The organism is Arthrobacter castelli DSM 16402, from assembly GCF_000430705.1.
Lineage (GTDB): Bacteria > Actinomycetota > Actinomycetes > Actinomycetales > Micrococcaceae > Arthrobacter_C > Arthrobacter_C castelli.
In genome coordinates this window covers 1-109581 of record NZ_AUMN01000017.1, presented here as the reverse complement: position 1 = coordinate 109581, position 109581 = coordinate 1, and the positions used below count along the sequence as shown (strand labels likewise).

Below are 109581 nucleotides of genomic sequence, written 5' to 3'. Positions count from 1 at the left end.
TGTACGAGAAGTAGTCTTCGATTATGGGGAATACGGATGAAAGTGCTCATGGTGCACCGGCAACAGTGGACGACATAGCTCACCGGAGCCGGAGAGAAACACCTTATGCGTCGGCATTATTCAAAGGCGTCTTCATCGGGTCTCTCTTCGGTGCCGTCCTGATGCCGCTTTCGATGATTGATCCTTCTCCGAGCCCAGCTTGGCAACCGGACTTCGGCACCTACATCGTGGCGGTGATATTCGGATCCTTCATCGGTGGGGTTGTTGCCGGTTTCTCTGCTGCATGTGCTTTGGGGCTCCATGTACTGATCGGGCGAATATCGCCCCTGCTGCGGGCACCGTCGGCAGCCCTTGGGGCTATCGTCGGTGTGTTCCTTCCAGCGTGCCTGCTCTTAGGCCCCCGGACGGCCCTGACCCTGTTGGACGCCTGGCCCTGGTGGGTGAGCGCGTTAGCTGCAAGTGTCCTCGCGGTGAGATTGACCAAACGATTCAGAACGTGACCAAAAAATCACATTGAACAATGCGCCATTTGAGGATCCTTCAGCGGACGTTAGCTGGAGGAACCATCGTCCCTGGCGGTCGAATCATTTGTGTTCATTGAACGCCTTCTTGACTTCCTCATCCGCCGAAGACCCTGCGCTGCCCAAAAAATAGTGAGAGCTGAGCCCGCGATCACTAAGAAAATGTTCAAGCCTGTCCATCCCTCCTCCTCCAAGCGCAGGACCGGAGGAATGACAACGCACACGCCAACAATCAACCCACACCAAATCTGAAAGGGATGCTCAAACCACTGATTGGATGAAGCCGGCATATGCCTCATCCTTCCCTACTCTGTACGAATACATAAGAGGCGTAAACACAGCCCCACAAGCGGATCCTTAACCGGGACACCTTGTCAGTCGGGCAGGGCAGTCGGGCGCAGATGTGGAGGGCGGGCAAAAATTGCGGCTGCCCGCCCTTCCAGCCCAAGAGCACGGACCGAATAATTATGCATTCGAGGAAACCCCGAATTGAGAGTGGTGTCGACGGGAGTAGTTGAACAGCGACCGCGCTGGCAGCGGGCATGTCCGAACTCGAGCCGCTTCGGGCGTGGGCGCGCGGGCAGAGAGCGCGTCTGCTTCCTACTCCGATAGGATTCAGGAATGCGTGACACTATGCGCCGCGATTTGAAGACGGCGATGAAAGCCCGTGACCGGGTCGCTGTAACCGCGATCCGGTCCGCCTTGGCGGCCATCGACAACGCCGAGGCCATCCCCGTCGAGCGGTCCGTGGCGGAGAACGGGACCGCCGAGGTGGCAGCATCGGCGGTCGGCATCGGAGCCGCGGAAGCCGATCGACGTGACCTTGACGCGGAGGATATGCGCGCGATTGTCGAGGCAGAGGTCAATGACCGAACCGCCGTTGCCGGCGAGTACGAGCAGGCCGGCCACAGCGACGCCGGCGACAAGCTCAGGGCCGAGGCGGATGTGCTCCGAGGGTACCTGCCACCCGGCCCATAGCCGGATCCGAGGTCTTGAGCAGTCAAACGTCCGGAGGCCGGCCACTTTCGTCTCAGGACCCCGCGTGGCCGCTATCGGAAGCGGTGATCGGCCGGCGCCAGGCGCGGGCCAAATGAGGGTTTGCGGAACCCGCTGAGCCCCAGCATCCGGACCACGCGTTGGCGGTGTCCGCGCCACGGTTCGAGCAGCTCCAGCATGCCGTCGTCGTCGACCGGTTTGCCCGCCAATGCCCAGCCGACATAGGCCGCCAGATGATAGTCGCCCACCGAGATAGAGTCGGGACAGCCGTGGGTGCGTTGGGTGGTTTCGGCCGCCGTCCACGGGCCGAGGCCGGGAATGGAGCACAGCTTGTCGGCCACCCCGGCCCCGGCGGGCATCCCGCTCAACCGTTCCAGGCCACGTGCGGAGGCGCAGGCACGCAGGATCGCCGCGGACCGTTTCGAATCGACGCCGGCGCGGTGCCATTCCCACGAGGGAATCCGCCTGAACTGTTCGGGAGTGGGGGTGACTCGCATATGCTCCGGGGCAGGTCCGGGCGCCGGGTCTCCGTAGCGACCGGCCAGATAGCGCCAGGCGCGGCGGGCCTCGATGGTGGTGATTTTCTGTTCCAGGATGACCGGCACCAGCGCATCCATCATCCGGCCGGTGCTGGGCAGCCGGAGGCCGGGGTGACGCCGTCGAGGTTCACGGATCAGCCGGGGCAGGCCGGCCAGGAACGCGGGATCATCAAACTCGGTCCAGTCATCGTCAGCGCCGAGCAGGGCCGGGACGGAGTCCAAGGCACGTTGGGCTCCTGGGCCCCAGGCGCTCGCCGTGACGGGCCCACCGGGTGCGTGGCGGGTGCGGGGGCCGGCGTCCGCCTCACGGGGGGCTTGCACCAGCCGCAGCGATGCGGGTCCGGCGGGAGTCGGGAAGGTCAGCCAGGCCACGCGGTGGTTAATGCTCACCGACGGGTCCCAGGTGCCGCGTTGCAGGATGCCGAGAGTGGCCGCCATGTCGTAGGGACCTTCAGGCCGCCATACCGTGCTCGACGCGCCTTCGTCGGTGCGCCCGGCAGTCATGGTCATGATCCCATCGTGCCACGAGCCAGGGTGCTGCTCTTGTCACGTGTGACGTGGAATTCGAACTGCTGCTGGACCGTGCCGTAACTTTAGAGGCATGAAGTACGCCGACTCTGTAGTGCAACTGGTGGGGAATACGCCACTGGTCAAGCTCAATAAAGTGACCGAAGGTATAGCCGCCACCGTCCTGGTGAAGTTGGAGTACATCAACCCCGGCGGATCCATTAAGGACCGGATCTCCGAAAAAATCATCGACGCCGCCGAGGCTGAGGGCAAACTCGGCCCGGGCGGGACGATCGTCGAGCCGACGTCGGGCAATACCGGTGTCGGGCTCGCCATGGTGGCCCAGCAGCGCGGCTACAGGTGCATCTTTGTCTGCCCGGACAAGGTCGGCGAAGACAAGCGGAATGTGCTGGCCGCCTACGGTGCCGAGGTCGTCGTCACCAAGTCCTCCGTCCCGCCGGAGAGCCCCGAATCCTATTACGGGGTGTCGGACCGGCTGGTCCGCGAGATCGACGGCGCCTTCAAGCCGGACCAGTTCTCGAACCAGAACGGACCGCTCAGCCACTATGAGTCCACCGGTCCGGAGATCTGGAGGGACACCGACGGGAAAATCACCCACCTGGTCGCCGGCGTCGGCACCGGCGGGACCATTACCGGCACAGGACGCTACCTCAAGGAAATTTCGGACGGGCGCGACGGCGGCCGCGTCCGGATTGTGGGTGCCGACCCGGAAGGCTCGTTCTACTCCGGTGGAGCCGGCCGCCCCTATTTCGTCGAGGGCGTGGGCGAGGACATGTGGCCGGAGGCATACGACCCCTCCGTGCCCGATGAGGTGATTGCCATCAACGACGCCGAGAGCTTCGCCATGACCCGCCGACTGGCGCGTGAAGAGGGCATGCTCGTGGGTGGCTCCAGCGGCATGGCGGTCGCTGCAGCCCTGCGGACGGCTCGCACATTGTCGGCCGACGACGTCGTCGTCATCATCCTGCCCGACAGCGGCCGGGGCTACCTGGGCAAGATCTTCAACGACCGGTGGATGCGGTCATACGGGTTCGACGACGGCTCTGCCATCGATCCTCAGGTCGACTCTGTGGGCGATGTCCTCAAGTCGGGCCGGAGGGCTGAGCTGGTTTATGCCGGACCGGACCAGACCATTGGCGAAGCCATTGAGCTGATGACCGGCCACGGACTGTCCCGGCTGCCGGTGCTGACCCACGAGATGCCCGCCGTGATCAACGAAGTGGCCGGATCCGTCAACGAACTGGCATTGACCGATGCGCTTTTCACCGGCGAGGTCAAGCCAACGGACACCGTGGGCGAGCACATGATGGCGCCGTTGCCGGTGATCGGCCTCCGGGAGCCCGCCGCCTCGGCCCGTGAACGTTTGCAGCACGACGACGCACTGATGGTTACCGCCGATGGTGCCCCCGTAGGCATAGTCACCCGCGGGGATCTACTGTCGTATATGAACCGCTAGGTCTCCACGCGGGTCTCGATACACTCGCTGGCGCTCGCTACTCGACCACCGTCTCGACAGGCTCGACCACCGATAGGAGCTTTGCTCATGAACCAGCCCAACACCTCTGGATTCAACACCCGCGCGATCCACGCCGGGCAGGAACCGGAAAAGCGCACCGGGGCGGTCGTGCCGCCGGTCTACCAGACCTCCACTTTCGCCCAGGACGGTATCGGCAAGCTCCGCGACGGCTACGAATACGGACGCGGCACCAACCCCACCCGCGACTCGCTGCAGGAACAGCTCGCGGCGCTGGAAGGCGGCAAGCACGGTCTCTCGTTCGCCTCCGGCCTGGCGGCCGAGGACGCATTGATCCGCGGACTGCTGAAACCCGGCGACCACATCGTGCTGGGCAATGATGCCTACGGCGGAACCCACCGCCTGATCGACCAGGTGCTGGCCGCATGGGGCGTGTCCAACGCGACGGCGGACATGGCCGACGACGCCTCCGTGGACGCGGCGATCGCCAAGGGCCGCACCAGGATGATCTGGGTGGAGACCCCGTCCAACCCGATGATGAAGATCACCGACATCGCCAAGCTGGCTGAGAAGGCGAAATCCATCGGCGCCTGGCTGGTGGTGGACAACACCTTCGCCTCCCCGTACCTGCAGACGCCGCTCGCGCTGGGCGCCGACGTCGTCGTCCACTCCACCACCAAGTACATCGGCGGCCACTCCGACGTTGTCGGTGGCGCGTTGGTGATGAACGACGACGAAATCGTGCAGAAGGTGGGCTTCATCCAGTTCGCCGTGGGCGCCGTGTCAGCTCCGATGGATGGGTGGCTGACCACCCGCGGGTTGAAGACGCTGGGCGTGCGGATGGACCGGCACAGCGCCAACGCGCAGGCCATCGCCGAATGGCTGCTGAAGCAGGACGCGGTGGAGAACGTCTATTACCCGGGACTGCCTGGCCATCCCGGCCACGAGCTGGCCAAGCGGCAGATGAAGGCCTTCGGCGGGATGATCTCCGTGACGTTCGTCGGTGGCGAACCGGCCGCCCGCAAGGTCGCTGAGACCACCAAGGTCTTCACGCTGGCCGAAAGCCTCGGCGGGATCGAGTCCCTGATGAACTACCCGGCGGAAATGACGCATGCCTCGGTGAAAGGCACCGAACTGGCCGTCCCGGAGAACCTGGTGCGGCTGTCGGTGGGAATCGAAGATGTTGAGGACCAGATTGCCGATCTGGACCAGGCGCTCTCCGCGCTGTAACCGCGAGGTCCGCGGCCTGGCCGATATCGCAGGCGAGGGCATCCTGCTGCTCGGCGCCGGCCGGGCGATCCTGCTGCAGATCGCCAATCCTTCCGTCGGCCACGGCGTCGCAGCACACAGCGATTTCGCCGCCCGGCCGCTGGACCGGCTGCAGAACACCATGACCTACGTGTACGCGGTGGTGTACGGAAGTCCGGAGCAGCTGGCGGCCGTGCGGAGGCGGGTGAACAAGGCCCACGCTCCGGTGCGGCAAAAGGCCGGCGGCCGGAGCCACGGCTACTCGGCCTTCGACCCGCAACTGCAACTGTGGGTGGTGGCGACGCTGTATGACACCGCGGTGACCGTGTATGAGCGGATCTTCGGCGCGCTCGACGATGCGACCGCCGACCGGATTTACCATGACTATGCGGCGCTCGGCTCGGCGCTGCAGGTTCCGGCGGACCTGTGGCCGGCCGGGCGGGCCGCGTTCGAAGCGTACTGGGGCGATCAGCTGCACAATCTGGAAGCGGACGACGTGACCCGGCGGGTGGCGCACGATCTGCTGCATCCGGACACGGTGCCGCTCTGGCTGCGGGCAGGGATGCCGCTGGCGAGGCTGATCACCGCCGGTCTGCTGCCGGAAAGCGTCCGGGAGTCATTTGGTTTCGCCTGGAACGCCCGGCGGCAACGGCGTTTCGACGCCGTCATGCGCTGCTGCTCGGCGGTGTATCCCCGGCTGCCCCGGCGTATCCGCTGGCGCCTGCTCGACTACTATCTGGGGCAGCTCGACGTCTCCCGGTGACCGCCGGTGAGCCTATGTTCTCGGCGCGACGACCCCCTCGCGGGTGTCGTCGTCGTACTCGAAAACCTGCCTGCCGCCGATGAAGACCTGTGTCGCCCGCTGCATCACGTCAAGCGGATCGCCGGTCCACAGCACCAGGTCGGCGTCCTTGCCCACTTCCAGCGACCCCACGCGGTCGGCCACGCCCATCACCTTGGCCGGATTGATGGTGATTGACTCTAACGCCTGCTGCCTGTCCAGACCCTCTTTCACCGACAGCGTGGCCTGGTGGACCAGGTAATGGATCGGGATGACCGGGTGGTCGGTGATGATGGAAATGTCGACGCCGGCAGCGGCCAGCTTGCCCGGGTTCGCCAGGGACCGCTGGCGCAGTTCCACCTTCGACCGCGCGGTGAATAGCGGGCCGATCAGCACCGGGATGCCCTTTTCGGCGATGACGTCGGCGAGGATATGGGCCTCGGTGCCATGGTCGAGCACCAGATCGTAGCCGAACTCCTCGGCCATCCGCAGGGCCGTGGCGATGTCGTCCGCTCGGTGGGCGTGCTGGCGCCAGGGGATTTCCTTGTTCAGCACCATGGCCAACGCTTCCAGCTTCAGATCGCGGGCGTTAGCGTCGGCCTTGCCGATGTAGTTCTGCGCGTCCACGAAGGCCTGGCGCATCACCATGGCGGTGCCCAACCGGGTGGACGGTGTCTTCTTTTGTTCGCCGTAGACCCGCTTCGGGTTCTCGCCGAGTGCTGCCTTGAGGCCGCTGGGGGAGCGGAGCACCATTTCGTCGATGTACCGGCCGTGGGTGTGCAGGGCAACGCACAGGCCTCCGACCGGATTGCCCGAGCCGGGGTTTACGTTCACTGTGGTGACGCCGCCGGTCAGCGCGTCGTCGAAGCCCATCTCGTGCGGATTGATGCCATCCAGTGCCCGGACCGCGGCCATGATCGGGTCCGTCATCTCATTGGTGTCGTCGCCTTCTTTGCCCTCGGACTCTTCGTGGACGCCGAGGTGGGTGTGCGCGTCGACAAAACCGGGAAGCAGCCACTGGCCGCCGGCGTCGATCACTTCCGCCTGGCGGGGGATCTTCGCCTTAGGGCCCATCGCCGAGATCCTGCCCTTGGCGACCACCACCGTGCCGTCGAATGGCTCGCCTTCGATCGGGACGACGTGGGCATTGGTGATAGCGGTGGTCATGGGAATGTGCCTTTCGCGGATGGGGTTCAGGTTCGAGTCCAACATACCCCGTGTGACCGAGGTCTCCGTGCCGGTATGGTTGGGGCACCATATTTCGCCGCGGGACGGCCGACAGCAGGAGGCTCCATGACCAGACCCATAGCGCTGATCACCGGCGTCGGACGTGCCGCCGGCATCGGTGCCGGCATCGCCCGTAAATTGGCCGCCGAAGGCTGGGACCTCGCGCTGACGTACTGGTCCGGATACGACGAACGCGTGCACTTGGGTGGCGCGCCAGGCTCCGGACCGGCAGGGATCCCCGAAACTGCCGCGCTGGCGTCGGAACTGGAAGCCACCGGCGCCGGTATGTTTTCGGTTCAGGCGGATTTTGAACAGACCGACGCGGTGCCACGGCTGGTCGAGGCGGTTCACGCCGGGATCGGGCGCTTCGACGCGATCGTGCTGTCGCATTGTGAAAGCGTTGACTCCGGCATCCTGGACACCACGTTGGAAAGCTTCGACCGCCATTTCGCGGTCAACGTCAGGGCGAGCTGGCAGCTCATCGCGGAATTTGCCCGGCAGTTGCCGGGCGAGGATGGCCGTATCGTCGCGCTGACCAGCGATCACACGGCCCATAATCTGCCCTACGGCTCCAGCAAGGGCGCGTTGGACCGGATCGTCATCGCGGCGGCGAGGGAACTTGGCCATCTGGGTATCTCGTCCAACGCGGTCAATCCAGGCCCCAACGACACCGGGTGGATGGACGACGAACTCCGCGACCAACTCACGCAGCACCAGCCGACCGGCCGGCTCGGAACCCCGGTCGATACGGCGGCTCTGGTCGGTTTCCTGCTGTCACCGGAGGGAAAGTGGATCTCCGGGCAGTTGATCAAGAGCGACGGTGGTTTCTCGGTTTAGTCCGTGCCGGCCAGGCAGTCGTGGAAACCGCGTTCAGCGGCGCACTCACGCGGCATGGCTCCTTTTGAGGTCAGCCGTAATGGCCTTCGTGATCCGGCCGGCGGAATCAGCGCAGAATGCGAGCTGGCCGGGAACGCTCTCAAACCCGGTGAAATGCAGCCCCGGGTACTGCCGGAGCGCATCGGGCGAAGGGACTCCGCGCCGATCCAGGATGCCTAAATGGCCGACCAGCGGCTCGAGTCCCGGCCGGAATCCGGTGGCGGCAATAATGTTGTCCACTTGAATGTACGAGCCGTCAATGAGGTAAGCGCCGGCCTCGTCCAGCCGCTCAACAGTCGGAACTATGACTATTCGCCTGGACCGAATGCCGCGGAGCGTCGCAGTGTCAATGATCCCGGGGTCCGTGTGCCGTTGCTTCAACAGGCTGAAGGGCCCGTCAGGAGGAACCGGCAGCCCAAACTCCGTCAGGTCTCCGATGCTGATCCGCCGGATCACGCGCATCTGTGCGTCTCCAATACGAGCCGGGAGCCGCAGCAACAGTTTCACCCCGGGCAGGGCTCCGATAATGCGGGGGACAATGTTCGGAGGCGTTCGCACTGCCATCTGAACGCTTCTGGCCCCTGCCGCCTCGAGCTCCCCGGCAATCTCCATCGCCGTCGTTCCGGCACCGATGATCAGGACATCCCGACCGGCAAACGGCGCGGGATTGCGATAGCCGGACGAGTGAATCATTCGGGAGGCAGCCAGATCGGCGCCGGGCCAATCCGGGACGTGGGGGACAGCGAACACACCTGTTGCAACAATCACGTACCTGGCGGACACCGGTCCGGTGGTCGTGTCGATACGCCATTGGTCGTCGTCGCGTTCGATTCTGTGGGCCAGTACGCCGGTCCGTATCGTCAGGTGTTTGGATGCGGCATAGTGCTCGAGATATTCGATGAGCTCGCTCCGGGTGGGGAAGATGCCGGCCGTGTGCGGAAATTTTGACCAAGACAGCGTCGATGTGCGCCGTCCGCCAGTGAGCCGGAGGTTATCAGGACGGGTGCGCCATGCCGAAGCCACGGAATCCGACCGCTCCAGAATCGTCGAACTGAGTCCATGGCGTTGCAACATTGCGGCGCAAGTCATGCCGGAAGCGCCGGCGCCAATAATCACTACGTCGTCGCTCATCGTGACCCCTCCACCGACCGCACCGTCGCATCCGGGCAACGATAACTTCAGCATGCTCCCGGCGATGGAATGTTTCAAGCGTTCTGGACCGCAAATTCCCCGGTCTCCCGACCTTGCCCGTTCCCGTTATGCGCGATATCGATGGGGCACGGGTCGTCGACCGGTGTAAGAATAGGGAAATGCCCGATTCCGCTCCTCGTCTGGTTACGATTTGCCGCGTCCACCAGCTCCAGCCCGTCTCGGGCGCACCCGGCGTCACCGCCATCGACAAGCGGCCCGCAGAAGGTCCGGTCAAGGTGCACAAGTTGGGTCTCTATGGGGACGTACAGGCGGATCGGAAGCACCATGGCGGCGAGGACAAGGCGCTCTACGCATATTCCGCAGAAGAGGCTGCCCACTGGGAAGCGAAGCTTGGCCGGGGAGTGCCGCCAGGGTATTTCGGGGAGAACCTGAGGACCCGGGGCGTCGAAACCACCGGTGCTGTCATTGGCGAACGATGGCGCATCGGGCAAGGCGTCGAAGTGGAGGTGACGATGCCGCGCATACCCTGCGCCAACTTCGCCACCCACACGGGCGAGGCGCGGTGGGTGAAGCGGTTTACCGAAGAGGCGCTGGTGGGTGCCTATCTCAGGGTGGTGGCCACCGGTGCCCTGGAAGCCGGGGACGACATTGAAGTGATCCATCGCCCCGAGCACGGGATCACCGTGGGCCGCTGGTTCGCCGGCTCGGATCCGGCGGATGCGCAGTCGTTGATCGATGCCGATGCGGCGGGCGAGTTCACCATGGCGGCTTCGCTGCGTTCTTACGTGGACAAGGCGCTGCGCCGTGTTGCCGGCCGTGCCGCCGTCCGTGGAGTTGAGTCACGGTAGAGTCGGCGCGCGGTTGATTGTGGCGCGGCGGTGGGCTGGTCGCCGTTCGGGCGGGGAGGAGAACAGCGGTCCGCAGCGGACAAACCGGCCGAATTCGCGATTTCATACTCCTCGGCCGAACATGGCCCGGCGGGACGCGGCCGAACATGGCCCGGCGGGACGCGGCCGAACATGGCCCGGCGGGACGCGGCCGAACATGGCCCGGCGGGACCCAGCCGACATGCCCCGGCGGGACCCACATCGACATGACCGCCCCGTCGTCGGGCAGCCTGTGCCCAACCTCACGCTCCGTTCCGCCCCACCAGCATTTCAGCGCCGCAAGCCCGTAAGGTATAGTGGACACATCCCCCACACCGGTATTCCCTTTTTACTCTGTCCACATTATTCGTCGTGATGACAGATTCGTTGTGTTGGGGCCCGCCAAGACGGGCATTTTCATATGGGAGCGCCGGCTGACAAAACGTCACACGTGCCTGCAGAGAGTGCAGCCCAAAGTGTGACGCGAGGCCCTGCCATGGGATTGAAACAGCGCCGGGTTTCTACGTACTGCGGCAATCCATGCCGCGTATCCGCCTACCCATATGAATGAGGTATATCTTGTCCAGCAATTACAACGACGTCGAGCCCGCAGCAGAGCCGGTCAACAATGAGGCCAACAGTGAAGATCACGAGGTCATGTTCTCCGACCTGGGGATCGACGGTCGTGTCCTCGCAGCCGTAACGGACCTCGGCTACGAGAAGCCTTCCCCCATCCAGGCCGCCACTATCCCGACCCTGCTCGAGGGGCGCGACGTCGTCGGCCTCGCCCAGACCGGTACCGGCAAGACCGCGGCCTTCGCCATCCCCGCGCTGTCGCAGATGGCCGACCTGCCGCCGTCGAAGGCCACGCAGATCCTGGTCCTCGCGCCCACCCGCGAACTGGCACTGCAGGTCTCCGAGGCCTTCTCCTCCTACGCGTCCCATCTGGAAGACTTCAGCGTGCTGCCGGTCTACGGCGGCTCCGCGTACGGGCCCCAGCTGGCCGGACTGCGCCGAGGCGCGCAAGTGGTCGTTGGCACCCCGGGCCGCGTGATCGACCACATCAACAAGGGCTCGCTCGACCTGTCCGAGCTGCAGTACCTGGTCCTCGATGAGGCCGACGAAATGCTGCGCATGGGCTTCGCCGAGGACGTCGAGCAGATCCTGTCCAGCACCCCCGACGAGAAGCAGGTCGCCCTGTTCTCGGCCACGATGCCGTCGCAGATCCGCCGCATCTCCAAGAAGTACCTGAACAACCCGGCTGAAATCACGGTCAAGGCCAAGACGACGACGGCGGCCAACACCCGGCAGCGCTACCTGCAGGTGATGGGCCCGCACAAGCTCGATGCCCTGACCCGCATCCTTGAGGTGGAGGAATACGGCGGCGTGCTGACCTTCGTGCGCACCAAGGTCGCCACCGAGGACCTGGCCGACAAGCTCAAGTCCCGCGGTCACCGTGCAGCGGCGATCAACGGTGACGTTCCCCAGCAGCAGCGCGAAAAAACCATTGAAGCCCTCCGCAACGGCAAGATCGACATTCTGGTCGCCACCGACGTCGCCGCACGTGGCCTCGATGTGGAGCGCATCTCGCTGGTCGTCAACTACGACATTCCCCATGACACCGAGTCCTACGTGCACCGCATCGGCCGCACCGGTCGTGCCGGCCGCGATGGCGACGCAATCCTGTTCATGACGCCGCGGGAGAAGTACCTGCTGCGCGCCATCGAGAAGGCCACGCGCCAGCCGGTCGAGCAGATGCACCTGCCCAGCGCAGACAAGGTCAACGAGCTGCGCCTGGGTAAATTCGCCGAGCGCATCACCGAGACCCTGGCCACCGAGGACATCAGCGTCTTCCGGGACCTGATCTCCAGCTACGAGGACGAGCATGACGTGCCCGCCGCGGAGATTGCCGCCGCGCTTGCGTTCATGACCCAGGGCGACCAGCCGCTGCTGGTGAAGGAACTGCCGAAGGCTCCTGACCACCAGAAGAAGGATCGTTCCAAGGACGGCTTCGGCTCACGCGGCCCGACCCGGACGGTGACCGAAGGCAACGCCACGTACCGCATCGCCGTCGGACGCCGCCAGCGGGTGATGCCCGGCTCCATCGTCGGCGCCATCGCCAATGAAGGCGGGCTGACCGCCGGACAGATCGGCGGGATCGACATCCGGTCCGACCACAGCCTGGTGGAGCTTCCAGCCGACCTGTCCAAGGACCAGTGGCGCTCGCTGTCCAAGACCCGTATCGGCGGCGAGCTGATCAACCTGGAGCTCGACAAGGGACGTCGTCCCAAGAAGGACTTCAAGAAGAACCACGACGGCGACTTCTCCAGGAACCACGGCTCCGGCTTCAAGAAGGACTTCAACAAGCACGACGGCGAGCGTCCGTTCCGGAAGAAGCACGAAGACGGCGGTTCCGGGCAGTTCGCTACGGCCGGCAAAGGGGACCGTAAACCCCGCCACGGAAAGAAGTACTAAACACTTCGAAATCGGGCCGTGATCCGCGTCAATGCGCGGATCGGTCGATTTCGTTTCTCTGGGGATTAGCTGGTAAAGTTTTTCCTCGTTGCCCCGATAGCTCAGCGGTAGAGCGCCATCTTGGTAAGATGGAGGTCCCGGGATCGATTCCCGGTCGGGGCTCTTGATGGGGCCCGCGTCCAGACGGTTTGTGACCGGTCTGCGCGGGCTTTCCATTCATGGCGGTGTAGCTCAGTTGGTTAGAGCGCACGACTCATAATCGTGAGGTCGCGGGATCGAGCCCCGCCACCGCTACCAATACAACTACGAATGGCTGTGGTCCAAAGGACGGCAGCGGCGCGGACGCAGACTCGTCAGATGAGTTCCCAGCACGGCGCGTGCCGTGTCCGGATCAATACTTCCCGGATGCAGGACAGCCCTGAGCGTCAGACCGTCCACCAGCGCCGCCAGCCGGGCCGTTTCGACGTCGACGCTGAGCGATTTATCGAATGCGCCACTGCGCATCGCGGCGGCAAGGACCGACTTGACCAAGCGTGTTGTGCCGGCGCTGATATTGCTTGAGCGTTCGGCCAGGCTGTGGTTCGTCCGGGCGGCTGCTTCGAACTCGACCCAGACGATTGCTTCAGCTTTTCGCTCTTCATCCAGCGGCAACAGTTCGCAGAACAGCTCAACGAGAGCAGCTATACGCTCATCACCGGAGAGGATATCTTCATCGAGCGCCGATTGCAGTTCTTTCGTGCGCTCAAGGACCCGTCCCTGGACGCGTTCGGCCATGGTGTCGAACGCAAATCCGATGAGCTCGTCCCTGGTGCCCAGGAAATGGCGCACGGAGCCGATCGTGAGCGCGGCCTCCGCTGCCACGCTCCGGAGGGACACCTCGTCGAAGCCACCTCTGCGAACAACGTTGAAGAGGGCGTCCGCGATCTCCTCGCGGCGTTCGTCAAAGTCCACTACTTTCGGCATAGTACTTTTATAGCATCACTGTGCTATATTATTTAGCGTGAACATGCTAAATCAAGCCGGACCGTTCCTTGTGGCGGGGGTAATCGTTGTTGTGCTGGTGCGCCGGATGACTGGCGAGCCGGTGGATCTGAAGGATGTCGTCGCCTCGCCTGCCATCCTGCTGTTCCTGGGCGTGCGGGACATGGCGGATGCCAATCTGACGGCCGTCGATCTGGGTTGGATCGTGGGCCTCTCGGTCGTGTCGGTGCTGTTTGGCGCCATTCGATCGACCACAACTGTCTTCGAGCACCGGCAGGGGAGGCTTTTTCAGCTCTACCGGTGGAGGACCTTGGCATGGATGGTCGGTTCGTTGGTTGCCGGGGCCTGCCTGGGGTGGGTTGCGCATCATTTGGGGATGCATGATGGCGCGAGACCGATGACTTTCAGCGTTGGTATCGGGCTTGCAGGCGAAGCGGTTGTGACGCTGCTCCGCGCCTATCGACACGGCGCAGCGATGCCCTGGTCCGAGGGTGCGGGCCGGCAGGGGAGCGACCAGCGTAAGTGACGGCCGCTGTCTGCACTCCAGCACTCAGCTTGCTTAGTATCGTGGGTCTTCCTAGGATGGCACGTGAGGGTTCATCCTCTGACATCCACGCTCTAAAACGGCTCTAAGACCGCCCCAAGACAAGGAGGAAGCATGTCTGGCAAGGATATTTCAGGTAAGAAGGTCGCATTCTTGATGACCGATGGTGTGGAGCAGGTCGAACTGACTGACCCGTGGGACGCCGTGAAGCAGGCAGGCGGAGAACCCGTACTTGTCTCCCCGAAGGACGGCAGCATCAAGGGTTTCCACCACGCCGACCCGGGGGATGAGTTCCACGTCGATGTGAGCGCGTCCGATGCCAAGGCAGACGACTACGATGCCTTGGTGCTTCCGGGTGGTGTCTTCAACGCGGACCAGCTCCGCACGGACAAAGACTCACAGGAATTCACCCGCTCGTTCTTCTCCAGCCAGAAGCCTGTAGCGGTTATCTGCCACGGGCCTTGGATCATGATCGAGGCCGGAGTTGTTGACGGTCGCAAGCTGACCTCATACCACTCAGTGGCGACCGATCTGAAGAACGCAGGCGCAACCTGGGTGGATGAAGAGGTCGTCGTCGACGCCGGCCTGGTGAGCAGCCGCAGCCCGAAGGACCTTCCTGCGTTCTGCTCGAAACTCGTGGAGGAAGTTGCGGAAGGCCGGCACTCCAAACAAACGGTCTAAAAACGGCACACTCCGGCTCGTCTATGCCGGAGGACCACGGAACCGCCGGTAACCTTGAAGTGTTGCCGGCGATTCTTCGTTAAACCGCTACTGCCGTGCAATCGATGTTCCGATGCTCAGAGGAGACCGAGATGAAGGCCGGCCGGTTCCTGGTCCGCGGTGTCACATGGGATGAGTGTGGGGCCGGGCTGGCACTGTCCACCGCCGAGGGCGCTCACCAGCGGCTGTCGCTGCAGCCGGGCGCTGACGTGCGGTTCATAGTGCTGACCCTTCCATCGATCCGGCATTGCCTGGGATACAGCAGGGTTCACGGTCCACAAGAGCGCGAACTCGTCGAGTGTCCGGATCGCGCTCATGCCGAACGTGGCTTCTTCTGCGGACCTTGCTTTGCCCGTGACGACTTCCGCCACCTGCACGACATCCACCGCAGCGGGATCGCCCCTGCCGGGATGCGAGCCTACGTTGACCAGCAGCATTGGCTGTACGTTGCAACTTTCGCCGATGGCACCTGCAAGGTGGGCACAGCCTCTCACCGGAGCAAGTTCAGCCGGCTGGCCGAACAGGGAGCCGTCGCTGCACGCTACGTGGCATGGGCGCAGGACGGGCGGATCGTCCGCCATCTCGAAGACGCTGTCACCGATCATCTCGGCCTCGTGCAGGCTGTCCGGTCGGTGTCGAAATTCGCGGCGCTGGCCAATCCCTTGCCGGCCGATGAAGTGGACAGCATCAATGCCGCCGAAGCAGCCCGGGTGCGGCAGATGCTCGACGGCGGTGGCGGGCCAGGGGAATACAGCATCCCGGGCGCCGGCGAGTCACCGACTGCCGCCCATACGGTGGATGAGCAGTGGCCACGGCCGGCCGGAACCGCGGCCGTATGCGAGAACCGGACCGCCGTCGCATATCCCCACGATCCGGCTGCCGGCGCCCACGGACTGAAACTACAGGCGGTGCACGGAAGTTTCGCCCGGGCCGGCATCGACCATTCGGACGTCGCCTTCCTGGTTGATTTGGGACGACTGAAGGGCAAATGGATTGAATTCGGCCGGCACCAATCCGAGGTCCCGCCGGTTCAGGAGTCTCTCTTCTGAGCGCTTAGCATGGAACCATGCTCAATAATCCCTGGGAGACCGGTTCGCCCAAATACCGCCTGTTTGTCGTCGCCGGACTGATCATTACGGGGCTGGGGATTGTTTGTTCGTTGATTGGGATCAATACCGGCAACGATGTGCTGACGTGGATGGCATTGCCGCTGCTCGGCATTGGGCTGGCCTGCTACGTGGTCAGTATCTTCTTCCGCCGCCCGCCCAGAGGAAAATGAGTCCGGCGCACTTGTATGCTGGGAATGAATCATTTCCGCATCAATGAGGAGTCCGATGGCGATCAATCCTGACCTGGCCGGGCGCAGTTATCCGGCGGCAGAACCATACCTGGTGGGCCGGGAGAAGGTGCGGGAGTTTGCCCGCGCCGTGAAGGCATCCAACGCCGCCCATTACGACCTCGAAGCTGCCGGCGAACTCGGCTACCGGGAGGTGGTGGCCCCGCCGACCTTCGCGATCATCGTGGCCCAGCGTGCGGATGCCCGGCTGATCGCCGATGAGGATGCGGGAATCGATTTCACCCGGGTGGTGCACGCTGACCAGCGCTTCACGCACCATCGGCCCATTGTCGCCGGCGATGAACTCATTGCGGAACTGCATGTGGATTCGGTCCGCGGCATGGGCGCCGGCGCCATGATCACCACGCGGGCGGAAATCTCCACTACCGACGGCGAAGAAGTAGCCACAACCAAGTCATCCATCATCGTGCGGGGGGAGGAATAGTGAGCGTTTCACTCGAAGAGCTCGAGGTCGGCCGGCAAATTGGCGAGGTGACCATCGAGGTGACCCGCGCCGACCTGGTCAAATACGCAGGCGCCTCCGGCGATTTCAATCCCATCCACTGGAACGAACGGTTCGCGGAATCGGTGGAACTGCCGGGCGTGATTGCCCATGGCATGTTCACCATGGGCGCGGCCGTCCAACTGGTGGTGGATTGGGCAGGCGACCCTGCCGCCGTCGTCGACTATCAGACCCGTTTCACCAAGCCGGTTCCGGTTGAAGACACCGATGAAGGTCCGGGCGCCGAGATAGAGGTCACTGGAATCATCGGGGCGGTCGACCACGACAACTCGACGGCACGGGTGGATCTCACTGTCACCTCGGGCGGGCAGAAGGTGCTGGTCAAGGCGCAGGCAGTCGTGCGGCTGTGACGGCCGCGCCCGTCTCGCTGGCGGACTTGACGACGACGGCGGTCGGCGGACCTGCCGCCCGATATATCAAGGCCGGGACCGAAGCCGAAATCATTGACACGGTCCAGGCGGCCGATGAAGCTGGTGAACCGCTACTGATTGTCGGTGGCGGATCCAACCTGCTGGTCTCCGACGACGGTTTCGACGGCACCGTTGTGCATATTGCGTCCGAAGGTTACCGCGTCAGGTCCCAGGACACCATGGCCGGGGCCATGGTCGAGGTCCAGGCCGGGCACAACTGGGACGACTTTGTCCGCACGGCAATACTGCATGCCTGGTCCGGTCTCGAATCCCTCTCCGGCATTCCCGGGCTGACGGGCGCCACTCCGGTGCAGAACGTTGGAGCCTACGGGGCTGAGGTGTCGCAGACTCTGGCCAGCATCCGCACCTGGGACAGGGAGCGTAATGCCGTCCGGACGTTTGCCAATGCCGACCTGCAATTCGCGTACCGTGATTCGATGCTCAAGCGCACCACCGTTGACGGTTCTCCCCGCTACGTGGTCCTCACGGTGCAGTTCCAGTTGGGGCTGAGCCGGATGAGCTTACCCATCCAGTACGCTGAGCTGGCGCGGCGGCTGGAGGTCGAACCAGGGGAGCGGGCCAAGGCGTTGCAGACCCGCAAAGCGGTGCTCGAACTGCGGGCATCGAAGGGCATGGTGTTGGATCCGGACGACCATGACACCTTCAGCACCGGGTCCTTCTTCACCAACCCGGTCGTCGACCAAAGCACGGCCGACCGCCTCCCCGCGGAAGCGCCACGCTTTCCGGCCAAGGACTCAGGCACCAAACTCAGCGCGGCCTGGCTCATTGACCAGGCAGGCTTTCCCAAGGGATACGGGCTCGGCAACGGTCGTGCCTCCTTGTCCACCAAGCACACCTTGGCTGTCACGAACCGTGGCAATGCGAAGGCCCGCGACCTGCTCGAGCTCGCACGCGCCGTCCGCGACGGGACGGAGGCGAAGTTCGGAATCCGGTTGGCTCCCGAGCCGTTGCTGATTGGCTGCAGTCTCGACCGGTGAGTCCAGGGACAGCCCCTGCTTCCCTACGATGGCCGCGGATCCGGGCCGCGGCGGGCATAATCGACCGCCAGCCGGGTCTCAATCATGGCGCAGCCGGCCAAGGCGCTGTCCACCAACCGTTGGCTGCACAACCATTGGGCCAGCCGGGATGTCTGGGCGATTTGGGAACGCCTGTGCCAGTTGTTTGTCATCAGCCACGGATCCCGCAGGAAATCGGGCAGCGAATACAGCAGATCCTCGGCATCCATAATCCTCGAACATGCCCCATCGAGCTGATACGCCTGCTCCAGGCCGAGCAGTTCGACCTTGTCATCATTGAGGAACCGGTGGCCGGCCGCTTCCAGATATTTTCGCAGTTGCGCGTCGACGTGCTGATAGCGGCGTGACGTGGCCAGCTGTCTGCCGTTGCAGCTGGCCTTCAGGAATCCGGCGAGTATCTCGTCCACGTTTGGAATCATCATGGCCTCAGCGTGCCACCCTGCACCGACAAAATGAGAAGCGCCCCGGCAGACGGACCTGTCGGGGCGCTTCGGCCCGTCTGTTTCTGCGGCTGCTTACAAGTTCCCGGTGGCAATGCGCAGCATGCGGCGCAGTGGCTCCGCTGCGCCCCACAGCAGCTGGTCGCCGATGGTGAAGGCGCTGAGGTACTGCGGCCCCATTTCCATCTTCCGCAGTCGGCCGACCGGAACATCCATGGTGCCCGTGACGGCCACGGGAGTCAGCTGTTCCATGGTGGCTTCCTTGGTGTTGGGCACCACCTTGGCCCATTCATTGTCCCGGGCGATGATCTGCTCGATCTCGGACAGCGGGATGTCTTCGGTGAGTTTGAGGGTCAGCGCCTGCGAGTGTGAACGCATGGCTCCGATCCGCACGCAGAGACCGTCGAACGGAATCTTCGTCCCGTCGGTCGCGTTGAGTCCCAGGATCTTGTTGGTCTCGGCTCCGCCTTTCCACTCTTCCTTGGACTGGCCATTGCCCAGATCGGCGTCAATCCACGGGATGACGGACCCGGCCAGCGGAACACCGAATTGCGAGGCGTCCATGTCCGGGTTCCGCTGCTGGGCCGAGACGCCGCGGTCGATGTCCAGGATGGCTGAGGCGGGGTCCTGCAGTTCATGTGAAACCGCACCATGAATGGAGCCGAACTGGGTGAGCAGCTCACGCATGTGCTTGGCGCCGCCACCGGATGCCGCCTGGTAGGTCATGGCGGTGCTCCACTCGACCAAGCCGTTCCGGAATAGGCCACCGAGCCCCATCAGCATGCAGGACACAGTGCAATTGCCGCCGATGAAGTTTTTCACGCCCCGGGACAGCCCCGCGTCGACGACGTCGCGGTTGACCGGATCAAGCATGATGATGGATTCGTCGTCCATGCGCAGCGTGGAGGCTGCGTCGATCCAAATCCCGTCCCAGCCCGCATCGCGCAGCTTGGGGTATACCTCGGAGGTGTAGCCGCCACCCTGGGCGGTGACGATAATTGGCAACTTGGCCAGCGACTCGACGTCGTAGGCGTCCTGAAGTTTGCCGGCACCGGCGGCAAAGTCCGGGGCATTGCCACCGGCGTTGGAGGTGGAGAAGAAGACAGGATTTATGTGCGCGAAGTCGCCCTCATCCTGCATGCGCTGCATCAGGACGGAGCCGACCATACCGCGCCAGCCGATCAGGCCAACGGACGGGGTGGACGAGTCTAAGCCAATAGAAGTCATGGTCCTATTGTCCCGGGACGCGGGGGTCGATGGCTAATTGATATGACGTTGGCCCCGCCGCATGACGCTGATCAATGATTCCGACGGGCAGCAGAAAGGCCGCAGGAGCTCAGCGTCGGAGCAGTTTGCGGATCCCCTTCTTAATCGATTTCAGCAGCCGGCGACGAATAGCCAGGGACCGCTCCCGGTTTTCCCGCTCGCGCTCCGATTCCATGGCCAGTTCGGAAATGTAGGCCTTCGCTCCGCTTTCCGTGGTCGACCGCCCGAAAGGTGCGTTTCCTGCCATCTGATCTTCTCCTCTACCTACGAACGCCCAACATGCTGACTATGGGGTTCGTTCGGCTCCACGCCGTTGGCTCTGTCGTTCAGCGTCGGAGCAGTTTACGGACCCCGCTCTTGGCCGACTTGAGCAGCCTGCGCCGGATGGCTTGGGACCGCTCCCGGCTCTCCCGTTCGCGTTCGGTTTCAGAGGCCAGTTCGGAAATGTAGGCTTTCGCCCCTGCTTCTGTGTTCGCCCGTCCGAATATGGTCGCATTACCAAAATCCACGTGATCTCACCCACTTCCTGTAAACCACTCTACATGCCGTGAAATGTCACCAAAGGGTGTTCAATGGCTCGAACTGTTGCATTGTTGTGTCAGCGGTAATCAACGTGGCCCCTTCAATCAGGGCTTGCGCGGCGATTAGCCGGTCGAACGGATCGCCGTGGTCCCAGTCCAGTTCCGCCGCGGTGAGCGCATGTTCGCTGGTGATGCTGATGGTCCACGGTGCAATGCGCCGGGCATGGCGAAGAGCAAGACTTGGGAGTCGATTAGATAATTGGCGTTTCCCATGCCGACAACTCCTCTCGGGACATTGGTTCGAACGCCTCATCCGCGACGTCGAGGGGCCCCAGGAAACCGAGCGGGCGCTTGGCGGGACGTTCGACCTTCACCAGCTTTGCAACAGGATGGCCGGCGCGGGCAATAACGACCTCATCCCCGCGTTCCACGAGTTGGAGCAGTTCCGAGAAACGTGTCTTGGCGTCCTGCACGTTATGTTGTCCCATGTTGACCAACTCTAGTTGGTCAACCTCTGCAGTGTAAGTTTCCGGCCAATATCCAAGGCCTCTCAAATGTGCTCATAGGAAAGGTTCCATTCCATAAGCCAAGAGCTACCGCCCTGTACGGCACCGTCCTTAGAAGCTCTCGGCTACGGGTCTACGCAGGATCGTCGTGATATCTGTCCGCATACTTGCAATCTCGTTGCCGTATGCTTCGCTGGCGTTTGATTCTCCATCGCGAGCCGAGCCCTGCCACCAAAGTTAGAGTCAGCGTACTTGTTATCAGCGATTGCTCTTCAGCTGCACCGGGCAGAGCATGCACTCCTAATAATCCGATGATAACGATACTGAAAACCAGTGAGAGAGCTGTCAAGGCGCGTCGAATCGGAACCGCGACGCAGATTATCGCGATTGCCAATTCGACACAAACCAAGAGAATCAGCACTTATGCTCCATTACCGACAGAACGGCCCATCACCACCATCCAATATTTATCGGTACATCTATCACTTCCTGATGACAAACGGGGGTGACGGCACTGGGAGGAGCGCTCGAACGCCAGGATGTGGATAACTTCAGCGGTTCCAGACTTCGATGCGGTAGCGGGCGCCCTTGCGCGACTGGTGCCAGCCTTCGGCAGGGTCCGTGGAGCTGAGCGTCCAGGAATCATCGAGGACAGGAGCGCGGGTGTCACCGTCTTCGTCGACGTCGATGATGGTCACCGCAGCCCGGCTCGTGTTGGCGATGGCCGCTTCATAGACCTGGCCGCCTCCGAGTATCCAGATCTCTTCGCTGCCCGGGCTTCCGGCTGCCGCGGCCAGCGCGGCGCCGACGCTGTCGACGGCGGTGGCACCAGCGTCGGTCAGTTGCCGCTGCTGATCAGCCTGCCGGGAGATGACGATGTTGGTCCTGCCGGGTAGTGGCCGGAACTGCGGTGGAAATGATTCCCAGGTCCGGCGTCCCATGATGACCGGATGACCCGCCGTCGTCGCCTTGAAATGGGCCATATCTTCAGGCACGTCCCACGGCATGGTTCCGTCACGGCCGATAATCCCGTCGGGAGTCTGGGCCCAGATCATCCCGACCACTCTGCCGCCGGCGGGAGTCGCTTCAGGACTCATACGGCCACCGGGGCCTTGATAGTGGGGTGGTGCTGGTAATCGACCACTTCGAAGTCCTCGTACTCGTAGTCGAAAATCGAGTCCGGCTTCCGTGCCAGCTGCAGTTGCGGGTAGGGGTATGGGTCGCGGGTAAGCTGCTCCGTGACCGCGTCGACGTGGAAGTCGTAGATGTGGCAGTCGCCGCCGGTCCAGATGAATTCGCCCGGCTCCAGCCCGGTCTGCTGAGCGACCATCATGGTCAGCAGTGCGTAGCTGGCGATATTGAAGGGAACACCGAGGAACATGTCGGCGCTGCGCTGGTAGAGCTGGCAGGAGAGCTTGCCGTCGGCCACGTAGAACTGGAACATCGCATGGCAGGGCGGCAGGGCCATGTTCTCCAGCTCGCCGACATTCCAGGCGGAGACGAGGTGGCGGCGGGAATCCGGATTGGTCTTCAGGTTTTCGACGACGTCGGCAATTTGGTCGATGTGCCGTCCGTCCGGTGTCGGCCAGGACCGCCACTGCACGCCGTAGACCGGGCCGAGATCGCCGTCGTCGCCGGCCCATTCATTCCAGATTTTCACCCCGCGCTCCTGCAGCCACTTCGCATTGGAATCGCCGCGCAGGAACCAGAGCAGTTCCAGGGCCAGCGACTTGAAGTGCACCCGTTTGGTGGTGATGAGCGGGAAGCTGCCGTCCAGATCGAACCGCAGCTGGCGGCCAAACACGCTGCGCGTGCCGGTCCCGGTGCGGTCGGATTTGGGGGTGCCGTTGTTCAGCACGTCGGCCAGGAGGTCTTCGTAAGGGGTTTCGATGCTCACGGTTTCCATCCTATGGGGCGCGCGTCCCGATCACCGCCCGACACCCGAAAATGTGGTGTGGCGGACTGGCTCCGAAGGAGGATGGATAGCCGGGGACCGGTGTTTCGTGGAGGCGCTCTGTCGCTGGCGCCGGGAGGCCCGATTGAAAATCACATCGATCAACCACCCCAGGATCAGAGCTGCGAGGACGGCAGCCAGGGCGGCCAGCAGCGGATTGCCGCTGAGCCAGGAACCGGCGATGGTTCCGATGAGCACGGTGTAGGTCGCCCATGCTATGCAGGCAACGAGGTCCAGGCACACGAACTTGCCGCGCGGCACGCCCGTTGCTCCGGCGGCGAGGTTAACGGCGACCCGGGCGACCGGGATGAAGCGCGCGGCGAGCAGGAAGGAGGCCGGTCGATGGCGCAGACGGCTGCCGGCCCACTCCAGCGCCGCCGTGATCCGCAGCGTGTGCATCCATTGGAATCCGCCGTGCGGTAACCGCTGCCCCAGGCTGTAGGCGAGGTTGTCGCCGATCACCGCCCCAACGGTTGCGGTGAGGATCAACAGCAAAGGATTGCTCGAACCACCGGCCATCGCCAGGGCTGCCACGGCGACGACGACGGTCTCGCCTGGTACGGGCGGCAGGACGCCGTCGACCGCGACGCAGACCAGCGTTGCCAGGTACATCCAGATCGGATCGAGCGAGGTGATGGCGTCCGTGATTGCTTCCATGCCCATCACGCTGCCAATCACATCTTAGACGTCGCGTCCGTCCACAGAGTGGTTTTGGGCCCCTACCGGAGTATGGGGATCCAGGCTCCGGGGAAGCCGCGCACTCACTTGGTAGCCGCCGTCGGGCAGGAAACCATAGTTGATGTTGCCGCCGGCCGCTTGTGCCCGCTCGCGCATACCGATGAGACCGTGCTTTGGCTCGTGTCCGGATGCCGGAGGAGAAGCGGAAATGCCAGCGCTGTTGGTGACTGACATGTAAATATCGGCTTCTTCCAGCATCAGCTGAACCTGAACGCCTGATCCTGGCGCGTGCCGGACCGCATTGGTTACGGCTTCCTGGATGATGCGATAGGTGGACAACGCCGTGGAAGCCGGCACTTCTGTGGTTTCGACGTCTGGCTCGATCGATAGTTCAATGGAGGCCCCGCCGCGCCGGTACGTGTCGATCAGCTCCGGAATCTGCGCCAGGTCCGGGGAGGGAGCGAGCTTCGTTTCCCCGTCGTCGTCGCGGAGTACGGCAAGCAGGCCACGCATTTCCGTCAACGACCGTCGGGCGGAGGCTGTAATGTCGTCGAGTTCATCGGCAACTTCTGTCGTCACCCCGTCGAGCCGGAACCGCGCCGTGGAGGCCTGGATGGATATGACAGACAAGCTGTGGGCGACGACGTCGTGCAGCTCCCGGGCGATCCGGTGCCGCTCATCCATCACGGCCTGCCGTGCCTCAACCTCTGCCGTTCGTTCACGCTGCACCAGCAGTTCCCGGCGGCCGAGCAGCCACTGGCGGATGATGATTCCGATGATCACGGCCAGCGCGAGGATCGAGGCATAGGCGATGAGGTTGGCCACTGCCCCCGACGAGAACTCGCCGTCGGGGGTTGAGGTCAGCAGGAGTTCGCCAAAGGGCGCCACCAGACTGGCCAGAGCCGCCACCAGCGTTGTTGCCCAGCCGTTCCGTGCTGCAATCAGCAGGCACAGCAAGGTCTGGGTGATCAGCACGGTGACTGGCACGGGGTACGGAAGGCCCTCTGCCGTGTCGGTGGACAGTGCAAGGGCCACCAGCACGGCAGCCGACAGTGCGATGGCGGCGTGCGGCCATTTGACCGATGCAGCCAACGCGATGCAGTGCAGGCCGATCAGCAGGAAGGAGAACGGGACGAACAATCCGTAGAGCACGCTCATCACCGGAATCCCGACTGCCAGCAGGGCAATCGATGCGAAACCGGTGATCGACCACATCCATGCCTGGCGGGTGATGATCTCTTGTGGGCCACCGGACTGTCGAGGTGAAGGCGAAGTCGATATCCCGTCCCGGCGGCGGTCATCGTGACCACCGACGTCGTCGCCGCCGTCGCCGGGCTCGAGGTCGGGCAGCCACGAGCCGGTCAGGAACACTCGGGCGATAGAGCCATCGACCATGGTGCACAAGCGAATGACCCATGGCGCTGTTACCAGGCACAAGATGCCAATCACGAAATTGACCGCAGCATCCAACAAGTACGGATCCAAGCCAGCGCCAATACCGGCCAGGCCAAACAACAGGGAGCCTAAACCATCGCCGTCGTCGGGCAGGAACCCGGCCCACAGGAAAAACGTGACACCTCCGGCTCCGGCCGCGAGCCACGTGAGGCTCAGGACGAACGTTGTGATCCGCAGCGGGAACGTCACCAGTGTTCCATGCAGCAGGTCTTTCCAGAGCTGCGGATCAGAAATGGCTCCAACTATCTGCTTCAGTCGGCTCCTGGCCCTGCGATATGCCGGATCGGCCACAGGCAGCCCCTGCCGGGCCAGCAGGGCCCGGTTTTCGCGTGCCAGCGCCCCGGCCAGCAGCAAGGCGAACCCGAGGATCGGGACTCCGATCCAGATCACAGCCGTGGCGATGCCCAGCACTGTCAGCGGTACCAGCATGATGAAGCCAATCAGCGTGATGAAGAACCCTGAAACCACGTAGGCAAGGTCGCGCGGCAGGGACCGCCATGTTGGCCGTCCGGCTGGCTGATAGGTCATCGATCGTCTTTCGCGGTGGATGGTGCGGATAGTGAAAGCCTAGAAGCCGGCGGTCAGCCCGCGCATCCCTCTGCAGGATGCAATCGAATGCCCTACCGCGGAGGGACGCCGGGCCAGTGCTGGACCTGTTGTAGACTCACTGCGTCGTCGAACAGGAGTGTGCCGTGACAGAGGAGCAAATCCGAATACTGATCGTTGATGATCAAGAGATGGTCCGGGCCGGCTTCAGCGCGCTGCTGGACGCGCAGCCGGACCTGAAAGTGGTTGCCAGCGTACCGGACGGACGTGACGCCGTCGGCGCTGTCAAAATGCACCAACCGGACATTGTGCTGATGGACATCCGGATGCCGCAGGTGAACGGGCTCGATGCCACCCGGCAGATCTTCGCGATGCCGGGGAACAGCCCGAGTGTCATCATGCTGACCACGTTCGATTTGGACGACTACGTCTTTGAGGCCTTGCGGGCCGGTGCCAGTGGTTTCCTGCTCAAGGATGCACCGGCGGATGATCTGATCGAGGCCGTGCGGATTGTCTCCCGCGGTGATGCCCTGCTGGCCCCTTCCATCACGAAGACCCTGATTGCCGAATATATCCGCCAACCGGCCAGATCGACGCCGAAATCACCGCAGGTGAGGGAGCTGACCGACCGGGAGCGGGAAGTGGTCCAACTGGTGGCCCGCGGCATGTCCAACGCCGAGATCGCCGTCGATCTGTTCGTCACCGAACAAACCGTGAAGAGCCATGTCAGCCGCACCCTGGGCAAGCTGGGGTTGCGTGACCGCGCGCAGATTGTGGTCTTCGCGTACGAATCCGGGCTCACGAGTACTGGCGCCTGAAGCGGAAACCGCTCGCCGCCAGCGCCAATGCCAAGGCTGTCGCACCTATGGCAGTTGAGCCGAGGCTGTACCCATCGATCAGCACCACCGTGATTCCGCCAATGGCTGCCACGGTGACGATGACGGTGCGAAGGGTCGTCATCGGCTCGGGCCTGGCCGTGACCATCGCCTTCCGGGGTAGTCATTCGTAGCGGCCGAACCAGCCCGCCACGGGCAGCAGCGCTGCCGCTACGGCGGCGATCCAGAATATGCGCGTGAACCACCAGAGGACGCTGTGCGGTTCCGGCCAGGCGAGCCCAGCGGCCAGACCGAGCGCGGAGATGATGACCAGAACGGGTATGTGCCAGAGGTAGATGGTCATGGCCCGTCCGCCGATCGCAGTGACTGCTGTCCTGACGTACCGGTTGCGTGAAACCGCACGCAGCTTCGGCCCGGCGGCCGCGAGCAGGAACGTTTGTGCGGCGCCGACCAGCAGCAGGGTGATATTCGGCGGGTTCAGATTGGCGAGCATGTCGGCCGAATAGGTTCCCGTGACGGTGACGAACAGCAGCGCGGCGATTGACGCGGCGGCACCAAACCGCAGCTGGGCCGCGGTCCGTGACTGGAACCAGCCATCCGCGTACCAGAAGCCGGCCTGTTGCATGGCCAGCCAGACGAAGGCGAGGTTGGCGAAGCCGAGGGCGGGAACTTGGTACGTTGCCGATACCAGGTCGACGGCCGCGGCCGCCGATACCAGAAGCAGCATCGTGCGTGCCGGTGCCGCCTCGTGCGCCCTGACCATGACCGGCACCAGCACCGAGGTGCCAAGGTAGACGCCCAGGAACCACAGGGGCAGGCCCATCAACCGGCCCACCTCGGCCAGCGTTTCGACAGGCGCCCCGGCCAATGTCGCTGCACACTGACCAGCCCCGAGGGCCAGAAAGGCAACCAGTGCGGGGAAAACGAGACGGTGCAACCGGGATCGCACATAATCGCCCGGCTTCGCACCTATTGACCGCGCCCGCTGCCACTGCGTGACCGAGGCGACCCCTCCGGCCAAAAAGAACAGCGGCATCACCTGCACCACCCAGCTGACCGGGACGAACCATGACTGGTCCTGAAGGGCTTTGAAAACGTGGAGCCCGTCGTCTTCGACAGTAACGCCGGCCATCATGGTATGCATCACGACGACGACGCACAGGCAGGCCGCACGGATCAAGTCCACGACCGGGTCCCTCCCGGTTGGATGCTGGTGTGGCCCGGCGGATGCCTGAGCTGCGGGCGCCCGATTTACGGGTCCCTGCGTGGGGATGGTCGCTGGCATGGCTGCTCCTTGACGGGGATTTCCCTGAAGCGTAGGAACCGCACCGGACCGCGTTCGTCCCGCCATGGAATAGACCGGGACCCCTACCTGAGGAGGGCGTGGGGCGGGCCCTTGCGATTCTTCGTCCATTGGTTATATGGTTAGCTACATGAGTAATGAACCAACATGCATGACGATCACGACGGAGCAGCGGTGATTGAAGAGGGCCGGCCGATCTTCCTGCAGATTGCGGAACTGATCGAGAACGACATTATCGATGGAAACCTCCCGGAGGAGTCCCAGGTGCCATCGACTACGGAGTTCGCCGCCTTCTACCGGATCAACCCTGCGACGGCGGCCAAGGGGGTCAACCGTTTGGTCGACGACGGGATCCTGTACAAGCGGCGCGGCGTCGGGATGTTCGTCGCCGCCGGCTCCAGGGCCACCCTGACAAGCCAGCGCAAAGAGGAATTCTTTAAGGAGTACGTCAAGCCAATGACTGTGGAAGCGCAAAAGCTGGACATATCGCCCGAACAACTGACAGCCATGGTCTCCCGCGGCCTGGCGGAGCTGCCGGACAATCCGGCAATGGAAAGGAGCGGATCTGCGTGAGCGACTCGAACAATGCCGTGATTGAGGTCCGGAATCTCACCAAGCGGTACAGGTCAGAAAAAGCGCTGGACGATGTCAGCTTCAGCATTGCGGCCAATAAAATCTACGGCCTGCTGGGGCGCAACGGGGCCGGGAAGACGACGCTGATGTCGATCCTGACGGCGCAGAACTTCAAGACGTCCGGACACGTCAGTGTCTTTGGCCAGTCACCGTACGAGAACGAGAAAGTGCTGCCCCGGATCTGCTTTATCCGCGAATCCCAAAAGTATCCGGACGATTTCACTCCGCAGCACGCGTTCCGGTCGGCGAGCTTGTTCTTCGCGAATTGGGACCAGGCGTTCGCCGACCGGCTGGTGCAGGATTTTCAGCTGCCGGTCAAGCGCCGCATCAAGAAGCTCTCCCGGGGACAGCTTTCAGCGGTGGGAGTCATCATCGGACTGGCATCCAGGGCCGATATCACCTTTTTCGACGAACCCTATCTGGGGCTCGACGCGGTGGCCCGCCAGCTCTTCTACGACCACCTGATCGAAGACTACGCGGAGTTCCCCCGCACCGTGATCCTCTCGTCGCATCTCATCGACGAGGTCGCCAACCTGCTTGAGCACGTGATCGTCATCGATCAGGGCAGGATCCTGATGGACGACGACGCCGAGGACATCCGGGGCACGGCCCACACCGTGGTTGGTCCAGCGGCAAAGGTGGACCAGTTCGTTGCCCGGCGCGAGGTTCTCCATACCGAGCGGATGGGTTCCTTCGCCTCGGTCACCGTCTCCGGTGTGCTGACTGACGCGCAACGGGATGAGGCGATGGCCCTCGGGCTGGAACTGGCCCCGGTCTCGCTGCAGCAGTTGGTGGTGCGCACGACCATGGCAGCCACCGAATCAGACTTTGGCGGCACGGACCGGTCCGCTGAAACATTGGAGGTATCGAAATGAACCGCGCCGTGAACGTTGCACGCATGCAACTGATCAATAAATGGACCTTCCTGGGCGTGCCTGCGATCGTGATCGCCGGTGCCTTCGCCGTCAGCTGGGCCATCTGGGCGCTGATTCCGGATTCAGTTGAGACCCAAATGTATTCCGGTGCCGGCCAGGCCGTCATGTGGTACTTCCTCGTCCTGGGCATTCAGTCGCTCACTCTGACGTTTCCGTTTTCACAGGCGATGAGTGTGAGCCGACGGAATTTCTACTTTGGAACTGTGGGGCTGTTTGCCCTCGTCGCACTGGTGATCTCGGGACTGTATGTTGTGCTCGGTGCCGTCGAACAGGCCACCAACGGGTGGGGCGTGAACGGGATCATGTTCTCGTTCCCGTGGATTTCCGATGGCCCATGGTTTGAGGCGTTCATCGTCTACTTCATGGCCATGGTGTTGTTGTTCATGATCGGATTCTGGGCGGCCACCATCTACAAGCGGTGGACCGTTACCGGAATGGTGATCCTCTGGATCTCCGTTGCGGCGGTCGTGCTGGCGTTGGTCGCGCTGGCCACCTGGACAGAGTCCTGGCCGTCGGTCGGGCTCTGGTTCACCCAACAAACTCCGCTGACCGTCAGTGGATGGGCGGCCCTGACCTGCGTGGTGCTGGCTGGCGGGTCGTACCTGACCCTGCGGAAAGCGACGCCGTAGCACGAGACCAGGCAGGCGGCTTCGCATGCCACTGGGACGCACGACTGGGCGGACGGCGTAAGCCGCCCGCTCAGTCGTCTCAGTCGTCTCAGTCGTCGTAGGGTTTGATCTGCTCGACGGCGACGATGCGCTGGTTGTCCTGGGCGCTCACATGCAGGATCAACACTTCGCCCGGAGTGAGATAGGGGTCCGAGACCGGAAGTTTGGCGGCCTCCACATCGCTCATCCGCTCTGCGAAGACTGTGAGCAGGGTGGGGAGCACCGGCCTGTGAGAGCAGATGATCACTGGCTTGCGCTTGTCGAACACGCCCTCGGCCACCGCCCGCGCCTTTTTCGGCTGGCGCTTGTGCGCCGCCTCGGTCAACGCATCGATTTGCTTGACCTTGGGATCGGCCATCTTGGCATACGGCTTCACCGTCTGTACGCAGCGCACCCAGGGACTAGTGAGCACCCGCTTTGGCCGCCAGGCGCTCAGCAATCGCCCTACGGCTTTGGCCTGGCGGTGGCCGGAGGCGACGAGCGTGCGGTCTCCTTCGGCCAGGGTCCACGTTGAGCGGGGCTTGGCCTTGGCATGGCGCAGCAGGATGATGGGCCATGTGGGCAGGTCGCCGTGGTCGTGCCAATACTCCAGGGCATCAAGCGGGCCGATGTCCGACGGGTTGGACAGCATCCCGCGGGCCTTGTCAGGCGCGACCCATTCGGCGCGGTCCACCTCATCGCCGTCGGGGACGGCATCGGCGCCGTTGACCTGGGCAGCCCAGTACTGGACTTCCTTCAACCCGGAATTCACCCTGTAATGGATGGAAGGCAGCGGCAGGCCGAGCTTAACGGTGAGCCCGACCTCCTCTTCGACCTCCCGCACGGCGGCCTCGGGGAGGGTCTCGCCGTCGTCGAGCTTTCCCTTGGGCCACGACCAGTCCTGATACCGCGGCCGGTGGATAATCAGCACTTCCAGCGAGCCATTGACGGTGCGCCAGCACAGTGCCCCGGCAGCCCGTACTGCGAGATGCTCCGGGGCGGCTTCTCCGGCTGTGGCCGGCATCAAGGGTGGGCCGCCGAACGTTGCCGGGCGCGGGAGGCCAGCAGCCAGGACTGCACATCCCGGAGCGGGTTGCCATCGGCGTCCACATGGTGCCGGTCCCATGAGCCGTCCGCAGCAAGGTGCCAACTGGACGTCTTCTCATCCATATAGAGATTCAACAGGTCCACCATTGATGCAATGTCTTCAGCGGAGTTGAGCTGCACCAGGGCCTCCACCCGGCGGTCCAGATTGCGGTGCATCATGTCCGCCGAGCCGATATAGACCACCTGGTCGCCGCCATTGGCGAAGGCGAAGATACGCGAATGCTCAAGGAACCGGCCCAGGATGGAGCGCACCCGGATGTTCTCGCTCAAGCCGGCAAGTCCGGGGCGGAGGGAACAGATGCCCCGCACCACGATGTCCACGCTCACGCCGGCCTGCGAGGCACGGTACAGGGCATCGATGATGGCCTCGTCGACCATGTTGTTGACCTTGATCTGCACCCTGGCCGGCAGCCCGGCCTTCTTATTCGAGATTTCCTTCTCGATGCGGTCGATCAGCCCGGAGCGGACCGACCGCGGGGCGACCAGCAGCCGCTTGAACGTCGCCCTGGGGGCGTAGCCGGAGAGCTGGTTGAACAGCCGGGACAAATCCTCGCCGACCTCCTGGTTGGTTGTCAGCAGGCCAAGATCTTCGTAGTGGCGTGCCGTGCTGGGGTGGTAGTTGCCGGTGCCTACGTGGCAATAGCGGCGCAGCCCCTCCATTTCCTGGCGGACCACCAGCGACAGCTTGCAATGGGTTTTCAGTCCGACAATGCCGTAGACCACGTGGACGCCGGCCTGTTCCAGCTTCCGGGCCCAGGTGATGTTGGCCTGCTCGTCGAAACGGGCCTTGATCTCCACCAGCGCCAGCACCTGCTTGCCGGCCTCGGCCGCATCGACGAGCGCATCCACAATTGGCGAATCGCCCGATGTCCGGTACAAGGTCTGCTTGATGGCCTGCACCTTCGGATCCCCGGCGGCTTGCTCCAGGAAGGCCTGCACGGATGTGGAAAAGGAGTCGTAGGGGTGGTGCAGCAGAATGTCCCGCCGCCGCATGGCGGCGAACACATTTGCTGCGTTGGAGGTCTCGCTTTCGTTCAGGAACCGGCTGGTGTGCGCCACCCGCCGCGGGTAGCGCAAATCCGTGCGTTCAATCTTGCCGATCACATCCAGCCCGCGCAGGTCCAACGGGGCGGGCGCCTCATATACTTCGTCCTCATCGACGCCGAGCTCGCGGATCAGCAACGACCTGATGCTCGGATTAATGTCGTGGGCGACTTCCAGTCGCACCGGGGGGCCGAACCGGCGCCGCAGCAGCTCCTTTTCCAGCGCCTGCAGCAGATTCTCGGCGTCGTCTTCTTCCACTTCCAGGTCTTCATTGCGGGTGACCCGGAAGGTGTGGTGCTCACGCACCTCCATCCCGGGGAAGAGCTGGTCCAGGTGCTCGGCGATGACGTCTTCGAGAGGGATGAACCGGGCCTTGCGGCCGGCCACACGTCCGGCACGCGGCCCGTCGACTGATATCAGCCGGGGCAGTTGCGCGGGCACCTTGAGCCGTGCGAACAGTTCCTTGCCGCTGATTGGATTCCGGACGACGACGGCAAGGTTCAGGGAGAGCCCGGAGATGTAAGGGAACGGATGGGCAGGATCCACCGCCAGCGGGGTGAGGATCGGGAAGACCTTTTCCATGAACAGGGTCCGCAGTTCGGTCTTGGAAGACTCATCCAGTTCATTCCACGACGTGAGGTAGATCGACTCGTCTTCCAGCGCCGGGCGGATCTGCTCCTCGAAGACCCTCGCGTGCCGCCTGGCCAGCTCATGGGCTTCTTCGCCGATCGATTCCAACTGTTCCACCGGGCTGAGGCCGGCAGGAGAGGGCACGGCGAGACCGGCTGCGATGCGGCGTTTCAGCCCGGCAACCCGGACCATGAAGAACTCGTCAAGATTGGACGCGAAGATGGACAGGAAATTCACCCGCTCCAGCAGGTACAGATCCGGGTCCTCGGCCAGGTCCAGCACCCTGCCGTTGAAGTCCAGCCAGCTCACCTCCCGGTCCAGGAACCGTTCCGGACCGATGTCCCCGGACGGGGCCGGGTTGGGTTCGAAGTCCGGAATTTCGATACGGTCCTGGGTGGCCCGCGGCGGGGCCACCTCTGACGAGCCGAAGCGGGTGGCGGGGATGGCCGCTGTCTCCGGTTCCATGCGTCCTCCTGGAGGGCTCGATACGCGCTGTTCCAACTTTAGGCGTCTTTTTCCTGCGGACCGTACATGACGTCCACGTCCCAACGGGTGAACCCGAGTCCCCGGTAGAGGGCCACCGCGGCTTCATTGTCGGCCTCGACGTACAACATAATCGCGTTCAGTCCCTGTTGGTGCAGGTATTCGATGCCTGCCACGGTCAGTGCCTTCCCCAGGCCCAGTCCTTGCGCCTGCGGGGCGACGCCGACGACGTAGACCTCGCCCAGGGCGGGGTGGCTGCCGCTGCGGGGATGGACCTTGGTCCAGTGGAATCCGAGCAATTCGCCGTCCCGGACTGCCAGCAGGAATCCCTGCGGGTCGAACCAGTCCTCATCCATCCGGGCCTTGAGGTCATTGAGCGTGGTCGCGCCCTGCTCCGGATGGTCGACGAATGCCGCCGCGTTCACCTCGAGCCATGCCTGCTCGTCCTGTCCGGGAACGAACGGACGCAGCTCGACGCCGTCGGGCAGTTCATAGTGCAGCTCCCGGGGCTGCGCATCACGAGTCAGGCGCATCCGCCACAGTTCGCGCACCGGGGTGAACCGGTACCTTTCCGCCAGCTTTGCCGCGGCCTCGTGGCCGCCGTGGGACCAGGCCTGCAAGCCGGCCAAGTCCGTGGTCTGCTGCAGCCGGGCGACCAGTGCGGTGCCGATGCCCTGGTTGCGGTAGTTGGGGTGGACCACCAGTTCCAGTACGCCGTGGGGGCGGGAATCCTCCCGTTGCGCCCGGCGGTCCAGGCTGACCACGGCGATGCCCGCCAGCGAACCGTCGCCCGCCGGTCCGGATTCTTCCTCGGGAATATAGGTGGCAAAGCCGAGCATGGTGGTTTCGTCGCTGTCAGCGGCGCGGAGATTCACCAGGGTCTGCTCGGACAGTGGGGGATTGCCATCGGACTCGTTGGCCGCAGTGGCCAAGGCGGTGATGTCCTGCAGCAGTTCCGGATCCGGGCGGCCCTTAATCGCGTGGACCGGCCACGTGCCGGAGGTGGTCTGACTCATGGTGGTGAACTCCTTCAGTCGGGTGCCGGCCGCCTCAGGCCCTGCTTATCAAGGGTAGCTGTTTGCCGCCCCTGCTGGCTCACTGGTGTACGGGGCGCCGTGGGTCCGTTGGCGCGGCGCCTTCATGCGTCACCGCCTGCGGGTGCTGTACTGCCGCTTCTGGGGCGGGTGAAGTGATAGCCGACATTGCGCACCGTGCCAATCAGGTTCTCGTGATCCGCCCCCAGCTTGGCGCGCAGCCGGCGCACATGCACGTCCACCGTGCGGGTGCCCCCGTAGTAGTCGTAGCCCCACACTTCATGGAGCAGCTGGTCCCGGCTGAAGACGCGACCGGGGTGCTGGGCCAGGTGCTTGAGCAACTCGAATTCCTTGAACGTCAGGTTCAACAGTCTGCCGCCGACCTTGACCGTGTAGCTCGATTCGTCGATCACCACGCCGGCAACCCGGATTTCGGAGTTCTCGGGTTCGTCGTCGTTACCGCGAACCACAATCAGCCGCAGCCGCGCCTCCACCTCCGCGGGCCCCGCGGTGTCGAGCACGACGTCGTCGGCCATCCAGTTGGCAGCGACGGCGGCCATGCCGCCCTCGGTCAGCACCAGCATCAAGGGCGCGCTGACGCCGGTGGTCTTGATCAGCTGGGCCAGGGAACGGGCAGCTGCCAGCTCCTTGCGCGCATCGATCATCACCACATCCGACGGCGCGGACTCCAGCAGGGCGGTGGGCTCGGGCGGCAGTATCTGAATTTTGTGGTCAAGCAGTTCGAGTGCTGGCAGGACATCAACGGATGACCCTTGGCCGTTGGTCAGCAGCAGGATGTGCGACACGATTTCCCTCCACGGTGCGTAGTCGCTGCGGGTAGCGCCAGCTTCATTGCCGTGTGCGGTTTCTTGCCAGTACTATACCTTGGGCGACGGCGGCGTTCGTGTTACTTCGCACCGCTGCCGCCCAATAAGGCAGGATGGCAGGGTGAAGTCAGTCAGTGTTGCCGCTGCTGCGGCGGTGAGCCTATGCGCTATCGCTGCCACCGCGTATCTTTCGCTGCCCGCCGTCGTGGTGGTGCTGATCCTCGCATCGCTGGTGACCGGATTCGGCTGGCCCCACCTGCTTGACGTTCCCGCGAAGAAAACCATGGGCGCCGTCATTGCCGGCGCCGGCATCGCCTCGGTGCTGACCGCAGCCATGCTCGACGGGCCGCGGATGCTGTTGTGGTTCGCCCCGATTGCCGCCGTGGGCACCGGCCTGATCTTCATGGTCCAACTATTGCGCGGCACAGGGCAAAGCCTGCGACTGGAGTCCACCATCGGCGGGGCGGCGGGAATCCTGCTCGCCACCATGGCCGGCGGGTGGGCAGCGGCCGAACGTTTGGCGACCAATGCCTCCGATTCATCCATGATGCTGCTCACAGGGACCAGCCTGTTCTTCGCGCTGGCGGCGGCTCTGCTGCCTTGGCCGGACCGGATTGTTGCTCCGCTCGCCGTGGTTCTGGCGGCCCTGACCGGGACGATGGGCGCACTCCTGTTCACCAATATTGCCCCGCTCGCTGCTGCCATAGTTGGCGCCGTGTGCGGGGCCGTCATCGCCAGTTTCCGCCGACTCGTCGTGGCCGGGCGGGGACCCGGTTCGCTACCCGGTGCGCTCGCGATCGGGACCGCACCTATCGCCGCCGTCGGCACCATCGTCTACTTCCTGGAGAAGCTGCTGCTGGTGTGAACCTGTCCTGGCGGCTTCCGCCACGGGACACCAATCTCACCAGTTGTTTGGGGTAGCCTTGAGCACATGAACTTGCTTGCTTTGGAGATCTTCTACATCACCTTGCTGGTCATCGCCGGCGGTGCCATGGCCTGGTTCGCCGGGCTGGTCGTCTGGCGCATGTACAAGGGACAAAAGTAAAGGGGCGCTTATGCCTATTGAGCTTCCCGCGGATCTGACTCCTGAACTTGTCCCGCTGTACTGGCTGCTGGGCCGGTGGGAAGGCGTCGGCGTCCTTGGATATGGCGACGTTGAACAACAGCAATTCGCCCAGGAAGTGAACTTCACCCACGACGGCATGCCGTACCTGAAGTATGACGCGCAAAGCTGGCTGATCGACGACGACGGCAACAAGGTGCGGCCGCTCAGCTGGGAGTCGGGTGTCTGGCAGCTGGACCGCGAACTGTACGAGGCCGATGGCGGGCCCGGCATGATTCCGTCCGAAATCGTCCCCGCCCTGACCTCGGCCGAAGACGTGGAGAAGTACCGGAACAAGGACGATGGCTTCAACATCATCGCCAATGTGCTCCACCCCGGCGGGATCAGCGAACTCTACGTCGGCCAGGTGAAGGGGCCCCGCATCGATTTGTCCACCGATGCAGTGATGCGGGCACCCGGATCCAAGGACTACCGGGCGGCCACCCGGATGTACGGTCTGGTCGACGGCGATCTGCTGTGGGCCTGGGACATCGCGGCCATGGGACGCGAGCTCGAGTCGCACGCTTCGGCTCGGCTGAAGAAATCCGCTTGAGATCACCGGCGGAATAGTGCGCCGGGGGAAGGGCGTTGAGCAGGCATGACCTATCGCAGCCCACTGTTGGACACCGAAGGCGCCGTGGAAGCGGGAGGGCCGGACGCCGGCGTCGCCGCTCATTACGGCCAGCCGCTCGCCGAACAAAAGCACCTGGCCGCCGGTGACGCCGTCGTCGACCTTTCCCACCGGGGAGTAGTAACCGTTACCGGAGCGGATCGGCTGAGCTGGCTGACCACGCTTTCCTCCCAGGCGCTGACGAGCCTGGCACCCGGGGTCAGCAGTGAAGCGCTGCTGCTGTCCATCCAGGGACGGATTGAATTCAACCCCCGCGTGGTCGACGACGGGACCACCACGTGGCTGATTGTCGAAGCCGACGAGGCACCCGGTCTGGCCGACTGGCTGACCAAGATGCAATTCGCCCTCCGCGTCGAGGTCGCGGATGTCTCGGCCGACTGGGCCGTGATCGGGTCGACCGGTGAATTGAGCGCGCTGGCTGAACACACCGTCTGGCAGGACCCCTGGCCGCAGCCGGGCGAGGGTGGCTACGCCTACACCGCAGCCGATGAAGCGTCCCACCCCGGCTACGAACGGGACTGGTTTGAGTATCTGGTCCCTGCCGGCGAATTGACGACGGCGGTCTCCGACCGCCAGCTGGCCGGGACCTGGGCAGCCGAAGCACTTCGCATCGCGGCGTGGCGTCCCCGGTTTGGCACCGACACCGACGAGAAATCCATCCCGCACGAACTCGACCTTATCCGCACCGCCGTGCACCTGTCCAAGGGCTGCTACAAGGGGCAGGAGACCATCGCCCGCGTGCACAATCTCGGGCACCCGCCACGGCGGCTGGTATTCCTGCAGCTGGATGGCTCACAGCATACGATCCCGGCTCCCGGCAGCTCCGTGATTGCAGGGGAGCGGACTGTCGGCAAGGTGACATCGGTCGCCCAGCACTACGAGATGGGGCCTGTGGCGCTGGCTGTCGTCAAGCGGAACGCCGATCCCGAGGCTGAGCTGATGGTCGACGACGACGGCGAACAGTACCCTGCGGTGCAGGAACTCATCGTCGCGCCCGACGCCGGCCAGGTGGTTGGCCGCCAGAAGGGTTTCATCCGGCCACCGCGGTAGACAAGTGCGGGGCCGCTGCGTGTGGCTGCCGCTGCGTGTGGCTGCCACTGCGCGTGGCTGCCGCTGCGTGTGGCTGCCACCTCGCCTGGATGACCGGGCGATTCGCGTCCGCCCCAAGCAGAAGTGGTGATTACCTAAGGGTTCGCCGTTCGCCTGAACAGCTGCGCCGTTTACCTAAAGAATCGCCGATTGCAACCGGCGATTCTTTAGGAAAGGGCATAGTTGGCCCCACGAGACACGGATGATGCCGTGCCGGCACCGTCATCCGGCCGCTCATCCGGCCGTTAAGCCAGCAGCACCGTCGTCTGGGTCCCGGCCTGTTCAAAACCGAGCTTTGCCGCCGTCGAACGTGAGGCCTGATTGTCCAGCCGGGCGCGCCACTGTGGAATCAGCCCCGAAGCCATGGCTTCTTCCACCGCCACGGCCGTGACGTAGGTGGCCAGCCCTTGGCGGCGCAGGTCGGGAGTCACCAGAGAGCCCAGATGGGCGATGATCCCCTCCCAGACGTTGTATCCGGAGCCGGCGATGGCCTGCCCGGAGTCCGTGACCAGGGCGAACTGTTCGTCGAAGGCGGTCAGCCCGACTTCGTTGACGTCGTCGGGAGGGCATTGGCCCTCCACCTCGGCACAATGGCCAGGATCGCGGGACACGGCGGCCACTTCCGAAGGATCGATCTCCAGCAGCACATCCGAGTAGTACAAGGCCGCCGCACCCAGTCCATGACCGGCATGGTCACGTGTCAGGTCCAACATCGTGGAGTGCCGGGCAAGCGACTCGTCGTCGATGCCGGCCGCCGCATCAAGTGCCCATTGCGGACCAACCAGCACGCCGACGTCGAAGATTTTCACGAAGGTGACGGTGCGGGCGTCGTCATCCACCCTGGTGATCCGCTCCAGCCCGTCCTTGCGGGCGTTGGGGAATGCGTCGTCGGCCAAGCCCAGTAGACGGGCCCACGCAAGCTCGATGATGGCAATGGTCGTCGGCTCGAGGGTCATACGGCCAGCCTATCGTTTGGCGATCGCGTACGGCACGAACCGATCAACCAAAGAGGATGGCCGCCTCATCATAGCGGTGCTGTGGAACGGCCTTGACCTTTCCCAGTGCATGGTCGAAGTCCACATGTTCAATATCGGTGCCGGTCAGCGAGACCATGGTGCCCCAGCGCTCTTCGACGACCGAGTCGATTGCTGCCATACCCAGCCGGGTGGCCAGCACCCGGTCGAATGCCGAGGGCACGCCGCCGCGCTGGATGTGCCCGAGCGTTGTCGCGCGGGTCTCCAGTCCGGTGCGCTGTTCCAGCTCCGGTTCGAGTTGCTCGCCAATACCGCCCAGCCGGGGCCTGCCGAAGGTATCGAGTCCGCGGACCGAATGCGGTGACTCCAGGTGCTCGGGCACGAACCCCTCGGCCACCACCACCAACGGTGCGCGGCCACGTTCGTGGGCTTCGGCGACCCACTCGGAGACCTGTTCAATGCTCACCTGTTGTTCCGGCATCAGGATGGCATGTGCCCCGGAGGCCATGCCGGCGTGCAGGGCGATCCAGCCGACATTGCGGCCCATCACTTCGGCAATCATGCAGCGGTGGTGGGATTCGCCCGTGGTGCGCAGCCGGTCGATGGCTTCGGTCGCGATCTGCACGGCCGTGTCGAATCCGAAGGTGTAGTCGGTGGCGTCGAGGTCGTTATCGACAGTCTTCGGCACGCCCACAATGTTCAACCCGGCATCGGTCAGCCGCTTCGCCGCTGCCAGCGTGCCTTCACCACCGATGGCGATGATGGCGTCAATGCCCAGCCGGTCCATGTTTTCCCCGACGCGTTCCGGGCCGCCGTCGCCCTCGAAAGGGTTGGTCCGCGACGTGCCCAGAATGGTGCCGCCCTGCTTGGAGATCCCTCGTACGCTGTGGCGCGGCAGCTCCATAATGTCGCCTTCGACCACGCCGCGCCATCCATCGCGGAACCCGACGAATTCCTGGCCGTGGACCTTGATGCCCTTCAGCACGGCACCACGGATTACCGCGTTGAGTCCGGGGCAGTCGCCGCCGCTGGTCAGGATTCCGATCTTCTTCATACTCAGGGCTCATCCTTATCTGGTGGAGGACAGGTGCGTGCGAGCGCCACGCTGAGCTCAGTTGTTCACTCTAACCGCACAATGGTGCTGCTTCCAGAAGGATGACCGGCCGGCACCCATCAGCGGGTGTTGTCACCGCGGTTCTCCAGCATGCCTTGCAGCGGGATCCTGCCATTCTGCGCCGGAAGCAGCAACCACGCCAGTATGTAGACCACGAAGGCCGGGCCCGGCAACAGCCCGAAGAGCAGGAAGCCGATGCGCACGTATGCGACGTCGACCCGGAACTTGGCGGCGAGCCCGCCACAGACGCCGCCTACCCACCGTTCCGGTCCGCGTTTGAGATTCATTCCACGAATGACTTTGAAGAATTTGTCCATGCTTGTAGTGTCCCGTCTGCTAAGCGCGCTTGTCATCTTTTTCCCGGTTGCCGGCCGAGATGATCCCGCCGATCACGAGTGCCAGGCCGGCTCCAAGGAGCAACCCGATCACCACCTGCCCCATGTTCAGGCTGATTGATGCGACTTGCCCGAGGATGAGCAGCACCGCGAGGGCGATGATGATCAACCCCCAGACAACGGTCCCGGCCCGTGGACGCTGCCGCTTGCCGGTCGGCTCGTGGGCCGGCAGGTCCCCGGCTTGGGGCGCTGCGGTGGTTCCACCGGGGGCTGCAGGTCCGTGGCGGGGGATGTCCGGGCGGGGAACACCCGGGCTGCTTGCGGCCGAGTCCGGCTTGTGCTCTGCGCCGCTCGGTTCCCCGGGTTCCGTTCCGCGGATCGGTTTCGTCGGGAATGAGCTCCCGATCGGTTCCGTCTGGTGCGTGTCCGGCTCGTCGCCGCGTCCATAGTTAGTGCTCATTGTGACAATCCGTTTCCTGACTCGGCGATTGTGGCTGAACTGAAGAAGCCACGTACTTCGATGATGATTTTTTCGCCCGGAGCGCCGGCGTTGAACGTTTGCTGTGTCGGGTTCCAAATGCCGTCGCCTTCTTCGGCGCCTGCGGATTCGAAATCGACGGAGCCCATGAGCAGATTAGAGCGAACCTCGACGGGGACATCGTCCGGCACGACGACCGTGGTGCTGCCCATCGCGACATTGACTGGAATGACCGCTTCCTCATCCAGCGGCGCCTGATCCTCGAATCCCTCCAACCCGAGCGTCCCGTCGGCCATCAGGGTGGTATATCCCGTCTCCGCGGCCTCGATAGTGGACGGGTGCCAGGTGGCGCTGCTCCATATCACGTAGTTATTAGAGGCCGGGGCCAGCCCGAACACTCCGGCTGCCAACAGCGCGACGACGGCGAGGAACCCCATAGTGCCGGAGCTACGTCCGCGCAGTCCCGAAACCACAACGCTCAGGCCAAGTACGACGGCGGCAGCGGCCGCCACCACCGCGTTGGCGTGGGTGCCGAGATCAATGGCCTCGATATAGTGCAGGGCCAGCAGACCACCGCCGACGAGCAGTGCCAGACCGGTCGAAATCGCCACCATCGCGGCACTCGGGGTGCGTCGGCGATTTTTCGTCCGCGCGGCGTACTGTGCTCCTGGTACGGGAGCCGGGACATATCCGCTGGCGGGTCCGTAGCCGGGAATATCGCCAGGATAGTGGCTCGCTCCGGCCAGACCCAGTGTGTCGTGATGGACATCGGATAGCGGACGCGAGGCCCGGCTTGGAGCGGGTCCCGCATTGCGGGATTCCGATGTGCCAGGTGCTGATGTATCAGTGCCTGCGGGAGCTTTCGGCCATGCGTGTTCTTCGGTGGGACCGGGAGGCTCGTATCCTTCCTGCGGTCCGGTTCCGGGTGTGTAGGCGGCAGTCGTTGCCCCGGCACCTGGCCCGGATCCCGCCGTCGTCCTTTTTTGCTTCCGGTCACGGACGGAATTAACCAGCCACACGCACAGGGCGATCAAACCGCCGACCCAGATCAAGGTCCACAATGCATCGCCGAAGCCCCAGCCGCCGTCCCACCAACTGCCAAACGGGCGGACCAAGCCAACGATGGTAACGGTCATTGCTCCAGTCATCCCGTCTGACCAGTAGCCGCGGGTGGCGCCTTCCAAATGGATGCGGCCGTCGGGCTCGGGCAACAGCGCCCATGCGAGGCCGTAGAGCAGCACACCGATTCCACCGAAGATCACGAACAGGACGAACAGGCCCCGGATAATCACCGGGTCGATGCCGATCCGGGCAGCGATCCCGCTCGCTACGCCGCCGATCCAGCGGTCCTCTCCGCGGCGGATGTTCAAGCCGCGCAGCCAGACAAAGAAACGGTGTGCCTCCGGCGGTTGCTGCTCAGGCGGTGTTCCCGCCGTTCCCGCCGGTTCCCCAAAGCCAGGGGGGCCCGTCTCATCGCTGCTTCCGGTTGCCGATGATGCGTCATCGTCCCCGCCGGCAGGCAGCCCCCGCCGATCTTCTGCATCTGATCCGGGACGGTTCTGGTCGTCCTGCGGGTCGTGGTGTGAGTTCATACTTCGATCTTGCCAATGTCGGTACTGCGAATCTATAAGGGGCAACCCTGAACATCCCCTGACTTGTCCCCGAACAGTGGACCGCAGAGGTCCGGGACGTGTTTGGATTGTCTTGTGGCACGCATCATGACCCGCTCGAGCAACGGCATTATTGCCGGTGTTTGCGCCGGGCTGGCTGAGCACCTGGGAGTGAACCGGGTTGTTGTCCGTGCCGTGATGGCCGCTCTGACGTTGGCCGGGGGAGCGGGGCTGCTGCTCTACGCCTGGCTCTGGGTGATGGTGCCCATTGATGAAGGAGCCGCAGCCACCATCGAGGACCGCGCCGGGGAGCGCCCGGGGCCTGGGCGCACCGCCCGGCATGGGCCGGCGGCCTTCATGAAAAGCCTCCGGTCCGGGGCGCAACGGGATGTGATGTCCCTCGGGGGCAGGGAAGTCGTGATCGGCCTGGCGCTGCTGTTCGCCGCGGCGGTCCTTGTCGCGGAGCAAATCGGTGCAAACATCCGCTGGGAGAGCATGCTGCCGGTGGTGGTCGTGCTGCTCGGCGCAGTGCTGGTGTGGATGCAGCTGGACAGGACACGGAGGGCCGGACTGGTCAATCGCGCCGGCGCGAACCAAGCCGGTGGCATTGTCCGCATCGGGGCCGGGCTGGTGCTGGTGATCGTTGGAGTGCTGGTGATGGTTTCCGGGGCGGGACGCTGGGAGGTGATGTGGTCCTCCGTGCTGGCCTCGCTGGCGGTGCTTGCCGGCGTCGCGCTGGTGCTGGCCCCATGGGGGCTGAAGTTCTGGCGTGATCTGGAAGCAGAGCGCTCCGGGCGGATCCGGGAGAGCGAGCGGGCGGAGATCGCGGCCCACCTGCATGACTCAGTGCTGCAGACCCTGGCGCTGATCCAGAACCGGGCCGGCCACGAGCAGGACGTCACCCGCCTCGCGAGGGCCCAGGAGCGGGAGCTGCGTCAGTGGCTCTACCAGGACGCCGGCCGTGATCCCGGCAATGTTGTCGCCCGGATTAAGGCTGTGGCAGCCGAGGTGGAAGATGATTACGGGAGCGCTGTCGACGTCGTCGCCGTCGGCGATGCTCCGATGTCGACGCGCCAGGATGCCTTGGTGCAGGCGGCGCGGGAGGCAATAGTGAACGCGGCACGGCATGCCGGGCCAGTCTCCGTCTATGTCGAGGCTGGCGCGGACAAGGTGGAGGTGTTCGTCCGGGACCGCGGCGACGGGTTCGTGGTTGACGACATCCCCGCAGACAGGCTGGGCGTGCGTGAATCCATCGTGGGCCGGATGCAACGCAACGGGGGATCAGCGACCATTAACAGCACGGCGGACGGCACCGAAGTGTGCCTGTCGCTGCAGACTGAACCGGAGGAGAGACAGTGAACAGCCAAAGACCGGTGAGCATCGTCGTCGTCGATGACCATGCCATCTTCCGCTCCGGATTGCGGGCCGACTTGGACGAGGACATCACCGTGCTGGCCGAGGCGGCCACCGTGGAGCAGGCAGTGGCGGCCATCGTTGGGCACCGTCCCGACGTGGTGCTGCTCGACGTGCATCTTCCCGGCGGCCGCGGCGGTGGCGGTGCCGAGGTGATCGCGGCCAGCGGGGGGTTGGAGTCCACCCGTTTCCTGGCGTTGAGCGTTTCCGACGCCGCCGAAGACGTAGTCAGCGTCATTCGGGCCGGCGCGCGCGGCTACGTCACCAAGACCATTTCAGGGGCAGAGATATCCGACGCCGTGGGGCGCGTGGCCGACGGCGACGCCGTTTTTTCGCCGCGGCTGGCGGGATTCGTGCTCGACGCCTTTGGCACCGCCGCGGTGGCCAATGTCGATGACGAACTCGACCGGCTCTCGTCCCGCGAGTTGGAGGTAATGCGCCTGATCGCCCGCGGATACAGCTACAAGGAAGTCGCCAAGGAGCTGTTCATCTCCGTCAAGACCGTTGAGTCGCACGTTTCGGCGGTGCTGCGCAAGCTGCAGCTGTCCTCGCGCCACGAGCTGACCCGTTGGGCGGCCGACCGCCGCCTGTTGTAGCCGTTGCAGTTCTGTGGATGGACAGCCCGGATTCGCCCGGGCAGACCGACGGTTCCAGCTCCCACTGGTCGGTATAGTCCCCTTGGAATTGCGGGCGGTAGGGTATTGCCGGTTCCGCGAACAGTCCATCGAGCCGGCGCAGGAGTTGCTGCTGGTGATCTCCATAGGATTCCGCGTCTGTGAAGTCGGCGCTGGGCACAGCGAAGGGCTCCAGGGCGCTCATCCCGGTGTAGGCGAAGGTGCCGTGCAGCAGCCCGAACAGCAGCTCTGTGAGTTCCCCGCTCTTGCCCCGGGGGCCGATCGAGGCCGGGCGGTCACCCAGGGTTGTCACGACCAGGGCGCGTTTACCCGCAAAGGGCCCGTTCTCGAACCGCAGCCTCCGGCCATCATGAGGGTCCTTGCCGAATGCGAATCCGCTGAGGAACACTCTGTCGAACCAGCCTTTGAGGATGGCCGGCATTCCGTACCACCACAGCGGAAATTGGACGACGACGGCGTCCGCGGCCAGGATCTTCTGCTGTTCGCGTTCGACGTCGGCCGGCAGCTTGGCTTCAATGTAGGCCCGGCGTGTGTCGTCGGTGACGCGGAAATGGTCTCCGGGCGGAACAATCCCGTCGCCGGACAGCACCGGATCCCAGCCCATGCCGTACAGGTCGGACTCGATGATCTCGTGCCCCGCCTGGAGCAGGTGCCGTATCCCATCCGCCCGGAGGGAACCGTTCAAGGACTCCGCCTCCGGGTGGGCGCTGACCCAGAGGATGGTGTGTTTCGTCGTCATACCAACTACGGTAGGAACTAATACAGGGTTGCAACAGTACGGTCTTTAATCGCCAGTACGTACAAAAATGTCACTAAGGAGGGGGATGAGAAAACCGGTCGAGACAGCAAGCCAGGTGTGTCCCGTCGAGGTGGCGGTCGCAGTCCTGGGCGGAACCTGGAAACTCACCATCGTCAAGCATCTGCTGGATGGCACACTGCGATTCGGCGAGCTGGGCAGGCTCTTGCCGCTGGCCGGCGCACGCACACTCACCCGGCAGTTGCGCGAGTTGGAGGAAGACGGCGTCGTTGAGCGGACGGTCTACGCGCAGGTTCCTCCCAAAGTGGAGTATTCGCTCACCGAACTCGGCCGCAGCCTGCAAGGCATCGTCACCAGCCTGGATGAATGGGGGGCTGAATACTCCGCCCAGGCGCCATCCACCGATCAGGACTGACACCAGTGGGCGCCGGCACGCCTAAACACCAACCTTTAGATCGGGCGACGTATCGCCATCGAAATCGCGTGCAATTGCCTGATTCTCGCCCCTTGGTGTTTATCCGTGCACGCCTCGCCTTGTTCTTCGTGCACCTGCCCTGCCTCCCAGCGCATCGGCTCCCTATTGTCCTCCACAGCTCCAGAAGGACCAGCTTGGTCCACATATCCCCAATGAGTCCTTGTCGTTGGCGCTGTGCACGGAAATCATCACCGTGTGGATTCTTATACCGCCCTGACAATGTGCTGTGGAGTCGCCCGCTATAACCGATTGCGCGCTTTGGGCGTCAGCCGCAGGGAGCTGGAAAAGAGCGTGACCGCCGGACACCTCGTACGCCCCGCCAAAGGTGTCTACGCGTTCCCCGATGCGGAGCCGAAGTATGTGACGGCGGCGGCGACGTCAACACTCCTGACATGTACCTCGGCCGCCGAACATTACGGACTTTGGATGCGGAATCCATCCCGGAAGTTGCATCTTGTGAGTACCCAGGTGCGATCTGTGCCGGGAACGGTCATCCATCGCGCGAAGGTCTTGGCCAGTCCAGACATGGCACCAGTTGTTTCCCCTCGTGAATGCGTGCTGCACAGCGCGAAATGCCTCCCCGACGAAGCCGCCCTGCTGATTGCCGAATCCGCCATAGTCAAAGGACTGGTGTCCTTCGAAGACCTCCAGGCTGCTGCCACTGGTCCAGGCAGTCTGGACATGCGCGAAGTTTTCGAAATGATCGATTCCCGTTCGCAATCGTTATTGGAGACGTTAGGCCGCAGAATTTTTATGGAGGCAGGGCTGGAGGTCGTCACCCAGGCAAGATTCGCAGGAGTGGGCCACGTGGATCTGCTCATTGAGGGCAAGCTGGTCGTGGAACTGGATGGAGCGGAATTCCACTCCGACCGCACCAGCTATCGCCAGGATCGCAAACGGTGGAACGCCCTCACCCTCAGTGGATATCCGACGCTGCGATTCACCTATGAGGACGTAATGTTCGCCCCGGCTCGAATGCTGAACCAAGTATTGACCATGCTCGCAAATATGAGTCATTGAATCATGTAGTGGTGGAACAGAGCCCACGAGTGAGGCACTAATAGAGCCAAGGCAGGAGGAGTCCCGCAATTGGGCGGCCCTTTGCGCACGGATAAACACCAAGGGTGCGGAGAACGGCCAAAATCGTCCGGTCTTCGCATATTCTGACGCCGAATGGGGGTGTTGGTGTTCATGCGTGCACAGGATCGCTGCCCTGCTCCGGCCAGATGCGGCAGGATTGCAGTCCCTTGCCGCCACCGACCGGACTGCGGTGCGGACAGGGCGTATTACCGGGCCTGGCCGAGGAAATTCTGCAAGCGGGACACTCCTTCGGCCAGGTCCTCGTCGCCCAGCGCGTACGACAGGCGCAGGAAGCCACTGGGCCCAAAGGCTTCGCCCGGGACGACAGCCACTTCGGCCTGTTCCAGGATCAGCGTGGCCAGTTCGGCCGACGTCTCCGGACGGGAGCCGGCAATGTCCTTGCCGAGCAGCCCGCGCACATCGGCGTAGGCGTAGAAGGCCCCATGCGGGGTGGGGCATTCCACCCCCTCGATGGCGTTGAGCCCGTCCACCATTGCCTTGCGGCGCCGGTCGAAGGATTCCTTCATCTTTTCGACGGCGGTCAGCGGCCCGGACACTGCCGCCAGGGCAGCGCGTTGGGACACGTTCGAGACGTTGGAGGTCATGTGTGACTGCAGGTTGGTGGCACCGGCGATGACATCCTGGGGGCCGATCATCCAGCCGACCCGCCACCCGGTCATCGCATAGGTTTTGGCCACACCATTGAGAATCAGTACGGAATCGTCCAGCTCCGGAACTGCGGTGGCAATCGAGGTGAAGGGGACGTCGTCGTACGTCAGATGCTCATAGATCTCATCGGTGACCACCCACAGCCCCTTGGAAGCGGCCCACTGGCCGATTTGGCGGGTCTGCTCCGCACTGTAGATCGCGCCGGTCGGGTTGGACGGCGAGACGAACACGAGCACTCGCGTGCGGGATGTGACGGCCGCCTCCAGCTGTTCGGTGGTGACCAGGTAGCCCTGCTCGGGGCCGGCGAACACCTCCACCGGGACGCCCCCTGCCAGCCGGATGGCCTCGGGGTAGGTGGTCCAGTAGGGCGAAGGGACGAGTACTTCATCGCCAGGGTTCAGCAGCGTCGCGAAGGACTCGTAGACCGCTTGTTTGCCGCCGTTGGTGACGATAATCCGGGACGGGTCCACTTCATAGCCGGAGTCCCGCAGCGTTTTTTCAGCGATGGCGGACTTCAGTTCCGGCAGTCCGCCGGCGGGGGAGTAGTGGTGGCTCTTCGGGTCGGCTGCAGCCTTGATGGCCGCTTCGACGACATAGTCCGGGCTGGGGAAATCAGGTTCTCCGGCACCGAAGCCGATCACCGGCCGCCCGGCCGCCTTGAGCGCCTTCGCCTTGGCATCGACTGCCAGCGTGGCGGACTCGGCGATCGCGCCCACCCGGCGGGAGATGCGGCTGGTGCGTGCTTCAGTGGCGTCTGCAGACATGGGTACCCCGTTCGTCGGTGTAGTCAGGACCGGTATGCTTAGGACCTACTCTATGCGTTTTGTGTTGAGTTTGGCCTTGCGTTTTTACGCGGCGGTGAACTGGTTGCTGGTTCGACGTGGGGCAGACGAATGCGTAGACTATATCGGGTGTTGAAATCACCATGATGGAGTGCGCCCATGAACCGAAAGCCGATTTCGATCTGCGGCCGGAACCGGGGGCTTGCATCAAAGGGCAGTGGCGCAATTGGCAGCGCAGCGGTCTCCAAAACCGCAGGTTGCAGGTTCGAGTCCTGTCTGCCCTGCGCATGACTGTAAGGTCAGCAAATCCATGTGGCAGGTGACACTGTCACGACAGCGATAGGCAAGCGAGGCATAGGTGACCGAAACGGCTGCCAGCAGCTCCAAGGGACGCCCGTCCGGTGACAAAAACTCCGGGAAGCGGGGGTTCTTTGGCCGCATCATTTTGTTTATCCGCCAGGTCATCGCCGAACTGAAGAAGGTAGTGACGCCGACCCGCAAGGAGTTGGTCAACTACACGCTGGTGGTTCTGGTCTTCGTGATCATCATGATGATTATCGTGACGATTCTGGACTTCGCCTTTGGAAATGCCGCAATTTGGCTCTTTTCAGGCGGACCGCCAGACCAGTAGCGAGAGCGTTTGGCGCCGGGCAGCAGCCGTATGGTGCCGGGCGTTGAGTCATTTAAGATCCCATTAGGAAAGCAGGAAGCCAAGTGTCCGAGCAAGAGCTCGATAATCAGAGCCAGGATCTGAACACCTCAGATCAGGCAGCTGAACCCGAGGTTGATCCCGCCGACGCGCAGGTGGCGGCCGACGACGCCGGTTCAGCGGACGCGGATGCGTCGGTTGCCGGCGGCTCAACCGGGGACCCGGCCACCGAAGACACTGATGCTTCCGAGGCCGGATCGGAGAACGCCGAGGAAGCGGCTGACGACGAAGTCGATCCCGAAGAGGAATACAAAGCCAAACTGCGCCGGCAAGAGGGTGACTGGTACGTCATCCACTCCTACGCCGGATATGAGAACCGGGTGAAGACCAACCTCGAAAACCGTATCCAGTCCCTGAACATGGAAGAGGAAATCTTCGAGATTCAGGTGCCCATGGAAGAAGTGGTCGAGGTCAAGAACGCGCAGCGGAAGATCGTTAACCGCGTTCGGATCCCCAGTTACGTGCTTGTCCGGATGGAGCTGACCGACGAGTCCTGGGGCGCCGTCCGCCACACGCCGGGCGTGACCGGATTCGTGGGCAATGCGCACAACCCGGTGCCGCTGCGGCTGGACGAGGTTTTCTCCATGCTGGCCCCGGTTTTCGAGAAGGCCCCCGAGGCAGCCGCCGGCAAGGAAGCTGCGGCTCCGGCAGCCCCGATCACCGTCGACTACGAGGTCGGCGAATCCGTCATCGTCAAGGAGGGCCCCTTCGAGACGCTGCCGGCCACCATTTCGGAGATCAAGCCGGAGTCGCAGACTCTGGTGGTGCTGGTCTCCATCTTCGAGCGCGAAACTCCGGTCTCGCTCTCGTTCGGGCAGGTCACCAAGATCTAGCCTCGACCTATAACTTCGCACCCGTCCGGCCAGCTTTGCCGGGCAGTGCGGCGGCCACCTGGCCATGGGTGGTCATCCAACCTCAGGCACACTCCTGTGCCCGAGGAACGACGAGAACAGAAGGATCCTTACATTGGCTCCCAAAAAGAAGGTCGCCGGCCTCATCAAGCTGCAGATCCAGGCAGGTGCCGCTAACCCGGCACCGCCGATTGGTCCTGCCCTTGGCCAGCACGGCGTAAACATCATGGAATTCTGCAAGGCGTACAACGCCGCGACGGAATCCCAGCGTGGAAATGTCATCCCGGTGGAGATCACGGTCTACGAGGACCGTTCCTTCACCTTTATCACCAAGACTCCGCCGGCCGCTGAGTTGATCAAGAAGGCTGCCGGTGTGCAGACGGCTTCGGCGACTCCGCACTCCGTCAAGGTAGGCAACCTGTCCAAGGCACAGGCCGAAGAGATCGCCCAGACCAAGCTGGAAGACCTCAACGCCGACGACCTTGAGTCCGCCACGAAGATCGTCACCGGAACCGCTCGCTCCATGGGCGTCACGGTCGAGGGAAAATAACTTTCAAACAATCAGCGCTGTCGGCGACAAGGCACGACGGCGGGTGGTAGGGCCGGGCGCGGTCCGCAAACCACAACTGCATAAGGAGAACAAAGCAGATGGCAAAGCGCAGCAAAGCATACCGGGCAGCCGAGGCCAAGGTTGAGGCTGACAAGCAGTATTCGCCCGTAGAAGCGATCAACCTGGCGAAGGATACGAACCCGTCGAAGACGGATGCCACCGTTGAGGTGGCATTCCGCCTGGGCGTGGATCCCCGTAAGGCGGATCAGATGGTCCGCGGTACGGTCAACCTGCCGCACGGCACCGGTAAAACGGCACGGGTGCTGGTGTTCGCCACCGGTGACAAGGCAGAAGCCGCCGTTGCCGCCGGTGCGGACCACGTCGGTGCCGACGACTTGATCGCGAAGGTGGCGGACGGCTGGACCGACTTCGACGCCGCCGTGGCCACTCCGGACATGATGGGCAAGGTCGGACGTCTCGGTAAGGTCCTCGGCCCCCGTAACCTGATGCCGAACCCGAAGACCGGAACGGTGACCCCGGATGTCACCAAGGCTGTTGGCGACATCAAGGGCGGCAAGATCGACTTCCGCGTCGACAAGCACTCAAACCTGCACTTCATTATCGGCAAGGTTTCATTCGACACCGACAAGCTGGCGGAGAATTACGCCGCCGCTCTCGACGAGGTGCTGCGTTTGAAGCCTTCGGCGGCGAAGGGCCGTTACCTCTCGAAGGCGAACATCACCACCACGTTCGGCCCGGGTATCGAAGTGGACCCGAACGTGACAAAGGTGCTGGCAGAGGCTTAAGCAAGCGCCGCCGTCGGGCACGACCCGAACCTTTAAAAGGGACCCGGAGCAGTCACAGCTGTTCCGGGTCCCTTTTCCCGTTAAGGACCGCACCACAAACGTACTGATTGACGACTGCCAATCAGTAGAAGATGCACTCTTATCCATGAACCTTGAATCGTCCGGGGTGTCCCCGGATCGTGCCCCGTGGGCCATCGAGCCGCTCCATCTTCCAGAGTCACTGGACAGCCCCGATGCGGCGGATTTCATCGCGGCCAATGACCTCAGCAATCTGACTGAGGGACTGCGGTGGGGCAATAACGATCATTGGGTCAGCGCGGAAAACGCCCTGGCCGGGGCGCAGTCCAGCCGTTACACGGCCCGGCAGGGTTTCATCGCCACTGTTGATGATCGCGTCGTCGGACGTGCGGTTGTCGAAGCCCCGCTGACCGACAACACGGGTTGCGGATACGTCCATGTGATTGTCCACCCCGAATACCAGCGCCGCGGGCTGGGATCTCAACTGTATGCCGTGTTGGAGGACCACCTGCGCGGCAAGGACCGCCGTATTGTGATGGCCTGGAGCGACCATCCGGCAGATCTCGACGCCGACGCCGACGCCGGTGACGCCGACGCGGCCGACGGTCTGCGGCCCGCCAGTGGCCCTGGAAGCCTGCGGCAGGACGACGGCGTCGCGCGTTATTGCCTGGGACTTGGATACAGGCTGGAGCAGATTGAGCGGTTCAGCCTGCTGCAGTTGCCGCTTGATCGTGAAGTCCCTGCGCCGATGATGGAGGCCACGCAGTCAGCCGCAGGCCGGGATTATGACGTGGTGAGCTGGCAGGATAGCTGCCCGGACGACGTCGTCGACCAATACGGCCACCTCTGCCAGCGGATGAGCGTGGACGTGCCGATGGGGGAGATGGAAAGTGAAGCCGAGGAGTGGAGCGCGGCCAGAGTGCGCACCGCCGAAGCGAGGCTCCGTGGCCAAGGTGGGCGCAGTCTGGTGGCCGTTGTACGGGATGTGACAACGGGCCAACTGGTGGGTAATACCGTTCTCGAATACTTTCCAGACAGGCCGGAGGTGGTCTACCAGGAGAATACGCTGGTGCTGCATCCCCACCGCGGACACCGGCTGGGGATGCTGCTCAAGGTCGCCAACCTGCTCCGGCTGCAGGAACTGTGCCCGCAGGCGCGGCGCCTGTACACGTGGAACGCTGCGGAAAATTCGCACATGCTGGGCATCAATATTGAGCTGGGATTCGTGGCCCGGGGGTATGTCGGAGCCTGGCAGAAGAAGTTATCGGCACGGCAGTCATCTTGATCCATCCGTTACGCAAACTGTCAGCTATGGGCACTAGGCTGGGACGGTACATATGAGAAGCAGGCGGCTGACCAGCCAAGTGGGGTTTGATGACAACGCGGACCGTTCAGGTCGAACAACTGTGGGTGCCCGACTCGCTCGATGGCGGGGATTCAGCCGATTTTCTGGCGGTTGTCGACGTGGCCCGGCAGGTGCGGATTGCCACGTGGGGCAATGCCGATCTGGCCTTCTCTCCGGAGGAGTTCCTTGAGGCGTTCGGTGATCCATACGAACGCCTGGTGGTATTGATTGCCAGGATCGAGTCCCGCATAGTCGGGCGCGTGGGTATCTCGATGCCATTGCTGGACAATACGGATGACGCGATTATCTCGCTGGAGATTCTTCCCGAATGCCGAGGCCAAGGAGTCGGCCGCGAACTGCTGGAGGCAGCTGAGCAATTCGCCACCGGTGAGATGCGCCGGAGCCTGATTGTCGAAACGCATCACCCGGCGGCTGCCTTGGATTCCGATGGCGGATCTGTCGTCAAGGGCGCCGACGACGGCCGCGCGCTGCCGTCGTCGAGCAGGGAGGTGGTTTTCGCTTCCCAGGCAGGTTATGAACTGCAACGCGTGGAGCGGTTCAGTTCCTGTCCGTTTCCGGTGGGCCAGGAGGCGTTGGACCGGCTGAAGTCCCATGCCGCGGAGGCCGCCGGTCCCGACTACGCGGTCCACACCTGGACGGACAATTGCCCGGCGGAGTGGGTGAGGGATATGGCTGTGCTGGAGGGCTTGTTGGACGGTGACGAACCGGCGAGTGCCGATGAAGCGGACGGGCAGCAGCGATGGGACGACGCCCGGGTTCGCGAAGCGGAAGCGCTGGCCCAGGCCGGCGGGCGCCAGACAATGATCTGCGCAGTGGAACATCAGCCTGGCCGCCGGCTGGTGGGATTTACCGCGATCAGCATTGTGCGCCACCGCGACGACATTGTGTTCCATGACGAGACCGTGGTGCTGCAGGAGCACCTCGGACGCAAGCTCGGCATGTTGATCCGGACCAGCAATTTGGAACGGCTGGAGCGGGAGAGACGTGCCGTGCGGAGAATCTATACGTGGGACGCCAGCGAAAAGGAATACATGGTCTCGGTCAATCGGGACCTGGGGTTCCGCACGGCCGGGTGCACCGGTGAGTGGCGGAAGCAGCTCTAAGCGGGCACCCCGGCGGGTATGGCCGGGGAATTGGCTGGCGGGACCGGCTGGTTGGTGGGGCCGATCGGCCGCTTCGGGATGGGGCGGCCGTGATTTGCGTGATTTGTTGGCCCGGACGCCGTCGCGTAGACTTTAACCACCAAAGACCGTCGGTCATCAGGTTCCATCCTTCTATTGCGAATGATTGCTCCTGGTTGAAGGTCCCCAAACGGGGCGGCCTGCGCAGGTGAACGAAGCGAATCCTCCCTGGCCTGTCACGGTCAGGTTGAGGGCTGGCCCCGTGCATCTGCGCGGGGCGTTTTTGTGCGTACTGCACTCCCGGGCCAGGGTCCTGACGAAGACCGGCATGATTCGAAGGAAGGAGGGTTATGGCAACGCCAACCAAGGTGTCCGCAGTCGAAGAGTTGACGGAGAATTTCCGTTCCTCAAACGCTGCTGTCCTAACCGAATATCGTGGGCTTTCCGTGGCACAGCTCCAACAGCTGCGCCGTTCACTGGGCGAGGACGCAAACTACTCGGTCGTGAAGAACACCCTGACTGCCATCGCGGCCAAGGAAGCCGGCGTCGAAGCATTCGACGACCAGCTCGTTGGACCGACCGCCATCGCCTTCATCAAGGGCGACGCGGTGAAGGCTGCAAAGGGGCTGACGGATTTCGCCAAGGCGAACCCACAGCTTGTTATCAAGTCCGGCTACTTCGAGGGCGAGGCAATGGATGCCCAGGGCGTCATTGCTCTGGCGGACCTCGTGTCGCGTGAGCACCAGCTGTCCAAGGTTGCCGGTGTGCTGAAGGCCCCGATGGGCCAGCTCGTCCGCACGGTGGACGCGCTGCGCGAGAAGCTGGAAGAGGGCGCGCCGGCCACGGAGGCTCCTGCCGAAACTCCAGCAGCTGACGCGGAGGAAGCACCTGCTGCTGAAGCGCCGGCGGAGGAAGCACCAGCTGCTGAAGCTGCCCCCGAAGCGGATACGGACGCCGCCAAGGAATAGCCACCATCTCCGCTTCCAGCTAGGAAGCAGGATCCATGACCCGGCCGTACAGCGGCCACCACATAAGAAAAGGAGCGCCACTCATGGCTAAGCTCACCACTGACGAGCTCATCGAAGCTTTCAAGGAATTGTCCATCGTCGAACTCTCTGACTTCGTTAAGCAGTTCGAGGAGACCTTCGACGTTACAGCTGCTGCTCCGGTCGCCGCTGCCGGCGCCGCCGCCGGTGGAGCCGAAGAAGAGGTCGAGGAGCAGACTGAGTTCGACGTCATCCTCGACTCCGCCGGTGACAAGAAGATCCAGGTCATCAAGGAGGTGCGTGCCCTGACCTCCCTCGGCCTGAAGGAAGCCAAGGACCTGGTCGATGGCGCGCCGAAGCCGGTTGTCGAAGGCGTCAGCAAGGAAAACGCCGACAAGGCCAAGGAAGCCCTCGAGGGTGCCGGTGCCGAGGTTTCCCTGAAGTAGTCTTCTTCAGAACCGCGCCGCTCTGTGCGGCACAGCGAACAGCCCGCGTGATGATTCACGCGGGCTGCTTCGCGTCCAGGCTCCGGCCCGCTCGACCCCGCTCGACGTCGGACCTGCCGTGGCGGGGCCCTACCGTCTCGGAGGCGAAAACTGCCGATGCGGCGCCCTGCCGATGCGGCGCCCTATCGATGCGGAGTCCTGCCGAGGTAGCACCGTGCCGCCGAGACAGCGGGTTGCAACCCGCTACCTGGCGGGCAGGGCGCTACCTCACGGGTTGGGGCACCAGGAGAAGGGGATTTACCGGCCGAACCACGGCTGGTTAGTCCCGGTAGAGCAGCACGGCCTCGCCCTGGCCGCCGCCTCCGCACAGCGAAACAGCCGCCTTGCCCGTCCCGCGACGGCTCAGCTCCCAGGCGGCGTGCCCGGCCAGCCGCGCACCGGAGGCGCCAATCGGGTGTCCCACCGCGATAGCTCCGCCATGCAGGTTGCACTTGTCGAGGCTGATGTCGAGGTCCTTGAGCGACTGCACGGCAACCGACCCGAAGGCCTCGTTGATCTCGATGAAGTCCAGGTCGTCCTTGCTCCAGCCCGCCTTCCGCAACGCGGACATAATGGCGTTGGATGGCTGTGAATGCAACGACGTGTCCGGGCCCGCGACCTGTCCGGGGGCGCCGACGACAGCGAGGTAGTCCAGGCCGAGTGCTTCGGCGTTTTGCCGGCTGGTCAGCACCAGCGCCGCCGCACCGTCACTGAGCGGGGAGGAGTTTCCGGCGGTGATGGACCCGTCCTTGGCGAAGGCCGGGCGGAGCTTGCCCAGCGAATCGACGGTGGTGTTGGGGCGCACGCCCTCATCGGTGTTGATCTCAATCGGGTCGCTCTTGCGCTGCGGCACGCTGACGGTCACGATCTCGTCGTCGAACACGCCGTCCTTGGCGGCCTTGGCTGCGCGCTCGTGTGAGGCGGCCGCGACTTCGTCCTGGGCAGTGCGATCGATACCGAGTTCAGCGTTCCGGCGTTCGGTCGAGGCGCCCATGGATTCGCCGTCGAAAGCATCGGTGAGTCCGTCGTTGGCCACCGAATCCACGGCAGTGATGTTTCCGTAGGTCCATCCCTGCCGTGATCCGGGCAGCAGGTGCGGGCCCTGGGACATGGACTCCTGGCCGCCGGCGACGACGACGGAAGCCTCACCGCTGCGGATCAACCGGGCCGCGTCGGTCACCGCAGCCAGGCCAGAGAGGCAGACCTTGTTGATGGTCACGGTTGGCACGTTCCAGCCGATTCCGGCGGCGATGGCGGTCTGGCGGGCCGGGTTCTGTCCGGCACCGGCCTGAACCACCTGGCCCATGATCACCGCATCGACGCTATCGGCACCTGCACCGGACTTCTCCAGGGCGGAGGCAGCAGCCTTTGCGCCCAGCTCGACGGCGGAGAAGCCGGCCAGCTGGCCGTTGAGTCGTCCCTGCGGGGTGCGCGAGGCGGACAGGATGACCACATCGTTGGGGTTGGCTGTCATGGTGGGTAGGCCCTCTTTCGTCTCTGTTGCTTCGGCGGTGCGAGGCCCGCTGAAGGGTGTGCAGCGGCGTCAATCTGCAGATTCTGTGCCGCATTTAATAAGTTTAGCGGCATCCGTGATGTACAGTTACTGCTGAGAAATGCTCCGCATTCGGATCCCGGCCCCGCAGGCCGGGTAGGGTCGTGCGTTGAGCACTGGACTTCTGGACGCCCGGTGGCGTACAGTGGATATTTGCGTCTTCCCTCTTAACCTTCAAAGCCTTCATATAGCGGTGGGCTTCGCCACGGCACGCTGTCGGACGGTCCGCATGGGCAAATCCGGCAGCCGGGCCGCAGGATCATATAGCGGATCCGGCAAGGTAGTACGTCGAGACTGCCGAAGAATCATCGGGAAGCGCGACAAACGCCTGAAGGTCTGTGGAAGGATCACTCTTGGTCGCCTCGAGCACCCCAAACAACGAAACCGCTAACAGCACGGCAGACAATTCGCCTCTGGCAACAGATGGCGCGTCACGCCGGCTTTCATTCGCAAAGATCCACGAACCGCTGGACGTGCCGAACCTGCTCGGCCTGCAGACCGACAGCTTCGATTGGCTGGTCGGTAACGAGCGCTGGCAGGAACGGATCGAGCAAGCCCTGGAACAGGGCCGCCGGGATCTCCCCGTCACGTCCGGGCTCTCAGACATCTTTGAGGAAATCTCCCCGATCGAGGATTTCCAGGGCACTATGTCCCTGAGTTTCTCCGAGCCGGAGTTCGCCGATCCGAAGTACACCATGGAGGAGTGCAAGGACCGGGACGCCACCTATTCGGCTCCGCTGTATGTCAAGGCGGAGTTCATGAACAACAACACGGGCGAAATTAAGCAGCAGACCGTGTTCATGGGCGATTTCCCGCTGATGACGCGGAACGGCACGTTCGTGATCAACGGCACCGAACGCGTCGTCGTTTCCCAGCTGGTGCGTTCTCCGGGCGCCTACTTCGAGCGCGCCGCTGACAAGACCAGCGATAAAGACATCTTCACCGCCAAGATCATCCCGTCGAGGGGAGCCTGGTTCGAGCTGGAGGTCGACAAGCGCGATCAGGTCGGTGTCCGCCTGGACCGCAAGCGCAAGCAGTCCGTTACCGTCTTGCTGAAGGCGCTGGGCTGGACCGAATCCCAGATCCTCGAAGAATTCGGCGAATTCGATTCCATCCGTGCCACCCTGGAGAAGGACGCCACGGAGTCCAAGGAAGAAGCGCTGCTGGACATCTACCGCAAGCTGCGTCCGGGCGAGCCGCCGACGGTCGAAGCGGCGCAGTCGCTGCTGGAAAATCTCTACTTCAACCCGAAGCGCTATGACCTGGCCAAGGTCGGCCGCTATAAGGTCAACCGCAAGCTGGGCACTGACATCCCGCTGGGACAGCGGAACTCATCGGTGCTGAACACCGAAGACATCGTGGCGATGATCAAGTTCCTGGTCACGCTGCACGCCGGTGGCGACTCCATCGAAGGCAAGCGCGACGGCGAGGACCACGAGGTTCGCGTCGAGGTCGACGACATCGACCACTTCGGCAATCGCCGCATCCGCGCCGTCGGCGAGCTGATCGAGAACCAGGTCCGCACCGGCCTGTCCCGGATGGAGCGCGTGGTCCGCGAGCGGATGACCACCCAGGACGTCGAGGCCATCACGCCGCAGACGCTGATCAACATCCGCCCTGTTGTGGCCGCGATCAAGGAGTTCTTCGGAACTTCGCAGCTCTCGCAGTTCATGGACCAGAACAACCCGCTGGCCGGTCTGACGCACAAGCGGCGTCTGTCCGCGCTGGGCCCGGGCGGTCTGTCCCGCGACCGTGCCGGCATGGAGGTCCGCGACGTCCACCCGTCGCACTACGGCCGCATGTGCCCCATTGAAACCCCTGAAGGCCCGAACATTGGCCTGATCGGTTCGCTGGCGTCCTACGGGCGGATTAATGCGTTCGGCTTTATCGAGACCCCGTACCGCAGGGTCAAGGAAGGCCAGGTGACCGACGAGGTCGTCTACCTGACCGCCGATGACGAGATCGACGTCGTCATTGCCCAGGCCAACGCTCCGCTGAACGACGACGAGCGCTTCTCCGAGGACATGGTCCTCGTGCGCGAACGCGGCGGCGGCGGCGAGCCGGTGCTGGTTCCGGCCACCGAGGTGGACTTCATGGACGTTTCCCCGCGCCAGATGGTGTCGGTGGCAACGGCCTTGATTCCGTTCCTCGAGCACGACGACGCCAACCGCGCACTGATGGGTGCGAACATGCAGCGTCAGGCCGTCCCGCTGATCCAGTCCGAGTCCCCGGTCGTGGGCACCGGCATGGAGCGGTCGGCAGCCGTCGACGCCGGCGACGTCATCATCGCCTCCAAGGCCGGCGTGGTCTCCGAGGTCTCGGCCGACGTCGTCGTGATGCTGAACGACGACGGCACCGAAACCAACTACCGGATCGCCAAGTTTGACCGTTCCAACCAGGGCACCGCCTACAACCAGCGCGTGCTCGTCACCGAGGGCCAGCGCCTGGAAGTCGGCGGCATCATCGCCGATGGTCCGTCGACGGACCACGGCGAGCTCGCGATCGGCAAGAACCTGCTGGTGGCATTCATGTCCTGGGAGGGCCACAACTTCGAAGACGCAATCATCCTGTCCCAGCGGCTGGTCCAGGACGACGTGATGTCTTCGATCCACATCGAAGAGCATGAGATCGATGCCCGTGACACCAAGCTCGGCGCCGAGGAGATTACCCGGGACATCCCGAATGTCTCCGAGGAGATCCTGTCCGGGCTGGACGAGCGCGGCATCATCCACATCGGTGCCGAGGTCGAAGCCGGCGACATCCTGGTCGGCAAGGTCACCCCGAAGGGCGAAACCGAGCTGACGCCCGAAGAGCGGCTGTTGCGCGCGATCTTCGGCGAGAAGTCCCGCGAGGTCCGCGACACCTCCTTGAAGGTGCCGCACGGCGAATCCGGCACCGTCATCGGCGTCCGCGTCTTCGACCGCGACAACGACGACGAGCTGCCCCCTGGGGTGAACCAGCTGGTCCGCGTCTACGTGGCAAACAAGCGCAAGATCACCGACGGCGACAAGCTCGCCGGCCGCCACGGTAACAAGGGCGTCATCTCCAAGATCCTGCCGGTCGAGGACATGCCGTTCCTGGCCGACGGAACCCCGGTCGACATCGTGCTCAACCCGCTGGGCGTGCCCGGACGTATGAACATCGGCCAGGTGCTGGAGACACACCTTGGCTGGGTGGCCAAGCAGGGCTGGACCATTGAGGGCGAGCCCGACTGGGTGCAGGCGCTGCAGGACATGCCGCGCGAGACCGGTCCGACCAACGTCGCGACCCCGGTCTTCGACGGTGCCCGGGAAGAGGAAATCAGCGGACTGCTGGAATCGACCAACCCCACCCGTGACGGTGACCGTCTGGTCGGATCCTCCGGCAAGGCCTTGGTGTACGACGGTCGCTCCGGCGAACCGTTCCCGGATCCGATCTCGGTCGGCTACATGTACATCCTGAAGCTTCACCACCTGGTGGACGACAAGATCCACGCACGTTCCACAGGCCCGTACTCGATGATCACCCAGCAGCCGCTTGGTGGTAAGGCGCAGTTCGGCGGCCAGCGCTTCGGTGAGATGGAGGTCTGGGCCCTGGAAGCCTACGGCTCCGCTTACACCCTGCAGGAACTGCTGACGATCAAGTCCGATGACATCCACGGGCGTGTGAAGGTCTATGAAGCCATCGTCAAGGGCGAGAACATTCCCGAGCCCGGCATCCCGGAGTCCTTCAAGGTGCTGATCAAGGAAATGCAGTCGCTCTGCTTGAATGTCGAGGTGCTGTCCCAGGACGGTAACTCGCTGGATATGCGTGACTCGGATGAAGAAGTCTTCCGGGCCGCGGAGGAACTCGGTATCGACCTGTCCAGGGCCGAACCCAGTTCCGTCGAAGAGGTCTAACCCCTCTTTCCGTACCCCGAATCGACTTTCAAATACGAGAACAAAGAGAGAACAGGGACCAAATGTCCACAGAATCCTCCTTCGGCGTAATGCGAATCGGCCTTGCCACTGCGGAAGAAATCCGCGAATGGTCTTATGGCGAGGTCAAGAAGCCCGAAACCATCAATTACCGTACTCTCAAGCCTGAGAAAGACGGCCTCTTCTGCGAGAAGATCTTCGGACCTTCCCGCGACTGGGAATGCTACTGCGGCAAGTACAAGCGTGTCCGGTTCAAGGGCATCATTTGTGAACGTTGTGGCGTAGAGGTCACCCGCGCCAAGGTGCGCCGTGAGCGGATGGGCCACATCGAGCTCGCCGCCCCGGTCACCCACATCTGGTACTTCAAGGGTGTTCCCTCCCGTCTGGGCTACCTGCTGGATCTGGCACCGAAGGATCTTGAGAAGATCATCTACTTCGCTGCCTACATGATCACCAGCGTGGACGAGGAATCCCGCCATGCGGAACTGCCGAACCTGCAGACCGAGCATGACATTGAGGCGAAGAACAAGGTCGACACCCGCGACTCCGATATCGCGGCGATCGCCCGCCAGCTCGAGGATGACCTCGCCACCATGGAGTCAGAGGGCGCCAAGGCTGCCGAGAAGAAGAAGGCCCGCGACGCCGCCGACCGCCAGATGGCCAACGTGCGCAAGCGCGCCGACGCCGAGATCGAGCGGCTCGAGCAGGTCTGGGACCGCTTCAAGAACCTCAAGGTCGGAGACCTGGAAGGTGACGAGGGACTCTACCGCGAACTGCGCGACCGCTACGGCCTGTACTTCGAAGGCGCCATGGGTGCCGACGCGATCAAGGCCCGCCTCGAGGACTTCGACATGGAAGCCGAGGCGGAGCACCTGCGCGACATCATCCAGAACGGCAAGGGCCAGCGGAAGACCCGTGCCCTGAAGCGGCTGAAGGTTGTCAATGCTTTCCTGACCACCACCAACAGCCCGCTGGGCATGGTGCTGGATGCCGTTCCGGTGATCCCGCCGGAGCTGCGCCCGATGGTCCAGCTCGACGGCGGCCGTTTCGCGACGTCGGACCTGAACGACCTGTACCGCCGTGTCATCAACCGCAACAACCGCCTCAAGCGGCTGCTGGATCTCGGCGCCCCCGAGATTATCGTGAACAACGAGAAGCGGATGCTGCAGGAAGCGGTCGACAGCCTGTTCGACAATGGCCGCCGCGGTCGTCCGGTCACCGGACCGGGCAACCGTCCGCTGAAGTCGCTGTCCGACATGCTCAAGGGCAAGCAGGGGCGGTTCCGCCAGAACCTGCTGGGCAAGCGTGTTGACTACTCCGGCCGTTCGGTCATTGTGGTTGGCCCGCAGCTGAAACTGCACCAGTGCGGTCTGCCCAAGCAGATGGCTCTGGAGCTGTTCAAGCCGTTCGTGATGAAACGCCTGGTTGACCTCAACCATGCACAGAACATCAAGAGCGCCAAGCGGATGGTCGAGCGCTACCGCCCGCAGGTGTGGGACGTGCTCGAAGAGATCATCACCGAACACCCGGTGCTGCTCAACCGTGCACCAACCCTGCACCGCCTCGGTATCCAGGCCTTCGAGCCGCAGCTGGTTGAAGGCAAGGCCGTCCAGCTCCACCCGCTGGTCTGTGGCGCGTTCAACGCAGACTTCGACGGTGACCAGATGGCTGTGCACCTGCCGCTCTCCCCGGAGGCGCAGGCCGAGGCCCGCATCCTGATGCTGTCCTCGAACAACATCCTGAAGCCGTCCGATGGCCGTCCGGTGACCCTGCCCTCGCAGGACATGATCATCGGCCTGTACCACCTGACCACCAAGCGAGCCGGTTCCGCCGGCGAAGGCCGCGAGTTCGCGTCGCTGGCTGAGGCCATCATGGCGAACGACGCCGGGTCCCTGCACTTGAACTCCAAGGTCAAGATCCGCTTGGAGGACTTTGTTCCGCCCGAGGGCTGGCAAGCGCCCGAGGGTTGGGAGCCGGGCCAGCCCACCGTGGTGGAAACCTCGCTGGGCCAGGTGCTGTTCAACGAGACGCTGCCCGACGATTACCCGTGGGTGGAGACCGTTGCGGACAAGGGCCAGCTCTCCGCCATCGTCAATGACCTGGCTGAGCGGTACGAGAAGGTTATCGTGGCCCAGGCGCTGGACAGCCTCAAGGACGCAGGCTTCTACTGGGCGACCCGCTCGGGCGTGACTGTGGCGATCTCCGATATTGCCAAGCCTGCCGAGAAGCCGGCGATCCTGGAGGACTACGAAGGCCAGGCGTCCAAGGTGGAAAGCCAGTACGACAAGGGCCTGATCGCCGACGACGAGCGGCGCCAGGAACTGATCGACATCTGGAACAAGGCCACCAACGAGGTCGCCGACGTGATGCAGAAGAATCTGTCGCCGTCGAACACCATCAACCGGATGGTCTCCTCGGGTGCCCGTGGCAACTGGATGCAGGTCCGTCAGATCGCCGGTATCCGTGGTCTGGTGGCCAACCCGAAGGGCGAAATCATCCCGCGTCCGATCAAGTCCTCCTACCGCGAGGGCCTGTCGGTGCTGGAATACTTCATCGCCACCCACGGTGCACGTAAGGGTCTTGCCGATACCGCGCTGCGTACCGCCAACTCGGGTTACCTGACCCGTCGTCTGGTCGACGTGTCCCAGGACGTCATCGTCCGCGAAGAGGACTGCGGCACCGAACGCGGCCTGAACCTGCCGATTGCCGTCGAGGTCGGGGGCGAGATGATGCTGCACGAGGATGCCGCCTCCAGCGTTTACGCCCGCACCCTGGCCACCGACGTCGTCAACTCCGACGGCGAGGTCCTCGCCGAAGCGGGAAGCGACGTCGGCGACGTGCTGATCGACCGGTTGTTCAAGGCAGGCGTCACGGACATCAAGATCCGTTCGGTGCTGACCTGTGAATCACGGGTGGGAACCTGCGCCCAGTGCTACGGCCGGTCGCTGGCCACGGGCAAGACCGTGGACATCGGCGAGGCCGTGGGCATTATCGCCGCGCAGTCCATCGGTGAGCCCGGTACCCAGCTGACCATGCGTACCTTCCACACCGGTGGTGCCGTCTCCGCTTCCCGCGGTGACGACATTACCCAGGGTCTGCCGCGCATCCAGGAGCTCTTCGAGGCGCGCACCCCCAAGGGTGTCGCACCGATCGCGGAGTCCGCCGGACGGGTCACCATCGAGGAGACCGAGCGTCAGATGCGGCTCATCGTCACCCCGGACGACGGCTCGGACGACCAGACCTACCCGGTGCTGCGCCGTGCCCGTCTGCTGATCGAAGATGGTCAGCATGTCGACGTCGGCCAGCAGATGGTGGTTGGCGCGGTGGACCCGAAGCAGGTGCTGCGTATTCTCGGCCCGCGTGCCGCACAGAAGCATCTCGTGGACGAGGTCCAGGGCGTGTACCGCAGCCAGGGTGTTGGTATCCACGACAAGCACGTCGAGGTCATCGTGCGGCAGATGCTGCGCCGTATCACCATCATCGAGTCCGGCGACTCCGAGTTGCTCCCCGGCGAACTGTCCGAGCGGGGACGGTTCGAAGAGGAGAACCGGCGCGTGGTGTCCGAGGGCAAAACCCCGGCATCGGGCCGTCCGGAGCTGATGGGGATCACCAAGGCTTCGCTGGCGACCGACTCCTGGCTGTCCGCAGCCTCCTTCCAGGAAACCACCCGGGTGCTCACCCAGGCGGCCATGGAAGGCAAGTCGGATCCGCTGCTGGGTCTGAAGGAGAACGTGATCATCGGTAAGCTGATCCCGGCCGGTACCGGCCTGGCCCGCTACAACGACATCAAGGTCGAGCCGACGGAGGAAGCAAAGGCCAATCTCTACACCGGCCCGAGCGCCTTCAGCGACGTCGACTACTCGTCGGTGGGACAGGACGCGACCCCCGAGTTCCACGCCATCCCGCTGGATGACTACGACATGGGAGCTGAATACCGCTAGGTCTCGATGCGGCGCGGGCGCCTCACTCGACCAAGGCGCTCCGCGCGGCGGTGGTCGACCAAGGCGCTCCGCAATCGGTGGTCGACCAAGGCGCTCCGCGCCGCGTGGAGACCCGTGGAGACCCAGCACGACCTGATGTGAGGGCCCCGCACCATTTCGGTGCGGGGCCTTTCGCATGTCCGGCAACCGGCCGGAATCGGATGTCGGGCAGGCGCCCCTATCGAGTCGCGCCGGCGTTTACGGCGACTTCCGCTCCGCCTTGGGACAATCGACCGGCGGCGCCGGCGGCAATATGTCCCAAACGGGAGCGATCCAGGGCAGCTGCTTCGTCGTGGGGCGGCGCTGTTGGTGGAGAAGCAGCCCCTCGATTCACGGCGGGATAACAATGTGTAACGCAATCGCCGCACTCCGTTGCACACGTCACAGACTGTGAGCTAGACTACTGATGTTCGCTATTCGTACGTGTGTGCGCACACCGTTCAGGTTTGGTTTTACCAGCCGGTGGCGGGGTCGGCGTGGGGGCGACCGGCGGACGGCACAACAGCAAACCGTTGAACGAAAAAGGAGCTGACCATGCAGTTACTTAAGAAGGGCGGCGCGTCCACTGCGCCGCAGCAACGAGGCAAGTGGCCGAAGAACGTGGTGAGGACTTCCGGCGCTGTGGCCGCCACCGCGGCTCTCCTTGCCACCACCGCGTGCGGTGGTGGCGACAGTGGGGGCGGTAGCGACTTCCCCTCCGAAACCATCGAAATGATCATTCCCTATGCTGCCGGCGGCAGCACCGATGTCAGCGTCCGCGGCATGGCGGCCATCGCCGAGGAAACCTGCGGCACCAACATCATCGCCAGCAACCAGACCGGCAGCGCGGGCGCCGTTGGCTTCAGCGCCACAGCGAATGCTGAGCCCAATGGATACACCGTCGGTGCCACCGCCACCGAGCTGGCCTATCTTTACAAGCTGGGCATCACGGATGTGCGGCCCAATGACTTCAAGGGTGTGATGCGGTACGCGCTCAACCCCCACGTCTTCTTCGTCCCGGCCGATTCGCCGTACAAGTCGATGGAAGACCTGATTAAGGCCGCTGAGAACGGCAAAACGATCAACGCCGCCACCAGCGGAACCGGGTCGGTCTACCACCTTGCAGCGGCCGGCTTGGCGTTGGAGGCCGGGGTGAAGGACCAGTTCCGCTACCTGCCGTTCGACGGCGGTGCCTCGGCGGTGCAGGCGACGATCGGCGGACAGGCCGACCTGGTCTCCGTCGTACTCAGTGAAGCGATCGGGCAGGTGGAATCCGGACGGCTGCGTCCGCTCGCTGTCGCCGGTGACGAGCGCCTCGATGCCATCCCCGATACGCCGACCTTGAAGGAGATCGGAATCGACTGGACCTCGGCGTCGCACTTGGGCCTGGCGGTTCCGGATGAGACCCCGAAGAAGCGGGTGGAGAAGCTCGACAAGTGCCTGCACGAGGCAATCCAGTCCGACGAGTTCCAGCAGTCGATGAAGGAACAGAACCTGACCCTCGACTACCTGCCGCCGAAGGAGTTCGAGGCCTACCTGCAGGATCTGTCCAAGCAGTACGGCAAGGTTATTGAAGAAGTCGGAATCAAGGCAGGTTAGTCCGGCGATGACCAGGAATCCAGGCGACCGGGTCGCGGCGGTGATCCTGCTGGCGTTGGCGGTATTCGTCTTCGCCTACAGTTTCACCATGCCGGATCCCGTACAGGAACTCGATCCCGGAGTTGCAGCCTTCCCGCGGGGGCTGGCGGTGCTTATCGGCGTGCTCGCACTGGTGCCGCTCTTCCGTCCGCAGCCGGGAGAAGCACTGCCCCGCGGACTCTACGCGGGCCGGGTGATTGGCACGGTGGCGCTGTTGGCCGGATATGCGATGGTTTTGGACATCATCGGGTTTGTCATCACCACCGTGGCATTTACTCTCGCGGAGCTTTTCCTGCTGGGAATCCGCCGTCCGGTGACGCTGATCGTCATGCCGCTCGGCGTCGGGCTGGGGTTGTTCTATGTGTTTAGGACACTCCTCGGCGTGGCGTTGCCCACCAGCGGACTGGGAGGTCTGCCGATATGAGCAATTGGCTTGCAGGCGCTGAAGCCGTGTTGGACCCTTCGGTCCTGATTCTGACCGTGCTGGGGATATTGCTCGGAGTTGTCATCGGAGCAATGCCCGGTTTGTCGGCAACGGTGGGGATCGCGGTCTTCCTGCCTTTCACATTCACGCTGGATCCGCTGCCCGGCCTGGTGCTGCTGTTGGGGATTTACAACGGGGCGTGCTACGCAGGGTCCATTCCGGCCATCCTGCTGAGAACGCCCGGTACTCCGGCCTCGGCGGCGACGGTGCTGGACGGGTATCCAATGACGCGGAACGGGCAGGCGGGCAAGGCGCTCAGCGTGTCCCTCGTGGCTTCCGTTGTCGGCGGCCTGCTGGCGACGGTGATGCTGATCGTTTCGGCTCCCGCCGTCGCCGAAGTTGCGTTGCAATTCGGGCCGGCCGAGTACTTTGCCTTGGCGGTGCTCGCGCTGACCATCATCGCCTCTCTGGGGGAGGGCGCCCTGGCCAAGGGCGTGATCAGCGCCGCCCTCGGGGTGTTGATTGCCATGGTCGGCCTGGATGGAATATCCGGTGCCCAGCGGTTCACCTTCGGCATCCAGCAGTTGAGCGGTGGTATTGAACTCATCGCCTTGCTGGTCGGTTTGTTTGGCGCGGCCGAGGCCTTGTTCCAGATTGAACACATGCACAAGGAGAGCAAGGCCGCCAGTATGGGCAGTTTCCGACTGAAGGGCAAAGACCTGCGTCGCATGTCACCTACCACTGTCGGTTCCGGAGTGCTGGGCTTCTTTATAGGCGCGCTTCCCGGCGTCGGCGGGGATATTGGCGGCTACGTTGCCTATAACGAGACCCGCCGGTTCGCGCGGCACGACCGGGAGAAGTTCGGTCACGGCGATTCCCGCGGCGTGGCAGCAGCGGAGTCGGCCAACAACTCGGCGCAGGTCGGTGGCCTGGTCCCCACGTTGACGCTGGGCATTCCCGGCAACACTGCTGCTGCGGTTTTGATCGGGGCGCTGCTGGTCCAGGGGCTGCGGCCCGGGCCCCAGTTGTTCGCGTCGAATCCCGAGCTGGTCTACGGATCCTTTATCGCGATTCTGGCCGGATTCGTCGTGCTATTGTTTGTCGGTTCGCTGGGAATCAGGGCCTGGGCACAGGTCATCCGGATACCACCGGCGCTGCTGTGGCCGATCGTGCTGATCCTGTCCATCGTGGGTTCGTACGCCGTGCGGACCAATCCGTTCGACGTCGTGGTGATGCTGGCCGCCGGCGTGCTTGGCTACTTCATGCTCAAGGGCGGCTTCCCGATTGCACCACTGCTGATCGGCGTCATTGTCGGGCCGCTGGCCGAAGACAATTTCCGTCTGGCCATGATCCAGTACGGCGGCAGCTTCAGCTGGATGCTCGATCCGCTGCCGTTCGTGCTGCTCGTGCTCTCTGCGGCGTCGCTGTTCTTCTCGCTGTGGCGGTCGAACAAGGCGCGGCGGAAGGCAGCGGCCGACGCGCAGAAAATCGACCAGCCTTAGTACTGGAGCCCTGGCCGGATTTAGCTCCGGTATGGGACATATTGCCACCGGCGCCGCCGGTCAGTTGTCCCATACCGGAGCATTTCTGTTTAACAGGGGAAGGTTCCGGCCGAACCAGGGGAGGGCGTCCAGGAAAGGGGGCGTCCAGGGAGTGGGCGTCCAGAGGCTCTGGGCCGTACAGGTACAGGACCGTCCAAGTGCGGTTAGTATCGTCACTATGGACGCAGACGTCATCGTGGTCGGTGCCGGCCTTGCCGGACTGACTGCCACCGCGGAACTGGCCGACGCCGGCAGGAAAGTGATCCTGCTCGACCAGGAATCCGAAGCGAACCTGGGCGGACAGGCGTTCTGGTCGCTGGGCGGGCTGTTCATGGTCGATACGCCCGAGCAGCGCCGGATGGGCATCAACGACTCCCACGAACTGGCACTGCAGGACTGGATGGGCAGCGCCGCATTCGACCGGGATGAGGACTACTGGCCACGCAAATGGGCCGAAGCGTATGTGGATTTTGCCTCCGGCGAGAAGCGAACCTGGCTGCACGGCATGGGGCATCGGATCTTCCCGGTGATCGGCTGGGCGGAGCGGGGCGATGGACGTGCGAACGGGCACGGCAATTCGGTGCCGCGGTTCCACCTGACGTGGGGCACCGGCCCGGCAGTCATGGAACCTTTCGTCCGGCGAGTCCGCACGGCGGTCGACGCCGGTCTCGTCTCATTGCGGTTCCGGCACCGCGTCGACGGGCTGATCCGGCATGACGGCGCCGTCGACGGCGTCCGGGGCAGCGTACTGGAACCGAACGACGCCGGCCGGGCAGTGGCCGGCGGCAGTAGCGAAGTGGACCAGTTCGAATTGCATGCTCAGGCCGTGATTGTCGCTTCGGGAGGCATCGGCGGCAACCACGACCTGGTCCGGAGAGCGTGGCCGGCACGGCTTGGTCCGGTGCCGCGGCGGATGATTTCGGGGGTTCCGGCCTACGTGGACGGGCGGATGCTCGGGATTACGGAGGAGGCCGGCGGGCGGGTGATCAATCCGGACCGCATGTGGCACTACGTGGAAGGCGTGCACAACTGGGATCCGGTCTGGCAGAACCACGGCATCCGTATCCTGCCCGGGCCGTCGTCGCTATGGCTCGATGCCACCGGGCAACGCTTGCCGGCCCCGCTGTTTCCGGGATTCGACACCCTGGGAACGCTGAAACACATCGCCGGGACTGGATTCGACTACAGCTGGTTTATCCTCACTCAGAAGATCATCGAGAAGGAATTCGCACTATCCGGTTCGGAGCAGAACCCGGACCTGACCGGCAGGAGTATCCGTGACGTGCTGGCCAGGGTGAAACCAGGTGCGCCGCCGCCGGTGGAAGCGTTCAAGAAACACGGCCGGGACTTCATCGTGGCCGGCACAATCAGCGAGTTGGCGTCTGGTATGAACGCGCTCAGTGGGGACGGGCTGATCAGTGAACGGGACCTGGAACAGACCGTCGTTGCCCGCGATCGTGAGATCGGCAATTCCTTCAGCAAGGACGCGCAGGTGACGGCGGTGCGTGGAGCGCGCCGGTACCGTGGCGACAAGTTGATCCGCGTCGCATCACCGCATCGTTTGCTCGACCCCAAAGCCGGCCCGCTCATCGCCGTCCGCTTGAACATCCTGACCCGCAAGACCCTGGGCGGCCTGGAGACAGATCTTCAGGGCCGGGTGCTGCAGCCCGGCGGGGACCCGCTGCCGGGCCTATATGCGGCAGGGGAGGCCAGCGGTTTCGGCGGCGGCGGGATGCACGGCTATAACTCCTTGGAAGGGACTTTCCTCGGTGGCTGTCTGTTCTCCGGCCGGCAAGCCGGACGGGCGGCGGCCGCAGCGCTCGGCTAGGTCTCGATACGGGCGCTGAGCGCCCTACTCGACCACCGCCTCAGTGATCGACCAAGGCGCTCCGCGCCGCGCGGAGATCCGCGTGATTCCGGTGCGCGATGTCTGCTGCTTGTCTGCTACTATAGGAGTCAATTGTTTGTGTGGCAGTGGATGAAGGCCGGTTCCTGAGCAGGATTTCGAACTGCGAAGAAGCTGGGGCCTGTTTCCGGGTTGCAGGGTCCTTGTGCAACGAATGCCACGTTTTTGCATGCCTAGGCACGTTCCGGTTCGGATCAAGCGAAGTGTGCAGAACGAGCCGACAGTGCTTCGCTTCGGCACCTTACCCGATACCGCCCGGCTGGACGCGGGCGGGGCAGGGACCGGGCAGCGGGGCTGAGTGAATGAGAACTTCTCGAGAATGTATGGAGAACCAATAAGTGCCAACAATTAATCAGCTGGTCCGGAAGGGCCGCTCCCCGAAGCTCCCGAAGTATGATGCTCCTGCGCTTCAGGGCAACCCGATGCGCCGTGGCGTCTGCACGCGTGTCTACACCACCACTCCGAAGAAGCCGAACTCCGCGTTGCGCAAGGTCGCCCGTGTGCGGCTCAACAGCGGCATGGAGGTCACTGCTTACATCCCCGGCGTCGGGCATAACCTGCAGGAACACTCCATCGTGCTGGTGCGCGGCGGCCGTGTGAAGGACCTGCCTGGTGTCCGCTACAAGATCGTCCGCGGTGCTCTCGATACCCAGGGCGTGAAGAACCGCCAGCAGTCCCGCAGCCTCTACGGCGCCAAGAAGGAGAAGAAGTAATGCCTCGTAAGGGACCGGCGCCGAAGCGCCCCCTAGTTGTAGATCCCGTCCACGGATCACCCTTGGTCACCCAGTTGATCAACAAGGTGCTGGTCGACGGTAAGAAGTCAACCGCCGAGCGCATCGTCTACGGTGCACTCAACGGCGTTCAGGCCAAGACCGGCGGCGACCCTGTGGCCGCGCTGAAGAAGGCCATGGACAACGTGAAGCCCGCCCTGGAGGTGAAGTCCCGCCGCGTCGGCGGTGCCACCTACCAGGTGCCCGTCGAGGTCAAGCCAGGCCGCGCCACGGCCCTCGCCCTGCGCTGGCTGGTTGGATACTCCAAGGCCCGTCGCGAGAAGAGCATGACGGAACGCCTGCAGAACGAGATTCTGGATGCGTCCAATGGTCTCGGTGCCGCTGTGAAGCGTCGCGAAGACACCCACAAGATGGCCGAGTCCAACAAGGCCTTCGCCCACTACCGCTGGTAAAACCGAAGTACGACGGCGGCCAGCGCCAGGTGCCGGCGGCACCCATCAGTTACGCCGGCGTCGTACCCAGGCCAAACCTGAAAGGCAGACACCGTGGCACTTGACGTGCTTACCGACCTGAAAAAGGTCCGCAATATCGGCATCATGGCCCACATCGATGCCGGTAAGACCACCACTACCGAGCGCATCCTGTACTACACCGGTATCAACCACAAGCTCGGCGAGACCCATGACGGGGCGTCGACGATGGACTGGATGTCACAGGAGCAGGAGCGTGGTATTACCATCACCTCCGCCGCGACCACATGTTTCTGGGAAGACAACCAGATCAACATCATCGACACCCCGGGCCACGTGGACTTCACCGTTGAGGTGGAGCGTTCACTGCGTGTGCTCGACGGCGCCGTCGCAGTCTTCGACGGCAAGGAAGGTGTGGAGCCGCAGTCCGAGACGGTCTGGCGGCAGGCCGATAAGTACAACGTGCCGCGCATCTGCTTTGTCAACAAGATGGACAAGCTCGGTGCCGACTTCTACTTCACCGTCGACACGATCGTCAACCGGCTGAAGGCCAAGCCGTTGGTCCTGCAGCTGCCGATCGGTGCGGAGAGCAACTTCGAAGGGGTCGTGGACTTGATCCACATGCGCGCGCTGACCTGGCGCGGCGACTCCAAGGGCGACGTCACCCTGGGTGCCAAGTACGAGATCGAGGAGATCCCCGAAGACCTGAAAGAGAAGGCGCAGGAATACCGCACTGCCCTGATCGAGAATGTCGCCGAAACCGACGAAGCGTTGATGGAGAAGTACCTCGAGGGTGAAGAGCTGACCACCGAAGAGATCGTTGCCGGCATCCGCCACCTGACCACCAATTCCGAGGCATACCCGGTGCTGTGTGGTTCCGCGTTCAAGAACCGCGGCGTGCAGCCGATGCTGGACGCGGTCATCGACTACCTGCCGTCCCCGCTGGATGTGCCAAGCATCCAGGGCCACCCGGTCAATGATCTCGAAGAGATCATCACCCGTCCGGCGGATTCGACGGCGCCGTTCTCGGCGCTGGCGTTCAAGGTGGTGACGCACCCGTTCTTCGGGCGTTTGACGTACCTGCGCGTCTACTCCGGCAAGGCGAAGACCGGCGCCCAGGTGGTCAACTCGACCAAGGGCAGGCGCGAGCGCATCGGGAAGCTGTTCCAGATGCACGCCAACAAGGAGAACCCGGTGGAGGAAGTGACGACTGGTCACATCTATGCCGCCATCGGCCTGAAGGACACCACCACAGGTGACACCCTGTGTGACTCCAACGACCAGATCATCCTTGAGGCGATGAGCTTCCCGCGGCCGGTCATCGACGTGGCAATTGAGCCCAAGACCAAGGGCGACCAGGAGAAACTGGGTGTGGCCATCCAGAAGCTGGCCGAGGAAGACCCGACTTTCCGGGTCTCCCTGAACGAGGACACCGGGCAGACGATCATCGGCGGTATGGGTGAGCTGCAGCTGGACATCATGGTGGACCGGATGCGGCGTGAATTCAAGGTTGACGCCAACGTCGGCAAGCCCCAGGTGGCCTACCGGGAAACTATTAAGGGCACGGTCGAGAAGTACGACTACACCCACAAGAAGCAGACTGGCGGTTCCGGCCAGTTCGCGAAGATCCAGCTCCGCATCGAACCACTGGATACGTCCGAAGGTGAGATGTACGAGTTTGACAACCAGATCACCGGTGGCCGTGTGCCGCGCGAGTACATCCCCAGTGTTGACGCTGGTATCCAGGATGCGCTCAATGATGGTGTGCTCGCCGGCTACCCGGTTGTCGGCATCAAGGCGACCCTCGTCGATGGTGCCTACCATGACGTCGACTCTTCGGAAATGGCGTTCAAGATTGCCGGCCGGATGGCTTTCAAGGAAGTTGCCCGGATGGCGAAGCCGGTTCTGCTCGAACCGCTGATGGATGTTGAGGTCCGCACACCTGAGGAATACATGGGTGATGTGATTGGTGATCTGAACTCCCGGCGCGGCCAGATGCAGTCCATGGAGGATGCAAGCGGTGTGAAGGTTATTCGCGCGCATGTTCCCCTCTCCGGTATGTTTGGATACATTGGTGACCTTCGGTCGAAGACCCAGGGCCGCGCTGTGTACTCCATGCAGTTTGATAGCTACTCTGAGGTCCCCAAAGCGGTGGCCGACGAGATCATTCAGAAAGTCCGCGGTGAGTAGCAGCTTCGCTGGTTGGCATCCGCCACGCGGGTGCCAACCGCTGCTGCAGGGTCATCGGCGCAATGCCGGACGGCCCGTCCACGGACGAATTTCAACAAATAAACCAGCCCCAAGTAGACTTGCATGGGTTTCAGTGACGAAAAGCGCCACTGAAAAGTAAGTCTTACTACCAAACGTTCTAGGAGGAACCAGTGGCGAAGGCAAAGTTCGAGCGGACTAAGCCGCACGTCAACATCGGAACCATCGGTCACGTCGACCATGGCAAGACCACGTTGACCACTGCCATTTCCAAGGTGCTCGCCGAGAGGTACCCGCACCTCAACGATGCCTCGGCATTCGACACGATCGACGCGGCTCCGGAAGAGAAGCAGCGCGGCATCACCATTAACATCGCCCACATCGAGTACCAGACCGAGGCGCGTCACTACGCGCACGTCGATGCTCCGGGCCACGCTGACTACATCAAGAACATGATCACCGGTGCGGCCCAGATGGACGGCGCGATCCTGGTTGTGGCCGCCAGTGACGGCCCGATGGCCCAGACCCGCGAGCACGTGCTGCTGGCCAAGCAGGTCGGCGTGCCGTACCTGCTGGTCGCGCTGAACAAGGCCGACATGGTTGAGGACGAAGAGCTCCTCGACCTGGTCGAAATGGAAGTTCGTGAGCTGCTCAGCTCGCAGGAGTTCGACGGCGACAACGCTCCGGTGGTGCGCGTGTCGGCACTGAAGGCGCTGGAGGGCGACGAGAAGTGGGTTGACTCCATCGTCGAGCTCGTCCACGCCATTGACGACAGCATCCCGGATCCGGTCCGCGACAAGGACAAGCCGTTCCTGATGCCGATCGAGGACGTGTTCACCATTACCGGCCGCGGAACCGTTGTGACGGGCCGGGCCGAGCGGGGCACCCTCGCGATCAACTCCGAGGTCGAGATCGTGGGCATCCGCGAGCTGCAGAAGACCACGGTGACCGGTATCGAGATGTTCCACAAGCAGCTCGACGAGGCATGGGCCGGTGAGAACTGTGGCCTGCTGCTGCGTGGCATCAAGCGTGAGGACGTCGAGCGTGGCCAGGTCGTGGTGAAGCCGAAGTCCATCACCCCGCACACGGACTTCGAGGCGAACGTCTACATCCTCTCCAAGGACGAGGGTGGACGCCACAACCCGTTCTACTCGAACTACCGTCCGCAGTTCTACTTCCGCACCACCGACGTCACCGGCGTCATCACGTTGCCGGAAGGCACCGAGATGGTTATGCCCGGCGACAACACGGAAATGAGCGTTGAGCTGATCCAGCCCATCGCCATGGAAGAGGGCCTCGGCTTCGCCGTCCGCGAGGGTGGCCGCACCGTTGGCTCGGGCCGGGTCACCAAGATCACTAAGTAGCCTGTGGCGGCTACTGGTTTTCTCCGGTTTCCCCGGGTTGGCACAGGACACTGAGTCGACCCACGCGGAACTGAACGCAATATGCCCCGCTGCTCCGGCAGCGGGGCATATTTGCGGTTAAAATGCGTGCCCCTTTGGCCCCTGCCGTTTCGGCTGCGTGCACGCAGTGACCAGGCTATGGCATACTCGTATGTGAGGCGGGCAGGGTTGCTCTGTCCATTGGTGGTCCCGCCCGGCTCCGGCCGAAGTGGCTCAATCGGCTCAATTTGCGTTCGCTGGTCGGCCATGGCAGACTAGTGGAGTTGTTCAAGCGCTTCGATGCGCCGTGTCCCGATCAAGATAATGCTTGGTGCAGGGTCCGCCGGCGAAGCCCAAATATGACCCACCTCCTTGAGAATGTGTGTGTACTTTTCTGTTGGAAGATACGACACGCCCGACTTCGGGGGTCGGAGCTTCGGCAGGGTGAGGAACCCGGAGGATTCCGGATTCAGCCTGTTGGAAGATGTAGCCGGACTGGGATGGCCGCTGCTCGCCCAGGGCCGCGCACAAGGGATGTAGTTCCATAGAGAAGCCGTACTTCAGAAAGAGAGTCACGACGCCATGGCGGGACAGAAAATCCGCATCCGGCTGAAGTCATATGACCATGAGGTCATTGATTCTTCAGCGCGGAAGATCGTTGAGACGGTGACGCGCGCAGGCGCTACGGTTGTTGGCCCGGTGCCGCTGCCGACGGAGAAGAACGTCTACTGCGTCATCCGTTCGCCGCACAAGTACAAGGACAGCCGCGAGCACTTCGAAATGCGTACTCACAAGCGTCTGCTCGACATTATCGACCCCACGCCCAAGGCTGTTGACTCGCTGATGCGGCTCGATCTGCCCGCCGACGTGAATATCGAAATCAAGCTGTAGAAGGATCGCATCGTCATGTCTACCTTAACTACGCGCCAGGTGAAGGGCCTGCTGGGCAAGAAGCTCGGCATGACCCAGGTCTGGGACGAGAACAACCGCTTTATCCCGGTGACCGTCGTCCAGGCAGACTCCAATGTCATCACCCAGCTGCGCGCACAGGATACCGACGGCTATTCCGCCGTCCAGATCGGCTACGGTGCGATCGACCCGCGGAAGGTCACCAAGCCGCTGGCTGGTCACTTTCAGAAGGCCGGGGTCACGCCCCGCCGCCACGTGGTTGAACTGCGCACCGCTGACGCCGACAGCTACGAACTTGGTCAGGAACTCTCCGTTGAGATGTTCGAGAACGGTCAAGTTGTCGACGTCGTTGGCACCACCAAGGGCAAGGGACTCGCCGGCGTCATGAAGCGCCACGGGTTCGCTGGTGTTGGTGCCTCCCACGGCCAGCACAAGAACCACCGCAAGCCCGGTGCGATCGGTGGTGCTGCCACTCCGGGCCGTGTCTTCAAGGGTGTCAAGATGGCTGGCCGGATGGGCGCCGTCCGTCAGACCACGCTGAACCTGACCGTCCATGCCGTGGACGCCGACAAGGGCCTGCTCCTGATCAAGGGTGCCGTCCCCGGTCCCCGCGGCTCGGTCGTCCTCGTCCGCAGTGCCGTCCAGGCACCAACAACGCAGGGAGCATAAGCTCATGGCTACTAAGACTGTCAGCGTCGACCTGCCTGCCGAGATTTTTGACGTCCAGACCAATGTGCCGCTGTTGCACCAAGTCGTCGTCGCGCAGCTCGCTGCTTCCCGGCAGGGCACGCACAAGACCAAAACCCGTTCAGAGGTCAGCGGCTCGGGCGCCAAGCCATTCAAGCAGAAGGGCACGGGCCGCGCCCGCCAGGGTTCGAACCGTGCACCCCAGATGACTGGTGGCGCGATCGTGCATGGCCCGGTTCCGCGCGACTATTCCAAGCGCACCCCGAAGAAGATGAAGGCCGCCGCGCTGCGTGGTGCCCTGTCCGACCGGGCACGCAACAACCGCATTCACGTGCTCTCCGAACTGGTTGCCGGCACCAAGCCGTCCACCAAGGAGGCCCGGGAAGTGCTGGCCGGCGTGTCGGACCGGAAGAACCTGCTCGTCGTGATTGAGCGCGCAAACGATGTTGCCGCCCTGTCGCTGCGGAATCTGGCCGAGGTCCACGTGCTGTATGTGGATCAGCTCAACACCTACGATGTGTTGGTTGCCGACGACGTCATCTTCACCAACGCCGCTTACGAGGCCTTCGTCTCCGGCCGGGCCGCAGCCCAGGTCGATGCAGCCTCGACGACTGATGAAGAGGAGACCGCAAAGTGAGCGCCATTGCCTCAAAGGATCCCCGCGACGTGGTGCTAGCGCCGGTCGTGTCGGAGAAGAGCTACGGCTTGATCGACGAAGGTAAGTACACCTTCATGGTCGATCCCCGCTCGAACAAGACAGAGATCAAGTTGGCGGTCGAGAAGATCTTCTCGGTCAGGGTCGACTCGGTCAACACCAACAACCGTGCCGGAAAGCGTAAGCGCACCCGCTTTGGCTGGGGTCAGCGGAAGGACACCAAGCGTGCCATCGTGACCCTGAAGGAAGGCACAATCGACATCTTCGGCGGTCCGCTCAGCTAGGGCGGAGACCACTTTAACGAGGAAATGAATTATGGGAATCCGTAAACACAAGCCGACAACGCCGGGCCGCCGTGGCTCCAGCGGTGCCGACTTCGCAGAAATCACACGGTCGACGCCGGAGAAGTCGTTGGTGCGTCCGCTGCCCAAGAAGGGCGGCCGCAACAACTCCGGCAAGATCACCACCCGGCACAAGGGCGGCGGACACAAGCGCCAGTACCGGCTGGTTGACTTCCGCCGCCACGACAAGGACGGCGTCAACGCCCGCGTTGCGGAGATCGAATACGATCCAAACCGCACCGCGCGCATTGCACTGCTGCACTACGTGGACGGCACCAAGCGCTACATCCTGGCCCCGAGCCGGCTGAAGCAGGGCGACGTCGTCGAATCCGGCCCCGGGGCCGACATCAAGGCGGGCAACAACCTGGCGCTGCGCAACATCCCGGTTGGCACCGTGCTGCACGGCGTCGAGCTTCGTCCCGGCGGCGGCGCCAAGATGGCCCGTTCCGCGGGCGCCTCGGTGCAGCTGGTGGCCAAGGAGGGCCGGTTCGGTCAGCTGCGGCTGCCCTCCGGCGAGATCCGCAACGTCGACGTGCGCTGCCGCGCCACTATCGGCGAGGTCGGCAACGCCGAACAGACCAACATCAACTGGGGCAAGGCCGGCCGCAACCGCTGGAAGGGCAACCGCCCGACCGTACGCGGTGTGGTGATGAACCCGATCGACCACCCGCACGGTGGCGGCGAGGGCAAGAGCTCCGGCGGACGCCACCCGGTCAACCCGAACGGCCAGCCCGAAGGCCGTACCCGCCGTCCGAACAAAGAGAGCGACGCGCTCATTGTGCGCCGCCGTCGTACTGGCAAGAACAAGCGATAGGAGCGGCGCAACATGCCACGCAGCCTGAAGAAAGGTCCCTTCGTTGACCAGCACCTCTTTGTGAAGGTCGGCAAGGAAAACGAAAAGGCCTCGAAGAACAAGAGCGTCATCAAGACTTGGTCCCGCCGCTCGATGATCATCCCCGACATGCTCGGGCACACGATCGCCGTGCACGACGGACGCAAGCACATTCCGGTGTTCATCACCGAGTCGATGGTCGGGCACAAGCTCGGCGAATTCGCCCAGACGCGGTTATTCCGCGGCCATGTGAAGGACGACCGTAAGGGCAAGCGCCGCTGAGCTGACAGCTCCCCGGTGTACGTACTTACGGCATAGAAGACGAGAGAAGGAAAGCAATGGAAGCCAAGGCTATTGCGCGCTACGTCCGCGTAACGCCTATGAAGGCCCGGCGCGTCGTCGACCTGATTCGTGGCAAGCAGGCGAATGAGGCTCTGGCGATCTTGAAGTTCGCCCCGCAGGGCGCTTCGGAGCCGGTTTTGAAGGTAGTCCAGTCGGCGGCGGCCAACGCCCGCGTCCTGGCCGACCGTGACGGCGTCGCCTTCGACGAAGACGACCTGTTTGTCAGCGAAATATTCGTTGACGAGGGCCCGACGATGAAGCGGTTCCAGCCGCGTGCCCAGGGCCGCGCCTACCGCATCAACAAGCGGACCAGCCACATTACGGTTGTGCTCGCTACCCCCGAGGAAGACGCACCGCTGGCGGGCGCTTCGGCCAACAAGAAAGGCGGGAACCGATAGTGGGACAGAAGATTAACCCGCACGGGTTCCGACTCGGCATCACCACCGACTACGTTTCGCACTGGTTCACTGACGGCAACAAGCCGGGACAGCGCTACAAGGACTTTGTCCGCGAGGACATCAAGATCCGTCAGCTGATGTCCACCGGCATGGACCGTGCCGGCATCGCCAAGGTGGAGATCGAGCGCACCCGTGACCGTGTCCGCGTCGACATCCACACTGCGCGTCCGGGGATTGTGATCGGACGTCGTGGAGCCGAAGCAGACCGCATCCGCGGCGAGCTCGAGAAGCTCACCGGCAAGCAGGTCCAGCTGAACATCCTCGAGGTGAAGAGCCCCGAGGTCGAGGCCCAGCTGGTCGCCCAGGGCGTTGCGGAGCAGCTCTCTTCGCGCGTGGCATTCCGCCGCGCCATGAAGAAAGCCATCCAGTCCGCGCAGCGCGGCGGCGCCAAGGGTATCCGCATCCAGTGTTCCGGCCGTCTCGGCGGCGCCGAGATGAGCCGTTCGGAGTTCTACCGCGAAGGCCGTGTGCCACTGCACACCCTGCGTGCGAACATCGATTACGGCTTCTTTGAAGCCAAGACCACCTTTGGCCGCATCGGCGTGAAGGTCTGGATCTACAAGGGCGATGTGACCTCCAAGGAACTGGCCGCTCAGGCAGCGGCAGCTCCGTCCCGCGGACGCGGTTCCGACCGTCCGGGCCGCGGTGGCGGCGGTGGTGACCGCGGACGTCGTCGCAATGACCGCCCAGCCAGGGGCAACGCCGGCCGCGACGCATCTGAGGCCCCGGCCGCAGAGCCGACGGCGGCAGCCACTGGTGCTTCAGCAGAAGGGTCAGAGAAGTAATGCTTATCCCACGTCGAGTGAAGTACCGCAAGCAGCATCACCCCAGGAGGGGTGGCCAGGCTTCGGGCGGCACCACAGTCAGTTTCGGTGAATGGGGAATCCAGGCGCTGACTCCGGCATACGTGACCAACCGCCAGATCGAGTCGGCACGTATTGCCATGACCCGCCACATCAAGCGTGGCGGCAAGGTCTGGATCAATATTTATCCGGACCGTCCGTTGACCAAGAAGCCTGCCGAAACCCGCATGGGTTCCGGTAAAGGCTCGCCCGAATGGTGGGTGGCCAACGTCAAGCCCGGCCGTGTTCTTTTCGAACTGTCCGGCGTGAATGACGAGGTCGCCAAGGAGGCACTGCGCCTGGCCGTTCACAAGCTCCCGTTGAAGGCGCGCATCGTGCGGCGCGAAGGTGGTGAATAGAGATGGCTGTTGGAACCAAGGAACTGGCACCTGATCAGCTGGATGGATTCGACCGGGACCGCCTGGTCGAGGAGTTGCGCAAGTCCAAGGAGGAATTGTTCAACCTCCGTTTCCAGTCCGCCACCGGGCAGTTGGACAACCACGGCCGCCTGAAGGCCGTCAAGCGCGACATTGCCCGCATCTACACGATCCTGCGGGAGCGTGAGCTGGGCATCCGCCCCGACGTCGTTGCTGAGGTCAAAGAGGCCAAGGACGGCAAGGCAGCGAAGAAGTCCAAAAAGAAGGCCGAGCCGGAGGCAGCCGTGCAGGACACGACCGAACCGGGCACGGCCGATGCGGCTGAGCAGGACACGGCCGCCGGCACCACCGCTGCGGAGGACACGTCTGAGAAGGCTGAAGCTTCCGAGGATGATGCCAAATGAGCGACAACATCAAGGAAGAAACTGTGAAGGTTGAAAACAGCGCCGGCCACGGCCGTAACTACCGCAAGACGCGCCGCGGCTACGTCGTCTCCGACAAGATGCAAAAGACCGTAGTGGTCAAGGTCGAAGACCGCGTCAAGCACGCGCTCTACGGCAAGGTGCTGCGCCGCTCGGAGCGTGTCAAGGTGCACGACGAGCAGGATAGTGCGGGCGTTGGCGATCTCGTCGAGATCAGCGAGACCCGCCCGCTCTCCGCTGCCAAGCGGTGGCGCCTCGTCGAGATTCTCGAAAAGGCCAAGTAGCGGCTGTGGTCCTCTCGGGTAAGGAAATGCTCCGGCCCGGCACCAGTGGCCACATCCTTACGCCCGTCCCCTCATTCCGCCCGTGCGGAACGAGGGGGCCGGGGCAGGACATGATTGCGGTTCCCGGACCGCATTGTGAGCCCGTCCCGCCCAGGGGCGGATCCAGTACATATCCGTTCGGCAAGGCTCCCCGGTGGGGGAGAACCGGCGCGACGACAGGAGAAATAAGTGATTCAGCAGGAGTCGCGACTGAAGATCGCTGACAACACGGGTGCGAAGGAAATTCTCACCATCCGTGTTCTCGGCGGTTCTGCCCGTCGCTACGCAGGTATTGGCGACACCATTGTTGCCACCGTCAAGGATGCAATTCCCGGCGGCAACGTAAGGAAGGGCGACGTGGTCAAGGCTGTGATCGTCCGTACGAAGAAGGAACGCCGCCGCGCGGATGGTTCCTACATTAAGTTCGACGAGAACGCGGCAGTGATCCTGCGCAGTGACGGCGATCCGCGTGGCACGCGCATATTCGGCCCTGTAGGCAGGGAACTTCGCGACAAGAGGTTCATGAAGATCATCTCGTTGGCTCCGGAGGTGCTGTAGCCATGGCAAAGATCAAGAAGGGTGACCTCGTCCAGGTCATTACCGGCGCCAAGCAGGAACGCGGCGGCGACCGTGGCAAGCAAGGCAAGGTGCTCCAGGTGCTCCCGGAGTCCAACCGGGTGCTCGTTGAAGGCATCAACCGGGTGACCAAGCACGTCCGCTCCGGCCAGTCGCAGAGCGGCGCCAAGACCGGCGGCATCGAGACCGTTGAGGCACCGGTCCACGTCAGCAACGTCGCCATCGTCGATCCCGAGACCAAAAAGCCGACCCGCGTCGGCTACCGCACGGAGACTGTCGAGCGCGATGGCCGTCAGCGTACGGTCCGGATCCGCGTGACCCGAGGCAAGAACAGCTCCGGGAAGGACATCTAATGACTGAAACAGTTGAAGCCCCGGCAAGAGTGGCTCCGCGCCTGAAGACCCGGTACAACGAGGAGATCAAGCCCTCGCTGCAGCAGGAATTCAATTTCGACAACCCGCATCAGGTCCCCGGCCTGGTCAAGGTCGTCGTGAATATGGGTGTCGGCGACGCTGCCAAAGATTCCAAGCTGATCGACGGCGCTGTCCGCGACCTGACCCAGATCACCGGCCAGAAGCCTCAGGTGACCCGGGCCCGCAAGTCCATCGCCCAGTTCAAGGTGCGTGAAGGCATGCCGATTGGTGCTCACACCACACTGCGCAACCAGCGTATGTGGGAGTTCCTCGACCGCCTGATCTCACTGGCGCTGCCCCGTATCCGTGACTTCCGCGGCCTCAGCGGTCGCCAGTTCGACGGAAACGGAAACTACACGTTTGGCCTGACCGAGCAGTCGATGTTCCACGAAATCGACCAGGACAAGATCGACCGTGTGCGTGGCATGGACATCACGGTAGTGACCACCGCCAAGACCGACGACGAAGGACGCGCGCTGCTCAAGGCGCTCGGCTTCCCGTTCAAGACCGACTAATAACTACGTTGCAGGTCCGGCCCGGGTCTCGGCAAGCTCGACCACCGAGTCGAGAAGTCCGAGCACCGGGACTGGAAACCGTTACGAGGAAGGGCTGAAGCCCAATGACAATGACAGATCCTGTCGCAGACATGCTCACGCGTCTGCGCAACGCCAACTCGGCATACCACGAGTCAGTGGCCATGCCATACAGCAAGCTCAAGGCACACATTGCCGACATCCTCAAGGCCGAAGGCTACATCTCCTCCTGGAGGGCTGAAGGCGAAGATGTCAGCAAGAAGCTGATGATTGAGCTGAAATTCGGTCCGAGCCGCGAGCGTTCCATCGCCGGCGTCCGTCGCATCTCCAAGCCCGGCTTGCGCGTTTACGCCAAGTCAACCAACCTGCCGCACGTGCTGGGTGGTCTGGGCATTGCGATTTTGTCGACGTCGTCGGGTCTGCTGACCGATCGTCAGGCCGCAAAGAAGGGCGTGGGTGGGGAAGTCCTCGCCTACGTCTGGTAGAAGGAAGGAAGAGAAGACATGTCACGTATTGGACGTCATCCTATCTCGGTACCTTCCGGCGTTGAGGTCAATATTGACGGAAGCGATGTTTCCGTCAAGGGACCCAAGGGCGAATTGAGTCTTACCGTTCCCAGCCCGATTACCGCCACGCTCGACGACGGCGTCATCACCGTCACTCGTCCCGACGACGAGCGCGAATCGCGGGCACGGCACGGTCTGAGCCGCACCCTGATCTCCAACCTGATCACCGGTGTGACCGAAGGCTACAAGAAGGACCTGGAAATCGTCGGTACCGGTTACCGTGTCCAGGCCAAAGGCTCCGACCTCGAGTTCGCCCTCGGCTTCAGCCACCCGGTGTCCATCAAGGCGCCGGAGGACATCACCCTGACCGTGGAGAGCCCCACCAAGCTCTCGGTGTCCGGGATCTCCAAGCAGCGCGTCGGTGAGGTTGCCTCCAAAATCCGCAAGCTGCGCCGCCCCGACCCATATAAGGGCAAGGGCATTCGCTATGCAGGCGAGCAGGTCCGCCGCAAGGTCGGAAAGGCTGGTAAGTAGAATGGCTTTGGCAATCAAAGGAAAGAGCAAGTCCGCAGCACGCGGACGCCGTCACCTGCGGGTGCGCAAGCGGATCAGCGGGTCGGCCGTTCGGCCGCGTCTGGTGGTGAACCGCTCGGCACGGCACGTGTTCGTCCAGCTCGTCGACGACGCCAAGGGTCAGACCCTGGTGTCAGGCTCGACGATGGAGGCGGAGCTGCGCTCGTTCGACGGCGACAAGACGGCTAAGTCGAAGCGCGTCGGTGAGCTTGTAGCTCAGCGGGCGAAGGACGCCGGCGTTGAGTCGGTGGTTTTCGACCGCGGTGGCAACAAGTACCACGGCCGCGTTGCGGCTATCGCAGAAGGCGCTCGTGAAGGTGGGTTGTCGCTGTGACTGAAGCAAATAACGCAAAGGAAGCTGATTTGAAGCAGGAGCCTGAACAGACTGCGGCCGAAGGTGGTGCCGCTGAAGCGACCGGCGCCGCCTCTGAGGCCGACAAGAGCACTGAAACGGCAGCCGGCAGCAGCGAGGACCGCAACACTGGCCGCCGCGGTGAGCGCGGTGGCCGGGGCGAGCGTGGTGGCCGCGGAGAACGTGGCGGCCGGGGCGAGCGCGGTGGCCGTGGCGGACGTGACGGCGGACGTGACTCCGAGAAGGAGAAGTTCGTCGAGCGTGTGGTCTCCATTAACCGCGTTGCCAAGGTCGTCAAGGGCGGCCGCCGGTTCAGCTTCACCGCCTTGGTGGTTGTCGGCGACGGCAACGGCATGGTTGGTGTGGGCTATGGCAAGGCCAAGGAAGTTCCCGCCGCCATCTCCAAGGGCGTCGAGGAAGCCAAGAAGAACTTCTTCAAGGTCCCCCGGGTCCAGGGCACCATCCCGCACCAGGTTCAGGGTGAAGCCGCGGCAGGCGTTGTGCTGCTGCGTCCCGCTTCGCCGGGTACCGGTGTGATCGCCGGTGGTCCTGTCCGCGCCGTCCTCGACTGCGCCGGTGTCCATGACGTGCTGTCCAAGTCCCTCGGTTCGGCCAACGCCATCAACATCGTGCACGCCACGGTGGAGGCGCTGCGTTTGATCGAGGAGCCGCAGGCCGTGGCTGCCCGCCGCGGATTGCCGCTGGATGAGGTTGTTCCGGCGCCCCTGCTGCGCAACATGCAGAAGGCAGGTGCATAATGGCACAGAGCACGTCCCAGTTGGGCCAGCTGAAAATTACCCAGACCAAGTCCGTCATTGGCGGCAAGCAGAACCAGCGCGATAGCCTGCGGTCCCTGGGTCTGAAGCGGATCGGCCATTCAGTGGTCCGGGACGCGACGGACACCACCCTCGGGATGATCAACGTTGTTTCTCACCTCGTGAAGGTTGAGGAGGCGAAGTAAAGATGGCGGAAGAGAACAAGGAGCACGCGCTCAAGGTCCACCACCTGCGTCCCGCCCCGGGATCGAAGACTGCCAAGACCCGTGTGGGTCGCGGCGAGGCATCCAAGGGCAAGACCGCGGGTCGCGGCACCAAGGGCACCAAGGCCCGTTACCAGGTGCGGCCGGGCTTCGAAGGTGGCCAGCTGCCGCTGCACATGCGGCTGCCGAAGCTGCGCGGCTTCAAGAACCCGTTCCGGGTGGAGTTCCAGGTCGTGAACCTGGACAAGATTTCCGAGTTGTACCCTGACGGCGGCGAGGTGAGCGTTGAATCGCTCGTGGCCAACGGAGCGGTTCGGAAGAACCAGCCGGTGAAAGTCCTCGGCAGCGGCGATATCGACGTGAAAGTCGACGTCACCGCCGATGCCTTCTCGACCAGTGCGGCCCAGAAGATCGCAGCGGCTGGTGGAAGCGCCACCACCCCGTGATCAGCCACAGCATATAGAGTGAACTCTTGGTGGGTCGGATAACCGGCCCGCCAAGAGTTCCTTTAACTTAAAGCAGGGCACGACGACGGTGAAGCAGTCGCATGACTACCAGCTAGAATCGGTTGTTGAGAATCGCCGATGCCCATCATCGACTCAGGACCTTCAGGAGGACAATTGCTGAGCGCATTTGCCCGAGCCTTCCGCACGCCTGACCTGCGACGCAAGTTGTTGTTCACGCTCGGAATCATCGTTATCTACAGGCTCGGAACGTTCATACCGTCCCCAGGTGTCGACTACGGCAACGTTCAGCAGTGTCTTGCCCTCGGCAATACCACCGGTGGCGTTTACGAGCTGGTGAACCTGTTCAGTGGCGGTGCGCTGCTGCAAGTATCCATCTTTGCCTTGGGCATCATGCCGTACATTACGGCCAGCATTATCACCCAGCTGCTGAGGGTGGTTATTCCCCGGTTCGAGGAGCTGCACAAGGAAGGGCAACAGGGCCAGGCGAAGCTGACCCAGTACACCCGTTACCTGACCATCGCCCTTGGACTGCTGCAGGCGACGACGCTGGTATCGCTGGCCCGTTCCGGGCAATTGCTGGGCCAGTGTCCGGTCCCGATCATCCCCAACGACACGATCATCACCGTGCTGCTGATCATCATTACGATGACGGCGGGCACCGGCCTGATCATGTGGATGGGCGAGCTGATCACCGAAAAGGGTGTCGGCAACGGCATGTCCCTGCTGATCTTCATCTCGATCGCCTCAGGGTTCCCGACGTCGCTGGGCCAGATCCTCACCACTCAGGGCTGGACCATCTTCCTCGGGGTGCTCCTGCTCGGGCTGGTCGTTGTTGCCCTGGTGGTCTTCGTGGAGCAGTCGCAGCGCCGTATCCCGGTCCAGTACGCCAAGCGGATGGTGGGCCGGCGGACCATGGGCGGGTCCAGCACCTACATCCCGATCAAGGTCAACATGGCCGGCGTGATCCCGGTCATCTTCGCATCAGCGATGTTGTCCCTGCCGGCCCTGATTGCGCAGTTCAACACCCCGGCACAAGGCGAGGCCCCGGAGTGGGTGCAGTGGGTCAGCAATACCTTCGCCGCACGGGAGTCCCCGCTGTACATGGCCATTTACTTCGCGCTGATCGTATTCTTCACCTATTTCTACGTGTCAATCACGTTCAATCCGGAAGAGGTTTCGGACAACATGAAGAAATACGGTGGGTTCATCCCGGGTATCCGGGCCGGCCGCCCGACGTCGGAGTACCTGCAGTACGTCATCAGCCGGATCACGACTGCCGGCGCGTTGTATCTCGGTGTGATTGCCCTGATTCCGCTGATCGCGCTGGTCACGCTGGGTGCCAACGCGAACTTCCCCTTCGGCGGGGCAGCGATCCTGATTATCGTCGGTGTTGGTCTTGAAACGGTCAAGCAGATCGACGCACAGCTACAACAACGCCACTACGAAGGGTTATTGCGATGACGAGAATGCTGATCGTGGGTCCTCCAGGATCCGGTAAGGGAACCCAGGCAGCGCGGATTTCGGAGCGGCTTGGCATCGTGGCGATCTCCACCGGCGATATCTTCCGCGCCAATGTGAAGGCTGAAACGCCGCTGGGCGTCGAGGCAAAGCAGTACATCGACGCCGGCGACTACGTGCCGGACAGCGTGACCAACCGGATGGTCCGTGGCCGGTTGAGCGAACCGGATACCAACTCCGGTTTCCTACTGGACGGCTATCCACGCACCACCGCCCAGGTCGAAGAGCTGGACGACATCCTCTCGTCCAACAACGAGCAGTTGGACGCGGTGCTGCAGTTGACCGCCGACGACGAGGAACTGGTCAGCCGGCTCCTCGGCCGCGCCGCTGAGGACGGCCGCACGGACGACACCGAAGAGGTGATCCGTCACCGGCTGAATCTGTACTACGAGAAGACCGAAGTCGTCGTTGCCAAATACGCCGAACGCGGGATCGTCACCAAGGTGGACGGCATCGGTCCCATCGATGACGTCACCGACCGAGTCATGAGTGCGCTGAAGGATGTGCAGTAACAACTCATGTTTGGCCGCTCCATTGAATACAAGACCGCAGAGCAGATGCGGTACATGGTCGACGCCGGACGCGTCACCAGCGAGGCGCTTGACGCAGCCGTGGCCGGCGCCGTCGCCGGTGCCACCACATCCGACCTCAATGAGGCTGCGGCCGCGGTGCTGAAGCGGGCCGGGGCGACGTCCAATTTCCTCGGCTACTACGGATTCCCGGCAACGATATGCACCTCGGTCAATGAGCAGGTCGTCCACGGGATCCCCGGCGGCTACACCCTCGAAGATGGCGACGTCGTCTCCATCGACGGCGGAGCGATCGTCAACGGCTGGCACGGCGACTCCGCCCGCACCGTCATCGTCGGCACCGAAGACCCGGCCGACGTCGAACTGTCGGAAGTCACCCGGGCCTCGCTCTGGCACGGAATTGCCGCGCTGGCGCAGGCCAGCCGGGTCGGCGAGATCGGCGGCGCCATCGATGACTACGTCCATGAAGCCGGCAACAAGTTCGGTATCCTCGCCGAATACGTGGGTCATGGCATCGGAAGCCAGATGCACCAGGCACCCGATGTGGTGAATTTCCGCAGCAGGAACCTCGGACCCAAGGTGAAGCCGGGCATGTGCCTGGCCATCGAACCTATGCTGGTCCGCGGCGGCACGGAGACCAAGGTGCTCGACGACGATTGGACGGTCGTCACCTCCGACGGCGCCCGGGCGGCACACTGGGAACATTCGGTCGCCGTGCATCGCGACGGCATTTGGGTCCTCACTGCCCCCGACGGCGGAGCCGCAGAACTGGCACCGTTGGGAATCACTCCACAACCCATCGCCTGACACCTGACCCACGGGCGGATCGGACCGTCCCGAAAAAAGTCTCCGAGTCGGACCCATCCACGGGTACGGCGGCGCCGAATTGCTGGTATGCGCATCCAAGAGTTGGGCGCACGCAATTCATGAGGAGACTGTTATGAAGAAGAAAGCATTTCTGCTAGCTCCCGCCGTGGCCTTGGGACTGACCGCAATGGCCGCAGCGCCGGCCATGGCAGACCATGCTGAAGGTTCGTACTCCACCATGTTGGAAGAGGTCAACAACAGCGGTGCCAGCGGTGAAGCCTGGGTCGACGTCAATGGCAGCGAAGCCACTGTGACGATCAAGACCTCCGGCTTGGCGGAGACGTTCAAGGATGGGCCGTACCCGCACGTGCAGCACGTACACATCGGTGCGCAGGGCACCTGTCCCACTATGGCCGATGACGCCAACGGCGATGGGATCATCAGCACCCCTGAGGGCGCCCCTGCCTACGGTTCGGTCGGGACCACGTTGTCGCTGAAGGGCGGCACCGGTCCGGCCGCGGCCACAGACGTCACGGTGGCTCCGTCCGGCGGTTCGTACACCTACAAGCGCACCTTCGAATTGAACGAGAAAACCCAGGATGCGCTGGCCAATGGCACCGCTGTGGCGGTGGTTCACGGCTTGAACCCGGCGAACCAGCCGGCAGCTGCAACAGAGACCATGAGTGAGCTGGCCCCTGAGCTTCCCTTGGCTGCCACAGCCCCGGCGCTATGCGGTCCGCTGCAGATGATGCCGGCCGGAGGTGCCGACACCGGTGTCACCTCCGCCGGAGCGTCCAGTGCCGGCAACGATGCCAGCGAGTTCGGCATGATCGCACTCGGCGGCGGGCTGGTTGCCGCCGCGGGCGCGGGCTACGTCGTGCGCCGCAGCGTGGTTGCGGGACGCAAGTAAGGGTCTCATGATCATCATGCCCCGCAGCGAAACAAGCCGCCGCTTCCGCCGCACGGCGGAGGCGGCGGTGCTGCTGCTGTTGCTCGCCGGGTGCGGCGGCGCCGCCGGCGACGACGGGTCGGGAACCCCCAATGCTTCGGCTACTGCCACGGAGGCGACCGCCCCTTCCGGCAGCGGCCCGGCATCGGCCAGCAGCGGCCCGTCACCGGCCGGTAGCGGCCCGGCGGCGGATGCCAGGGCTCCGGCTACCGGCGCGGAGCCCACGCCGTCCTCGTCGGGGAGCGCAGCGAATGCGGCAGCCACGCCACCTGCCGGCACACCGATCCAGGACGGTATGGAATCATCGCAACCCGTCAGCCTGACGATCGAAGCACTCGGCCGGCATTCGGCCATCATTGAAACCGGTCTGCGCGAGGACCGCACCCTCGAGGTCCCGCCCGAAGGCGAGGGCGCTCCTGCCAGTTGGTTCAACGGCTCACCGACACCTGGTGAACGAGGCGCGTCTGTCCTGCTCGGTCATGTGAACTCGCTCGAAGACGAAAGCGGGGTGTTTTATAACCTGGACGAACTCGAGCAGGGCGACAGCATCTCGGTGACCCGTCAGGACGGAACGGTTGCCAATTTCGCGGTCTACAAGACCGAGCTTTATCCCAAGGACGAGTTCCCCACCAAGGCCGTCTACTCGCCCACGGAAGGTCCGGAGCTCAGGCTCATTACCTGTGACGGTTTCACTCAATCCAGCGGCGAATTTGAGAAGAATCTGGTGGTTTACGCACAGTTCACCGGCGCAGGTTGAACGCCGCTGGACCGCATCGAAGCGGGATATTCCGTAGAGTGATACGTCATGGACACCCCTAATGCCCGCCGGCCTGGCCGGGCCGGCGTCCCGGAATGGGAGAGCGGGCCTTCGGGCCCTGCGTCCGGGCACGGGGACCTTCAGCGCTTGCTGCAGGAAGTCGGGCACGGGGACCGGGATGCCTTTGTCCAGCTGTATCACCAGACCGCCCGCCGCGTATTTGGCATGTGCAAGCGGATTCTTGTCGACGCGCAGCTGAGTGAAGATACCGCCCAAGAGGTTTATCTGCAGATCTGGAAGACCGCCGACCGGTACAGCGCAGACGGCGGGAGTCCATTGGCGTGGCTGCTCACCATTGCCCACCGCCGGGCTGTCGACAAAGTCCGTTCCGAGCAACGGTCCGCTGACCGGGAGGCCCAGTACGGGGCAACTGTCCAAATGGTCGAGCGCGACGACGTCGTCGATACCGTCACCGAACAAGGCGAAGCCGAAGCAGTGGTCAACTGCCTGAAGACGCTGACCGGAACCCAGCACGAGTCGGTGGAACTGGCGTACTACGGTGGCCTGACCTATCGCGAAGTGGCCGAAAGGCTTGGCGTCGCCGTTCCCACCATCAAATCCCGCATCCGGGATGGATTGATCCGGTTAAAACAGTGTCTGGGGGGTGAGCTGAGATGAATGACGAGCTGAAGCGTTTCGCAGCGGACCTCCACACGGATATTGCCGCCGGCAGGACCTCCCCATGGGCCGAGCTCTACGCCCTGGACGCGGTCAGCGAGGCTGAACGGTCCATCATTGACGAGCATGTGTCGGCCGCCAGTGAAGACGTCCGCAACGAGTTCGACGCCAACGTCCGCCAGGCACGCGAGACGATCACGATGGCGTACGCCACCCACGAGGAGGAGCCGCCGACGGACCTGCTTGCCAGGATTATCAGCGGCTTGCCTGCAGAGGATGCCGCTGCGCCCTCCGGGGAGTCCCGGGGCAGCGGTGCGGACGATCAGCTGGCCAGGCGCCGGCACCGGAAACAGGGCCGGGTTTCGCCTGCCCGCCGCTGGATGATCGGGGCTGCCGCGGCCGCCGTCCTCGGTGTCGGCTCGATCGTCGTCGCGCAGACCCTGCCTGACCCATCCCTGCAGGAACAGGTCATCGAAGCTTCGGATGTTTCACGCGCCACGGTGGAAATCCCGGCGGGCGGAACCGTGGAAATCCAGCGCTCGGATAGTCTCAATGCCGCCGTCGTCACCTTGCGCGATGTATCCCCGCCCTCGACCGGCAAGGTATATCAAATGTGGCGGGTTCCCGAAGACGGGTCGGCTCCCGAATCCGTGGGCGTCATGTCCGGCGAGGACCTTGCCGGGGGCAAAACAACGGTCGTGCGGGGTATTGAACCCTTCGCCGCGCTGGCGATCACCGTTGAGCCGGAGGGCGGCTCGGCGACCCCGACGATGCCGATCGTGGCCCAGGTTCCCTTGGATGCGTAGCCATCGAGCAACCGGAGGAAAAAACTTGGGAAACCGGCGCAACCTTTTCCCTTGCCGCGACATTAACCAAGTAGATGGCCTCCCACAGGTTCCGGGCGGCGGGGGAGCGAACGGCTCCCGCGGTCCGGTTTGGGAGCCCCTGTGGGGCCATCGCCAAAGTGGTCTGGAAACGTCTATCCAGCGTATTCCGGACGGATTGCGATGGAAGCAGGGCGCATGCACCCACAGTCGGGTGCATGCGCTCTGAGTGAGGAGTTGGTTATGGTGGTGGAATGCTCGGTATGCGTAAACCATCAAGTCCGGGACGTACGGTCGCGACCGCCGCTGCACTCGTTGCCGCGTTAACGGCAGGTGCAGCGCCGGCCATGGCTGCCCAGAGCCCGGCGTCCACGAAACCGGCCGGTGATCAGCGTTTTTGCTGGCTGAACGCCGATACGGACAACATGCAGTGTTTCGAAACAGAAGCGGCGATGACCCAGGCAATGCAGCAGGGAACGGGGACCGGACAGGTCGCTCCCGAAGGCTCGGCTGAGCAGCGCGCGGCACCGATGTTGCAAAGCGGCAGCGAGCAGTCGAAGCAACGGGTGGTAGGGCGATTCTACCGTGACATTAACTTCCACGGTGGTTACTTGGTGATCTCCCGCAGTGGCGGGTGCGGCAGCGGATACCATTCCGCCGACCTCAGTGCCTACCCCGGGTGGAACGACTCCGTCTCATCGTTTGTTGCCGGATCCGGCTGCCGGATCGGGATCTTTGACAACTCAAATTTGAGTGGAGACTTCTACGGTAACTACCGCAGCGACGCTTATGCCACGCCCCTCAACGACCGGGCGTCGTCGGCACAATTCGTCGCTGACTGATGGCGCCGGATGGCGCCGGTCCGGGCAACGCTCCCACCGACGGACACCTGCTCGGTCGCTGTGCCAAACGCGATCAGGATGCCTTCGAGGTTCTGTACGAACGTCACGCCGACCGTCTGCTGCGCGCCTGCCGTCGGATGACCGGCGATTTGACGGTGGCCGAAGATATCGCCCAGGACGCGTTTTTCACCTTATGGGCCAAGGCCAAGAAGGTAACGCTCGCGGACGGCACGGTGTGGCCCTGGCTGGTGACGACGGCGAAGTACTTGTCGTACAACCACCATCGGAAGCTGGGAAACCAGCCGGCTGTCGATATCGAAGAACACGAGGTCGAACGCTACCTGGCGCACAGTCCGGTGGAGGACACGGTCGCCACCCGGGATGTAGTCAACCGGGTGCTGGACACCGTGCGCACTATGCCTGTCGAGGATCACCACATCTTCCTGGTGCATTTCGTCGAAGGCGGCTCCCACGCACAGATTGCCAAGGAACTCGGCATCAGCCGATCCGCGGCGAAGAGCCGCATTTTCCGTCTGCGGTCCAAACTGCAGACGGCATTCATCGATGAGAAGGGGAGGGGGTGAGGCGACATGGACGAGATATCCGCCAGCAAGGACCGGGTGCGCAACCGGCTGCGCTCGCGCATTAACGAGGACAACCGGCGACGCAAGCGGCGCCGGAAGATCGGCGCGTTCGTGGCCGCGCCCCTCGCCGTCGCCACCGCCACCGCGGGATTCGCCCTATTGAACGTCACCGAAGAACAAGCCAACTTCTCGACGTACTGCTATCACGGATCCACGCAGGACTCTCCACGCGCCGAGGTCTACGGCCTGCACAAGGGCGAAACCACCGGACGCGATGCCGAAGGCAACCTGACCTACGAAGGCTCCAACATCGAGTCCATCGACCCCCAGGAACTCTGCGCCGCCGTGTGGCGGGCCGGCTTCGACGACCCGCAGAATCCGGGCGAACTGTTGCCACCGGTCGATCCCGCTCCGCCGATGGTCACCTGCATCCGCGACGACTGGCGCTACGCAGTCTTCCGCGCCCCGGGCGAAGAAACCACTAGCAAGGAATTCTGCCCGACGGTCGGCATGCGCCCTGACAATATCGACGTCGGTGAATTGCTGGAACGGCAGTAGCTGGCGAAACCGGATCACCTGGCGGAGAATCGAGCACATGGGGACATCAATCACTGACGTCGCAGGCATCCGCATCGGTCATGCCCAGCGCACCGACGAGGGCTGGCTGACCGGAGTGACGGTCGTGCTGCCCCCGCAGGGGACAGTCGGGTCGGTCGATGTACGTGGTGGCGGACCGGCCACTCATGAGACCGACGCCCTCGACCCCACTGCGTTGGTGCCGACCGTTGATGCCGTCGCGCTCTGTGGCGGCAGCGCTTACGGGCTGTCGGCGGCGCACGGGGTGCAGCGCTGGTGCGAGGAGCAGGGTCGTGGCTTCGCTGTCGCCGGGGGAGTAGTGCCGATTGTCCCCGCTGCTGCCATCTTCGACATCGGCCGCGGCGGACAATTCGGCAACCGCCCCGACACCGGCATGGGCTACAGTGCTGCACTCGCCGCTGCCGCCGAACAGGACCGGCACGACGTCGGCCGCGGCAATGTCGGTGCCGGCACCGGAGCGGTCATCGGAATGGGACAGTACAAGGGCGGGGCAGGTACCGCCTCGGTGGAGCTCGACGGAGAGAACTCCGGACTCGTTGTCGGCGCCATCGTCATCGTCAACGCCTTCGGCACCCCCACGGTGGCCGACCAAGGCGCTCCGCGCCGCGCGGAGACCCGCCGCGCGGAGACCCGCCGCGCGGAGACCCCCCGCAACACCACCCTCGCCGTCGTCGCCACCAATGCCGACCTCGATCCCGCGCAGTGCAAGCGGACGGCAATCGCAGCCCAGGCCGGCATCGCGCGGGCGCTGAACCCCTCCCACACCATGGCCGACGGCGACACCATCTTCGCGCTGTCCACCCGTGCCCGTACACTGGCAGGGGAAGGTGCCGGCGTCGTGCAGTCGATGATTCAGTTGCAGTCAGCCGCGGCCACCGCCATCGAACTGGCCGTGGCCGACGGCGTCGAACAGGCCGCAGCGGTGCGCAATCCGACTGTCGACCTGCCGCGCTGGGGCACATAGCCCTCCCATAGACCCCGCCGGGGCGGCAGTGTACAGGCGATTTCACTAATCGGCACCGTTAAAGTAGAGTTGTCTGTTGGTTGTCTATGCTCTTGTGCCCAATCCGGCGGCGCGAAACAGGCAAGTATTTACACCCAAACAGTAGTAAAGACGCTCTTCGCGCGAGCGAAGGCAACAACAAAGTTAGCGGAGGATATGGCCAAGAAAGACGGGGTCATCGAGATTGAAGGCACGGTCAATGAGGCTCTGCCCAATGCGATGTTTCGTGTTGAGCTGAGCAACGGTCACGTTGTGCTGGCACATATCTCTGGCAAAATGCGGCAGCACTACATCCGGATCCTTCCCGAGGACCGGGTGGTTGTTGAGCTGAGCCCTTACGACCTGACCCGTGGCCGGATCGTTTACCGCTACAAGTAATGCTTTAACCAAGCACACCTGCAAGAACGCAAAGGAAACCCCATGAAGGTACAGCCGAGCGTTAAGCCGATCTGCGAAAAGTGCAAGGTGATTCGCCGCAGCGGGCGGGTCATGGTGATCTGCGACAACGTGCGCCACAAACAACGCCAGGGCTGATCCGTTTCCGCTCCTTGGATTCACCAGTTCGAATCGGAAGGGCACAGCGGAGCAGGGCGGCACGATGGAAGTTTGTGCAGTAATTCAATAACGAGGCAACACACCAGCAGCAGCTGGCAACCCCTGGTCGGAGGCCGGGGCCCTGGACACAGGGATGTGATTTGCTTAGGACCTCCGGTTTACCAAAGGAGTGAAGCCGTCATGGCTCGTCTCGCTGGCGTAGACCTTCCCCGTGAAAAGCGGTTGGAAGTAGCGCTTACTTACATTTACGGCGTGGGCAGGACCCGTGCAATCAAGACGCTCGACGACACCGGCATCAGCGCCGATGTCCGGGTCAAGGACCTGACAGACGATCAGCTCGTACTGCTGCGCGACTACATCGAGGCAACGTTCCAGGTGGAGGGTGACCTCCGCCGTGAGGTGGCCGCCGACATCCGCCGCAAGGTTGAGATTGGCAGCTACCAGGGCATCCGCCACCGCCGCGGCCTGCCGGTGCGCGGCCAGCGCACCAAGACCAACGCCCGCACCCGCAAGGGACCCAAGCGCACTGTAGCGGGCAAGAAGAAGTAGATCCCATGGGCCCGTTAGTCCCAACGGGATCCGATGACCTTTCGTAGGAGAAACAATGCCCCCCAAGACTCGTGGAGCGGTCCGCAAGCCGCGTCGCAAGGATAAAAAGAACGTAGCGGTCGGTCAGGCCCATATCAAGAGCACCTTCAACAACACCATCGTGTCCATCACGGACCCGACCGGTGCGGTCATCTCCTGGGCTTCGGCCGGTGAGGTTGGCTTCAAGGGCTCACGCAAGTCCACCCCGTACGCCGCCCAGACAGCTGCCGAAGCAGCTGCCAAGCGCGCCCAGGAACATGGCGTCAAGAAGGTCGACGTCTTCGTGAAGGGCCCGGGCTCGGGACGGGAGACCGCGATCCGTTCGCTGCAGGCCACCGGCGTCGAGGTTGGCTCGATTTCCGATGTGACCCCCAGCGCCCACAACGGCTGCCGGCCTCCCAAGCGCCGTCGCGTCTAAGACTTCAGCCACAACGGCCACGCATGCTCAGCTGGTGGTTGGCGGTACTCCGCCGGCCGCCAGCCGACGCATTTGTCGTGGCCTGCATGGCAGGCGGCCGGGCTATTGGCCGCTTAAAGTCCGGACGTTCGTTTTCAAACACTGTGTTGCGTCATATAGCGGATGCTCGCCGAAAGGAAACCTAAGTGCTCATTGCACAGCGCCCCACCCTATCCGAAGAAGTAGTCGCCGATAACCGGTCGCGCTTCGTCATCGAACCGCTGGAGCCCGGCTTTGGCTACACCCTGGGGAACTCGCTTCGCCGAACCTTGCTGTCCTCCATCCCCGGAGCCGCTGTCACCAGCATCCGGATCGATGGTGTGCTGCACGAGTTCACCACCGTTCCCGGTGTGAAGGAAGATGTCACCGAGATCATCCTGAACATCAAAACCCTGGCCGTCTCCTCTGAGCATGACGAGCCTGTGGTTGCCTACCTGCGCAAGCAGGGACCCGGCGTCGTGACCGCCGCCGACATCGCGCCGCCGGCCGGTGTGGAATTCCACAACCCGGACCAGCACATTGCCACCCTCAACGAGAGCGGCAAGTTCGAGCTTGAGCTGACCATCGAGCGTGGCCGCGGCTACGTCTCGGCCGCGCAGAACAAGTCCGGCGACGCCGAGATCGGCCGCATCCCGATCGACTCCATCTACTCGCCGGTGCTGAAGGTGACCTTCCGCGTGGAAGCAACCCGTGTTGAGCAGCGCACCGACTTTGACCGCCTGGTGGTCGACGTCGAAACCAAGGAAGCCATCGCACCGCGCGACGCCGTCGCGTCCGCCGGCGGCACCCTGGTCGAGCTCTTCGGGCTGGCCCGTGAGCTGAACACCACCGCCGAAGGCATCGAGATCGGCCCGTCACCGACCGACGCCGCACTGGCTGCGGACATGGCCCTGCCGATCGAGGACCTGGACCTCACCGTCCGTTCCTACAACTGCCTCAAGCGCGAGGGCATCCACACCGTGGGTGAACTCGTGGCCCGTTCCGAGGCAGACCTGATGGACATTCGCAACTTCGGTGCCAAGTCCATTGACGAGGTCAAGGCGAAGCTGGTTGAGCTTGGCCTGTCGCTGAAGGATTCGCCCCCAGGGTTCGATCTGGCCCGCGCCGCCGAGGAAAAGGACGACGAGGCCGACTACAGCGAAGAAGACGACCAACTCTAAATCGCGTCAGACGCTCTGCCGGAATGGTCCGCGCAGAGCACCATTTGAGGAGAATTTACAATGCCAACGCCCCCCAAGGGTCCGCGCCTCGGAGGCGGTCCGGCTCACGAGCGACTGATGCTCGCGAACCTCTCCGCATCGCTGTTCGAGCACAAGCGCATCACGACCACAGTCACCAAGGCGAAGCGGCTCCGTCCGTTCGCCGAGCGGATGGTCACCTTCGCCAAGCGCGGCGACCTGTCCAGCCGCCGTCGCGTGCTGGCCCAGATCCGCGACAAGTCCGTGGTGCACGAGCTGTTCACCGACATCGCCACTGCTGTAGAGAACCGCGAGGGCGGCTACACCCGGATCACCAAGATCGGCAACCGGAAGGGCGACAACGCCCCGATGGCCGTCATCGAATTGATCATGGATCCGGTCAGCCCCAAGCAGGCCACGGTCGCCGAGGCCGAGGCCGCCGCCAAGAGCGCCGCCCCGGCACCCGTCGCCGAGAGCGCTGACTCGCCGGAGTCCGCCGATTCAGGCGAATCGGCTGACTCGGCCGACAGCGCGCCTTCGGCCGAGTCCGCCGACGAGACCAAGGACGAGCAGAGCGAAGCCGCCGACGCCGCAGAAGCTCCGGCTGCCGAGACTGCCGAGACTGCCGATGCTGAAGCGACCGAGGCCGAGGCTGCGGACGCCCAGGCTCCGGAGGCCAAGGAAGACGAGTCCGACGGCAAAGCCTAGGTAACTCGTTAGCCTGCGCGCCGCGTGGATCACGCTATGACACTGCACGAGCCCGCCGTTTCCCCTGATGGAAGCGGCGGGCTCTTGCGCGTGCGGATGCTGCTGTCCTACGATGGGGCGCCGTTTTCCGGATGGGCCAGCCAGCCCGGACTCCTCACTGTCCAAGGGGTGCTCGAAGAAGCCCTGGCCACGCTCGCCCGGCGGCCGGTTCGCATCACGGTGGCCGGCCGGACGGACGCCGGGGTCCATGCCCGCGGCCAGGTCGCGCACTTCGACCTGACAAGGGCCGAATGGGAAGGACTGAGCCGGGGAAAGGACATCCTGCCCGGCGACTCCCTGCGGCGCCGGCTCCGCGGGATCATGAACAAGCTGCTGCACCAGGCATCCTCCGCCGTCCCGGCCCGGACGGACAGCAAGCGCGCCGCGGGCAGCGTGGGTGCCATCGAGATTCACGCTGCGGAACTGGCACCGCATGGGTTTGATGCCCGGTTCTCTGCGCTGTGGCGCCGGTACAGCTACCGGATAGCCGACGATGCCGGCAGCTGGGACCCGCTGACCCGTCATCTGACGCTGTGGCGCCGCGACGCTGTCGATGTCGACCGGATGAACACTGCGGCGCAGCAGTTGCTGGGACTGAAGGATTTCCGCGCCTTCTGCAAGCCTCGTGAGGGTGCCACCACCATCCGTGAACTGCAACGGTTCGAATTCAGCCGGGGCAGCGACGCGGTGGTCACGGCCACCGTGCAGGCCGACGCGTTCTGCCACAACATGGTCCGCTGCCTGGTCGGAGGCGCATTGCTGGTGGGAGCCGGAGACCGCTCAACCCACTGGATGCTTGACCGTCTCGAGGACGGAACGCGCTCGCCCGTGAAGATGGCGCCGGCCCACCCGCTGGTGCTTGAAGAGGTCCGCTATCCTGACGACGTGGCCGTCCGCGCCGAGGCGACACGGGCACGGCGGAACTGATCGCCGTAGGTTCCCGGTGAGACGCTTAAGCCTCAAGACGTGTAGGGGAAAAGCGCGCGGGACAACGATTCGCCCCACAAAACTGCAATCAGGGCTCCAGCAAGCATCGGCGGGCCAAACGGGATGGCTGAGCCCCGTTTCGCCTTCCCGGTGGCAAGTAAAACGACGCCGGCGAGGCCGCCAATAAGGAAGGCCGCGAAGAGCCCGATAAACCAGGTTCCCCAACCGTGAAAACCGAGAAGGACCCCTAGAACAAGCGCCAGTTTGACGTCCCCCATGCCGATTCCGGCGGGGCTGATCAGCGCCATCACCAGGTACAAAACGAACATCGCGGCCCCCCCGAGCAGGGCCGTGAAAAAGGCGTTCCAGGTGCCGTTTCCGACCGCCGCCAGACCCACTAAAAGTGGCGCAAGCAACATGCCCGGGTAAACATAACGGTTTGGTAACAATTGAAACTTAAAGTCGATGATGCCCAGGGCGACGGCCAGCGCCGCCATGTAAGCGTAGGCGGGCAACTCCCAGCTAATGCCAAAGCGCAGCAGCATCATCACGGCCAGGCTAGCGCCGAGAACCGCTCCGAGGACCTGCAGCGGGACGCCAATCGGGGCCACCGCCGGCGAGGGGCCGTCGTCGTTCATCGCCGTGGGGCCGTCGGCGCCGGGTTGCCGTTCACTCATCGGGCCGGCGGCACATCGGCGGCACCGATAACGCTGCCGGCATCACCGTGCTCCGCCAGGGACTGCTGCCCGGTGAGGCGTTCCACCACGGCACCGTCGTGCAGCTCCAGCACGACATCGGCGCGGGCCACCAGCAGCGGATCGTGAGTGGAGACGACCGCGGCCACATTCGATTGACGGACAAGCCCGCTGATCAAGTCCATCACGCTGGCTGCGGTGCCGCTATCCAGCTGACCGGTCGGCTCGTCCGCGATCAGCAGCTTCGGCCGGTTGGCCAGCGCCCTGGCGACGCCAACGCGCTGCTGCTGCCCTCCGGACAATTCGGCAGGGCGTTGATGGTGATGGCGCTCCAGCCCGACTGTTCCGAGCAGTTCGGCGACGCGTTCCGCCCGTTCGCTGCCAGCGGTCTTGACCAGCCGGAGCGGGACCTCCACGTTCTCGGCAGCGGACAACACCGGTATGAGTCCGAAGGACTGGAAGATGAAGCCGATTTCGGTCTGGCGCAGCTGGATCCGATCATCCTCGCGCAACGCAGTCAATTCCCGCCCGTCCAGCCACACCTGTCCGGAATCAGGGCGGTCGAGCCCGCCGAGGCAGTTGAGCAGCGTGGTTTTGCCGGAACCGGACGGTCCGCGCACGACCACCAGCTGTCCGGGAAACACCTGGACGGCCACATCACGGCAGGCGCGCACCGCAGCGTCCCCTGAACCGTAGGTGCGGCTGATTCCTTCGGCCAGCAGGGTCGGCGTCGTATCCGTCACTTCCGGTCCTCCTGATTGTTCGGTGCGGCGTCTTTGTCGTCGGCGGAGTCAGCGGCTTCGGCGCCTGCTTTGGCATCAGCCGCCGGGGTGGCGGGGGAGACGCGCACATGGTCCGGTTCGAGTCCCAGCCGGACCCGTTCCCGCAGCCCCAATGTGCTCATGAAATCCTGGGGCAGCTGCATCCGTCCCACCCGGTCGATCACCGCGAACTCCTCGGCAATATGGCTCTCCTCGCCGGCCTCGTCTGTCTCCGTCCGCCGCAGCACTTCCGTGGAGCACCGCCCGTCACGCATCTGCACAGCACGTCGAACATGCTCAGAGACCGACGGGTCGTGGGTGACGATCAGGGTGGTGATGCCCAGCTCTTCGTTCACCGAGCGCATCGCCTCGAGCACATCCGCCGACGTCGCCTCATCCAGCTCGCCGGTGGGTTCGTCTGCCAGTATCACCGTCGGGGAGTTGGCGATGGCGACGGCGATCGCGGCCCGTTGCTGCTCGCCGCCGGACATCTGCGCCGGCGTGCGGTCCCGGCAGTGCTCGATATCCAGCACGCGCAGCAGCTGGTCCGCCCGCTCCAGCCGGCCGGCGCGGCCGGTGATCGCCATGGGCAGGCAGACATTCTCGACTGCGCTCAGATAGGGCAGCAGGTTGCTCGACGCCTGCTGCCAGACGAAACCGACCGTGTGCCGTTGGTACTGGACGCGTTCGGCCCGTTTCATGGCCAGCAGGTCGTGCCCCGCCACGCGGACGGAGCCGGCGGTGGGGGTGTCGAGGCCGGACAGGATGGTCAGCAGCGTCGACTTGCCGGATCCGGAAGCTCCGATCAGGGCGACCATTTCCCCGGCGTCGACCCTCAGGTTCAACCCCTGCAGTGCCTGGACTTCAACGCCTTCGGTGGAGAAGATCCGGACCATGTCTTCGCAATGAATATGCGGTTCGGCGTCAGCCGTGACGGGCGTCGTGGTGGTACTCATGCTTCCTCACCGATCCTTAGCACAGAAGAGAGGCGTTGGCGCCGGCCCGCAGCTATCGCGGCGACGACGGCGAGCAACACTATCAGGATGAAACCAGCGACCAAGGCGGTCAACAACAGTGGATCGTATGTCACAGGCGGCTGCCCGCCACCCCCTGTGAAGATCCGCAGGTCGACGCCGGCAACCACCAACAGCGGCAGCAGCAGACCAAGCACGACGCCGGCTATCGCTCCCGCTGCGGCCATGGGGCCGATTTCCCACAGCAACAGGGCCGGGTCGTTGCGGCGGGGGAAGCCCAGGGTGCGCAGCAGTCCCAGCAGTTTATTGCGCGCCGGCGCGCTGATCACCGAGGTCATGACCACGATCGTGGCGCAGAGTCCGCCGATGAAGACCATGACGGTGAGCAGCCCGGTCTGCAGCCCGCCGGTCAGCGGTGCATCAGTGAGTTCAGCCGTACGGGTGGCGACGGTCGTTGCATCGATTTGCCCGTCCATTGATTCCAGTTCAGCCAGCACGGCTGATGGGTCTGCGCCGGCGGACAGCGACGCGAGGATGACATCCGGCTCGACGTCAACACCGGCCAGCTCAGACAGCATTTGCTCATCCACCAGCACCCACTCGTCGCTGGTGGACAGGTTGGTTTCCGCCCCGGCGGTGGCTGCGACGGTGATATCGACGTCGTTGAACAATTCCAGCACGGCGGAGTCTCCTTCGCTGCCTTGCACGGCCTGGGAGAGGATGACCGGCAGGGTATCCCCGGCAGGTTTGAGCGCCTGGTTCAGCGCTTCGGGCGGGACGGAGCCCGGGATGCCGGCCTGGACCGCGGCCAGGTCGCCCAGGTCAGCCACCACCATGCGCATTGGAAACCGGTCTTCAGGGTCCTCGCTGCCGCCCAGCCTCAGGGCCACCCCGCTGCGAACCGTGACCCCGACGGAGGTGTCGATCCCCGCAAGCCGCGAAATCCTGGTGCGCTCCTGCGGCGTGAACCCGGCTCCGGTGATACGCAGCTCGGCTGCGGTTTCGGTCTGTGCGGTGGTTGAGACTCCGGCGCGCAGCGTCTGCAGCAGCACGGCGGAGAAGACGACGACGGCCAGCCCCACCACGATCGACAGCACCGGCACCAGCCCGCCGCCCGGAGCGCGTAATGACCGGACGGAGCCGAGGAATCCCACCAGCGGAGCCTTCGGCGCCTGGGCGCGCGCCAGAGCCCGCAGCGGGAGCGGGTATAGACGCATCACCATTACGCAGGCAGCCAGCGCAAGCAGCAGCGGCGCGGAAGCGAGCAGCAGGTCGATCGAAGCGTCAGCGCTGCCGGCCGGAGACGCGGGCCCCCGCCGGAACACCAGATACACCGAGATGACCGCCAAGGCCAGCACCGCGGCCTCCACCGTCAATCGGAACCGTCCGCGTGCCTTCGGATTGAGGTCCCGGCGGCGCCCCTGCAGCGCCCCCTGCACCGGGCCAAGGCCCAGGAACAGCGCCGGGGCCAGTCCCATCAGCAGCGGCAGTGCCCACGTTGCCGGCGTCAGCGGACCGGGGAAGGCCAGGACCGCCACGACGATGCCGGCCGCGGCGGCCGGTACTCCGAGCAAGAGCCCTTCCACCGCCATCGACCCGTGCAGCTGTCTGCGGGACGCACCGCGGGCGGCCGCCAGCACCAGCGTGGGTCGGCGCCTGTCCAACACCATTCGACAGCCCAGTGCCAGGGCTGCCAGGCAGACTCCCAACGGCCCGGCCGCCATCATCGCCAGGATCTGATGGGTGGCGCCGGCACGGGCGACGGATTCGGCCAGGTACTGCGGGGACTCAGAGGTGAATTGGACGGTCTCGATGGTGGGGCGAACGCCGATGCCGGCCTCCGCTGGAGGGGCGAATTCCTGTACTGACCCCGCGAAAGCCCGCACCTGCTTCGCAACTTCTGCAGCATTTGAGGCATTCAACGCTGCAATATCGAGTGGAAACCACACCTTCGTGCCGACGCCCCTGCCAATGCGGGATACGTGACTGTATCCGCCCGCGGCCGCGTAGACGTCAGCGGCGACGGTCAATCCGTCGCCACCGGGGCTGGTGGACACGGCAGGATGCAGGCTGCTGCGGTTGATTTTCCAGAATCCGGCCGCGGGATCCTGTGGCTCGAAAATGCCCACCAGCTTGGACTGTACGCTGTTGTTCGTGCCGTGCACCTGCAGGCGCCGCACTTCTCCGACTTCCCAGCGGGATTCCTTGGCAGTGGCCCGTGACATCGTGATTTCCAGCGGCTGATCCGCCGTCTGCCCGCCGGCATCGGGTTGGACCACGTCTTCGGTCGGCGGCCTGGGGGAGCGGCCTTCAACCATGGTGATGTGCTCATCCAGATGGGGATTGAAGTTCAGTCCCAGAGTCATTTCGCTGATCCGCGGCACAGATTCGTCCAGCAGCACCTTGATGTTGCCCGTGCCGGCGAAATACCGGCCATTGGCGAGCACAGAACGCAATGGCTGGTCAATGGACTGTCGCAGACCACGCGTGGCCTCCTCCATGGCGCCCCACGTCCCGGCCTCGTCCGGAGCGAGCCCGTAGTCACCTTCGGCCCCTGACGGCCCGGTGACAGGGGCAGTAGGTTCCAGTGCCACCAGACTGCGCAAGGTCGCCGGTGCGTTGCGGATGGTTCGTTGCACGTCCTGGGTGAACATCGCGGACACCGCCCGCGGCCACACGGCGAGCAACGTGCAGGTGACCAGCACGATCACCACCAGCAGTACCGAGGCGCCGCGGGACGAAGCGAACTGGCGCCGCAGCAGGGGCCCGAAGTTCTTCCGCGCGGTCATAATCTCACCCGCGCGTCAGCGTTGTTGGACTTGTTGACGTTGCTGAACTGGCGCCGGACATGTGCCCCGTACAGCCACGCCCCCGCAACGAGCACAAGCAGCTGGATGACGACGACGGCGATCCACCCCGGCCATGCCATGCCCAGCGGAACAGGTATCCCGGCCGGGCCCTCCAGGACAGCGGTTCCGGCGAGGCCCTGCACCGTCAATACAGCGCAGATCCAGCCCGTAGCCAGCCCGGCCGCCACCGCGAAGAGACCGACAGTGAGAAGTTCCCAGCGGCGCCCGAAGGCCTGCATCTTCGGTGACTGGCCGAGTGCGCCGAGGATGTGCACCTGGGTTTCCCGCTGTCGGGACAGCGAGTGAACGCCCGCGGCCAGGGCGATCATCGAGACCACCAAGGCTCCGGCCGTGCCGATCCATAATGTATGCACTGCAGGAGCGAGGAACAGATCCGCATAGTCGGTGGCCGCCGTCGTAATATCCGCCTCCGGGCCGGCCATCGCCTGCAGCTTGGCGGCTGTCCGGTCCGGATCCGAAGAGGCGAACCAGAGTTCTCCGATCTGCGGCACGTCTTTCGCCGAAGCCAGAGCCGTGCTCTGGTACGCGGTGATGTCGATCATCGCCCCCAGGCCGCCGGACACTGACGGCAACACGGGGACCGCGGCCGTGATCCGGGCAGGGATCTGCGTGCCGGGCGGCAGCAGCGTCAGTTTTTCCCCCACGCTCAGGTCCAGCTGCTGCAACACTTCCTCGGTAACCACCACCGGAACCGCAGCCTCCGCAGCCCCGCCCGGCGGGGTGGGCAGCAGCCGTCCCTGCACCGTCGAACCAGGGGCGAAGGCCGCCAGCACGAAGCCGCCGCCGTCGGGGGAGCCGGTCCCGGCGGGAAACACCCCGCGGACCGGGTGGAACTCGACCCCGTCCGGCATTTCGACAGCCCTGACCGTTCCGGCGCCGTCGATGGCAGACATCGCATCAATTGAAACGGTGTATTCGAGCCCGCTGGAGGTGTTCGATGAGGTGTAATCGATCGCGCGGACGCTTTCCGCGTCCAGTCCTTCCGGCAGGTTTGCGGCGAAAGAGTGGGACTGCGGGCGGGTACTGTCGTGCAACACGATGGTGCCCAGCGGCACGGGGACGACGTGCCCGTGGCCGGACTCCAGCCAGGCGGAGAAGCTCACGCGGAGCTGCTCGTCTCCACCGGATGCCGGGGGCTGCCCGGGGCCGCCCGGCACGTCTTCGGCCGAGCTGTTCAACTGCAGCCGCAATCGAGCGGTGCCGGGCGGCAGCGGCACTGCCCTGCCGTCGTCGTCGCCGGTTAACGCCCGAGTCAGGCCCTTCGCATCGGTGACTTTGCCGGCACCGTGCAACAAACCGCCCAAGGCTTCGGGCTGCACTGCGGCCAGTTCGACGTCGGCCTCGCCGATTTTCGCCTGGCCGGTGATCGCCGGGGATAGCTCACTGGCCCCCGGAACGTCGTTGTACTGCTGCAGCTGCATCGCGTCGTCCGGGCCTGAAATCACCGTGGGACTGGGCAAACGGATCCGGACATCCGAACCATTGGCCAGATGCGCGGCTGCGGATTGGGCCGTCCGGGACGTCTGGGTGTACGCGGCGGCAAGGGTGCCGGACCCGATGGTGAGCGTGATCAACACGATCGGAAGCGCGTATGCACCAATGCTGCGGGAGACCTGGCTGGCAGCCAGTGGGAAAGCCAGCCCTCGACTGGCCGCCGCTGCCCGCCTGACGGCAGAAATGAGCAGCGCCAGGGCGGGAACGGCGACGACGGCGAGCGCCGCAACGGTCAAGGCAGGGGCGGCAACGGCGGCGGGATTGATTACCAGGGTCCCGCCCGAGCCAGGGGAGAGCGGGGAGCCGTAACGCCGGAACTGCCACAGCGCCAGCGCCGCCGCGCCGAGGAGCAGAACGACCAGTCCATACCAGCCGGCAGTGGTCCGCCGTCCTGACGCGCCTTGACGCAGTGATTCGGCCGGTCGGATTCCTTCGGCTATGGCAGTTCCCGTCAGGATGACGACGGCGGCGGCAGCGGTGAGGATCGGGACCGGCCAGGTCGCGGCAAGGGTTTCACCGACGGCGGTGGTCCAGTCTGCGGTGCCGGCCGTCACGGATGTGATCAACGGGGTGATGGTTGAGGCAAGTACATATCCGACGGCAGTGCCTGCCACGACGATCGCGGCGCTTTCCAGGAGACCGATCCCGAGATGTTGGGTCGGGGCGAGTCCCCGGGCCCCGAGCAAAGCCGTCTCTTCCGACCTGGTCCCGGCCAGCAGCCGGGCCAGCTGGAAGATTGCGATGAAGCTGATCAGTACCAACAGAGTCAGCACCATGGGCACCACCGCCTGCACCGCCCGGGTCGCCGACAGCGCCGTCCGCAAATCGTCGGTCAGTGCACCACTGGCCACGACGCCACTGACATTGATGACGTCGGTGGAAATAGCCCGGTCTTCGAGTGATTCCAGGCCGTCGATCAAGCCGGGAAGCGCTGCAGCCCTCATGCGTTGGGGGTCGGGCATGATGGTCCACGCCGTTTTGGATAAACCTGCCCCCGAGTGGACGGCCTGTCCGGACACCAACAGGGAATGGACCCGCTGATCCTCGTAGTCCCGGTCCGCTGCGCTCAACACGACAGATGCCTGACGATCCGGGTCGACGACCGCAGCGACTTCGGCACGGACCCGGGGTTCGCTCGCCAGGCGCAGGATGTCGCCAACCTGCAGGCCGAGCGCCTCGGCAGTTTCGGACGTCACCGCCGCCGGGGCGGGCCCGCCGCCGGATCCGCCGCCGTCGTTCCCGCCGCCTGGCCTGCCGCCGTCGTTCCCGCCGCTGCCAGCGGTCTTCAGGAACTGTGGCAGTTCACCCTCAGCGACCGTGACATGCTGACCCGCCTGTGGCCACCAAGTGAGGCTGAATTCCGCCTCCGCCGGGATGTTCGCCACTGTTCCGGAGGATGGTACATCGCCAACCGGCGAGGTATAGATCGAGTTGAAAATGTTCGTGGCTCTGTCGACGCCGGCCTCGTCGAAGAGCTGCTCGAACGCCTTCGTCTGGGCCTGGCGGTCCTGCGCAGCGTCCGGCTGGCTGGCGTGCAACCGGTGGAATGCTTCAAGACCGGAAGCAGCCGGTATCGACTGGCGCAGAGCATTCGTGGCCGCCAGCTGCGTGTAGCCGAGCGTGCCGGCGAGGATCGCGGTGATGCAGGCAATTGCCAGGAAAATCAGCCCGAGCAGGCCATGGCGCGAGCCAGCCCGCTTGGTTGATAGGAACAGCAATGCCAACGCGCGTCCTCCTGCGGCGGTAGGGGCCCGCCGCTGTGCGGACCACCATCCACCTTAGTGACAGGCGGCACGTGGCGCCGGGCTGACATCCGTCGTTGTGGAAATGATATGAGCGGTGATTGCCGGTCAAGTCCCGTTCAGCGGCTCTCCATCATGGCCGTGCGGAACTCTTCCACTGAGGGCACGCTAGCGGTATAAACCCGGCCATCAGCCAGCTCCAATGTCACTTGCGGTCCTCCCACGATGAAGCCCCGATGGTTCTTGCCCAGGATGCGGTAGCCATAGCCGCCGGTGAAGACGGGCGATCCATTCGTGATGGCAACAACGTCATGCACCGGGAACGTTGCCCGGAAGAAGCGCGTACACTTCAAGCTCACTATGCCTTGGTCAATCTGAACCACGACCCCCACAGTGCGGCCGAGGACGATGATCACACTAAGGACGAGCAGCCCAATGGCGGTTTCCCACAGCGTCCCCGTGGTGATCCCGCCATCGATGAGATTGGCAGCCAATGAGATGAAGACGACGACCGACACTGCAACAAGAATTGCAATGACACCACGTCCTGCGGTGACCTTGGATCTGTAACACCTGGTGACGTGCCTCGGGCTGATCACGGCCTTTTGCAACGCTCGGACCGGCAACCGCACGCGGTCACCGGCGCGGGCCATTGTGCATCAAACACAGGTCAGCCTTCCGCAGCGGGGACGACAGTCTGTTGATACAGCGCCAGCCTCCAGCCGCCACTCTTGCGGACATAGACGCTGGACATCAGTCCCACGAACGCCGGCTCCACGCCGTCCCGATACGCGCGACCGGTATAGACGACGACGGCGGCATCGTCACCGGTGTTGACCAGCCGCGCGTCGCTGATTTCATAGGTCCGCCATGGCGGGGCTTCATTGAGGGAGGCGATGACCGCATCCCGGTCCATCACCACCCCGTGAGCCAGAACCATCACGCCGTCGTCGATCATGATGGAGCCATAGAAATCGGCTCCCGTGCCGTCGCAGAGCGAACTCCAGCCGCGGTGTTCAATTTCGAGGAGCTCGACAAGAAGTTCCTTGTTAGCCATATATCCACTCTATTCACTTAGCCGGGTTCAAGCACCATACTGAGGGAATGGGACAGTTCAATGTTAATCAGATTCTGGAGTCGGGCATCGACGATTGGCGGCTCCTCGCCCAGGGGCTACACGCCCGATTCATCACGAAAAACTTTGCCAATGGAGTCAAGTTCGTCACCGCGGTGGGCGACGCCGCAGAGGCGGCAAACCACCATCCCGATGTCACGCTGAAGTACCCGTTCGTGGAGGTCAAACTGATGAGCCACGACGTTTCTGCGATCACCGACCGTGACATCGATCTGGCGCGGACGATTAGCGGGATCGCGCGCGAGCAAGAGATCAAAGCGAAACCGAGTGCCCCGACCGAACTGGAACTCGCGCTGGACACCTCCGATCCTGCCGTCGTCGGGCCGTTCTGGGCCGCACTGCTCACCGGACGTACAGACTCGCAGCACGGGGTGGACGTCGTCGACCGCAGCGGACGGGTGCCCGTGCTGTGGTTCCAGCACACGGACGAGCATGAGACTCCCCGGCAGCGCTTCCACATTGATCTGTGGGTGCCGCACGACGCTGCCGACGAACGCATTGCCGCCGCTGTGGAGGCGGGAGGACGCGTGGTCGACGACGGCAATGCACCTTCGTTTACCGTGCTGGCTGATCCGGATGGCAACAAAGCCTGCGTGTGCACCTGCCTGGATCGGTGATGTGCCAAGGGCAGACGTCCATGCTTGTTGCGGAACCGGCTGGTCAGATTCCAACGGTAGGAGGAACTGGTCCTTAGCAGCCGGCGCCGTTGGGGTTTTCGATGCAGTTGTCGGCGTAGAGGGATGTCTCGGAGGTCCAGATACTCATCAAGTGCGGGTCTGAGGGCACCGCCGCCTCGCCCGCAACCGGCCGCCAAGGGCCACCGTCGACCGAATAATCGCCGGCGAAATACGTCACCAGCGACACGTTATAGTCACCGGTTTCGGTATACCGGTGGCTGGTGGCCGTTTCGGTATTCATCGCACCGACATCCAGCTTCGTCCCGCCGGTGGTGGTGGTTTG

General features: G+C 63.8%; 118 protein-coding genes, 3 tRNA genes and 2 pseudogenes. 87 read left to right on the top strand and 36 right to left on the bottom strand.

Going from position 1 to position 109581, the window contains the following annotated elements:
- Positions 1-23: 23 nt before the first annotated feature.
- Together H535_RS29125 and H535_RS0117275 are read left to right on the top strand one after the other, a co-directional pair.
- Positions 24-500 (top strand): hypothetical protein, encoded by a 477-nt coding sequence (locus H535_RS29125; RefSeq protein WP_155838755.1) that lies wholly within the window; start codon positions 24-26, stop codon positions 498-500.
- A gap of 642 nt (positions 501-1142) precedes the next feature.
- The gene (locus H535_RS0117275) at positions 1143-1499 is read left to right on the top strand and encodes a GatB/YqeY domain-containing protein (RefSeq protein WP_026820534.1); all 357 of its coding nucleotides are present in this window, start codon (positions 1143-1145) and stop codon (positions 1497-1499) included.
- 71 nt (positions 1500-1570) lie between these two features.
- On the opposite strand, the gene H535_RS0117270 is transcribed toward H535_RS0117275, so the two are convergent.
- A complete protein-coding gene (locus H535_RS0117270; RefSeq protein WP_026820533.1) occupies positions 1571-2566 on the bottom strand; it encodes a DNA-3-methyladenine glycosylase family protein in 996 nt (331 codons plus the stop codon).
- 91 nt (positions 2567-2657) lie between these two features.
- On the opposite strand from H535_RS0117270, the gene H535_RS0117265 reads away from it, so the two are divergent.
- From H535_RS0117265 to H535_RS0117255, 3 genes are all read left to right on the top strand, one after another.
- Complete coding sequence (locus tag H535_RS0117265) at positions 2658-4040, top strand: cystathionine beta-synthase (protein ID WP_026820532.1); 1383 nt, start codon at positions 2658-2660, stop codon at positions 4038-4040.
- An 87-nt stretch (positions 4041-4127) separates the two neighbouring features.
- Positions 4128-5288, top strand: a complete 1161-nt coding sequence (locus tag H535_RS0117260) for a cystathionine gamma-synthase (RefSeq protein ID WP_026820531.1) — start codon at positions 4128-4130, stop codon at positions 5286-5288.
- The gene (locus tag H535_RS0117255) at positions 5239-6069 is read left to right on the top strand and encodes an oxygenase MpaB family protein (RefSeq protein ID WP_081416770.1); all 831 of its coding nucleotides are present in this window, start codon (positions 5239-5241) and stop codon (positions 6067-6069) included. Before H535_RS0117260 ends, H535_RS0117255 begins: the two co-directional genes overlap by 50 nt.
- Before the next feature lie 12 nt (positions 6070-6081).
- On the opposite strand, the gene H535_RS0117250 is transcribed toward H535_RS0117255, so the two are convergent.
- Complete coding sequence (locus H535_RS0117250) at positions 6082-7254, bottom strand: amidohydrolase (RefSeq protein WP_035770072.1); 1173 nt, start codon at positions 7252-7254, stop codon at positions 6082-6084.
- A gap of 126 nt (positions 7255-7380) precedes the next feature.
- On the opposite strand from H535_RS0117250, the gene H535_RS0117245 reads away from it, so the two are divergent.
- Complete coding sequence (locus H535_RS0117245) at positions 7381-8151, top strand: SDR family oxidoreductase (protein ID WP_026820528.1); 771 nt, start codon at positions 7381-7383, stop codon at positions 8149-8151.
- Positions 8152-8196: 45 nt separating this feature from the next.
- On the opposite strand, the gene H535_RS0117240 is transcribed toward H535_RS0117245, so the two are convergent.
- Entirely contained in the window at positions 8197-9321 is a 1125-nt protein-coding gene (locus tag H535_RS0117240; protein WP_026820527.1) for a flavin-containing monooxygenase, read from the bottom strand.
- 179 nt (positions 9322-9500) lie between these two features.
- On the opposite strand from H535_RS0117240, the gene H535_RS0117235 reads away from it, so the two are divergent.
- The 4 genes from H535_RS0117235 (at position 9501) to H535_RS0117220 (ending at position 12980) form a co-directional block, all read left to right on the top strand.
- Complete coding sequence (locus H535_RS0117235) at positions 9501-10190, top strand: MOSC domain-containing protein (RefSeq protein WP_026820526.1); 690 nt, start codon at positions 9501-9503, stop codon at positions 10188-10190.
- A gap of 597 nt (positions 10191-10787) precedes the next feature.
- Entirely contained in the window at positions 10788-12683 is a 1896-nt protein-coding gene (locus H535_RS26285) for a DEAD/DEAH box helicase (RefSeq protein ID WP_035770071.1), read from the top strand.
- A gap of 90 nt (positions 12684-12773) precedes the next feature.
- A tRNA-Thr gene (locus H535_RS0117225) sits at positions 12774-12845 on the top strand.
- 58 nt (positions 12846-12903) lie between these two features.
- Positions 12904-12980: transfer RNA gene (locus H535_RS0117220), tRNA-Met, on the top strand.
- 6 nt (positions 12981-12986) lie between these two features.
- Here the strand turns inward: H535_RS0117220 and H535_RS0117215 are convergent.
- Positions 12987-13646 carry a TetR/AcrR family transcriptional regulator gene (locus H535_RS0117215; protein ID WP_026820525.1) on the bottom strand — a complete coding sequence of 220 codons (660 nt, stop codon included), beginning with the start codon at positions 13644-13646 and terminating at the stop codon, positions 12987-12989.
- Positions 13647-13683: 37 nt separating this feature from the next.
- On the opposite strand from H535_RS0117215, the gene H535_RS26280 reads away from it, so the two are divergent.
- From H535_RS26280 to H535_RS0117180, 7 genes are all read left to right on the top strand, one after another.
- Positions 13684-14190 carry a DUF1453 domain-containing protein gene (locus H535_RS26280; RefSeq protein WP_155838753.1) on the top strand — a complete coding sequence of 169 codons (507 nt, stop codon included), beginning with the start codon at positions 13684-13686 and terminating at the stop codon, positions 14188-14190.
- 132 nt (positions 14191-14322) lie between these two features.
- The gene (locus H535_RS0117205) at positions 14323-14889 is read left to right on the top strand and encodes a type 1 glutamine amidotransferase domain-containing protein (protein WP_026820524.1); all 567 of its coding nucleotides are present in this window, start codon (positions 14323-14325) and stop codon (positions 14887-14889) included.
- Between the two features lie 131 nt (positions 14890-15020).
- A complete protein-coding gene (locus H535_RS0117200) occupies positions 15021-15977 on the top strand; it encodes a DUF2797 domain-containing protein (protein ID WP_026820523.1) in 957 nt (318 codons plus the stop codon).
- Between the two features lie 17 nt (positions 15978-15994).
- Complete coding sequence (locus tag H535_RS0117195; protein ID WP_026820522.1) at positions 15995-16207, top strand: hypothetical protein; 213 nt, start codon at positions 15995-15997, stop codon at positions 16205-16207.
- A gap of 55 nt (positions 16208-16262) precedes the next feature.
- On the top strand, positions 16263-16709 hold the full coding sequence (locus H535_RS0117190) for an FAS1-like dehydratase domain-containing protein (RefSeq protein ID WP_026820521.1): 447 nt from the start codon (positions 16263-16265) through the stop codon (positions 16707-16709).
- Positions 16709-17137 carry a MaoC family dehydratase gene (locus H535_RS0117185; protein ID WP_026820520.1) on the top strand — a complete coding sequence of 143 codons (429 nt, stop codon included), beginning with the start codon at positions 16709-16711 and terminating at the stop codon, positions 17135-17137. Before H535_RS0117190 ends, H535_RS0117185 begins: the two co-directional genes overlap by 1 nt.
- The gene (locus H535_RS0117180) at positions 17134-18195 is read left to right on the top strand and encodes a UDP-N-acetylmuramate dehydrogenase (protein ID WP_026820519.1); all 1062 of its coding nucleotides are present in this window, start codon (positions 17134-17136) and stop codon (positions 18193-18195) included. Before H535_RS0117185 ends, H535_RS0117180 begins: the two co-directional genes overlap by 4 nt.
- Before the next feature lie 23 nt (positions 18196-18218).
- On the opposite strand, the gene H535_RS0117175 is transcribed toward H535_RS0117180, so the two are convergent.
- The 10 genes from H535_RS0117175 to H535_RS27960 all read right to left on the bottom strand — a co-directional run bounded on the left by H535_RS0117175 (position 18219) and on the right by H535_RS27960 (position 25582).
- Positions 18219-18656, bottom strand: coding sequence for a hypothetical protein (locus H535_RS0117175; RefSeq protein WP_026820518.1), 438 nt, complete (start codon positions 18654-18656; stop codon positions 18219-18221).
- Between the two features lie 93 nt (positions 18657-18749).
- On the bottom strand, positions 18750-19901 hold the full coding sequence (gene asd, locus H535_RS0117170) for an aspartate-semialdehyde dehydrogenase (RefSeq protein WP_035770050.1): 1152 nt from the start codon (positions 19899-19901) through the stop codon (positions 18750-18752).
- A gap of 109 nt (positions 19902-20010) precedes the next feature.
- Complete coding sequence (locus H535_RS29120) at positions 20011-20187, bottom strand: hypothetical protein (RefSeq protein ID WP_155838752.1); 177 nt, start codon at positions 20185-20187, stop codon at positions 20011-20013.
- Positions 20188-20266: 79 nt separating this feature from the next.
- A complete protein-coding gene (locus H535_RS0117160; protein WP_026820516.1) occupies positions 20267-20449 on the bottom strand; it encodes a hypothetical protein in 183 nt (60 codons plus the stop codon).
- A 46-nt stretch (positions 20450-20495) separates the two neighbouring features.
- A complete protein-coding gene (locus tag H535_RS28590; RefSeq protein WP_081416769.1) occupies positions 20496-20774 on the bottom strand; it encodes a type II toxin-antitoxin system VapC family toxin in 279 nt (92 codons plus the stop codon).
- Positions 20713-20949, bottom strand: a complete 237-nt coding sequence (locus H535_RS0117155) for a type II toxin-antitoxin system Phd/YefM family antitoxin (RefSeq protein ID WP_026820515.1) — start codon at positions 20947-20949, stop codon at positions 20713-20715. Before H535_RS0117155 ends, H535_RS28590 begins: the two co-directional genes overlap by 62 nt.
- A gap of 569 nt (positions 20950-21518) precedes the next feature.
- Positions 21519-22064, bottom strand: coding sequence for a dihydrofolate reductase (locus H535_RS0117150; RefSeq protein WP_026820514.1), 546 nt, complete (start codon positions 22062-22064; stop codon positions 21519-21521).
- The gene (locus H535_RS0117145; RefSeq protein WP_026820513.1) at positions 22061-22864 is read right to left on the bottom strand and encodes a thymidylate synthase; all 804 of its coding nucleotides are present in this window, start codon (positions 22862-22864) and stop codon (positions 22061-22063) included. The genes H535_RS0117150 and H535_RS0117145 overlap by 4 nt, the downstream gene beginning before the upstream one ends.
- Before the next feature lie 30 nt (positions 22865-22894).
- Positions 22895-23578, bottom strand: coding sequence for a DedA family protein (locus tag H535_RS26275; protein ID WP_162144903.1), 684 nt, complete (start codon positions 23576-23578; stop codon positions 22895-22897).
- Positions 23579-23602: 24 nt separating this feature from the next.
- On the bottom strand, positions 23603-25582 hold the full coding sequence (locus H535_RS27960; RefSeq protein WP_051299465.1) for a sensor histidine kinase: 1980 nt from the start codon (positions 25580-25582) through the stop codon (positions 23603-23605).
- 164 nt (positions 25583-25746) lie between these two features.
- Between H535_RS27960 and H535_RS0117130 the strand changes: the two genes are divergently transcribed.
- Positions 25747-26418 carry a response regulator gene (locus H535_RS0117130; RefSeq protein WP_026820512.1) on the top strand — a complete coding sequence of 224 codons (672 nt, stop codon included), beginning with the start codon at positions 25747-25749 and terminating at the stop codon, positions 26416-26418.
- Here H535_RS0117130 and H535_RS0117125 read toward each other — a convergent pair.
- Both H535_RS0117125 and H535_RS26265 read right to left on the bottom strand, forming a co-directional pair.
- Positions 26399-26560, bottom strand: a complete 162-nt coding sequence (locus H535_RS0117125) for a hypothetical protein (RefSeq protein ID WP_155838750.1) — start codon at positions 26558-26560, stop codon at positions 26399-26401. The genes H535_RS0117130 and H535_RS0117125 overlap by 20 nt on opposite strands.
- A gap of 39 nt (positions 26561-26599) precedes the next feature.
- Positions 26600-27721: an acyltransferase family protein gene (locus H535_RS26265; protein ID WP_162144902.1), complete on the bottom strand. Its 1122-nt coding sequence runs from the start codon at positions 27719-27721 to the stop codon at positions 26600-26602.
- A gap of 165 nt (positions 27722-27886) precedes the next feature.
- Between H535_RS26265 and H535_RS0117115 the strand changes: the two genes are divergently transcribed.
- Genes H535_RS0117115 through H535_RS0117105 form a run of 3 tightly spaced genes read left to right on the top strand, consistent with a single transcriptional unit; the run spans position 27887 to position 29936 of the window.
- Positions 27887-28312: a GntR family transcriptional regulator gene (locus H535_RS0117115; RefSeq protein WP_051299463.1), complete on the top strand. Its 426-nt coding sequence runs from the start codon at positions 27887-27889 to the stop codon at positions 28310-28312.
- Entirely contained in the window at positions 28309-29247 is a 939-nt protein-coding gene (locus H535_RS0117110; protein ID WP_035770049.1) for an ABC transporter ATP-binding protein, read from the top strand. Before H535_RS0117115 ends, H535_RS0117110 begins: the two co-directional genes overlap by 4 nt.
- Positions 29248-29255: 8 nt before the next feature.
- On the top strand, positions 29256-29936 hold the full coding sequence (locus tag H535_RS0117105; protein ID WP_342667739.1) for a hypothetical protein: 681 nt from the start codon (positions 29256-29258) through the stop codon (positions 29934-29936).
- A gap of 88 nt (positions 29937-30024) precedes the next feature.
- Here H535_RS0117105 and H535_RS0117100 read toward each other — a convergent pair whose 3' ends face one another.
- The 4 genes from H535_RS0117100 to H535_RS26260 form a co-directional block, all read right to left on the bottom strand.
- The gene (locus H535_RS0117100; protein WP_035770048.1) at positions 30025-30978 is read right to left on the bottom strand and encodes an NUDIX hydrolase; all 954 of its coding nucleotides are present in this window, start codon (positions 30976-30978) and stop codon (positions 30025-30027) included.
- The gene (locus tag H535_RS0117095; protein ID WP_026820506.1) at positions 30978-33200 is read right to left on the bottom strand and encodes an RNA degradosome polyphosphate kinase; all 2223 of its coding nucleotides are present in this window, start codon (positions 33198-33200) and stop codon (positions 30978-30980) included. Before H535_RS0117095 ends, H535_RS0117100 begins: the two co-directional genes overlap by 1 nt.
- Before the next feature lie 38 nt (positions 33201-33238).
- The gene (gene mshD, locus H535_RS0117090) at positions 33239-34234 is read right to left on the bottom strand and encodes a mycothiol synthase (RefSeq protein WP_026820505.1); all 996 of its coding nucleotides are present in this window, start codon (positions 34232-34234) and stop codon (positions 33239-33241) included.
- A gap of 122 nt (positions 34235-34356) precedes the next feature.
- Positions 34357-35058 carry a response regulator transcription factor gene (locus H535_RS26260; RefSeq protein WP_035770047.1) on the bottom strand — a complete coding sequence of 234 codons (702 nt, stop codon included), beginning with the start codon at positions 35056-35058 and terminating at the stop codon, positions 34357-34359.
- 142 nt (positions 35059-35200) lie between these two features.
- Here H535_RS26260 and H535_RS0117080 point away from each other — a divergent pair, with 142 nt between their 5' ends.
- From H535_RS0117080 to ygfZ, 3 genes are all read left to right on the top strand, one after another.
- Entirely contained in the window at positions 35201-35944 is a 744-nt protein-coding gene (locus H535_RS0117080) for a hypothetical protein (RefSeq protein WP_026820504.1), read from the top strand.
- 190 nt (positions 35945-36134) lie between these two features.
- On the top strand, positions 36135-36734 hold the full coding sequence (locus tag H535_RS0117070; protein ID WP_026820503.1) for a heme-binding beta-barrel domain-containing protein: 600 nt from the start codon (positions 36135-36137) through the stop codon (positions 36732-36734).
- A gap of 45 nt (positions 36735-36779) precedes the next feature.
- Positions 36780-37862 (top strand): CAF17-like 4Fe-4S cluster assembly/insertion protein YgfZ, encoded by a 1083-nt coding sequence (ygfZ, locus tag H535_RS0117065; protein ID WP_026820502.1) that lies wholly within the window; start codon positions 36780-36782, stop codon positions 37860-37862.
- Between the two features lie 284 nt (positions 37863-38146).
- Here ygfZ and H535_RS0117060 read toward each other — a convergent pair whose 3' ends face one another.
- The 5 genes from H535_RS0117060 to H535_RS26250 all read right to left on the bottom strand — a co-directional run bounded on the left by H535_RS0117060 (position 38147) and on the right by H535_RS26250 (position 42394).
- A complete protein-coding gene (locus H535_RS0117060) occupies positions 38147-38857 on the bottom strand; it encodes a GNAT family N-acetyltransferase (RefSeq protein WP_026820501.1) in 711 nt (236 codons plus the stop codon).
- A gap of 43 nt (positions 38858-38900) precedes the next feature.
- Positions 38901-39929, bottom strand: coding sequence for a 6-phosphofructokinase (locus tag H535_RS0117055; RefSeq protein ID WP_035770046.1), 1029 nt, complete (start codon positions 39927-39929; stop codon positions 38901-38903).
- 119 nt (positions 39930-40048) lie between these two features.
- Entirely contained in the window at positions 40049-40306 is a 258-nt protein-coding gene (locus H535_RS0117050) for a PspC domain-containing protein (RefSeq protein WP_026820499.1), read from the bottom strand.
- Positions 40307-40325: 19 nt separating this feature from the next.
- Positions 40326-40784, bottom strand: coding sequence for a hypothetical protein (locus tag H535_RS30060; RefSeq protein WP_245580364.1), 459 nt, complete (start codon positions 40782-40784; stop codon positions 40326-40328).
- Positions 40781-42394: a PspC domain-containing protein gene (locus H535_RS26250; RefSeq protein WP_051299462.1), complete on the bottom strand. Its 1614-nt coding sequence runs from the start codon at positions 42392-42394 to the stop codon at positions 40781-40783. The genes H535_RS30060 and H535_RS26250 overlap by 4 nt, the downstream gene beginning before the upstream one ends.
- 126 nt (positions 42395-42520) lie before the next feature.
- Between H535_RS26250 and H535_RS0117035 the strand changes: the two genes are divergently transcribed.
- Both H535_RS0117035 and H535_RS0117030 read left to right on the top strand, forming a co-directional pair.
- Positions 42521-43771, top strand: coding sequence for an ATP-binding protein (locus H535_RS0117035; protein WP_035770062.1), 1251 nt, complete (start codon positions 42521-42523; stop codon positions 43769-43771).
- Positions 43768-44421, top strand: a complete 654-nt coding sequence (locus H535_RS0117030; protein WP_026820497.1) for a LuxR C-terminal-related transcriptional regulator — start codon at positions 43768-43770, stop codon at positions 44419-44421. Before H535_RS0117035 ends, H535_RS0117030 begins: the two co-directional genes overlap by 4 nt.
- On the opposite strand, the gene H535_RS26245 is transcribed toward H535_RS0117030, so the two are convergent.
- Positions 44321-45199, bottom strand: a complete 879-nt coding sequence (locus H535_RS26245; RefSeq protein WP_211236621.1) for an NAD(P)H-dependent oxidoreductase — start codon at positions 45197-45199, stop codon at positions 44321-44323. The genes H535_RS0117030 and H535_RS26245 overlap by 101 nt on opposite strands.
- An 85-nt stretch (positions 45200-45284) precedes the next feature.
- On the opposite strand from H535_RS26245, the gene H535_RS0117020 reads away from it, so the two are divergent.
- The 3 genes and pseudogenes from H535_RS0117020 (at position 45285) to H535_RS29405 (ending at position 46712) form a co-directional block, all read left to right on the top strand.
- A complete protein-coding gene (locus H535_RS0117020; protein WP_026820496.1) occupies positions 45285-45632 on the top strand; it encodes a winged helix-turn-helix transcriptional regulator in 348 nt (115 codons plus the stop codon).
- 279 nt (positions 45633-45911) lie between these two features.
- Positions 45912-46022 (top strand): annotated as a pseudogene (locus H535_RS30470) (hypothetical protein); the annotation flags it as partial.
- 195 nt (positions 46023-46217) lie between these two features.
- Positions 46218-46712, top strand: coding sequence for an endonuclease domain-containing protein (locus tag H535_RS29405; RefSeq protein ID WP_162144901.1), 495 nt, complete (start codon positions 46218-46220; stop codon positions 46710-46712).
- A gap of 266 nt (positions 46713-46978) precedes the next feature.
- Here H535_RS29405 and H535_RS0117005 read toward each other — a convergent pair whose 3' ends face one another.
- Positions 46979-48205 (bottom strand): pyridoxal phosphate-dependent aminotransferase, encoded by a 1227-nt coding sequence (locus tag H535_RS0117005; RefSeq protein WP_026820494.1) that lies wholly within the window; start codon positions 48203-48205, stop codon positions 46979-46981.
- A gap of 229 nt (positions 48206-48434) precedes the next feature.
- On the opposite strand from H535_RS0117005, the gene H535_RS0117000 reads away from it, so the two are divergent.
- The 9 genes from H535_RS0117000 (at position 48435) to rplL (ending at position 55076) form a co-directional block, all read left to right on the top strand.
- Positions 48435-48507, top strand: a tRNA-Trp gene (locus tag H535_RS0117000).
- A 74-nt stretch (positions 48508-48581) separates the two neighbouring features.
- Positions 48582-48854 carry a preprotein translocase subunit SecE gene (secE, locus tag H535_RS0116995; RefSeq protein WP_026820493.1) on the top strand — a complete coding sequence of 91 codons (273 nt, stop codon included), beginning with the start codon at positions 48582-48584 and terminating at the stop codon, positions 48852-48854.
- A gap of 83 nt (positions 48855-48937) precedes the next feature.
- Positions 48938-49765 (top strand): transcription termination/antitermination protein NusG, encoded by an 828-nt coding sequence (nusG, locus tag H535_RS0116990; RefSeq protein ID WP_026820492.1) that lies wholly within the window; start codon positions 48938-48940, stop codon positions 49763-49765.
- A gap of 133 nt (positions 49766-49898) precedes the next feature.
- The gene (gene rplK, locus H535_RS0116985; protein ID WP_026820491.1) at positions 49899-50333 is read left to right on the top strand and encodes a 50S ribosomal protein L11; all 435 of its coding nucleotides are present in this window, start codon (positions 49899-49901) and stop codon (positions 50331-50333) included.
- A 98-nt stretch (positions 50334-50431) separates the two neighbouring features.
- Positions 50432-51139, top strand: coding sequence for a 50S ribosomal protein L1 (gene rplA, locus H535_RS0116980; protein ID WP_026820490.1), 708 nt, complete (start codon positions 50432-50434; stop codon positions 51137-51139).
- Positions 51140-51284: 145 nt separating this feature from the next.
- Positions 51285-52442, top strand: coding sequence for a GNAT family N-acetyltransferase (locus H535_RS0116975; protein ID WP_051299460.1), 1158 nt, complete (start codon positions 51285-51287; stop codon positions 52440-52442).
- An 89-nt stretch (positions 52443-52531) separates the two neighbouring features.
- Complete coding sequence (locus H535_RS0116970) at positions 52532-53626, top strand: GNAT family N-acetyltransferase (protein ID WP_026820488.1); 1095 nt, start codon at positions 52532-52534, stop codon at positions 53624-53626.
- A 368-nt stretch (positions 53627-53994) separates the two neighbouring features.
- Positions 53995-54612, top strand: a complete 618-nt coding sequence (gene rplJ, locus H535_RS0116965) for a 50S ribosomal protein L10 (protein WP_026820487.1) — start codon at positions 53995-53997, stop codon at positions 54610-54612.
- Positions 54613-54695: 83 nt separating this feature from the next.
- On the top strand, positions 54696-55076 hold the full coding sequence (rplL, locus tag H535_RS0116960; RefSeq protein WP_026820486.1) for a 50S ribosomal protein L7/L12: 381 nt from the start codon (positions 54696-54698) through the stop codon (positions 55074-55076).
- A gap of 319 nt (positions 55077-55395) precedes the next feature.
- On the opposite strand, the gene H535_RS0116955 is transcribed toward rplL, so the two are convergent.
- A complete protein-coding gene (locus tag H535_RS0116955; protein WP_026820485.1) occupies positions 55396-56589 on the bottom strand; it encodes an acetyl-CoA C-acetyltransferase in 1194 nt (397 codons plus the stop codon).
- 431 nt (positions 56590-57020) lie between these two features.
- On the opposite strand from H535_RS0116955, the gene rpoB reads away from it, so the two are divergent.
- The 48 genes from rpoB (at position 57021) to truA (ending at position 98950) form a co-directional block, all read left to right on the top strand.
- Positions 57021-60545, top strand: a complete 3525-nt coding sequence (gene rpoB / locus H535_RS0116950) for a DNA-directed RNA polymerase subunit beta (RefSeq protein ID WP_026820484.1) — start codon at positions 57021-57023, stop codon at positions 60543-60545.
- Positions 60546-60607: 62 nt separating this feature from the next.
- Entirely contained in the window at positions 60608-64504 is a 3897-nt protein-coding gene (locus tag H535_RS0116945) for a DNA-directed RNA polymerase subunit beta' (RefSeq protein WP_026820483.1), read from the top strand.
- 573 nt (positions 64505-65077) lie between these two features.
- Complete coding sequence (locus H535_RS26240) at positions 65078-66121, top strand: tripartite tricarboxylate transporter substrate binding protein (RefSeq protein ID WP_051299459.1); 1044 nt, start codon at positions 65078-65080, stop codon at positions 66119-66121.
- Positions 66122-66128: 7 nt separating this feature from the next.
- Positions 66129-66584 (top strand): tripartite tricarboxylate transporter TctB family protein, encoded by a 456-nt coding sequence (locus H535_RS27955; protein ID WP_026820482.1) that lies wholly within the window; start codon positions 66129-66131, stop codon positions 66582-66584.
- Positions 66581-68086 (top strand): tripartite tricarboxylate transporter permease, encoded by a 1506-nt coding sequence (locus H535_RS0116930; protein WP_026820481.1) that lies wholly within the window; start codon positions 66581-66583, stop codon positions 68084-68086. The genes H535_RS27955 and H535_RS0116930 overlap by 4 nt, the downstream gene beginning before the upstream one ends.
- Before the next feature lie 217 nt (positions 68087-68303).
- Complete coding sequence (locus H535_RS0116925) at positions 68304-69953, top strand: FAD-binding dehydrogenase (RefSeq protein ID WP_026820480.1); 1650 nt, start codon at positions 68304-68306, stop codon at positions 69951-69953.
- 416 nt (positions 69954-70369) lie between these two features.
- The gene (gene rpsL / locus H535_RS0116920) at positions 70370-70744 is read left to right on the top strand and encodes a 30S ribosomal protein S12 (RefSeq protein ID WP_026820479.1); all 375 of its coding nucleotides are present in this window, start codon (positions 70370-70372) and stop codon (positions 70742-70744) included.
- Entirely contained in the window at positions 70744-71214 is a 471-nt protein-coding gene (gene rpsG, locus H535_RS0116915) for a 30S ribosomal protein S7 (RefSeq protein WP_026820478.1), read from the top strand. The genes rpsL and rpsG overlap by 1 nt, the downstream gene beginning before the upstream one ends.
- Positions 71215-71307: 93 nt before the next feature.
- Positions 71308-73422 carry an elongation factor G gene (fusA, locus tag H535_RS0116910; protein ID WP_026820477.1) on the top strand — a complete coding sequence of 705 codons (2115 nt, stop codon included), beginning with the start codon at positions 71308-71310 and terminating at the stop codon, positions 73420-73422.
- 191 nt (positions 73423-73613) lie between these two features.
- Complete coding sequence (tuf, locus tag H535_RS0116905; RefSeq protein ID WP_026820476.1) at positions 73614-74804, top strand: elongation factor Tu; 1191 nt, start codon at positions 73614-73616, stop codon at positions 74802-74804.
- Between the two features lie 600 nt (positions 74805-75404).
- Positions 75405-75713, top strand: a complete 309-nt coding sequence (rpsJ, locus tag H535_RS0116900) for a 30S ribosomal protein S10 (RefSeq protein ID WP_026820475.1) — start codon at positions 75405-75407, stop codon at positions 75711-75713.
- A 15-nt stretch (positions 75714-75728) separates the two neighbouring features.
- The gene (gene rplC, locus H535_RS0116895; RefSeq protein ID WP_026820474.1) at positions 75729-76400 is read left to right on the top strand and encodes a 50S ribosomal protein L3; all 672 of its coding nucleotides are present in this window, start codon (positions 75729-75731) and stop codon (positions 76398-76400) included.
- Between the two features lie 4 nt (positions 76401-76404).
- Positions 76405-77055 (top strand): 50S ribosomal protein L4, encoded by a 651-nt coding sequence (rplD, locus tag H535_RS0116890; protein WP_026820473.1) that lies wholly within the window; start codon positions 76405-76407, stop codon positions 77053-77055.
- On the top strand, positions 77052-77357 hold the full coding sequence (gene rplW, locus H535_RS0116885) for a 50S ribosomal protein L23 (protein WP_026820472.1): 306 nt from the start codon (positions 77052-77054) through the stop codon (positions 77355-77357). Before rplD ends, rplW begins: the two co-directional genes overlap by 4 nt.
- A gap of 31 nt (positions 77358-77388) precedes the next feature.
- Positions 77389-78228 (top strand): 50S ribosomal protein L2, encoded by an 840-nt coding sequence (gene rplB / locus H535_RS0116880; RefSeq protein ID WP_026820471.1) that lies wholly within the window; start codon positions 77389-77391, stop codon positions 78226-78228.
- A 12-nt stretch (positions 78229-78240) separates the two neighbouring features.
- Positions 78241-78528 (top strand): 30S ribosomal protein S19, encoded by a 288-nt coding sequence (gene rpsS, locus H535_RS0116875; RefSeq protein WP_026820470.1) that lies wholly within the window; start codon positions 78241-78243, stop codon positions 78526-78528.
- Between the two features lie 56 nt (positions 78529-78584).
- Positions 78585-78986 (top strand): 50S ribosomal protein L22, encoded by a 402-nt coding sequence (rplV, locus tag H535_RS0116870; RefSeq protein WP_026820469.1) that lies wholly within the window; start codon positions 78585-78587, stop codon positions 78984-78986.
- Positions 78986-79831 carry a 30S ribosomal protein S3 gene (rpsC, locus tag H535_RS0116865; RefSeq protein WP_026820468.1) on the top strand — a complete coding sequence of 282 codons (846 nt, stop codon included), beginning with the start codon at positions 78986-78988 and terminating at the stop codon, positions 79829-79831. The genes rplV and rpsC overlap by 1 nt, the downstream gene beginning before the upstream one ends.
- A complete protein-coding gene (rplP, locus tag H535_RS0116860) occupies positions 79831-80247 on the top strand; it encodes a 50S ribosomal protein L16 (RefSeq protein WP_026820467.1) in 417 nt (138 codons plus the stop codon). The genes rpsC and rplP overlap by 1 nt, the downstream gene beginning before the upstream one ends.
- Positions 80248-80249: 2 nt before the next feature.
- A complete protein-coding gene (gene rpmC, locus H535_RS30055; protein WP_081416766.1) occupies positions 80250-80669 on the top strand; it encodes a 50S ribosomal protein L29 in 420 nt (139 codons plus the stop codon).
- Positions 80666-80971, top strand: coding sequence for a 30S ribosomal protein S17 (gene rpsQ / locus H535_RS0116850; protein WP_035770044.1), 306 nt, complete (start codon positions 80666-80668; stop codon positions 80969-80971). Before rpmC ends, rpsQ begins: the two co-directional genes overlap by 4 nt.
- Positions 80972-81199: 228 nt before the next feature.
- Positions 81200-81568, top strand: coding sequence for a 50S ribosomal protein L14 (gene rplN / locus H535_RS0116845; RefSeq protein WP_026820465.1), 369 nt, complete (start codon positions 81200-81202; stop codon positions 81566-81568).
- 2 nt (positions 81569-81570) lie between these two features.
- Complete coding sequence (rplX, locus tag H535_RS0116840; protein WP_026820464.1) at positions 81571-81939, top strand: 50S ribosomal protein L24; 369 nt, start codon at positions 81571-81573, stop codon at positions 81937-81939.
- Positions 81939-82514: a 50S ribosomal protein L5 gene (rplE, locus tag H535_RS0116835; RefSeq protein WP_026820463.1), complete on the top strand. Its 576-nt coding sequence runs from the start codon at positions 81939-81941 to the stop codon at positions 82512-82514. The genes rplX and rplE overlap by 1 nt, the downstream gene beginning before the upstream one ends.
- A 104-nt stretch (positions 82515-82618) precedes the next feature.
- Positions 82619-83017: a 30S ribosomal protein S8 gene (rpsH, locus tag H535_RS0116830; protein ID WP_026820462.1), complete on the top strand. Its 399-nt coding sequence runs from the start codon at positions 82619-82621 to the stop codon at positions 83015-83017.
- Between the two features lie 18 nt (positions 83018-83035).
- Positions 83036-83572, top strand: a complete 537-nt coding sequence (gene rplF, locus H535_RS0116825) for a 50S ribosomal protein L6 (RefSeq protein ID WP_026820461.1) — start codon at positions 83036-83038, stop codon at positions 83570-83572.
- Between the two features lies 1 nt (position 83573).
- Positions 83574-83945, top strand: coding sequence for a 50S ribosomal protein L18 (rplR, locus tag H535_RS0116820; protein WP_026820460.1), 372 nt, complete (start codon positions 83574-83576; stop codon positions 83943-83945).
- A complete protein-coding gene (rpsE, locus tag H535_RS0116815; RefSeq protein WP_026820459.1) occupies positions 83942-84721 on the top strand; it encodes a 30S ribosomal protein S5 in 780 nt (259 codons plus the stop codon). Before rplR ends, rpsE begins: the two co-directional genes overlap by 4 nt.
- The gene (rpmD, locus tag H535_RS0116810; RefSeq protein WP_026820458.1) at positions 84721-84924 is read left to right on the top strand and encodes a 50S ribosomal protein L30; all 204 of its coding nucleotides are present in this window, start codon (positions 84721-84723) and stop codon (positions 84922-84924) included. The genes rpsE and rpmD overlap by 1 nt, the downstream gene beginning before the upstream one ends.
- A 2-nt stretch (positions 84925-84926) precedes the next feature.
- A complete protein-coding gene (rplO, locus tag H535_RS0116805; RefSeq protein ID WP_026820457.1) occupies positions 84927-85388 on the top strand; it encodes a 50S ribosomal protein L15 in 462 nt (153 codons plus the stop codon).
- Positions 85389-85562: 174 nt separating this feature from the next.
- Complete coding sequence (gene secY / locus H535_RS0116800) at positions 85563-86870, top strand: preprotein translocase subunit SecY (RefSeq protein ID WP_026820456.1); 1308 nt, start codon at positions 85563-85565, stop codon at positions 86868-86870.
- Positions 86867-87439 (top strand): adenylate kinase, encoded by a 573-nt coding sequence (locus H535_RS0116795; RefSeq protein ID WP_026820455.1) that lies wholly within the window; start codon positions 86867-86869, stop codon positions 87437-87439. The genes secY and H535_RS0116795 overlap by 4 nt, the downstream gene beginning before the upstream one ends.
- 6 nt (positions 87440-87445) lie before the next feature.
- The gene (gene map, locus H535_RS0116790) at positions 87446-88264 is read left to right on the top strand and encodes a type I methionyl aminopeptidase (RefSeq protein WP_026820454.1); all 819 of its coding nucleotides are present in this window, start codon (positions 87446-87448) and stop codon (positions 88262-88264) included.
- Between the two features lie 133 nt (positions 88265-88397).
- Positions 88398-89174, top strand: coding sequence for a hypothetical protein (locus H535_RS0116785; protein ID WP_026820453.1), 777 nt, complete (start codon positions 88398-88400; stop codon positions 89172-89174).
- A gap of 7 nt (positions 89175-89181) precedes the next feature.
- On the top strand, positions 89182-89970 hold the full coding sequence (locus H535_RS28585) for a sortase domain-containing protein (protein ID WP_245580363.1): 789 nt from the start codon (positions 89182-89184) through the stop codon (positions 89968-89970).
- A 48-nt stretch (positions 89971-90018) separates the two neighbouring features.
- The gene (gene sigK, locus H535_RS0116775; RefSeq protein ID WP_026820452.1) at positions 90019-90648 is read left to right on the top strand and encodes an ECF RNA polymerase sigma factor SigK; all 630 of its coding nucleotides are present in this window, start codon (positions 90019-90021) and stop codon (positions 90646-90648) included.
- Positions 90645-91454 (top strand): anti-sigma factor, encoded by an 810-nt coding sequence (locus H535_RS0116770; protein ID WP_026820451.1) that lies wholly within the window; start codon positions 90645-90647, stop codon positions 91452-91454. Before sigK ends, H535_RS0116770 begins: the two co-directional genes overlap by 4 nt.
- Before the next feature lie 281 nt (positions 91455-91735).
- A complete protein-coding gene (locus tag H535_RS0116765) occupies positions 91736-92314 on the top strand; it encodes a hypothetical protein (protein WP_155838749.1) in 579 nt (192 codons plus the stop codon).
- Positions 92314-92898, top strand: a complete 585-nt coding sequence (locus tag H535_RS27945) for an RNA polymerase sigma factor (RefSeq protein ID WP_026820449.1) — start codon at positions 92314-92316, stop codon at positions 92896-92898. The genes H535_RS0116765 and H535_RS27945 overlap by 1 nt, the downstream gene beginning before the upstream one ends.
- A 6-nt stretch (positions 92899-92904) precedes the next feature.
- Positions 92905-93456, top strand: coding sequence for a hypothetical protein (locus H535_RS0116755; RefSeq protein ID WP_026820448.1), 552 nt, complete (start codon positions 92905-92907; stop codon positions 93454-93456).
- Positions 93457-93493: 37 nt separating this feature from the next.
- Positions 93494-94459: a P1 family peptidase gene (locus H535_RS26215; protein ID WP_155838748.1), complete on the top strand. Its 966-nt coding sequence runs from the start codon at positions 93494-93496 to the stop codon at positions 94457-94459.
- A 195-nt stretch (positions 94460-94654) separates the two neighbouring features.
- The gene (gene infA / locus H535_RS0116745; protein ID WP_026820447.1) at positions 94655-94876 is read left to right on the top strand and encodes a translation initiation factor IF-1; all 222 of its coding nucleotides are present in this window, start codon (positions 94655-94657) and stop codon (positions 94874-94876) included.
- A 42-nt stretch (positions 94877-94918) separates the two neighbouring features.
- Positions 94919-95032, top strand: coding sequence for a 50S ribosomal protein L36 (gene rpmJ, locus H535_RS0116740; RefSeq protein WP_026820446.1), 114 nt, complete (start codon positions 94919-94921; stop codon positions 95030-95032).
- A gap of 201 nt (positions 95033-95233) precedes the next feature.
- Entirely contained in the window at positions 95234-95602 is a 369-nt protein-coding gene (gene rpsM / locus H535_RS0116735) for a 30S ribosomal protein S13 (RefSeq protein WP_026820445.1), read from the top strand.
- A 55-nt stretch (positions 95603-95657) separates the two neighbouring features.
- Complete coding sequence (rpsK, locus tag H535_RS0116730; RefSeq protein WP_026820444.1) at positions 95658-96059, top strand: 30S ribosomal protein S11; 402 nt, start codon at positions 95658-95660, stop codon at positions 96057-96059.
- Positions 96060-96244: 185 nt separating this feature from the next.
- Positions 96245-97258, top strand: coding sequence for a DNA-directed RNA polymerase subunit alpha (locus tag H535_RS0116725; protein ID WP_026820443.1), 1014 nt, complete (start codon positions 96245-96247; stop codon positions 97256-97258).
- Between the two features lie 60 nt (positions 97259-97318).
- On the top strand, positions 97319-97984 hold the full coding sequence (gene rplQ / locus H535_RS0116720) for a 50S ribosomal protein L17 (protein ID WP_026820442.1): 666 nt from the start codon (positions 97319-97321) through the stop codon (positions 97982-97984).
- 36 nt (positions 97985-98020) lie between these two features.
- Entirely contained in the window at positions 98021-98950 is a 930-nt protein-coding gene (gene truA, locus H535_RS0116715; RefSeq protein ID WP_026820441.1) for a tRNA pseudouridine(38-40) synthase TruA, read from the top strand.
- A 32-nt stretch (positions 98951-98982) separates the two neighbouring features.
- Here truA and H535_RS26210 read toward each other — a convergent pair whose 3' ends face one another.
- The 7 genes from H535_RS26210 to H535_RS0116680 all read right to left on the bottom strand — a co-directional run bounded on the left by H535_RS26210 (position 98983) and on the right by H535_RS0116680 (position 108543).
- Entirely contained in the window at positions 98983-99627 is a 645-nt protein-coding gene (locus tag H535_RS26210) for a prepilin peptidase (protein WP_081416765.1), read from the bottom strand.
- The gene (locus H535_RS26205; RefSeq protein ID WP_081416764.1) at positions 99624-100388 is read right to left on the bottom strand and encodes an ABC transporter ATP-binding protein; all 765 of its coding nucleotides are present in this window, start codon (positions 100386-100388) and stop codon (positions 99624-99626) included. Before H535_RS26205 ends, H535_RS26210 begins: the two co-directional genes overlap by 4 nt.
- Complete coding sequence (locus tag H535_RS0116700; RefSeq protein WP_026820440.1) at positions 100385-101362, bottom strand: ABC transporter ATP-binding protein; 978 nt, start codon at positions 101360-101362, stop codon at positions 100385-100387. Before H535_RS0116700 ends, H535_RS26205 begins: the two co-directional genes overlap by 4 nt.
- Positions 101359-104169 (bottom strand): FtsX-like permease family protein, encoded by a 2811-nt coding sequence (locus tag H535_RS0116695; RefSeq protein ID WP_026820439.1) that lies wholly within the window; start codon positions 104167-104169, stop codon positions 101359-101361. The genes H535_RS0116700 and H535_RS0116695 overlap by 4 nt, the downstream gene beginning before the upstream one ends.
- A complete protein-coding gene (locus H535_RS0116690) occupies positions 104166-107468 on the bottom strand; it encodes an FtsX-like permease family protein (RefSeq protein ID WP_026820438.1) in 3303 nt (1100 codons plus the stop codon). Before H535_RS0116690 ends, H535_RS0116695 begins: the two co-directional genes overlap by 4 nt.
- A gap of 137 nt (positions 107469-107605) precedes the next feature.
- Positions 107606-108004, bottom strand: a complete 399-nt coding sequence (locus H535_RS0116685) for a hypothetical protein (RefSeq protein WP_155838747.1) — start codon at positions 108002-108004, stop codon at positions 107606-107608.
- A gap of 152 nt (positions 108005-108156) precedes the next feature.
- Positions 108157-108543, bottom strand: coding sequence for a nuclear transport factor 2 family protein (locus H535_RS0116680; RefSeq protein ID WP_026820436.1), 387 nt, complete (start codon positions 108541-108543; stop codon positions 108157-108159).
- A gap of 47 nt (positions 108544-108590) precedes the next feature.
- Between H535_RS0116680 and H535_RS0116675 the strand changes: the two genes are divergently transcribed.
- Positions 108591-109238 (top strand): VOC family protein, encoded by a 648-nt coding sequence (locus H535_RS0116675; RefSeq protein ID WP_026820435.1) that lies wholly within the window; start codon positions 108591-108593, stop codon positions 109236-109238.
- 73 nt (positions 109239-109311) lie between these two features.
- On the opposite strand, the pseudogene H535_RS29400 reads toward H535_RS0116675, so the two are convergent.
- Positions 109312-109581: pseudogene (locus H535_RS29400) on the bottom strand (hypothetical protein); the annotation flags it as partial.

What these genes read in the sequence shown, in the direction of transcription:
- H535_RS29125 (WP_155838755.1), top strand. Translation starts at nt 24, where the DNA reads ATGGGGAATACGGATGAAAGTGCTCATGGTGCACCGGCAACAGTGGAC.
- H535_RS0117275 (WP_026820534.1), top strand. Translation starts at nt 1,143, where the DNA reads ATGCGTGACACTATGCGCCGCGATTTGAAGACGGCGATGAAAGCCCGT.
- H535_RS0117270 (WP_026820533.1), bottom strand. Translation starts at nt 2,566, where the DNA reads ATGACCATGACTGCCGGGCGCACCGACGAAGGCGCGTCGAGCACGGTA.
- H535_RS0117265 (WP_026820532.1), top strand. Translation starts at nt 2,658, where the DNA reads ATGAAGTACGCCGACTCTGTAGTGCAACTGGTGGGGAATACGCCACTG.
- H535_RS0117260 (WP_026820531.1), top strand. Translation starts at nt 4,128, where the DNA reads ATGAACCAGCCCAACACCTCTGGATTCAACACCCGCGCGATCCACGCC.
- H535_RS0117255 (WP_081416770.1), top strand. Translation starts at nt 5,239, where the DNA reads ATGTTGAGGACCAGATTGCCGATCTGGACCAGGCGCTCTCCGCGCTGT.
- H535_RS0117250 (WP_035770072.1), bottom strand. Translation starts at nt 7,254, where the DNA reads ATGACCACCGCTATCACCAATGCCCACGTCGTCCCGATCGAAGGCGAG.
- H535_RS0117245 (WP_026820528.1), top strand. Translation starts at nt 7,381, where the DNA reads ATGACCAGACCCATAGCGCTGATCACCGGCGTCGGACGTGCCGCCGGC.
- H535_RS0117240 (WP_026820527.1), bottom strand. Translation starts at nt 9,321, where the DNA reads ATGAGCGACGACGTAGTGATTATTGGCGCCGGCGCTTCCGGCATGACT.
- H535_RS0117235 (WP_026820526.1), top strand. Translation starts at nt 9,501, where the DNA reads ATGCCCGATTCCGCTCCTCGTCTGGTTACGATTTGCCGCGTCCACCAG.
- H535_RS0117215 (WP_026820525.1), bottom strand. Translation starts at nt 13,646, where the DNA reads ATGCCGAAAGTAGTGGACTTTGACGAACGCCGCGAGGAGATCGCGGAC.
- H535_RS0117205 (WP_026820524.1), top strand. Translation starts at nt 14,323, where the DNA reads ATGTCTGGCAAGGATATTTCAGGTAAGAAGGTCGCATTCTTGATGACC.
- H535_RS0117200 (WP_026820523.1), top strand. Translation starts at nt 15,021, where the DNA reads ATGAAGGCCGGCCGGTTCCTGGTCCGCGGTGTCACATGGGATGAGTGT.
- H535_RS0117195 (WP_026820522.1), top strand. Translation starts at nt 15,995, where the DNA reads ATGCTCAATAATCCCTGGGAGACCGGTTCGCCCAAATACCGCCTGTTT.
- H535_RS0117190 (WP_026820521.1), top strand. Translation starts at nt 16,263, where the DNA reads ATGGCGATCAATCCTGACCTGGCCGGGCGCAGTTATCCGGCGGCAGAA.
- H535_RS0117175 (WP_026820518.1), bottom strand. Translation starts at nt 18,656, where the DNA reads ATGATGATTCCAAACGTGGACGAGATACTCGCCGGATTCCTGAAGGCC.
- asd (WP_035770050.1), bottom strand. Translation starts at nt 19,901, where the DNA reads ATGACTTCTATTGGCTTAGACTCGTCCACCCCGTCCGTTGGCCTGATC.
- H535_RS29120 (WP_155838752.1), bottom strand. Translation starts at nt 20,187, where the DNA reads ATGGCAGGAAACGCACCTTTCGGGCGGTCGACCACGGAAAGCGGAGCG.
- H535_RS28590 (WP_081416769.1), bottom strand. Translation starts at nt 20,774, where the DNA reads ATGAGGCGTTCGAACCAATGTCCCGAGAGGAGTTGTCGGCATGGGAAA.
- H535_RS0117155 (WP_026820515.1), bottom strand. Translation starts at nt 20,949, where the DNA reads ATGGGACAACATAACGTGCAGGACGCCAAGACACGTTTCTCGGAACTG.
- H535_RS0117150 (WP_026820514.1), bottom strand. Translation starts at nt 22,064, where the DNA reads ATGAGTCCTGAAGCGACTCCCGCCGGCGGCAGAGTGGTCGGGATGATC.
- H535_RS26275 (WP_162144903.1), bottom strand. Translation starts at nt 23,578, where the DNA reads ATGGAAGCAATCACGGACGCCATCACCTCGCTCGATCCGATCTGGATG.
- H535_RS27960 (WP_051299465.1), bottom strand. Translation starts at nt 25,582, where the DNA reads ATGACCTATCAGCCAGCCGGACGGCCAACATGGCGGTCCCTGCCGCGC.
- H535_RS0117125 (WP_155838750.1), bottom strand. Translation starts at nt 26,560, where the DNA reads ATGACGACCCTTCGCACCGTCATCGTCACCGTGGCAGCCATTGGCGGA.
- H535_RS26265 (WP_162144902.1), bottom strand. Translation starts at nt 27,721, where the DNA reads ATGCCAGCGACCATCCCCACGCAGGGACCCGTAAATCGGGCGCCCGCA.
- H535_RS0117115 (WP_051299463.1), top strand. Translation starts at nt 27,887, where the DNA reads ATGCATGACGATCACGACGGAGCAGCGGTGATTGAAGAGGGCCGGCCG.
- H535_RS0117100 (WP_035770048.1), bottom strand. Translation starts at nt 30,978, where the DNA reads ATGCCGGCCACAGCCGGAGAAGCCGCCCCGGAGCATCTCGCAGTACGG.
- H535_RS0117095 (WP_026820506.1), bottom strand. Translation starts at nt 33,200, where the DNA reads ATGGAACCGGAGACAGCGGCCATCCCCGCCACCCGCTTCGGCTCGTCA.
- mshD (WP_026820505.1), bottom strand. Translation starts at nt 34,234, where the DNA reads ATGAGTCAGACCACCTCCGGCACGTGGCCGGTCCACGCGATTAAGGGC.
- H535_RS0117070 (WP_026820503.1), top strand. Translation starts at nt 36,135, where the DNA reads ATGCCTATTGAGCTTCCCGCGGATCTGACTCCTGAACTTGTCCCGCTG.
- ygfZ (WP_026820502.1), top strand. Translation starts at nt 36,780, where the DNA reads ATGACCTATCGCAGCCCACTGTTGGACACCGAAGGCGCCGTGGAAGCG.
- H535_RS0117060 (WP_026820501.1), bottom strand. Translation starts at nt 38,857, where the DNA reads ATGACCCTCGAGCCGACGACCATTGCCATCATCGAGCTTGCGTGGGCC.
- H535_RS0117055 (WP_035770046.1), bottom strand. Translation starts at nt 39,929, where the DNA reads ATGAAGAAGATCGGAATCCTGACCAGCGGCGGCGACTGCCCCGGACTC.
- H535_RS0117050 (WP_026820499.1), bottom strand. Translation starts at nt 40,306, where the DNA reads ATGGACAAATTCTTCAAAGTCATTCGTGGAATGAATCTCAAACGCGGA.
- H535_RS30060 (WP_245580364.1), bottom strand. Translation starts at nt 40,784, where the DNA reads ATGAGCACTAACTATGGACGCGGCGACGAGCCGGACACGCACCAGACG.
- H535_RS26250 (WP_051299462.1), bottom strand. Translation starts at nt 42,394, where the DNA reads ATGAACTCACACCACGACCCGCAGGACGACCAGAACCGTCCCGGATCA.
- H535_RS0117035 (WP_035770062.1), top strand. Translation starts at nt 42,521, where the DNA reads ATGACCCGCTCGAGCAACGGCATTATTGCCGGTGTTTGCGCCGGGCTG.
- H535_RS26245 (WP_211236621.1), bottom strand. Translation starts at nt 45,199, where the DNA reads ATGACGACGAAACACACCATCCTCTGGGTCAGCGCCCACCCGGAGGCG.
- H535_RS0117020 (WP_026820496.1), top strand. Translation starts at nt 45,285, where the DNA reads ATGAGAAAACCGGTCGAGACAGCAAGCCAGGTGTGTCCCGTCGAGGTG.
- H535_RS29405 (WP_162144901.1), top strand. Translation starts at nt 46,218, where the DNA reads ATGGCACCAGTTGTTTCCCCTCGTGAATGCGTGCTGCACAGCGCGAAA.
- H535_RS0117005 (WP_026820494.1), bottom strand. Translation starts at nt 48,205, where the DNA reads ATGTCTGCAGACGCCACTGAAGCACGCACCAGCCGCATCTCCCGCCGG.
- rplA (WP_026820490.1), top strand. Translation starts at nt 50,432, where the DNA reads ATGGCAAAGCGCAGCAAAGCATACCGGGCAGCCGAGGCCAAGGTTGAG.
- H535_RS0116975 (WP_051299460.1), top strand. Translation starts at nt 51,285, where the DNA reads ATGAACCTTGAATCGTCCGGGGTGTCCCCGGATCGTGCCCCGTGGGCC.
- H535_RS0116970 (WP_026820488.1), top strand. Translation starts at nt 52,532, where the DNA reads ATGACAACGCGGACCGTTCAGGTCGAACAACTGTGGGTGCCCGACTCG.
- rplJ (WP_026820487.1), top strand. Translation starts at nt 53,995, where the DNA reads ATGGCAACGCCAACCAAGGTGTCCGCAGTCGAAGAGTTGACGGAGAAT.
- rplL (WP_026820486.1), top strand. Translation starts at nt 54,696, where the DNA reads ATGGCTAAGCTCACCACTGACGAGCTCATCGAAGCTTTCAAGGAATTG.
- H535_RS0116955 (WP_026820485.1), bottom strand. Translation starts at nt 56,589, where the DNA reads ATGACAGCCAACCCCAACGATGTGGTCATCCTGTCCGCCTCGCGCACC.
- H535_RS0116945 (WP_026820483.1), top strand. Translation starts at nt 60,608, where the DNA reads ATGTCCACAGAATCCTCCTTCGGCGTAATGCGAATCGGCCTTGCCACT.
- H535_RS26240 (WP_051299459.1), top strand. Translation starts at nt 65,078, where the DNA reads ATGCAGTTACTTAAGAAGGGCGGCGCGTCCACTGCGCCGCAGCAACGA.
- H535_RS27955 (WP_026820482.1), top strand. Translation starts at nt 66,129, where the DNA reads ATGACCAGGAATCCAGGCGACCGGGTCGCGGCGGTGATCCTGCTGGCG.
- H535_RS0116930 (WP_026820481.1), top strand. Translation starts at nt 66,581, where the DNA reads ATGAGCAATTGGCTTGCAGGCGCTGAAGCCGTGTTGGACCCTTCGGTC.
- H535_RS0116925 (WP_026820480.1), top strand. Translation starts at nt 68,304, where the DNA reads ATGGACGCAGACGTCATCGTGGTCGGTGCCGGCCTTGCCGGACTGACT.
- rpsG (WP_026820478.1), top strand. Translation starts at nt 70,744, where the DNA reads ATGCCTCGTAAGGGACCGGCGCCGAAGCGCCCCCTAGTTGTAGATCCC.
- rpsJ (WP_026820475.1), top strand. Translation starts at nt 75,405, where the DNA reads ATGGCGGGACAGAAAATCCGCATCCGGCTGAAGTCATATGACCATGAG.
- rplC (WP_026820474.1), top strand. Translation starts at nt 75,729, where the DNA reads ATGTCTACCTTAACTACGCGCCAGGTGAAGGGCCTGCTGGGCAAGAAG.
- rplD (WP_026820473.1), top strand. Translation starts at nt 76,405, where the DNA reads ATGGCTACTAAGACTGTCAGCGTCGACCTGCCTGCCGAGATTTTTGAC.
- rplB (WP_026820471.1), top strand. Translation starts at nt 77,389, where the DNA reads ATGGGAATCCGTAAACACAAGCCGACAACGCCGGGCCGCCGTGGCTCC.
- rpsS (WP_026820470.1), top strand. Translation starts at nt 78,241, where the DNA reads ATGCCACGCAGCCTGAAGAAAGGTCCCTTCGTTGACCAGCACCTCTTT.
- rplV (WP_026820469.1), top strand. Translation starts at nt 78,585, where the DNA reads ATGGAAGCCAAGGCTATTGCGCGCTACGTCCGCGTAACGCCTATGAAG.
- rplP (WP_026820467.1), top strand. Translation starts at nt 79,831, where the DNA reads ATGCTTATCCCACGTCGAGTGAAGTACCGCAAGCAGCATCACCCCAGG.
- rpmC (WP_081416766.1), top strand. Translation starts at nt 80,250, where the DNA reads ATGGCTGTTGGAACCAAGGAACTGGCACCTGATCAGCTGGATGGATTC.
- rpsQ (WP_035770044.1), top strand. Translation starts at nt 80,666, where the DNA reads ATGAGCGACAACATCAAGGAAGAAACTGTGAAGGTTGAAAACAGCGCC.
- rplX (WP_026820464.1), top strand. Translation starts at nt 81,571, where the DNA reads ATGGCAAAGATCAAGAAGGGTGACCTCGTCCAGGTCATTACCGGCGCC.
- rplE (WP_026820463.1), top strand. Translation starts at nt 81,939, where the DNA reads ATGACTGAAACAGTTGAAGCCCCGGCAAGAGTGGCTCCGCGCCTGAAG.
- rpsH (WP_026820462.1), top strand. Translation starts at nt 82,619, where the DNA reads ATGACAATGACAGATCCTGTCGCAGACATGCTCACGCGTCTGCGCAAC.
- rplF (WP_026820461.1), top strand. Translation starts at nt 83,036, where the DNA reads ATGTCACGTATTGGACGTCATCCTATCTCGGTACCTTCCGGCGTTGAG.
- rplR (WP_026820460.1), top strand. Translation starts at nt 83,574, where the DNA reads ATGGCTTTGGCAATCAAAGGAAAGAGCAAGTCCGCAGCACGCGGACGC.
- rpmD (WP_026820458.1), top strand. Translation starts at nt 84,721, where the DNA reads ATGGCACAGAGCACGTCCCAGTTGGGCCAGCTGAAAATTACCCAGACC.
- rplO (WP_026820457.1), top strand. Translation starts at nt 84,927, where the DNA reads ATGGCGGAAGAGAACAAGGAGCACGCGCTCAAGGTCCACCACCTGCGT.
- H535_RS0116795 (WP_026820455.1), top strand. Translation starts at nt 86,867, where the DNA reads ATGACGAGAATGCTGATCGTGGGTCCTCCAGGATCCGGTAAGGGAACC.
- map (WP_026820454.1), top strand. Translation starts at nt 87,446, where the DNA reads ATGTTTGGCCGCTCCATTGAATACAAGACCGCAGAGCAGATGCGGTAC.
- H535_RS0116785 (WP_026820453.1), top strand. Translation starts at nt 88,398, where the DNA reads ATGAAGAAGAAAGCATTTCTGCTAGCTCCCGCCGTGGCCTTGGGACTG.
- H535_RS28585 (WP_245580363.1), top strand. Translation starts at nt 89,182, where the DNA reads ATGATCATCATGCCCCGCAGCGAAACAAGCCGCCGCTTCCGCCGCACG.
- sigK (WP_026820452.1), top strand. Translation starts at nt 90,019, where the DNA reads ATGGACACCCCTAATGCCCGCCGGCCTGGCCGGGCCGGCGTCCCGGAA.
- H535_RS0116770 (WP_026820451.1), top strand. Translation starts at nt 90,645, where the DNA reads ATGAATGACGAGCTGAAGCGTTTCGCAGCGGACCTCCACACGGATATT.
- H535_RS0116765 (WP_155838749.1), top strand. Translation starts at nt 91,736, where the DNA reads ATGCGTAAACCATCAAGTCCGGGACGTACGGTCGCGACCGCCGCTGCA.
- H535_RS27945 (WP_026820449.1), top strand. Translation starts at nt 92,314, where the DNA reads ATGGCGCCGGATGGCGCCGGTCCGGGCAACGCTCCCACCGACGGACAC.
- H535_RS0116755 (WP_026820448.1), top strand. Translation starts at nt 92,905, where the DNA reads ATGGACGAGATATCCGCCAGCAAGGACCGGGTGCGCAACCGGCTGCGC.
- H535_RS26215 (WP_155838748.1), top strand. Translation starts at nt 93,494, where the DNA reads ATGGGGACATCAATCACTGACGTCGCAGGCATCCGCATCGGTCATGCC.
- infA (WP_026820447.1), top strand. Translation starts at nt 94,655, where the DNA reads ATGGCCAAGAAAGACGGGGTCATCGAGATTGAAGGCACGGTCAATGAG.
- rpmJ (WP_026820446.1), top strand. Translation starts at nt 94,919, where the DNA reads ATGAAGGTACAGCCGAGCGTTAAGCCGATCTGCGAAAAGTGCAAGGTG.
- rpsM (WP_026820445.1), top strand. Translation starts at nt 95,234, where the DNA reads ATGGCTCGTCTCGCTGGCGTAGACCTTCCCCGTGAAAAGCGGTTGGAA.
- rpsK (WP_026820444.1), top strand. Translation starts at nt 95,658, where the DNA reads ATGCCCCCCAAGACTCGTGGAGCGGTCCGCAAGCCGCGTCGCAAGGAT.
- rplQ (WP_026820442.1), top strand. Translation starts at nt 97,319, where the DNA reads ATGCCAACGCCCCCCAAGGGTCCGCGCCTCGGAGGCGGTCCGGCTCAC.
- truA (WP_026820441.1), top strand. Translation starts at nt 98,021, where the DNA reads ATGACACTGCACGAGCCCGCCGTTTCCCCTGATGGAAGCGGCGGGCTC.
- H535_RS26210 (WP_081416765.1), bottom strand. Translation starts at nt 99,627, where the DNA reads ATGAGTGAACGGCAACCCGGCGCCGACGGCCCCACGGCGATGAACGAC.
- H535_RS0116700 (WP_026820440.1), bottom strand. Translation starts at nt 101,362, where the DNA reads ATGAGTACCACCACGACGCCCGTCACGGCTGACGCCGAACCGCATATT.
- H535_RS0116695 (WP_026820439.1), bottom strand. Translation starts at nt 104,169, where the DNA reads ATGACCGCGCGGAAGAACTTCGGGCCCCTGCTGCGGCGCCAGTTCGCT.
- H535_RS0116680 (WP_026820436.1), bottom strand. Translation starts at nt 108,543, where the DNA reads ATGGCTAACAAGGAACTTCTTGTCGAGCTCCTCGAAATTGAACACCGC.
- H535_RS0116675 (WP_026820435.1), top strand. Translation starts at nt 108,591, where the DNA reads ATGGGACAGTTCAATGTTAATCAGATTCTGGAGTCGGGCATCGACGAT.